93 protein-coding genes (2 of these 93 cut by a window edge) are annotated in these 115,343 nt (G+C 69.4%); 52 read left to right on the top strand and 41 right to left on the bottom strand.

Annotated elements, in window-relative coordinates; translation table 11 throughout:
* The 14 genes from AC3A5K_RS08770 to rnhB form a co-directional block, all read left to right on the top strand.
* Positions 1 to 287, top strand: partial view of a hypothetical protein gene (locus AC3A5K_RS08770; protein WP_487617142.1) — the 3' portion only. It extends 4 nt beyond the left edge of the window; the window shows 287 of its 291 coding nt (coding positions 5-291); its start codon lies off the left edge, out of view; its stop codon occupies positions 285 to 287.
* 170 nt (positions 288 to 457) lie between these two features.
* A complete protein-coding gene (locus tag AC3A5K_RS08775; protein WP_487617143.1) occupies positions 458 to 2,563 on the top strand; it encodes a catalase in 2,106 nt (701 codons plus the stop codon).
* A gap of 548 nt (positions 2,564 to 3,111) precedes the next feature.
* Complete coding sequence (pyrH, locus tag AC3A5K_RS08780; protein WP_487617144.1) at positions 3,112 to 3,837, top strand: UMP kinase; 726 nt, start codon at positions 3,112 to 3,114, stop codon at positions 3,835 to 3,837.
* Positions 3,838 to 3,940: 103 nt separating this feature from the next.
* Positions 3,941 to 4,498 carry a ribosome recycling factor gene (frr, locus tag AC3A5K_RS08785; RefSeq protein WP_487617145.1) on the top strand — a complete coding sequence of 186 codons (558 nt, stop codon included), beginning with the start codon at positions 3,941 to 3,943 and terminating at the stop codon, positions 4,496 to 4,498.
* Between the two features lie 162 nt (positions 4,499 to 4,660).
* A complete protein-coding gene (gene uppS / locus AC3A5K_RS08790; protein WP_487617721.1) occupies positions 4,661 to 5,377 on the top strand; it encodes a polyprenyl diphosphate synthase in 717 nt (238 codons plus the stop codon).
* The gene (locus AC3A5K_RS08795; protein ID WP_487617146.1) at positions 5,374 to 6,213 is read left to right on the top strand and encodes a phosphatidate cytidylyltransferase; all 840 of its coding nucleotides are present in this window, start codon (positions 5,374 to 5,376) and stop codon (positions 6,211 to 6,213) included. Before uppS ends, AC3A5K_RS08795 begins: the two co-directional genes overlap by 4 nt.
* A 55-nt stretch (positions 6,214 to 6,268) precedes the next feature.
* Positions 6,269 to 7,456 (top strand): 1-deoxy-D-xylulose-5-phosphate reductoisomerase, encoded by a 1,188-nt coding sequence (dxr, locus tag AC3A5K_RS08800; protein ID WP_487617147.1) that lies wholly within the window; start codon positions 6,269 to 6,271, stop codon positions 7,454 to 7,456.
* Between the two features lie 111 nt (positions 7,457 to 7,567).
* Entirely contained in the window at positions 7,568 to 8,932 is a 1,365-nt protein-coding gene (rseP, locus tag AC3A5K_RS08805) for an RIP metalloprotease RseP (protein ID WP_487617148.1), read from the top strand.
* 67 nt (positions 8,933 to 8,999) lie between these two features.
* The gene (gene bamA / locus AC3A5K_RS08810; RefSeq protein ID WP_487617149.1) at positions 9,000 to 11,537 is read left to right on the top strand and encodes an outer membrane protein assembly factor BamA; all 2,538 of its coding nucleotides are present in this window, start codon (positions 9,000 to 9,002) and stop codon (positions 11,535 to 11,537) included.
* 21 nt (positions 11,538 to 11,558) lie between these two features.
* A complete protein-coding gene (lpxD, locus tag AC3A5K_RS08815; protein WP_487617150.1) occupies positions 11,559 to 12,587 on the top strand; it encodes a UDP-3-O-(3-hydroxymyristoyl)glucosamine N-acyltransferase in 1,029 nt (342 codons plus the stop codon).
* Positions 12,584 to 13,066: a 3-hydroxyacyl-ACP dehydratase FabZ gene (gene fabZ / locus AC3A5K_RS08820; protein ID WP_487617151.1), complete on the top strand. Its 483-nt coding sequence runs from the start codon at positions 12,584 to 12,586 to the stop codon at positions 13,064 to 13,066. Before lpxD ends, fabZ begins: the two co-directional genes overlap by 4 nt.
* Position 13,067: 1 nt before the next feature.
* Positions 13,068 to 13,853, top strand: coding sequence for an acyl-ACP--UDP-N-acetylglucosamine O-acyltransferase (gene lpxA / locus AC3A5K_RS08825; RefSeq protein ID WP_487617152.1), 786 nt, complete (start codon positions 13,068 to 13,070; stop codon positions 13,851 to 13,853).
* A gap of 14 nt (positions 13,854 to 13,867) precedes the next feature.
* Positions 13,868 to 15,142: a lipid-A-disaccharide synthase gene (lpxB, locus tag AC3A5K_RS08830; protein WP_487617722.1), complete on the top strand. Its 1,275-nt coding sequence runs from the start codon at positions 13,868 to 13,870 to the stop codon at positions 15,140 to 15,142.
* Positions 15,139 to 15,780: a ribonuclease HII gene (gene rnhB, locus AC3A5K_RS08835; protein WP_487617153.1), complete on the top strand. Its 642-nt coding sequence runs from the start codon at positions 15,139 to 15,141 to the stop codon at positions 15,778 to 15,780. Before lpxB ends, rnhB begins: the two co-directional genes overlap by 4 nt.
* A 261-nt stretch (positions 15,781 to 16,041) precedes the next feature.
* Here the strand turns inward: rnhB and AC3A5K_RS08840 are convergent, their stop codons facing one another.
* A complete protein-coding gene (locus AC3A5K_RS08840) occupies positions 16,042 to 18,210 on the bottom strand; it encodes a winged helix-turn-helix domain-containing protein (protein WP_487617154.1) in 2,169 nt (722 codons plus the stop codon).
* A gap of 78 nt (positions 18,211 to 18,288) precedes the next feature.
* Here AC3A5K_RS08840 and AC3A5K_RS08845 point away from each other — a divergent pair, with 78 nt between their 5' ends.
* From AC3A5K_RS08845 to AC3A5K_RS08860, 4 genes are all read left to right on the top strand, one after another.
* Complete coding sequence (locus AC3A5K_RS08845; protein WP_487617155.1) at positions 18,289 to 19,344, top strand: hypothetical protein; 1,056 nt, start codon at positions 18,289 to 18,291, stop codon at positions 19,342 to 19,344.
* 295 nt (positions 19,345 to 19,639) lie between these two features.
* Entirely contained in the window at positions 19,640 to 23,170 is a 3,531-nt protein-coding gene (gene dnaE / locus AC3A5K_RS08850) for a DNA polymerase III subunit alpha (RefSeq protein WP_487617156.1), read from the top strand.
* 165 nt (positions 23,171 to 23,335) lie between these two features.
* The gene (locus AC3A5K_RS08855) at positions 23,336 to 24,295 is read left to right on the top strand and encodes an acetyl-CoA carboxylase carboxyltransferase subunit alpha (RefSeq protein WP_487617157.1); all 960 of its coding nucleotides are present in this window, start codon (positions 23,336 to 23,338) and stop codon (positions 24,293 to 24,295) included.
* A gap of 78 nt (positions 24,296 to 24,373) precedes the next feature.
* Positions 24,374 to 25,027, top strand: coding sequence for a hypothetical protein (locus AC3A5K_RS08860; protein ID WP_487617158.1), 654 nt, complete (start codon positions 24,374 to 24,376; stop codon positions 25,025 to 25,027).
* Positions 25,028 to 25,033: 6 nt separating this feature from the next.
* Here the strand turns inward: AC3A5K_RS08860 and AC3A5K_RS08865 are convergent, their stop codons facing one another.
* Positions 25,034 to 26,095, bottom strand: a complete 1,062-nt coding sequence (locus AC3A5K_RS08865) for an NADH:flavin oxidoreductase/NADH oxidase (protein WP_487617159.1) — start codon at positions 26,093 to 26,095, stop codon at positions 25,034 to 25,036.
* A gap of 104 nt (positions 26,096 to 26,199) precedes the next feature.
* On the opposite strand from AC3A5K_RS08865, the gene tilS reads away from it, so the two are divergent.
* The 3 genes from tilS to AC3A5K_RS08880 are packed head-to-tail and all read left to right on the top strand — an operon-like array spanning position 26,200 to position 28,699.
* Positions 26,200 to 27,525 carry a tRNA lysidine(34) synthetase TilS gene (tilS, locus tag AC3A5K_RS08870; RefSeq protein ID WP_487617160.1) on the top strand — a complete coding sequence of 442 codons (1,326 nt, stop codon included), beginning with the start codon at positions 26,200 to 26,202 and terminating at the stop codon, positions 27,523 to 27,525.
* A 9-nt stretch (positions 27,526 to 27,534) separates the two neighbouring features.
* Positions 27,535 to 27,804 carry an exodeoxyribonuclease VII small subunit gene (locus AC3A5K_RS08875; RefSeq protein ID WP_487617161.1) on the top strand — a complete coding sequence of 90 codons (270 nt, stop codon included), beginning with the start codon at positions 27,535 to 27,537 and terminating at the stop codon, positions 27,802 to 27,804.
* A complete protein-coding gene (locus AC3A5K_RS08880; protein ID WP_487617162.1) occupies positions 27,797 to 28,699 on the top strand; it encodes a farnesyl diphosphate synthase in 903 nt (300 codons plus the stop codon). The genes AC3A5K_RS08875 and AC3A5K_RS08880 overlap by 8 nt, the downstream gene beginning before the upstream one ends.
* 83 nt (positions 28,700 to 28,782) lie before the next feature.
* Here AC3A5K_RS08880 and AC3A5K_RS08885 read toward each other — a convergent pair whose 3' ends face one another.
* The 3 genes from AC3A5K_RS08885 to pmbA all read right to left on the bottom strand — a co-directional run bounded on the left by AC3A5K_RS08885 (position 28,783) and on the right by pmbA (position 31,265).
* Positions 28,783 to 29,229, bottom strand: a complete 447-nt coding sequence (locus AC3A5K_RS08885) for a DUF4870 domain-containing protein (RefSeq protein WP_487617163.1) — start codon at positions 29,227 to 29,229, stop codon at positions 28,783 to 28,785.
* A gap of 152 nt (positions 29,230 to 29,381) precedes the next feature.
* Positions 29,382 to 29,792 carry a DUF4870 domain-containing protein gene (locus tag AC3A5K_RS08890; protein WP_487617164.1) on the bottom strand — a complete coding sequence of 137 codons (411 nt, stop codon included), beginning with the start codon at positions 29,790 to 29,792 and terminating at the stop codon, positions 29,382 to 29,384.
* 90 nt (positions 29,793 to 29,882) lie between these two features.
* Positions 29,883 to 31,265, bottom strand: a complete 1,383-nt coding sequence (pmbA, locus tag AC3A5K_RS08895) for a metalloprotease PmbA (protein WP_487617165.1) — start codon at positions 31,263 to 31,265, stop codon at positions 29,883 to 29,885.
* A 23-nt stretch (positions 31,266 to 31,288) separates the two neighbouring features.
* Between pmbA and yjgA the strand changes: the two genes are divergently transcribed.
* Positions 31,289 to 31,891 carry a ribosome biogenesis factor YjgA gene (gene yjgA / locus AC3A5K_RS08900; RefSeq protein WP_487617166.1) on the top strand — a complete coding sequence of 201 codons (603 nt, stop codon included), beginning with the start codon at positions 31,289 to 31,291 and terminating at the stop codon, positions 31,889 to 31,891.
* 100 nt (positions 31,892 to 31,991) lie between these two features.
* Here yjgA and tldD read toward each other — a convergent pair whose 3' ends face one another.
* The 4 genes from tldD to AC3A5K_RS08920 form a co-directional block, all read right to left on the bottom strand.
* Entirely contained in the window at positions 31,992 to 33,467 is a 1,476-nt protein-coding gene (gene tldD, locus AC3A5K_RS08905) for a metalloprotease TldD (protein ID WP_487617167.1), read from the bottom strand.
* A 118-nt stretch (positions 33,468 to 33,585) separates the two neighbouring features.
* Positions 33,586 to 37,461, bottom strand: a complete 3,876-nt coding sequence (locus AC3A5K_RS08910; protein ID WP_487617168.1) for a YhdP family protein — start codon at positions 37,459 to 37,461, stop codon at positions 33,586 to 33,588.
* Between the two features lie 21 nt (positions 37,462 to 37,482).
* Entirely contained in the window at positions 37,483 to 38,991 is a 1,509-nt protein-coding gene (gene rng / locus AC3A5K_RS08915) for a ribonuclease G (protein ID WP_487617169.1), read from the bottom strand.
* Between the two features lie 6 nt (positions 38,992 to 38,997).
* Positions 38,998 to 39,594: a Maf family protein gene (locus AC3A5K_RS08920; protein ID WP_487617170.1), complete on the bottom strand. Its 597-nt coding sequence runs from the start codon at positions 39,592 to 39,594 to the stop codon at positions 38,998 to 39,000.
* Positions 39,595 to 39,715: 121 nt separating this feature from the next.
* Between AC3A5K_RS08920 and AC3A5K_RS08925 the strand changes: the two genes are divergently transcribed.
* Both AC3A5K_RS08925 and AC3A5K_RS08930 read left to right on the top strand, forming a co-directional pair.
* Complete coding sequence (locus AC3A5K_RS08925) at positions 39,716 to 40,453, top strand: SIMPL domain-containing protein (protein WP_487617171.1); 738 nt, start codon at positions 39,716 to 39,718, stop codon at positions 40,451 to 40,453.
* 1 nt (position 40,454) lies between these two features.
* Complete coding sequence (locus AC3A5K_RS08930) at positions 40,455 to 40,628, top strand: hypothetical protein (RefSeq protein WP_487617172.1); 174 nt, start codon at positions 40,455 to 40,457, stop codon at positions 40,626 to 40,628.
* A gap of 504 nt (positions 40,629 to 41,132) precedes the next feature.
* On the opposite strand, the gene rlmH is transcribed toward AC3A5K_RS08930, so the two are convergent.
* The 6 genes from rlmH to leuS form a co-directional block, all read right to left on the bottom strand.
* Positions 41,133 to 41,603, bottom strand: coding sequence for a 23S rRNA (pseudouridine(1915)-N(3))-methyltransferase RlmH (gene rlmH, locus AC3A5K_RS08935; RefSeq protein WP_487617173.1), 471 nt, complete (start codon positions 41,601 to 41,603; stop codon positions 41,133 to 41,135).
* 39 nt (positions 41,604 to 41,642) lie between these two features.
* Complete coding sequence (gene rsfS / locus AC3A5K_RS08940) at positions 41,643 to 42,056, bottom strand: ribosome silencing factor (protein ID WP_487617174.1); 414 nt, start codon at positions 42,054 to 42,056, stop codon at positions 41,643 to 41,645.
* A gap of 29 nt (positions 42,057 to 42,085) precedes the next feature.
* The gene (gene nadD, locus AC3A5K_RS08945; RefSeq protein ID WP_487617175.1) at positions 42,086 to 42,745 is read right to left on the bottom strand and encodes a nicotinate-nucleotide adenylyltransferase; all 660 of its coding nucleotides are present in this window, start codon (positions 42,743 to 42,745) and stop codon (positions 42,086 to 42,088) included.
* 8 nt (positions 42,746 to 42,753) lie between these two features.
* Positions 42,754 to 43,800, bottom strand: coding sequence for a DNA polymerase III subunit delta (gene holA, locus AC3A5K_RS08950; RefSeq protein WP_487617176.1), 1,047 nt, complete (start codon positions 43,798 to 43,800; stop codon positions 42,754 to 42,756).
* A gap of 40 nt (positions 43,801 to 43,840) precedes the next feature.
* Entirely contained in the window at positions 43,841 to 44,377 is a 537-nt protein-coding gene (locus tag AC3A5K_RS08955) for an LPS-assembly lipoprotein LptE (protein WP_487617177.1), read from the bottom strand.
* A gap of 77 nt (positions 44,378 to 44,454) precedes the next feature.
* Entirely contained in the window at positions 44,455 to 47,211 is a 2,757-nt protein-coding gene (leuS, locus tag AC3A5K_RS08960) for a leucine--tRNA ligase (RefSeq protein WP_487617178.1), read from the bottom strand.
* Between the two features lie 146 nt (positions 47,212 to 47,357).
* On the opposite strand from leuS, the gene AC3A5K_RS08965 reads away from it, so the two are divergent.
* Together AC3A5K_RS08965 and AC3A5K_RS08970 are read left to right on the top strand one after the other, a co-directional pair.
* A complete protein-coding gene (locus AC3A5K_RS08965) occupies positions 47,358 to 49,076 on the top strand; it encodes a sensor domain-containing diguanylate cyclase (RefSeq protein WP_487617179.1) in 1,719 nt (572 codons plus the stop codon).
* 63 nt (positions 49,077 to 49,139) lie between these two features.
* The gene (locus tag AC3A5K_RS08970) at positions 49,140 to 50,462 is read left to right on the top strand and encodes a metal-dependent hydrolase family protein (RefSeq protein WP_487617180.1); all 1,323 of its coding nucleotides are present in this window, start codon (positions 49,140 to 49,142) and stop codon (positions 50,460 to 50,462) included.
* 6 nt (positions 50,463 to 50,468) lie between these two features.
* On the opposite strand, the gene AC3A5K_RS08975 is transcribed toward AC3A5K_RS08970, so the two are convergent.
* The 3 genes from AC3A5K_RS08975 to AC3A5K_RS08985 are packed head-to-tail and all read right to left on the bottom strand — an operon-like array spanning position 50,469 to position 51,885.
* Positions 50,469 to 51,056 carry a DUF998 domain-containing protein gene (locus AC3A5K_RS08975; RefSeq protein ID WP_487617181.1) on the bottom strand — a complete coding sequence of 196 codons (588 nt, stop codon included), beginning with the start codon at positions 51,054 to 51,056 and terminating at the stop codon, positions 50,469 to 50,471.
* A complete protein-coding gene (locus AC3A5K_RS08980; protein ID WP_487617182.1) occupies positions 51,044 to 51,256 on the bottom strand; it encodes a helix-turn-helix transcriptional regulator in 213 nt (70 codons plus the stop codon). The genes AC3A5K_RS08975 and AC3A5K_RS08980 overlap by 13 nt, the downstream gene beginning before the upstream one ends.
* Complete coding sequence (locus AC3A5K_RS08985; protein ID WP_487617183.1) at positions 51,253 to 51,885, bottom strand: hypothetical protein; 633 nt, start codon at positions 51,883 to 51,885, stop codon at positions 51,253 to 51,255. Before AC3A5K_RS08985 ends, AC3A5K_RS08980 begins: the two co-directional genes overlap by 4 nt.
* Positions 51,886 to 52,030: 145 nt before the next feature.
* Between AC3A5K_RS08985 and trxA the strand changes: the two genes are divergently transcribed.
* The 9 genes from trxA (at position 52,031) to bla (ending at position 63,852) form a co-directional block, all read left to right on the top strand.
* Positions 52,031 to 52,912 (top strand): thioredoxin, encoded by an 882-nt coding sequence (trxA, locus tag AC3A5K_RS08990; RefSeq protein ID WP_487617184.1) that lies wholly within the window; start codon positions 52,031 to 52,033, stop codon positions 52,910 to 52,912.
* 108 nt (positions 52,913 to 53,020) lie between these two features.
* A complete protein-coding gene (locus AC3A5K_RS08995) occupies positions 53,021 to 53,503 on the top strand; it encodes a DUF4442 domain-containing protein (RefSeq protein WP_487617185.1) in 483 nt (160 codons plus the stop codon).
* A 407-nt stretch (positions 53,504 to 53,910) separates the two neighbouring features.
* Positions 53,911 to 55,614: an NAD(P)/FAD-dependent oxidoreductase gene (locus tag AC3A5K_RS09000; protein WP_487617186.1), complete on the top strand. Its 1,704-nt coding sequence runs from the start codon at positions 53,911 to 53,913 to the stop codon at positions 55,612 to 55,614.
* 220 nt (positions 55,615 to 55,834) lie between these two features.
* Positions 55,835 to 57,892 carry a serine/threonine-protein kinase gene (locus tag AC3A5K_RS09005; protein WP_487617187.1) on the top strand — a complete coding sequence of 686 codons (2,058 nt, stop codon included), beginning with the start codon at positions 55,835 to 55,837 and terminating at the stop codon, positions 57,890 to 57,892.
* A gap of 76 nt (positions 57,893 to 57,968) precedes the next feature.
* The gene (locus AC3A5K_RS09010; RefSeq protein ID WP_487617188.1) at positions 57,969 to 58,655 is read left to right on the top strand and encodes a DUF502 domain-containing protein; all 687 of its coding nucleotides are present in this window, start codon (positions 57,969 to 57,971) and stop codon (positions 58,653 to 58,655) included.
* Positions 58,656 to 58,772: 117 nt separating this feature from the next.
* Positions 58,773 to 60,650 carry a DUF885 domain-containing protein gene (locus AC3A5K_RS09015; protein WP_487617189.1) on the top strand — a complete coding sequence of 626 codons (1,878 nt, stop codon included), beginning with the start codon at positions 58,773 to 58,775 and terminating at the stop codon, positions 60,648 to 60,650.
* 955 nt (positions 60,651 to 61,605) lie between these two features.
* The gene (locus tag AC3A5K_RS09020; RefSeq protein WP_487617190.1) at positions 61,606 to 62,022 is read left to right on the top strand and encodes a hypothetical protein; all 417 of its coding nucleotides are present in this window, start codon (positions 61,606 to 61,608) and stop codon (positions 62,020 to 62,022) included.
* A gap of 15 nt (positions 62,023 to 62,037) precedes the next feature.
* A complete protein-coding gene (locus tag AC3A5K_RS09025) occupies positions 62,038 to 62,916 on the top strand; it encodes a bile acid:sodium symporter family protein (RefSeq protein WP_487617191.1) in 879 nt (292 codons plus the stop codon).
* Positions 62,917 to 62,976: 60 nt separating this feature from the next.
* Complete coding sequence (gene bla, locus AC3A5K_RS09030; RefSeq protein WP_487617192.1) at positions 62,977 to 63,852, top strand: subclass B3 metallo-beta-lactamase; 876 nt, start codon at positions 62,977 to 62,979, stop codon at positions 63,850 to 63,852.
* Positions 63,853 to 63,983: 131 nt separating this feature from the next.
* On the opposite strand, the gene AC3A5K_RS09035 is transcribed toward bla, so the two are convergent.
* The 3 genes from AC3A5K_RS09035 to AC3A5K_RS09045 all read right to left on the bottom strand — a co-directional run bounded on the left by AC3A5K_RS09035 (position 63,984) and on the right by AC3A5K_RS09045 (position 68,346).
* Complete coding sequence (locus AC3A5K_RS09035; protein WP_487617193.1) at positions 63,984 to 65,450, bottom strand: M16 family metallopeptidase; 1,467 nt, start codon at positions 65,448 to 65,450, stop codon at positions 63,984 to 63,986.
* 10 nt (positions 65,451 to 65,460) lie between these two features.
* The gene (locus AC3A5K_RS09040) at positions 65,461 to 66,882 is read right to left on the bottom strand and encodes a M16 family metallopeptidase (RefSeq protein WP_487617194.1); all 1,422 of its coding nucleotides are present in this window, start codon (positions 66,880 to 66,882) and stop codon (positions 65,461 to 65,463) included.
* A gap of 171 nt (positions 66,883 to 67,053) precedes the next feature.
* Positions 67,054 to 68,346 carry a dicarboxylate/amino acid:cation symporter gene (locus AC3A5K_RS09045; protein WP_487617195.1) on the bottom strand — a complete coding sequence of 431 codons (1,293 nt, stop codon included), beginning with the start codon at positions 68,344 to 68,346 and terminating at the stop codon, positions 67,054 to 67,056.
* Positions 68,347 to 68,565: 219 nt separating this feature from the next.
* On the opposite strand from AC3A5K_RS09045, the gene AC3A5K_RS09050 reads away from it, so the two are divergent.
* The 4 genes from AC3A5K_RS09050 (at position 68,566) to AC3A5K_RS09065 (ending at position 74,565) form a co-directional block, all read left to right on the top strand.
* Positions 68,566 to 70,266 (top strand): alkaline phosphatase, encoded by a 1,701-nt coding sequence (locus tag AC3A5K_RS09050; RefSeq protein ID WP_487617196.1) that lies wholly within the window; start codon positions 68,566 to 68,568, stop codon positions 70,264 to 70,266.
* A gap of 475 nt (positions 70,267 to 70,741) precedes the next feature.
* The gene (locus AC3A5K_RS09055) at positions 70,742 to 71,527 is read left to right on the top strand and encodes a 3-hydroxybutyrate dehydrogenase (RefSeq protein ID WP_487617197.1); all 786 of its coding nucleotides are present in this window, start codon (positions 70,742 to 70,744) and stop codon (positions 71,525 to 71,527) included.
* Positions 71,524 to 72,717 (top strand): patatin-like phospholipase family protein, encoded by a 1,194-nt coding sequence (locus AC3A5K_RS09060; RefSeq protein WP_487617198.1) that lies wholly within the window; start codon positions 71,524 to 71,526, stop codon positions 72,715 to 72,717. The genes AC3A5K_RS09055 and AC3A5K_RS09060 overlap by 4 nt, the downstream gene beginning before the upstream one ends.
* Before the next feature lie 174 nt (positions 72,718 to 72,891).
* Positions 72,892 to 74,565, top strand: coding sequence for a LysM peptidoglycan-binding domain-containing protein (locus AC3A5K_RS09065; protein WP_487617199.1), 1,674 nt, complete (start codon positions 72,892 to 72,894; stop codon positions 74,563 to 74,565).
* Between the two features lie 605 nt (positions 74,566 to 75,170).
* Here AC3A5K_RS09065 and AC3A5K_RS09070 read toward each other — a convergent pair.
* Positions 75,171 to 75,629 carry a HemJ family protein gene (locus AC3A5K_RS09070; RefSeq protein ID WP_487617200.1) on the bottom strand — a complete coding sequence of 153 codons (459 nt, stop codon included), beginning with the start codon at positions 75,627 to 75,629 and terminating at the stop codon, positions 75,171 to 75,173.
* A gap of 127 nt (positions 75,630 to 75,756) precedes the next feature.
* On the opposite strand from AC3A5K_RS09070, the gene AC3A5K_RS09075 reads away from it, so the two are divergent.
* Both AC3A5K_RS09075 and AC3A5K_RS09080 read left to right on the top strand, forming a co-directional pair.
* Entirely contained in the window at positions 75,757 to 76,347 is a 591-nt protein-coding gene (locus AC3A5K_RS09075) for a class I SAM-dependent DNA methyltransferase (protein WP_487617201.1), read from the top strand.
* A 67-nt stretch (positions 76,348 to 76,414) separates the two neighbouring features.
* On the top strand, positions 76,415 to 77,782 hold the full coding sequence (locus tag AC3A5K_RS09080; RefSeq protein WP_487617723.1) for a polyhydroxyalkanoate depolymerase: 1,368 nt from the start codon (positions 76,415 to 76,417) through the stop codon (positions 77,780 to 77,782).
* 100 nt (positions 77,783 to 77,882) lie between these two features.
* Here the strand turns inward: AC3A5K_RS09080 and AC3A5K_RS09085 are convergent, their stop codons facing one another.
* Positions 77,883 to 79,280: a DEAD/DEAH box helicase gene (locus tag AC3A5K_RS09085; RefSeq protein ID WP_487617202.1), complete on the bottom strand. Its 1,398-nt coding sequence runs from the start codon at positions 79,278 to 79,280 to the stop codon at positions 77,883 to 77,885.
* A gap of 598 nt (positions 79,281 to 79,878) precedes the next feature.
* Between AC3A5K_RS09085 and AC3A5K_RS09090 the strand changes: the two genes are divergently transcribed.
* From AC3A5K_RS09090 to AC3A5K_RS09100, 3 genes are all read left to right on the top strand, one after another.
* Entirely contained in the window at positions 79,879 to 81,726 is a 1,848-nt protein-coding gene (locus tag AC3A5K_RS09090) for a monovalent cation:proton antiporter-2 (CPA2) family protein (RefSeq protein ID WP_487617203.1), read from the top strand.
* A gap of 167 nt (positions 81,727 to 81,893) precedes the next feature.
* The gene (locus tag AC3A5K_RS09095) at positions 81,894 to 83,999 is read left to right on the top strand and encodes a M13 family metallopeptidase (protein WP_487617204.1); all 2,106 of its coding nucleotides are present in this window, start codon (positions 81,894 to 81,896) and stop codon (positions 83,997 to 83,999) included.
* A 238-nt stretch (positions 84,000 to 84,237) separates the two neighbouring features.
* Positions 84,238 to 86,277 carry a M13 family metallopeptidase gene (locus tag AC3A5K_RS09100; RefSeq protein ID WP_487617205.1) on the top strand — a complete coding sequence of 680 codons (2,040 nt, stop codon included), beginning with the start codon at positions 84,238 to 84,240 and terminating at the stop codon, positions 86,275 to 86,277.
* A gap of 399 nt (positions 86,278 to 86,676) precedes the next feature.
* Here the strand turns inward: AC3A5K_RS09100 and AC3A5K_RS09105 are convergent, their stop codons facing one another.
* The 5 genes from AC3A5K_RS09105 to AC3A5K_RS09125 form a co-directional block, all read right to left on the bottom strand.
* Positions 86,677 to 87,324 (bottom strand): rhomboid family intramembrane serine protease, encoded by a 648-nt coding sequence (locus AC3A5K_RS09105; RefSeq protein ID WP_487617206.1) that lies wholly within the window; start codon positions 87,322 to 87,324, stop codon positions 86,677 to 86,679.
* Positions 87,325 to 87,388: 64 nt separating this feature from the next.
* Positions 87,389 to 87,736, bottom strand: coding sequence for an MGMT family protein (locus AC3A5K_RS09110; RefSeq protein WP_487617207.1), 348 nt, complete (start codon positions 87,734 to 87,736; stop codon positions 87,389 to 87,391).
* A 67-nt stretch (positions 87,737 to 87,803) separates the two neighbouring features.
* The gene (gene crcB, locus AC3A5K_RS09115; RefSeq protein ID WP_487617208.1) at positions 87,804 to 88,184 is read right to left on the bottom strand and encodes a fluoride efflux transporter CrcB; all 381 of its coding nucleotides are present in this window, start codon (positions 88,182 to 88,184) and stop codon (positions 87,804 to 87,806) included.
* Positions 88,185 to 88,496: 312 nt separating this feature from the next.
* Positions 88,497 to 89,624, bottom strand: a complete 1,128-nt coding sequence (locus tag AC3A5K_RS09120; RefSeq protein WP_487617209.1) for an anion permease — start codon at positions 89,622 to 89,624, stop codon at positions 88,497 to 88,499.
* A 13-nt stretch (positions 89,625 to 89,637) separates the two neighbouring features.
* Entirely contained in the window at positions 89,638 to 90,264 is a 627-nt protein-coding gene (locus tag AC3A5K_RS09125; RefSeq protein ID WP_487617210.1) for a DUF47 domain-containing protein, read from the bottom strand.
* Positions 90,265 to 90,567: 303 nt separating this feature from the next.
* On the opposite strand from AC3A5K_RS09125, the gene AC3A5K_RS09130 reads away from it, so the two are divergent.
* Together AC3A5K_RS09130 and AC3A5K_RS09135 are read left to right on the top strand one after the other, a co-directional pair.
* Complete coding sequence (locus AC3A5K_RS09130) at positions 90,568 to 91,905, top strand: hemolysin family protein (protein WP_487617211.1); 1,338 nt, start codon at positions 90,568 to 90,570, stop codon at positions 91,903 to 91,905.
* Complete coding sequence (locus AC3A5K_RS09135) at positions 91,895 to 92,533, top strand: exopolysaccharide biosynthesis protein (RefSeq protein ID WP_487617212.1); 639 nt, start codon at positions 91,895 to 91,897, stop codon at positions 92,531 to 92,533. The genes AC3A5K_RS09130 and AC3A5K_RS09135 overlap by 11 nt, the downstream gene beginning before the upstream one ends.
* A gap of 63 nt (positions 92,534 to 92,596) precedes the next feature.
* On the opposite strand, the gene AC3A5K_RS09140 is transcribed toward AC3A5K_RS09135, so the two are convergent.
* From AC3A5K_RS09140 to AC3A5K_RS09150, 3 genes are all read right to left on the bottom strand, one after another.
* Positions 92,597 to 94,729: a putative bifunctional diguanylate cyclase/phosphodiesterase gene (locus AC3A5K_RS09140; protein WP_487617213.1), complete on the bottom strand. Its 2,133-nt coding sequence runs from the start codon at positions 94,727 to 94,729 to the stop codon at positions 92,597 to 92,599.
* Entirely contained in the window at positions 94,726 to 95,625 is a 900-nt protein-coding gene (locus AC3A5K_RS09145; RefSeq protein WP_487617214.1) for a phosphate/phosphite/phosphonate ABC transporter substrate-binding protein, read from the bottom strand. Before AC3A5K_RS09145 ends, AC3A5K_RS09140 begins: the two co-directional genes overlap by 4 nt.
* A gap of 105 nt (positions 95,626 to 95,730) precedes the next feature.
* Positions 95,731 to 96,534, bottom strand: a complete 804-nt coding sequence (locus tag AC3A5K_RS09150; protein WP_487617215.1) for an RNA methyltransferase — start codon at positions 96,532 to 96,534, stop codon at positions 95,731 to 95,733.
* A gap of 87 nt (positions 96,535 to 96,621) precedes the next feature.
* Here AC3A5K_RS09150 and AC3A5K_RS09155 point away from each other — a divergent pair, with 87 nt between their 5' ends.
* Positions 96,622 to 97,452: an inositol monophosphatase family protein gene (locus AC3A5K_RS09155; RefSeq protein WP_487617216.1), complete on the top strand. Its 831-nt coding sequence runs from the start codon at positions 96,622 to 96,624 to the stop codon at positions 97,450 to 97,452.
* 279 nt (positions 97,453 to 97,731) lie between these two features.
* Here the strand turns inward: AC3A5K_RS09155 and secF are convergent, their stop codons facing one another.
* From secF to tgt, 4 genes are all read right to left on the bottom strand, one after another.
* Positions 97,732 to 98,697: a protein translocase subunit SecF gene (gene secF / locus AC3A5K_RS09160; protein WP_487617217.1), complete on the bottom strand. Its 966-nt coding sequence runs from the start codon at positions 98,695 to 98,697 to the stop codon at positions 97,732 to 97,734.
* 14 nt (positions 98,698 to 98,711) lie between these two features.
* A complete protein-coding gene (gene secD, locus AC3A5K_RS09165) occupies positions 98,712 to 100,595 on the bottom strand; it encodes a protein translocase subunit SecD (protein ID WP_487617218.1) in 1,884 nt (627 codons plus the stop codon).
* Positions 100,596 to 100,673: 78 nt separating this feature from the next.
* Positions 100,674 to 101,012: a preprotein translocase subunit YajC gene (gene yajC / locus AC3A5K_RS09170; RefSeq protein WP_487617219.1), complete on the bottom strand. Its 339-nt coding sequence runs from the start codon at positions 101,010 to 101,012 to the stop codon at positions 100,674 to 100,676.
* Positions 101,013 to 101,143: 131 nt separating this feature from the next.
* Positions 101,144 to 102,280: a tRNA guanosine(34) transglycosylase Tgt gene (gene tgt / locus AC3A5K_RS09175; protein WP_487617220.1), complete on the bottom strand. Its 1,137-nt coding sequence runs from the start codon at positions 102,278 to 102,280 to the stop codon at positions 101,144 to 101,146.
* 51 nt (positions 102,281 to 102,331) lie between these two features.
* On the opposite strand from tgt, the gene AC3A5K_RS09180 reads away from it, so the two are divergent.
* The gene (locus AC3A5K_RS09180) at positions 102,332 to 103,333 is read left to right on the top strand and encodes a lysozyme inhibitor LprI family protein (protein ID WP_487617221.1); all 1,002 of its coding nucleotides are present in this window, start codon (positions 102,332 to 102,334) and stop codon (positions 103,331 to 103,333) included.
* 227 nt (positions 103,334 to 103,560) lie between these two features.
* On the opposite strand, the gene queA is transcribed toward AC3A5K_RS09180, so the two are convergent.
* From queA to AC3A5K_RS09195, 3 genes are all read right to left on the bottom strand, one after another.
* On the bottom strand, positions 103,561 to 104,592 hold the full coding sequence (gene queA, locus AC3A5K_RS09185) for a tRNA preQ1(34) S-adenosylmethionine ribosyltransferase-isomerase QueA (protein ID WP_487617222.1): 1,032 nt from the start codon (positions 104,590 to 104,592) through the stop codon (positions 103,561 to 103,563).
* 92 nt (positions 104,593 to 104,684) lie between these two features.
* The gene (locus tag AC3A5K_RS09190) at positions 104,685 to 105,842 is read right to left on the bottom strand and encodes a YncE family protein (protein ID WP_487617223.1); all 1,158 of its coding nucleotides are present in this window, start codon (positions 105,840 to 105,842) and stop codon (positions 104,685 to 104,687) included.
* A 344-nt stretch (positions 105,843 to 106,186) separates the two neighbouring features.
* On the bottom strand, positions 106,187 to 106,618 hold the full coding sequence (locus AC3A5K_RS09195; RefSeq protein ID WP_487617224.1) for an Lrp/AsnC family transcriptional regulator: 432 nt from the start codon (positions 106,616 to 106,618) through the stop codon (positions 106,187 to 106,189).
* A 182-nt stretch (positions 106,619 to 106,800) separates the two neighbouring features.
* Here AC3A5K_RS09195 and AC3A5K_RS09200 point away from each other — a divergent pair, with 182 nt between their 5' ends.
* The 3 genes from AC3A5K_RS09200 to AC3A5K_RS09210 all read left to right on the top strand — a co-directional run bounded on the left by AC3A5K_RS09200 (position 106,801) and on the right by AC3A5K_RS09210 (position 110,642).
* On the top strand, positions 106,801 to 108,300 hold the full coding sequence (locus tag AC3A5K_RS09200) for an aminotransferase class III-fold pyridoxal phosphate-dependent enzyme (protein ID WP_487617225.1): 1,500 nt from the start codon (positions 106,801 to 106,803) through the stop codon (positions 108,298 to 108,300).
* A 136-nt stretch (positions 108,301 to 108,436) separates the two neighbouring features.
* A complete protein-coding gene (locus tag AC3A5K_RS09205; RefSeq protein WP_487617226.1) occupies positions 108,437 to 109,864 on the top strand; it encodes an amidohydrolase family protein in 1,428 nt (475 codons plus the stop codon).
* A gap of 112 nt (positions 109,865 to 109,976) precedes the next feature.
* Positions 109,977 to 110,642, top strand: coding sequence for a hypothetical protein (locus tag AC3A5K_RS09210; RefSeq protein ID WP_487617227.1), 666 nt, complete (start codon positions 109,977 to 109,979; stop codon positions 110,640 to 110,642).
* Positions 110,643 to 110,732: 90 nt separating this feature from the next.
* On the opposite strand, the gene AC3A5K_RS09215 is transcribed toward AC3A5K_RS09210, so the two are convergent.
* From AC3A5K_RS09215 to AC3A5K_RS09225, 3 genes are all read right to left on the bottom strand, one after another.
* Positions 110,733 to 111,323, bottom strand: a complete 591-nt coding sequence (locus tag AC3A5K_RS09215) for an inorganic diphosphatase (RefSeq protein ID WP_487617724.1) — start codon at positions 111,321 to 111,323, stop codon at positions 110,733 to 110,735.
* A gap of 23 nt (positions 111,324 to 111,346) precedes the next feature.
* Complete coding sequence (locus AC3A5K_RS09220) at positions 111,347 to 112,753, bottom strand: purple acid phosphatase family protein (protein ID WP_487617228.1); 1,407 nt, start codon at positions 112,751 to 112,753, stop codon at positions 111,347 to 111,349.
* A gap of 146 nt (positions 112,754 to 112,899) precedes the next feature.
* Positions 112,900 to 114,300, bottom strand: a complete 1,401-nt coding sequence (locus AC3A5K_RS09225) for a purple acid phosphatase family protein (RefSeq protein ID WP_487617229.1) — start codon at positions 114,298 to 114,300, stop codon at positions 112,900 to 112,902.
* Positions 114,301 to 114,690: 390 nt separating this feature from the next.
* Between AC3A5K_RS09225 and AC3A5K_RS09230 the strand changes: the two genes are divergently transcribed.
* Positions 114,691 to 115,343, top strand: partial view of a TonB-dependent receptor gene (locus AC3A5K_RS09230; protein ID WP_487617230.1) — the start only. 2,164 nt of this gene lie beyond the right edge of the window; only the first 653 of its 2,817 coding nucleotides appear in the window; the start codon lies at positions 114,691 to 114,693; its stop codon lies beyond the right edge, outside the window.

Below are 115,343 nucleotides of genomic sequence, written 5' to 3' on the forward strand. Positions count from 1 at the left end.
CCCGCAAGCGCACCGACACGTCCGCGACCCACCCGGACCAGCCCCTTCAGGATGACCATGTCGCAGTCAACGACCGCGCCGCGTCCCGAGGTGACGTCCATGCCGACGAGAACAACGCATCGGCGGAAAGCAACGACGCTTCACTAATTGCCGGGCCCAGCTTCGTGCGCAAGGTGAATCCGGATGGCACGGTGCAGGCGGTCCCGGCACCCGTGCCGCAGGACACCGCGGAGGACGCGGCCTCGCACGCCGACCCTGGCGCGACCGACGCATCGCCGAACCCCTGATCGCGCGCTCAGGCGCGTGGACGCGTGCACGCAGCGGTGCCTGCACATTCGAGGACGCCGCCCGCTCCCGTTCAGGGCAACTGGACAGAGTGTTCACGCTGCGATGCCGAGGATCGAACGCTTGCCCGCCACATGCATCCGCATGCGAGCCCGCTCTGCAGGAGTTTCCGATGGCTTCCCCCAAGCGCCCCACCCGATCCGCCACCCGCACGACCGACGACCACGCGTCGTCGACACGCGGCACCGGCGACGAACTCCAGCAGCAGGCCGGTGACGGACATCCTGTGCTGACGACCGCGCAAGGCATTCCCGTTGCCGACAACCAGAATTCGCTGCGCGCGACACCGCGCGGCCCGACGCTGCTCGAAGACTTCATCCTGCGCGAGAAGATCACCCACTTCGACCACGAGCGGATTCCCGAGCGCATCGTCCATGCGCGCGGCTCGGCCGCGCACGGCTACTTCGAGCTCACCGAATCGCTCGCCAAGTACACCACCGCGAAGATCCTGACCGAGGTCGGCACGAAGACGCCGGTGTTCACCCGCTTCTCCACCGTCGCCGGCGGCGCGGGCTCGGTGGACACGCCGCGCGACGTGCGCGGGTTCTCGGTCAAGTTCTATACGCAGGAAGGCAACTGGGATCTTGTCGGCAACAACATCCCGGTGTTCTTCATCCAGGACGCGATGAAGTTTCCGGACCTGGTCCATGCGGTGAAGATGGAGCCCGACCGTGGCTTTCCGCAGGCTGCGAGCGCGCACGACACCTTCTGGGATTTCGTGTCGCTGATGCCCGAAACCATGCACATGATCATGTGGGCGATGAGCGACCGCACGATTCCGCGCTCGCTGCGCACCATGGAAGGCTTCGGCGTGCACAGCTTCCGCCTGCTCGATGCCGACGGACGCAGCACCTTCGTCAAGTTTCACTGGCGGCCCAAGCTCGGCATCCAGTCGACGGTGTGGGACGAGGCGCTGAAGCTGCAGCACGCCGACAACGATTTCCATCGCCGTGATCTGTTCGAGGCGATCCAGGCCGGCGACTTTCCCGAGTGGGAACTGGGCGTGCAGCTGTTCACCGAGGAAGAAGCCGACGCGTTTCCGTTCGACCACCTCGATGCGACCAAGCTCGTCCCCGAAGAACTGGTGCCGCTGCAGATCGTCGGCCGGATGGTGCTCGACCGCTGGCCCGACAACTTCTTCGCCGAGACCGAACAGGTCGCCTACTGTCCGGCGAACATCGTGCCGGGCATCGACTTCAGCAACGATCCCCTGCTGCAGGGCCGGCTGTTTTCGTACCTGGACACGCAGCTCAGCCGCCTCGGCGGTCCGAACTTCCACCAGATTCCGATCAACGCGCCGAAGTGTCCGTTCGCGAACCATCAGCGCGACGGCCACATGCAGATGAGCGTGCCCAAGGGCCGCGTGTCCTACGAGCCGAGTTCGCTGCAGGACGACAGCCCGCGCGCCAGCCGTGAGCAGGGCTACCGCAGCCATGCGACCACGCCCGATGACGGCGCGAAGGGCCGCGTGCGTGCCGAGAGCTTCGCCGATCACTACTCGCAGGCGCGCCTGTTCTTCCGCAGCCAGTCGGCGCCGGAGCAGGCGCACATGGCGTCGGCCCTGGTGTTCGAGCTGTCGAAGGTCGAGACCGTCTACATCCGCGAGGCCATCGTCGGACATCTGCGTCACGTGGACGAATCCCTGGCCCAGCGCGTCGCCGACGGCCTCGGTCTCGATGCGTTGCCCGACGCACCCGATGCCGCCGTGGCGCCGCAGGATCTGGCGCTCTCCCCAGCGCTGCGCATCATCGACCGCATGAAGGCCACGCTGGAGGGCCGCGCCGTCGGCATCCTCATGCATGACGGCTCGGACGCCGACACCATCGCCGCGCTGAAAAAGGCTGCCGAAGCGGCGGGCGCAACCGTCAAGCTGGTGGCGCCGAAGGTCGGCGGCGCCAAGCTGTCGAACGGGCAGAAGCAGGCCGCCGACGGACAGCTCGCCGGTACGCCATCGATGGTGTTCGACGCGGTGGCCGTCGTGCTGTCGGCCGAGGCCGGCGAGCAGCTGGCGAAGGACGGCGCCGCCGTCGATTTCGGCCGCGATGCCTGGGGCCATCTGAAGGCGATCGCATTCGACGCCGGCGGACGCGCCCTGCTCGACGCTGGCGGCGTGGGCGCGGATGCAGGCACGGTGGATGCGGGCGACACCGCTGCATTCATCGAGGCTGCGAAGACCCGTCAGTGGGATCGCGAGCCGACGCTGCGCATGCTGGCCTGACCGCAGCGGGCCGCGCCGGCGACGGCGCGGTCCTGATCGCCCGACATGGGGTCGGGCGCATCGAGCCGCCGTCGTCTCCACGCTCTAGCGCTTCGACGGATGAGCGCGCGTTGGACAAGCGCGCGTGCTCAGCACGTCACCAGCGTTTTCGCTGGCGGCCAGGGCCTTTTCCGGCCCGTCGCCCGCACCCGCGCGCAACCTTTGCTCGAGTCGTGCGATCGCAACGGAATTCCGCACCGACGCCTGATCGGGTGGAGTGCTGCGTCCACGGCATGCGCTGTGCACGCAGCGACACACCCGCCGCCTCGCCGCGTCCGCGGCTAAACGCCAGCCGCACTGCTGGCCGCGTCAGAGCTGCGCGACCTTCTTCTGCACGAACTCCCACTCCGTACCGCCACTGGCGTACGCGCGGTGGCAGCACCGCCGTGCGCGACACGCGGGCAATTCCGCGCATTGCTGTATGCGATACCGCACGCAACCGCGCGCCTTCCGCGCAGGCGGGGCGTCGATCTTCTAGAATCCACGCGCCCCCGCCCTGGAGTTCCGCCATGACCGCACCCCTCGCCTACCGTCGCGTCCTGCTCAAACTGTCCGGCGAAGCGTTGATGGGGGACGAGGACTACGGCATCGATCCCAAGGTCATCGGCCGGCTGGCCGACGAGGTGATCGAGGCGCAGAAGGCCGGCGCCGAAGTCGGCCTGGTCATCGGCGGCGGCAACATCTTCCGCGGCGCGGGCCTCGCGGCCGGCGGCATGGACCGGGTGACCGGCGACCAGATGGGCATGCTCGCCACGGTGATCAATGCGCTGGCGATGCAGGATGCGCTGGAGAAGCGCGGCGCCCGTGCGCGCGTCATGAGCGCGATCAAGATCAACGACGTCTGCGAGGACTACATCCGCCGCCGCGCGATCCGCCACATGGAGAAGGGCCGCATCGCGATCTTCGCCGCCGGCGTCGGCAGCCCGTTCTTCACCACCGATTCGGGCGCCGCGCTGCGCGGCATCGAGATCGGCGCCGACCTGCTGCTCAAGGCTACCAAGGTCGATGGCGTGTACGACGCCGACCCGAAGAAGGTGCCGGATGCCAAGCGTTACGACCGCCTGACCTACGACGAGGTGCTGCGTCAGGGCCTGGAGGTCATGGACACCGCGGCGTTCGCCCTCGCGCGCGATTCCGACCTGCCGCTGCGCATCTTCGACATGAGCCAGCCCGGCGTGCTGCTGCGCATCCTGCGCGGCGAGCCGATCGGCACGCTGGTGCAGGGCCGCAGCTGAGCCTCACGCGGCCGGACCGGCCGCGTCCCTGGCACACCCCGGCCCCGTCGCCGGCCGGGGCCGCTTATAATCGGCCGATTCCGCACACGGACCGGGCCCGATCATGCTCAACGACATCAAGAAAGACACCCAGACCCGCATGGCCAAGAGCGTCGAAGCGCTCCGCCACACCCTGGTCAAGGTGCGCACGGGCCGCGCGTCGAGCGCGCTGGTCGACCACATCAAGGTCAACTACCACGGCTCCGAAATGCCGCTGAACCAGGTGGCCAGCGTGGTGGTGTCCGACGCCCGCTCGCTGACGATCACGCCGTGGGAGAAGCAGATCGTCGGCGCGATCGAGAAGGCGATTCTCGCCTCCGACCTCGGCCTGACCCCGAACACCGCGGGCACGACCATCCGCCTGAACCTGCCGGCGCTGACCGAGGAGCGCCGCCGCGACCTGTCGAAGGTCGTGCACAGCGAAGGCGAGGACAGCAAGGTCGCCATCCGCAACATCCGCCGCGATGCCAACCAGCAGATCAAGGAACTCCTCAAGGAGAGGGCGATCTCGGAAGACGACGAGCGCCGCAGCGAGGACGAGATCCAGAAGATCACCGATTCGGCGATCAAGGACGTCGACGAAGTCGTCAAGGCGAAAGAACAGGAATTGATGGCGGTTTGATGAGCACCGGGATCCGGGCGCCGGCATTCGGGGTGGCAGGAAGCCGGAGCCTGTGGGGCCATGCCATTGATTGACATCACCGGACGGCAGGACGCCGCGCCTGCGAACCCCGAATCCCCGCTGCCGGATGTCCGCCACGTGCCCCGGCACGTGGCGATCATCATGGACGGCAATGGCCGCTGGGCGGCGCGACGCCGTCGGCCGCGCATGATCGGCCACCGTGCGGGTGCCCGCACGGTCAATCTGTGCATCGATTTCTGTCTCGAACGCGGCATCGGCGCGCTGACGCTGTTCGCGTTCTCCAGCGAGAACTGGGGCCGCCCGGACGAGGAAGTCGGCGCGCTGATGCGCCTGTTTCTGGGTGCGCTCGACCGTGAGGTCGGCGAACTGCACCGCCGCGGCGTGCGTCTGCGCTTCATCGGCGAACGCGAGCGTTTCAGCGAAGCCCTGCGCAGCCGCATGGCCGCGGCCGAGGCGATGACGGCCGGCAACGCCGCACTGACCCTGAGCGTCGCGGCCAGCTATGGCGGACGTCAGGACATCGCCGCCGCTGCGCGTTCGCTGGCCGAAGACGTCGCGGCCGGCCGGTTGCGGCCCGAAGACATCGACGAAGCGGCCGTGGGTGCGCGTGTCGCCCTGGCCGACTTGCCGGAGCCGGACCTGTTCATCCGGACCGGCGGCGATCTGCGCGTCAGCAATTTCCTGCTGTGGCAGCTGGCCTACACCGAGCTGTGGTTCACCGAAACGCTGTGGCCCGAGCTGGGTGTCGAGGAACTGGAACGCGCGCTGGCGGTCTACGCCTCCCGCGAGCGCCGGTTCGGACTCACCAGCGCCCAGATCGCGGCCGGCGACGGCCCACACCCGGAGACTTCCGAATGACCCGCACGCGCATTCTCGCGGCGCTGACGATGGCGCCGATCGCCATCGCGGCAGTGCTCCTGCTCAATACCCCGTGGATGGCCGCCGTCTCGGCGATCGTGTTCCTGGCCGCGCTGTGGGAATGGCTGCGCCTGGCCGGCATCGAGGACACCCTCGCCCGGACCGCCCTGCTGGTGCTGAACCTGCTGCTGATGGTCGCCATCGTCTGGGCCTCGGCGACCGGCGGCGGCTCGCTGGTGCTGCTGAAGATGCTGGCGATGGTGGGCGTGGTCTGGTGGTTGGCGGCGACGCTGTGGCTGCGCCACTACACCTTCGCGTCCAGCCACGACGCGCGCTCGCGGATCATCAAGCTGCTGGCCGGCACGCTGGCGGTGATTCCGGCCTGGGCGGCGCTGTGCGTGATCCACGCCAACGAGGACGGTGCTTTCGGCAATCGCTGGCTGCTGCTGGCGCTGGCAATCGTCTGGGCCACCGATACAGGCGCCTATTTCGCCGGGCGGAAGTTCGGCCGACGCAAGCTGGCGCCGCGCATCAGCCCGAACAAGACCATCGAAGGCCTGGCGGGTGGTCTGGTCGCAGGCATCGTGGTCGCGGTGGCATTCGCGCCCCTGGCCGGTGCCACCTTGGGCCAGTTGCCGATGGTCGCGGCGGTCGCGCTGCTGACGGTGCTGGCCTCCGTGGTCGGCGACCTGTTCGAAAGCCTGCTCAAGCGCCACGCCGGCGCCAAGGATTCGGGCACGCTGATCCCGGGCCACGGCGGCGTGCTGGACCGCATCGACAGCGTGCTCGCCGCGCTGCCGGTGTTCGCGTTCGGCCAGATCTGGTTCGGGTTCTGAACTGCGCGATGATCTTTCTTCCGCTGCACGCCGCGCCGCGGCGCCGTTTTCGGGCATGGGCCGCATGATTCGCTCCGTCGCGGTTCTCGGTGCCACCGGCTCGATCGGCACGTCGGCACTGGACGTTATCGCCCGCCACCCGGAGCGCCTGCGCGCGAGCGTGCTCGCGGCCGGTCGCAACGTCGACGCGCTCGTGGCGCTGTGCGCGACCCATCGTCCCGACCACGCGGTGATCGCCGATCCCGACGCCCTGCCCGCCCTGCGCGACGGGCTGCGCGCGGCCGGCGTCGCGACCACGGCCCACGCCGGCATGTCGACGCTCGATACGCTGGTGTCGGACGCCAGCACCTGCGACACGGTGGTCGCTGCGATCGTCGGCGCGGCCGGTCTCGATTCGACCCTGGCCGCCCTGCGCGCCGGCAAGCGCGTGCTGCTGGCCAACAAGGAATCGCTGGTGCTGGCCGGCGCGCTGATGATGGACGCCGCACGCGAGGCCGGCGCCTTGATTGTGCCGATCGACAGCGAGCACAACGCGATCCACCAGTGTCTGCCGCCCCACGGCGACTGCAGTGGCGTGGCGCGCATCGTGCTGACCGCGTCCGGCGGCCCGTTCCGCGGTCGCGACCGCGCATCGCTGGCCGAGGTGACCCCGGCCCAGGCGGTCGCGCATCCCAAGTGGTCGATGGGTCCCAAGATCTCGGTGGACTCGGCCACGCTGATGAACAAGGGGCTGGAACTGATCGAGGCCCATCATCTGTTCGCGATGCCGTCCGGGCGACTGGACGTGCTGGTGCATCCGCAGAGCCTGGTGCACTCGCTGGTCGAGTTCATCGACGGTTCCACCCTCGCCCAGCTGGGATTGCCGGACATGCGCACGGCGCTGGCGGTGGGTCTCGGCAGCCCGGAGCGCATCGCGTCCGGCGTCGCGGGCCTGGATCTGCTGCAGCACGGCCGCCTCGATTTCGAAGCACCGGACACCGTCGCGTTTCCCTGCCTGGCACTGGCCCGCGGCGCACTCGTCGACGGCGGTACGGCGCCTGCCGTCCTGAACGCCGCGAACGAAGTCGCCGTTTCAGCGTTTCTTCAGGGGCGCATCCGCTTCCTAGCGATCCCTGCGCTGGTCGAGCATGTGCTCGCCGCGCTTCCTGCTGTGTCCGCCGGTTCGCTGGACGTGCTGCGCGATGCCGACGCGCACGCGCGGCGTGTGGCCGGACAGGCGATCGATTCCGGTACGGTGCATTGAGAACCTGTTCGCGACCCTCGAGCCCACCCGCACGGCCGCCTGGCGGCCACCCGGCGGGCAGCCTCTGCCGGCGCGCAGCGTCGGGTTTCGAACTGACCCCGGACGGACGTGATGTCTAGTTTCTTCGGTTCGGTGTGGTGGCTCATCGTCAGCCTCGGCGTGCTGGTGACCTTCCACGAGTTCGGCCACTACTGGGTGGCGCGGCGCTGCGGCGTCAAGGTGCTGCGCTTCTCGGTGGGCTTCGGCCGCGCGCTGTGGTCGCGGCGCGGCAAGGACGGCACCGTCTACCAGATCGCGATGATCCCGCTGGGCGGCTACGTGAAGATGCTCGACGAGCGCGAAGGACCGGTCCCGCCGGCCGAGGCTGCGCAGTCGTTCAATCGTGCCTCGGTGTGGAAGCGGATCGCGATCGTCGCCGCAGGCCCGATCGCCAACCTGATCCTGTGCGTCGCGCTGCTGTGGGCGATGTTCGTCATCGGCCGCCCCGATTACGCGCCGGTGATCGGTCAGGCGACCGGCATTGCAGAAACGTCGGGGCTGCGGCCCGATGACCGGATCGAGGCCGTCGGCGAGCGTGCCACCCCGACCTGGAACGAGCTGCAGCTGGCACTGATGCCCGCAGCGCTCGATCACCGCGACGTGCAGCTGGATGTCGTCGACGTCCGCGACCGCCCCGCCGTCCGCGAGCTGCGCCTGTCTCAGCTGCCCGACGATTTCGACCAGCGCCGCATCGCCCAGGCCATCGGTCTGTTGCCGCGACACCTGCTGCTGCCGCCGCTGATCGGCCGGGTTGCCCCGGACAGCGCGGCCTGGGGCGTGCTGGCAGAGGGCGATCGCGTAACGGCCGTCGACGGCAGCGCGGTCCGCGCCTTCGACGACATCGGGCCGCTGGTGCAGACACTGGGCGATCGCGGCGGCGCGGCCATGGTCGAAGTCGACCGCAATGGCGACCGTCTGGCGCTGGAGGTCGCGCCCCTGCGTACCGACCTGCCCGACGGCAGCGGCCAGTACTGGGCGCTCGGCATTGCCCCGCCGCGCAACGTGCCCCTGCCGCCGAAGGATGCGCTGCAGCGTCACGGCCCGCTCGAGGCGGTGCCGGTCGCGGTCGCCGAAGTGGGGCATCTGACCTCGCAGCTGGTCGGCATGATCGGCCGCGCGTTCACCGGGCGGCTGGCGATCGAGAACACGGTCGCCGGCCCGATCACCATCGCCCGGGCGGCCAATACCTATGCCAACCAGGGCGCTGCCTGGTACCTCACGATCCTCGCCCTGCTCTCGCTGAGCCTGGCGATCCTGAACCTCCTCCCCATCCCGCTGCTGGATGGGGGACACCTCTTGTATTACCTTATCGAGTTGGTCAAAGGCAGCCCCGTGAGCGAGCGCGCGATGGCGGCCGGGCAATACGTGGGACTGGCGCTTCTGGCCAGCCTGATGGGCCTGGCGTTCTACAACGACATCCTGCAACTGGTGCGCTGAGCCTGCCACCGACCCGGATTCCCGCGCCGCTCCGCGCCGGAACCCCCTTCCCTGACGGATCCAAAGAATGACGCGAATCCCCGACCGCCGACTGCTCGCTCTTGCCCTCGCCACGGCGATCGCCGCGCCGGCATGGGCCCAGACGGCAGCCAATGCACCTGTGGACGCGCCGGCACTGGCGCCGCTCGCACCTGCGTCGGCCAGCACCTTCACCGTCAGCGACATCCGGGTCGACGGCCTGCAGCGCATCGGCGCGGGCACGGTGTTCACCTACCTGCCGGTCGAGCGCGGTGACACGGTCAACTCGACCCGCATCTCCGATTCGGTCCGTGCGCTCTACCGCACCGGCTTCTTCGAAGACATCCAGGTCGCGCGACAGGGCGACATCCTGGTGTTCACCGTGACCGAGCGCCCGGCGATCAACCGCCTTACGCTGACCGGCAACAAGGACATCAAGACCGAGGACCTGATCAAGGGCCTCAACGACATCGGCCTGTCCGAAGGCGAGACCTTCGACCGGCTCGATCTCGACCGCGTGACCCAGGAACTGGTGCGCCAGTACAACAATCGCGGCAAGTACAACGTGCGGATCACGCCGACCGTCTCGCGCCTGGACCGCAACCGCGTCGACGTCGCGATCAACGTCGAGGAAGGCAAGGCGGCCAAGATCCGCCACATCAACATCATCGGCAACGAGGTCTACGATCTCGACACGCTGACCGACAGCTGGGAATCGGGTGAGTCGAACTGGCTCAGCTGGTACCGCCGCGACGACCAGTACTCGCGCGAGAAGCTCGAGGGCGACCGCGAGAAGCTGCACAACTTCTACCTCGACCGCGGCTACATCGACTTCGCGGAAGACAGCATCCAGGTCGCGATCAGCCCCGACAAGGCCGACATGTACATCACCGCCGGCATCACCGAAGGCGAGATCTACAAGGTGTCGGACGTGCAGATCACCGGCAACCTGGTGCTGCCGGAAGAGGAGATCCGCAGCCGCGTCTTCGTGCAGAAGGACCAGGTGTTCTCCCGCGCGCTGCTGGAGCTGAGCTCGGACGCGATCATCGCGACGCTCGGCAACATCGGCTACGCCTTCGCCCAGGTCAACCCGATCCCGGAGATCGACCGCGAGAACCGCACGGTCGCGATCAACCTGCAGGTGGTTCCCGGACCGCGCGTGCAGGTGCGCCGCGTCCAGTTCAAGGGCAACAGCCGCACGTCCGACGAAGTGATGCGCCGCGAGATGCGCCAGTTCGAAGGCAGCTGGTATTCGCAGGCCGCGGTCGACCGTTCCAAGGTCCGCCTGCAGCGCTTGGGCTACTTCGAGTCGGGCAGCGTCAACGTCGAGACCCAGCCGGTGCCGGGCAGCAATGACGAAGTCGACGTGGTGTTCAACGTCACCGAGACGACGTCGGGCAGTTTCGTGTTCGGCCTCGGCTATTCGCAGCTCGCCGGTGTCACCACGTCGGTCCAGCTGTCGCAGAACAACTTCCTCGGCAGCGGCAACCGCGTGTCGGTGGAAGCGCAGCGCAACGTCTATCTGCAGCGCTACTCGTTCTCGTTCATGAATCCGTACTTCACCGACGGCGGCATGTCGCTGGGCTACAACCTGTGGTGGCGCGAATTCGACAACTCCGAGTTCAATACCGCGCAGTACTCGTCGACCAGTGCCGCGGGCCAGGCGATCCTCGGCATTCCGCTGACCGAGAACGACTCGATCTCTCTGCTGTTCGGCGTCGACCGCAACCAGATCTTCGCGTTCCCGGGCTCGTCGCCCGAGTCGATCGTCGACTACATCGACGCCTTCGGTTCGCGCACCTTCCACGCCTGGCGCAGCGAGCTGGCCTGGGCGCGCGATACGCGCAACGACTACCTGCAGCCGACCCGCGGCATGATGCAGCGCGTCTCGCTGGAAACCACCCTGCCCGGCTCGACCGCCGAGTACTACAAGCTCAACTACGAGATCTCGAAGTACTGGCCGATCAACCGTCACCTCGTGCTCAACACGCGCGCGGAACTCGGGTACGGCGACAGCTACGGCGATGATGTCGTGCGCAACCTCTGCTTCACGGCGGGCACGCCGCCGACCACGGCCAACCCGACGCCGCCTGCCCCGCCGCCGCCGAGCGATCCGTGCGAACTGACGTCGCCGGATTACACGCGTACGGTCACCGCAACCGGCCTGCCGTTCTTCGAGAACTTCTACGCCGGTGGTCCGCGCTCGGTCCGTGGTTTCCGCGACAACACCCTCGGCCCGCGCGAGACTGCTGCGTTCAGCAGCTTCCTGCAGCCGATCGGCGGCGCGGTGAAGACCATCGGCTCGGTCGAGATGTTCTTCCCGCAGCTGATCAAGTCGCCGGCGGCGCGCATTTCGGCCTTCGTCGATTTCGGCAACGTCTTCCAGGATGTCGACGCCTGGGATGCCAAGGAACTGCGCGCGTCGGCAGGCGTCGCCCTGATGTGGCGCGCACCGGTGGGCCCGATCTCGATCAGCTACGCCTATCCGCTGCGCCAGCAGAAGGAAGTGCGCGGTGGTGCGGGTGATCTGATCCGCCAGGCCGACGAAGTCGAGCGCCTGCAGTTCACCTTCGGCGGCGCGTTCTGATCGCCGCCACGAGGTGAACCGATGGTCCAGCCAACGACTTCCCACACCGCCGGCGCGCTCGCAGACCGCTTCAGCCTGACTGTCCAGGGCGCCGCCGACACCCCGGTGATCGGCGTCGCGACGCTCGCGGCTGCCGGCCCCGACCGGCTCGCCTTCCTGTCCAATCCCCGCTATCGCCCGCAGCTGGCCGACACCACGGCCGGCATCGTGGTGATGCGCGAGTCCGATGCGGACGGCTACGCGGGCACCGCGCTGATCGCGAAGGATCCCTACGTCGCCTACGCGAAGATCGCGGCGCTGTTCGAACCCGTCAGCGCTGCGCCCGTCGGGATCCACCCGTCCGCCGTCGTCGATCCGAGCGCGCAGGTCGATCCCGGCGCATCGGTCGGCCCGCACGTCAGCATCGGCGCGCGCAGCCTGATCGGTGCCGGCGCGACGATCGGCGCCGGCAGCGTGATCGGCGAAGACTGCGTCGTCGGCGAGGGCAGCCGCCTGGTCGCCCGCGTCACCCTGGTCACGCGTGTGCGCCTCGGCGCCCGCGTCACCATCCATCCGGGCGCCGTGCTGGGCTCGGAAGGTTTCGGCCTGGCGATGGATGCCGGGCGCTGGATCAACGTGCCGCAGCTCGGCGGCGTGGTCGTCGGCGACGATTGCGACATCGGCGCCAATACGACGATCGATCGCGGCGCGCTCGACGACACCACGCTGGCGGAAGGCGTGCGCCTCGACAATCTGATCCAGATCGGACACAACGTGCGCATCGGTGCGCACACCGCGATCGCGGGCTGCGTCGGCATCGCCGGCAGCACGAAGATCGGCAGTTACTGCCTGCTCGCCGGCAAGGTCGGCGTCGCCGGTCATCTTGAAATCTGCGACAAGGTCGTCGTCCATGCGATGACGATGGTGTCCGCATCCATCACCGAGCCTGGCGAATATTCGGCCGGCATTCCCGCCCAGCCCACGCGCGAGTGGCGGAAGAATGCGGTCCGGATCCGCCAGCTCGATTCGCTCGCGCGCCGCGTCACGGCGCTCGGGAAGGGGGAACCATGACAGACACCACATCGACCGACAGCGCGCCGTCGGCCATCACGCTGCCGATCCACATCGACGGCATCCATGCGCTGCTGCCGCACCGTTATCCGTTCCTGCTGGTCGACCGGGTCGTCGAGTTCGAGGCCGGCAAGCGCGTGCTCTGCTACAAGAACGTGTCGGCGAACGAGCAGTTCTTCCAGGGCCACTTCCCCGCCCACCCGGTGATGCCGGGCGTGCTGGTGATCGAGGCGCTGGCACAGGCCGGCGGCATCCTGAGCCACCTCACCCGCGGCAAGGGCTGCGAAGGCAACCTGTCCTATCTGGTGAAGGTGGATGCGGCGAAGTTCTCGCGCATGGTGGTGCCGGGCGACCGTCTGGAACTCGAAGTCACGATCAAGCGCGAGATCCGCAACATGACCATGTATTCGGGCATCGCGCGCGTCGATGGCGAGCAGGCCGCCTGCGCGGAGATCCTCTGCGCCGAGGTCAAGCGCTGACATGGCCGCCGCGCAGGTCCATCCCAGCGCGGTCGTCGATCCCGGCGCGACGCTGGGCGAGGACGTGCAGATCGGGGCGTTCACGCTGATCGGCGCGGATGTCGAAATCGGCGACGGCACTATCGTCGGCCCGCACTGCAGCATCCACGGTCCGACGCGTATCGGCGCTGGCAACCACATCCACGGTCACGCCGCGATCGGCGGCGAACCGCAAGACAAGAAGTTCGCTGGCGAGCGCGCGGAACTGGTGATCGGCGACCGCAACACGATCCGCGAATTCGTCACGATCAATCGCGGCACCGGCGACGGTGGCGGCATCACCCGCGTCGGCGACGACAACTGGTTCCTCGCCTACACGCACGTCGCGCACGACTGCGTGGTCGGCAACCGCTGCGTGTTCTCGAACAACGCCACGCTGGCCGGCCACGTCACTGTCGGCGACCACGTGATCCTCAGCGGCTTCGTCGGCATCCACCAGTTCTGCCGGATCGGCGCGCATGCATTCATTGGGATGGGCGCCTTCGTCAACGGCGACGTGCCGCCGTTCGTGATGGTGGCGCAGGACGGCTACGGCCGCCCGCGCGGCATCAACGCCGAAGGCCTGAAGCGCCGCGGCTTCGACGGCACGCGCACGTCGGCGATCAAGCGCGCTTACCGCGCCCTGTACGTCTCGGGCGATTCACTCGCCGATGCCCGCGTGCGCCTGGGCGAGATGGCGCAGGACAGCGAAGACGTCCGCGCGTTTCTCGATTTCATCGAGGCAGGCGATCGACCGCTGTTGCGGTGAAACCGTAATTCGTGATTCGCAAGAGCAGAATGTCGCCATCTTTCAGATCGTGTGAAACGGCTTTGTCGAATCACCAATCACCAATCACCAATCACGCCACCCGGGCCACACTCCGCATGGCACTCGTCGCCGGCGAAGCCTCCGGCGATCTGCTCGGCGCCGGATTGATCGAACAGCTGCGTGCGCGCTATCCGGATGCGATCTTCGCCGGTGTCGGCGGCGATGCGATGCGCGAGGCCGGCATGGAGACCTGGCACGACGCGTCGGAACTCTCGGTGATGGGGCTGTCGGAAGTGCTGCGGCATCTGCCGCGGTTGCTGAAGCTGCGGCGTTCGCTGCGCGCGCGCCTGCTCGACTGGCGTCCGAACGTCTTCATCGGCATCGATGCGCCCGACTTCAACCTCGGCCTCGAACGCACGCTCAAGGATCGCGGCATCCGCACCGTGCATTACGTCAGCCCCTCGATCTGGGCCTGGCGTCAGGGGCGCGCGGCGAAGATCGGTCGCAGCGCGGATCTCGTGCTGTGCCTGTTTCCGATGGAGCCGCCGATCTATGCGACGCATGGCGTCGATGCGCGCTTCGTCGGTCATCCACTGGCGGAGATGCTGGCACTCGAGCCGGATCGCGCAGCCGCGCGCGATGCACTCGGCCTGCCGCATAACGCGCCCGTACTGGCGGTGCTGCCGGGCTCGCGCCTGGGCGAGATCGGCCGACTCGGCGAGGTATTCCTCGATGCCGCCGCGCAAGTCGCCGCTGCCCTGCCCGGCCTGCGCATCGTCGTGCCGGCCGCGAATGCCGGCTGCCGCGCCGCGATCGACGCATTGCTCGCACAGCCCCGTTTTTCCGCACTCGATGTGCGCGTGCTCGACGGCCAGGCGCGCGCTGCGATGGTCGCGAGCGATGTCGTGCTGCTCGCTTCCGGCACCGCGACGCTGGAAGCACTGCTGGCCAAGCGGCCGATGGTGGTCGGCTACCGCATCGCGCCGAGTACCGCGTTTCTCGTGCGCCTTTTCAAGCTGATGAAGGTCGACCGGTTCTCGCTGCCCAATGTGCTGGCCGGCCGCACCATCGCGCCGGAGTTCATGCAGGAAGACTGCACGCCCGAACACCTGTCGGCCGCGGTGCTGCACTGGTTCCGCGATCCGCACGCAGCCGAGGCTCTGCAGCCGCTCTATCGCGACCTGCACCTGCAGTTGCGCCAGGGCGCATCGGCCACCGCGGCGGATGCAGTCGCACGTCTCGCGGTGCCCGCGCTCCCTGCGCCGACGCGTTCGGAGCCGACCTCGTGACCCGGCGTCTGCGCACGGCCGGTGTCGACGAGGCCGGTCGCGGCCCCCTGGCCGGACCGGTGGTGGTCGCTGCGGTGATCCTGCATCCGCGCCGGCCGATCGACGGACTGGACGATTCCAAGAAACTCACCGAAAAGCGCCGCGAGGCGCTGTATCCGCAGATCGTCGACAACGCCCTGGCCTGGCGCATCGAATTCGTCGGAGTCGAAGACATCGACCGCATCAACATCTACCAGGCGACCTTGCTGGGCATGCGGCGCGCGGTCGAAGCCCTCGCACCCGCCGCCGAACGCGTGCTGGTCGACGGCAACCGCGTACCGCCCGGGCTGCCCTGTCCGGCGCGCGCGATCATCGGCGGCGATGCCATCGAACAGGCGATCATGGCCGCCTCGATTCTGGCCAAGGTGGCGCGCGACCGGGCCATGGTCGCGCTGCATGCGCAGTTTCCGGATTACGGCTTCGACCGGCACAAGGGCTACTGCGCCCCGGCGCATCTGGACGCGTTGATGACATACGGTCCCTGCGTGCACCACCGGCGGAGTTTCGCGCCGGTGGCGCGTGCGCTCGCGCCGAGCCCTGCAGAGACGCCGTCCACCCGCGAGCCGCGCGTGGACGACCTGTTTCCCGTCCCCGCCTGACCTGGTCGCCCCGCTCAACCGGCCCGGGGCTTGGGCGTGCGCTGACCGGCCCGCAGTCCATCGTGCCTGGGCCTGGGCGGCGGCACGATGACCTTCTTGCTGCGCGCCTCGATGCTGGACGACACCGCGACCTTCGCGGTCCTGGGCGTCACTGGGGCCGCCGGCTTCGTGGTTTTCGTCGCGGCCCCGATTGCCGGGCGCGGCGCGGATGTCGCGGTCTTTCGGGTCGTTGCCATTGCGGTTGCCTCCTGGAATGCGAAGTCACTCGCGGGTGGATGTCTGCGTCGGAGCATGCGCCGGTTCGACCAGCCCTGCGCGCTGCAGCACATCGTCGGTCGAAATCCGGACCGGATCGATGCCGGCGCCACGTGCGACCGCGAGCCTTGCGCGTGCCTGGTCCAGATCGCCCAGCGCCGCATGGATGTCGGCGGTGATCAGCGCGACCTCGCCGATGTCGGCGGCATCTCGGGCGCGCAGCGTTGCCCGCGCCGCCAGCCGCCGCGCCTCGCTCGCGTCGCCGGTGTTGGCGCGGTACCAGCCAAGGGACGCCAGGGTCTGCGGATCGTCGGGCTGCGCGGCGAGGTAGCGCTCGGCCTGGATCGCCGCTTCGCGGAACGCATCGCCCGCGCGCGGGCGCGTGGCCGGATCGGCGAGCAGCGCATCGCCGAGGTTGCCCCAGACCTGGTGATGCGCGGTATCGGACAGCGCCAGCGCCTGCCGGAAGCGAGCCGCCGCCCCGGCATGGTCGCCGGCCTGGTACAGCAGCGTGCCGAGGTTGCTGAGCGCCGTTTCCGATGGCTCGATCGCCACCCCGCTTTCCAGCGCGGCCTGGGCGCCGGCGCGATCGCCCGCCGCGAGCAGCAGCGCGCCGAACGTGTCCCAGTAGTCGGCCTCGCGTGGTTCCAGCGCCACCACGCGGCGATAGGTCGCCACCGCCACGTCCAGCTGGCCCGCGAGATAGGCGTGATAGCCGAGCTCCGCCTGCAGCGCGGCATCGGTGGGCGCGGCCTCACTCGCGGCCTGCAGCGACGCCAGCGCACCGCCGACATCGCCGCGCGCGAACTGCAGCTTCGCCAGGCCCGCCAGCGCGGCGCCGTGCCAGGCCGGATCGTGCTCGGCCGCGCGGTAATGGTCGGCGGCGGTGTCGGGATCGCCGGCCATGCGATAGAGATCGCCCAGCGCGAGCCGGACCCGGCCATCGCCCGGATCCATCCGCGCCGCACGCAGGCAGGCCGTGCGCGCGGTGTCGAATGCGGCAGGCTGCTTGTGGGCATCGAACCGCCACAGCTCCACCCGGCACAGGCCGGCCTGGGCGCGGGCAAAGCCCGCATCGAGGGCCAACGCGCGCTCGAAGCCAGCCTCGGCCCGACCGGCGGCCTCGACATCCATCATCGTCGTCAGCTGTCGCAGTCCGTGCAGGTAGGCGTCGAACGCGGCGACGTTGGCGGTCGGCGTGAGCCGGTGGCCGAGCGCGTCGATCTCGACCGCAGGCACGCTGCCCAGCAGGCGGCCGGCGACATCGCGTGCGATCTCCGCCTGGAGGTCGAACAGCGCCGCCAGCGGACGTTCGTAGCGCCGGGTCCAGGCGATGGTGCCGGTCGCCGGATCGACCAGGCGCACATGGATGCGCACGCGGTCGGCATCGCGTCGCACCGAACCGTCGAGCACGCGGGCAACCCCGAGCGACCGGCCCAACGTCCGCAGGTCCGCGACCGGCGCTTTCTGCGCGGGGGACGCCGCTGCGACCTGCAGGCCGGGTACGCCGGCCAGCGCATCGCGCAGCTCCATCGACAGGCCGGCTGCGAAGACGTCGTCACGGTCGCCTTCGCCAGCGGTCTCGAACGGCAGCACGGCGACGGAGGCGGCTGCGTCCTGCCCGGTCGACGGCACGTCGGGCGTCCTCCACCACGCCGCCGCGGCCACCACCAGTGCGATCGCCGAGGCGATGCCCCAGGCGCGTGGTCGCCAGTGGCGGGCGGCTGCCACATGATCCGCATCGATCTGCAGCGCAGGGGTGTCCCGGGTGCCGCCGGTCCGACGGTCCGCTGGAAGGGACGCCAATGCATCAGTCGCAACCGGCGCCTCGATACGCTCGCCGATGAAGCAATAGCCGACACCGTGGCGGGTCTGGATATAACGGGGCTGGTGCGGGTCGTCCCCAAGCGCCTGGCGCAGCTGCGCGATCGCCCGGGTCAGCACGCCGGGCGTGACATGGCGATGCCCCCAGACCGCATCGAGCAGCGCGTCCCGCGTGACCAGCCGGCCCGGCTGGCGCAACAGTTCCAGCGCCACGGCGAACACCTTCGGCTCGACCGGCACGGGCTTACCCGCGCGCAGGATCGTCTGCCCGTCAACGTCGATCTCGACGTCACCAAAGCGGATGGTGCGGTCCGTCGGGACCGTCATCGGGTCGGGCGTGTGACCGGTCATCGCGAATCCATCGCCAGAACCTCGCAAACCACACCGTTGCCTCACAGGGGCCTCGCGACCTCCCGGAACACCGGACCGATGCTGGGTCCACCGGGGAACGACCGCGACACCGGATCTTACGCGGCTTCGCTCCGGGGCACGAAACACCCTCGACCCGGCCTCAACGCCTTTCGCGGCACGGCCACCAACGGAGATACACACATGCCTGTTCAACTGAAAACCGCTCGCGACTTCAGCCTCGACACCATCCGCCTCGACTCGAAGCTCGGCGCCCGCGTCGGCAGCCTCGTCACGATCCGCAAGCTGGTCAGCCAAGGGCGCCAGCGCATCATGAACGAATGGCTGAAGGCCAACGGCGCACGCTCAGGTGTCGGCCTGCCTATCAATCCGCAGTTCCCGACCTATCACCGCAACGGCCGGCTGTACGTCGAATTCCGGGGCGGGAGAATGTCGACCAGCCTGCAAGACGGCGGCGCAGTTACCTTCGAACCGTCCAGCCGCGTGCGCGTGACGTTCGAGGGCTACGGTCTCGATGTCCGCCAAGAGAGCGGCGACGAGCTCTACGGCACGATCGTGGCGAACTTGGGCAGCCAGGGTTTCACCAAGTCTTGGGACCTGCCCGAGGTCAAGCTGGGACCGGACACAAATACCCGCATCTACAACAACGCGATCGTCCTCTATGAGGGTCCGCCCGCCGACCTCAACCTGGTCCTGCAGATCGTCGAACACGATCACGGCGACCGCGCGAAGGTGCGGCAGGAGGTGAAACGCCGGGTCGGACAGGTGTTCGAGACTGCAGCCTCGTTCGCGGGCGGGGCCGCAGGCGGTGCGGTCGGCAGCGCGCTGTCGTCGCTGCAGTCCGAGAGCAACGCCGCGGGCAGCCTGGTGTCGTGGCTGATCGGCGAAGCCGGTGGACTGGTGGCGGACGTGCTGGGACTGGGTGACGACCCCTACAACCCCGGCGGCCTGACGATCGGCGCGCACGAGATGATCAATATCCCCGGCGAGCAGATCTACAAGTGCGGCACCGATCCCCGCCGGCTGCACTACACCCATCGCCTGGCACTCAGCGGCAAAGACGACGGCGGCGACGTCGGCTGGATCTCGGCGCTGGTCCGGGTCACCCGGCTGTGAGCCGGACAGGGCGCTGGCTGCCCTGACCGGATGACATCGCAACCGCGACAGCCACGGCCGCCGGGGCAATCCCGACGGCCGTTCTCGCCTCGGATACTCCGCTCCGTCGCGGACCAGAGGCACGCTGACCTGACGAGCGACCACGCCCGTTCGCGACGAAACCCGGCGCCGGCCTGAACGCTGGCGCAGCGGCGGACGGGCACCACCCGCGCCGCGCCGGCACGGCGATGCTGTCAAGCCTTGTCCGCCCCGGGGCCCGGCCCTAACCTGACCCTCCGGCCGCCTCGCTGACGCAATGCCCGCGCGCTTCGTTCATCTTCACGTCCACAGCGAATACTCGCTCTCCGATTCGACGATCCGGATCAAGGGGCTGGTCAAACGCTGTGCGGCGCTTGGCCAGCCGTCGGTCGCGTTGACCGACCGCAACAACCTGTTCGCGCTGGTGAAGTTCTATCGCGCCGCCGAAGGCGCCGGCATCAAGCCGGTGATGGGCGCCGACATCTCGATCGCCGAAGGCGACGAACCCGCCTCCACGCTGACCCTGCTGTGCCGCGACCACGACGGCTATCTGTCGCTGTCGCGCCTGCTGACGCGGGCGTGGATGGAAGGCCATCGCACCGATGGTGTGGTGGTGCGGCCGGACTGGCTGCGCGAGTGCAATACCGGCCTGTTCGCGATCGCCGGCCGCCACGGCCCGGCGGCGAAACTGCTGTCCGGCGGCCGCGACGATCTGGCGCGCCAGTGGTACGCGCAGTGGCGCGAGGTGTTCGACGAACGCCTGTTCCTGCAGCTCACGCGCTGCGGTTTCGACGACGAGGCCGTGCACAACGCGCTGGCCCTGCAGGTGTCGTCCGACCTGTCGCTGCCGGTGGTCGCCGGCAACGACGTGCGCTTCATCGATGCCGAGGGTTTCGACGCGCACGAGGCGCGCGTGTGCATCTCCACCGGTCGCGTGCTCGACGATCCGCGCCGGCCCAAGCTCTACACGCGCGAGCAGTACCTGAAGTCCGGCGACGAGATGGCCGAACTCTTCAGCGACGTGCCCGATGCGATCGACAACACGCTGGCGCTGGCGCAGCGCTGCAATCTCGAACTGCGCCTCGGCACCTACTACCTGCCGGCGTTTCCGGTGCCGGCCGACGAGACGCTCGACAGCTGGATCCGCAAGGAATCGCGCGACGGTCTCGAGCAGCGGCTGCAGAAACATCCGATGGCGCCGGGGCACGACCGCGCGAGCTACGACGCGCGTCTGGAGATCGAGCTCGACGTCATCATCAAGATGGGGTTCCCCGGTTACTTCCTGATCGTTGCGGACTTCATCAACTGGGGCAAGGCGAACGGCATCCCGGTCGGTCCCGGGCGCGGCTCCGGTGCGGGTTCGCTGGTGGCCTGGGCGCTGGGCATCACCGATCTCGATCCGCTGCCCTACGACCTGCTGTTCGAGCGCTTCCTCAATCCCGAACGCGTGTCGATGCCCGACTTCGACATCGACTTCTGCATGGACCGGCGCGACGAGGTCATCGACTACGTCGCCGCGAAGTACGGCCGCGACCGCGTCAGCCAGATCATCACCTACGGCACCATGGCCGCGAAGGCCGTGGTGCGCGATTCCGGGCGCGTGCTCGGCTATCCCTACGGCTTCGTCGACAGCGTCGCCAAGCTGGTGCCGATGACGCTGGGCATCGGGCTCGACGATGCGCTGGGCCGTACCGACAAGTCACGCAGCGACGATGCCTGGCGCTCGGACGAACTCATCGCGCGCTACAACGACGAGGACGACGTCCGCGACCTGCTGAATCTCGCGCTGCAGCTCGAGGACCTCACCCGCAACGCCGGCAAGCACGCCGGCGGCGTGGTCATCGCGCCGTCGCCGCTCAGCGATTTCTGCCCGCTGTACGCCGAACACGACGAGGGCAACCTCGGCCGCAACCCGGTCACCCAGCTCGACAAGGACGACGTCGAATCGATCGGCCTGGTGAAGTTCGACTTCCTCGGCCTGCGCACGCTGACGATCATCGACTGGGCGGTGAAGGCGATCAACGTGCGCCGCGCCGCCGCCGGCGAAGCGCCGTTCGACATCACCGCGCTGCCGCTCGACGACGTCGAGAGCTACAAGCTGTTCGCACGCGGCGATACCGTCGCGGTGTTCCAGTTCGAATCGCGCGGCATGCGCGAGCTGCTCAAGCGCGCGCAGCCCGATACGTTCGAGGACATCATCGCGCTCGCCGCGCTGTTCCGTCCCGGCCCGCTGGGCTCGGGGATGGACAAGGAATGGGTCGACCGCAAGCACGGCCGCACGGACGTGACGTATCCGCATCCGTCGCTGGAGCCGGTGCTCTCGCCGACCTACGGCGTCATCGTCTACCAGGAACAGGTGATGCAGATCGCCCAGGTCCTGGCCGGCTATTCGCTGGGCGGCGCCGATCTGCTGCGCCGCGCGATGGGCAAGAAGAAGGCCGAGGAAATGGCCAAGGAGCGCGCCAAGTTCGAGGCGGGTTCGGCGGCCAACGGCGTGGACCCGAAGGTCGCGACGTCGATCTTCGACCTGATGGAGAAGTTCGCCGAGTACGGCTTCAACAAGTCGCACTCGGCCGCCTATGCGCTGGTGGCCTACCAGACCGCCTGGCTCAAGGTGCACTACCCGGCCGAGTTCATGGCCGCGGTGCTGTCGTCGGACATGGACAACACCGACAAGGTCACCGGCTTCCTGACCGAAGCGCGGACGATGGGCCTGGAAGTGCTGCCGCCGGACGTCAACGCCTCCACCTACATGTTCGAGGCCATCGATCCGCAGACCATCCGCTATGGCCTCGGCGCGGTGAAGGGCGTGGGCCGCGGCGCCTGCGAGAACATCGTCGAAGCGCGCGAGCGCGGCGGTGTCTACGCCGACATCCTCGATTTCTGCCGGCGTGTCGATTCGACGCGCATGAACAAGCGCACGCTCGAAGCGCTGATCAATGCGGGCGCGCTCGATGCGCTGGGCAAGAACCGCGCGTCGCTGATGCTGCAGCTGCCCGAAGCGCTGAAGGCGACCGACCAGCTCACCCGCAACCGCAACGCCGGCATCGTCGACATGTTCGGCAGCAGCGCCGGTGGCGACGACGGCCTGCAGATCGACCTGCCCGAATGCGAAGAGTGGCCGCTGCGGCAGAAGCTGGAGGGCGAGCGCGAGACGCTGGGGCATTACCTCAGCGGTCATCCGCTGGATCCCTACCGCGATGAGTTGCAGGCGCTGGTGGGCACCGATCTCGGCCAGCTCGACAGCCTGTGGGCCGCGCGCGACCAGAAGGGCGGCGGCAACAGCTGGCGCCCGGAAACCCAGGTCATCATCGCCGGCCAGATCACCGCCATCCGCAAGCGCGGCGACTCGCAGGCGTTCGTGCTGCTGGAGGACGGCCGCGGCCGGCTGGAATGCGGCTTCTTCGCCGACGCGTCCAGCGAGTACGCGCACCTGCTGACGCGCGACCGCATCCTCATCATCGAGGGCGGCCTGCGCGAAGACGAGTTCAGCGGCGGCTTCGCGCTGCGCGTGAAGCGCTGCTGGGATTTCCACACCGTCTGTCCGGAACACGCACGCCGGCTGTCGCTGCGCCTCGACCTGCGCGTGCCGGGCACGCTGGCACGCGTCGAACAGGTGCTGGCCCAGCACCGCCCGGGCAAGACCGCGCTGCGTCTGGATCTGCTGCTGCCTGCAGGCGCCGCGGGCACGCTGGAGGTCAACGGCACCCAGTCGATCCGCGCCGATGCCGAACTGCCGGGCACCCTCCGTGCACAACCCGGCGTGCGCATCGCCCGGCTGGATATGGCCAAGCCCTGGGCGAGCTGACCGCACGGCGCGCCTGCGTACAACATCCGCCAACGTGCGGCGATCTGCACTCCAGACGCCCACGTACGGCCTCATCGGGCGCGGTCGGCTAGACTGTCGCCCTTTCCGGTCCGGCCGGTCTCCGATGGAGCACCCGCCGCCGCCCCAATTCCGGCAGTCCCACGCATGAATCCGAATTACCTCGATTTCGAGCAGCCCATCGCCGACCTGGAAGCCAAGATCCAGGAGCTGCGCCAGGCCAGCGATGGCCCCGCGGTCAACATCGACGCCGAGCTGGCCACGCTGCGCGACAAGCTGCGCAAGCGCACCGCGCACATCTTCCGCGACCTCACGCCGTGGCAGGTGTCGCAGCTGGCGCGCCATCCGCAGCGCCCCTACACCCTCGACTACATCAAGGCCTTCTGCGACGAATTCGAGGAACTGGCCGGCGACCGCGCCTACTCGGACGACGCCGCCATCGTCGGCGGCCTCGGTCGCATCGACGGCCGCAGCGTGGTGATCATCGGCCACCAGAAGGGTCGCGACACCAAGACCAAGGTGCGTCGCAATTTCGGCATGCCGCGCCCCGAGGGCTACCGCAAGGCGCTGCGCCTGATGAAGATGGCCGAGCGCTTCAAGCTGCCGCTGCTGACCTTCATCGACACGCCCGGCGCCTATCCCGGCATCGGCGCGGAAGAACGCGGCCAGTCCGAGGCCATCGCGCGCAATCTGCTGGAGATGGCCGAGCTGCGCATTCCGATCGTCTGCACCGTGATCGGCGAAGGCGGCTCCGGCGGCGCGCTGGCGATCGGCGTCGGCGACCGCACGGTGATGCTCGAATACAGCACCTATTCGGTGATCTCGCCGGAAGGCTGCGCCTCGATCCTGTGGAAGGACGCCGGCAAGGCGCGCGACGCCGCCGAGCAGCTGGGCCTGACCGCCAAGCGCCTGCATGGCCTGGGCCTGATCGACAAGGTCGTGCGCGAGCCGATCGGCGGCGCGCACCGCAATCCGCGCCAGACCGCGACCCGCCTCAAGGCGGTGCTGATGAATGCGGTCGACGAGCTGGAGCAGCTGCCGGTCGAAACCCTGCTGGAGCGCCGCTACCAGCGCCTGCGCAGCTACGGCGCGTACGAAGCGGCTTGAGTCCGCGCGGACGACGGCGCCCGGGCGCGTCGTCATCCGGATCGGCTACTGTCGGGCTTCGCATCCATGGAGTCCTTCATGCGCTCAGCCGCTCTCGTACGATCCGCATCCCTCGTGCTGATTGCGGGGCTGTCGCCCGCGCTGGCCGGCGCCGCCGCTCCAGCGCCTGCAGCGGCGTCCGCGCCGACGCCGCAGGACCTCGCATTCGCGCGCACGGCCTGCGACGGCGCGGCCCGCCATCCCACGCTGGCGCCGGTCGAGATCGACATGGCGGTCCGCGACACGATCGCCGCGATCGAGGACACCGTGCGCTCGGCCGAGGATCTCGACAAAGCGGGCCCGCTGCTCGACGCACTCCAGGCCCGCGTCGGCGATCTGGATGCGGTGCCCTCGACGGAACTGCAGCTGCTGCGCGCGACGCTGGCCGCGCAATCCGGTGACGAGGTCGCGCGTATGCGCTACCGGACACTCTCCACGGCGCTGTTCACGGTGCTCGTCGGCGACGGCGATGGCACCACGCCGGAGACGGCCTTCAAGCCCTGCCTGATTCCCAACGAATACGCGTTCGTGCGCCGCGTGCTGCAGGCCGAGGTGACAGGGCAATCCCTGGTCCACGTCGAGGACCGCCACTACGACCGGCTCGAAGTGACCTTCCCCGACGGCACGAAGCGCGAATTCTTCTTCGACGTCACCGAACTGTTCATCCGCAACGCGGCGGCATTCAACCGCTGAGCATCGTCACCACGCGCGCAGGTACTGCGCAGGCGTCTCGATCACGGCGCCCAGCGCCTTCGCCGCGCGGCGCGGGAAATACGGATCGCGCAGCAGTTCGCGGGCCAACAGCACCACGTCCGCGTCGCCATCGGCGACGATCCTCTCGGCTTGCGCCGGTTCGGTGATCAGCCCGACCGCGCCGGTCGCGATACCGGCCTCGCTGCGCACCCGACGCGCGAACGGCACCTGGTATTCCGGCACCGCATCGATGTGCTGCGCCGGCGACAGGCCGCCCGACGACACGTCGATCAGGTCCACGCCGCGCGCGGCCAGCAGGCGCGAGACTGCAACGCTTTCCTCAAGCGTCCACCCACCGTCCACCCAGTCGGTCGCCGAGATCCGTACCCACAGCGGCAGGCGCTCCGGCCACACCGCGCGCACCGCATCCACGACCTCGAGCAGCAACCGCGCACGGCCTTCGAAGCTGCCACCCCAGGCGTCGGTGCGCGTGTTCGACAGTGGCGACAGGAACTGGTGCAGCAGATAGCCGTGCGCGGCGTGGACCTCGGCCACGTCGAAGCCGGCGTCGAGCGCGCGCACCGCGGCCGCACGGAAGTCTTCGATCACCTGTGCGATGCCGTCGGCGTCGAGCGCCACCGGTGACGGATAGGTGGCATCGTAGGCCTGCGCTGATGGCGCGACGACCTGCCAGCCACCCGCCTCCACCGGCACCGCGCCGCGCCCGCGCCACGGCGCGTGCGTGCTGGCCTTGCGCCCGGCATGCGCCAGCTGGATCGCCGGCGCAGCGCCCTGCGCGCGCAGGAACGCGGCGATCGGCGCCCAGGCATCGCGCTGCGCGTCGTTCCACAGCCCGGCGTCTTCCGGCGAGATCCGGCCCTCGGGCGATACGGCTGCCGCCTCGGTCATTACCAGCCCGGCGCCGCCCACTGCGCGGCTGCCCAGATGCACCAGATGCCAGGCGTCGGGCAGACCGTCGACGGCGCTGTACTGGCACATCGGCGACACCGCGATGCGGTTGCGCAGGACGAGGCCACGCTGCTGCAACGGCGAGAACAGAGCGGACATGCGGCGATTCCGGTGCGAGGAGAGCGTCGACTGTAGGCCGCGCTCCGTGCGCACGCGACGCCGCGTCCGGATCGCAGCATTCCGACGCATGGCACCATGCGCCGATGTTGTCGCCACGTCCCGTCCTGACCCTGCCATTGCCGCCCGCATCCGGCCCGCTGCGCGTGGGATTCAGCGGCGGCCTCGATTCGACGGTGCTGCTGCACCGGCTGGCGCACGACCCCGTGTTCCGCGCCGCCGGCCTGCGCGCGATCCACGTGCATCACGGCCTGCAGACCGGCGCGGACGACTGGGCCGTCCATTGCGAAGACGTCTGCGCCGGCTGGGGCGTCGACCTCGACAGCGTGCGGGTCACGGTCGCGCGCGACAGTGGCCGCGGACTCGAAGCAGCTGCGCGCGAAGCACGCCATGCCGCTTTCGCCGTGCAGCTGCCGCCGGGGGGCGTGGTGGCACTGGCCCACCATCGCGACGATCAGGCGGAGACCGTCCTGTTGCGTGCGCTGCGCGCATCGGGTCCCGACGGGCTGGCCGGCATGGCCGGCGCGCGCCGCTTCGGAGACGGCTGGCTGTGGCGGCCATTGCTCGCATTGCCGCGCACTGCGCTGCAGGCCTACGCCGAGGCACACGGCCTGCGCTGGATCGACGATCCCAGCAATGACGAAGACGGCGCCGACCGCAACTTCGTCCGCAACCGGATCCTGCCGCTGCTGCGCACGCGCTGGCCGCAGGCCGGCGCCGCGCTGGCCGATGTCGCGGGGCTGCAGGGCGAGACCGTCGCCCTGCTCGAGACCGACGATGCCGTCGCGCTGGCCGACGCCCGCACGCTGGATCCGGCGGTGCTGCGCGTCGACCGCCTGCAACCGCTGCTGCCTGCGCGACGTGGGCGCGTGCTGCGCCGCTGGATCCTGGAACTCGGCCTCGCGCCGCTGCCGCGGCAGGGATCCGCCTGGTGCGACACCACCCTCGCCCGCGCCGCGGATGACCGCAGCCCCGTCTTCGACTGGGGCCGGCACCGTCTGCAGCGCTGGCGCGATCTGCTGCACGCCGGGCCGATCCGTCCGCCATTGCCCGACACCCTCGTGCTCGACTGGAACGGGGCCGCGCCGCTCGCATTGCCCGACGGCGACCGCCTGCAGTTCGACGGTCCGCTGGACGACACTATGCGCTGGCGCGTGCAGGCCCGGCGCGGCGGCGAACGCATCGCGCTGCCGGGCCGCACGCATTCGCACGCGCTCCGGCACGTGCTGCAGGATCTCGGCGTGCCGCCGTGGATCCGCGCCCGTCTGCCGCTGCTGTCCGACCCCTCGGGCCGGCTGCTCGCGGTCGGCGATCTGGCCTTCGACCGCGACTTCGACGCCTGGCTGCGCGCGGGTGGACGCAGGCTGACCTGGCACACCGCGCCACGGTCCGACGACAGGCCGATCGCTTAGAATTGCGGCATGCCGAAGACCCCTGCCAAAGCCCCTTCCCCGGTCGCCGATTTCGAGACCGCCCTCGGCCAGCTCGAAGCGCTGGTGGACACGATGGAGGGCGGCGAGATGACGCTCGAGGATTCGCTCGGCGCCTATGAGCGCGGCGTCGGCCTGTACCGCCGCTGCCAGCAGGCGCTGGAAGATGCCGAGCTGCGCGTGAAGCTGCTCAGCGACCCGGCCGCGCCGGAGCGCGCACAGCCGTTCGGCGCACTGGACGCCGACGCCTCCGATGCCTGACGCGTCGCACGCGGTCGATTCCCGCATCGACACCTGGCGCACGCGCACCGACGCGGCGCTGCAGCGCGCCCTCGACACCGCCCGCGACAGCGAACCGCGCCTGCATGCGGCGATGCGCCATGCCGTGCTGCTGGGCGGCAAGCGCATGCGGCCGCTGCTGGTGCATGCGACCGTCGATGCCTTCGGCGCCGCGCCCGGCCTGGCCGATGCGCCGGCCGTCGCGGTGGAACTGGTCCACGCCTATTCGCTGGTCCACGACGACCTGCCGGCGATGGACGACGATGCCCTGCGTCGCGGCCAGCCGACGGTGCACGTGGCCTTCGACGAAGCGACCGCGATTCTGGCGGGCGATGCGCTGCAGACGCTCGCGTTCTCCACGCTGGCCGAGGCGACGGCGCTGCCCGACTCCACGCGCCTGGCGATGGTCGCCACGCTGGCCCGCGCCTCCGGTGCGGGCGGCATGTGCGGCGGCCAGGCGCTCGACCTGGCGGCGACCGGCGATGGAGGTTCGATCGGCGTCGCCGCGCTCGAACGCCTGCATGCGATGAAGACCGGCGCCTTGCTGCGCGCCGCGGTCGCACTCGGCGCACTCGCAGCAGGCGTCAACGCGGACACGCGTGCGCGTCTGGACGATTTCGCCGACGCCCTGGGCCTGGCCTTCCAGATCCGCGACGACCTGCTCGACATCGAAGGCGACAGCGCGACGCTCGGCAAGACCGCCGGCAAGGACGTCGCGCAGGACAAGGCCACGTTCCCCGCCCTGATCGGCGTCGACGCCTCGCGTGCGCGCCTCGATGCGCTGGCGTTACGCATGCGCGATGCGCTCGCGCCGTTCGGCGATGCGGCCGCGCCGCTGGCTGCACTCGGCCGCCAGGCGATCGAACGCAACCACTGACGTCGGGCCGGTCACGCGCGGGTCTGCCCGCACGTGACCGCTTCAGCCTGCCGCCGGCAGGCGCCCCGCGCCGGAACGCGCGCTCAGCCGCCGAAGAACCGGATCGTCAGCGGATGCACATAGTGCTGGCCGTCCAGCGCGCGCACCGCGGCGACGATGCTGCTGACCAGCCACAACAGAGCCAGTCCGCACGCGGCCGCCGCCAGCATCAGGCCGGCAGGCAGCGTGACGATCGCGCCGATGCCCAGCGTCACCACCGTCGCGCCGAGCAGACCGATGGCTGCCACGACGATCGCGCAGGCGTACAGGCACATGCTCAGATGGAAGTTCAGCGCCTCGCGCGCATGCGCAGCGACGAAGGCGTCGTCATCGCGTTTGGCCAGATACACGACACCCGCCACGAGCGCGCCGGCGACGCCGGAGATCCAGCTCGTCAGCAGCGCGAGCACCAGCGCGCCGATGTGCATCGCGGCCGCCCAGCGGCGACTGTCGCTGGCGGGTCGGATCTGCGGAAAGGATGCGGTCTGCATGGAAGGCCTCCTGTCGTGGGTCGTGACACCAGCCTGCCTGCGCGGGATGTCCGGCGCCAGCCGCGAACGTCACCCGGACTTCCGGCACCCCTGTACGCACGAGGCCCCGACGCGAACGCCGGGGCCTCGTGGAACGCAGATCGCGGGAACGCCTAGCGGACGAGGCGCAGCGCGAACGGATAGCGGTAGGCGACGCCATCGTTCGCCTTCATCGCACCGACGATGGTCATCACCAGCCAGGCGATCCCGAGCAGCAGGCCGATCGGGAACGTCAGCACCGCGCCCAGACCGAAGGTCACCAGCGTGATCAGGATCAGCGCCACCGCGATCAGCAGCACGCTGATGTTGAAGTTCAGCGCCTCGCGCGCCTGGTCGGCGGCGAAGGGCATCGTGTCCTTCTTGACCAGCCAGATCACCAGCGGGCCGACGACGTTGCCGATGCCACCGGTGAACAGTCCGGCGAGTGCCGAAAGATGGCCGAACATGGCCCACTGACGCTCTTCGGCAGACGCCGCGTCTGCGGGCGGAGGCGGTGCAGCGGTGTAGGTATTGAAATCGCTCATGCGGGACGCCTCGGGTGGAAGTGGTTGGAACGGGTGTGGCCTTGCGGCGCACTCTTCAGGGATGCCGGCGCGCCGTCAAGGACGGCAACGTCACTCGCCGCCGGCAACGGTCATCGCGCCGACCAGGATCGAGCCGGTACGCACGTGCGAGCGCCGGTCGATATCCGTGCCCACCGCTTCGATGGTCTCGAACATCTGTTTCAGATTGCCGGCGATGGTGATGCCGTCGACCGGATGACGGATCTCGCCGCCCTCCACCCAGAACCCGCCGGCGCCGCGCGAATAATCGCCGGTCACCGCATTGACGCCCTGCCCCATCAGTTCGGTCACCAGCAGGCCGCGGCCCATGCCGCGGACCATGGATTCGAGATCACCGGCGTTCGATGCGATCTCCAGGTTGTGCACGCCGCCGGCATTGCCGGTGGTCTGCAGGCCGAGCTTGCGCGCCGAATAGCTGCCCAGCACGTAACGCTGCAGCACACCGGCCTCGACGAGCGCGGATTCGCGCGTCGCCACGCCCTCGGCATCGAAGGCCGACGACTGGAAGCCGCGCATCAGGAACGGCCGCTCCTGGATCGAGAACCAGTCGGGAAACAACTGCGTGCCCACACTGTCGAGCAGGAAGCTCGCCCGGCGGTACAGCGCACCGCCCGACACCGCGCCCAGCAGATGCCCGATCAGCGAGCGCGCGATCTCGGCCTGGAACAGCACCGGATACTTGCCCGTCGGCATCGGTCGCGGATCCATGCGTTCCAGCGTGCGACGTGCCGCGCGCTTGCCGATGGCCTGCGGGGATTCCAAATCCTCCGGCGCCAGCGCGATGCTGTACCAGCCGTCGCGCTGCATGCGTTCGCCCTCGCCGGCGATCAGCGCGCAGCCGACGCTGTGGTGGCTGCCGCGCTCGGCGCCGATGAAGCCGTGGCTGTTCGCATACACGCCGACCGAACGCGACGTCGACACCGACGCGCCATCGGAATTGCGGATGCGCGCGTCGCTGTCGCGGCCCGCGGCCTCGCAGCCCAGCGCCAGGTCGACCGCGGTGTCGGCGTCGAGCGCCCAGGGATGCCAGCTGTCGAATTCGGGAAAGCGGCCGTCCGCACCCGGCACCGCCATCAACGCGGCATCGGCCAGACCGGAGGCCGGATCGTCCTCGGTGAAGCGCGCGATCGCGCAGGCCTGGTCGACCGTCGCGGCCAGGCTCTCCTCGCGCAGATCCGCGGTGCTGGCGCTGCCCTTGCGCTTGCCGAAGTACACGGTGACCGCGATGCCACGGTCGCGGGTCGATTCCACGGTCTCGACTTCGCCCATGCGCACGTTGACGTTCAGACCCGCGTCTTCCGAGCACGACACTTCCGCCTGGCTGGCACCCGCGGCGCGGCAGCGCTCGAGCAGGCGCTGCGACAGTGCGGCCAGGGCATCGAGCCGTTCGGGCGAATCATCGCCCTGCGGGACGACGGCGTGGGGTACGGACATGGTCAATGGCTTATCCTGTTGCGATGAGAGGCGTAGACGAAGAAAGCGGCGAGTACCTCGGCCCCAGCCGCAAGCAGAACCGGCGCGAGGCCCTGGAAGTACTGGCACTGGCCGAAGCCCTGGTGGGCCTGCCCGATGGCCGGCTGGCCAAGCTGCCCGTGCCCGACACATTGATCCCGCACATCGCGGACACGCGCCGGATCACCTCGCATATCGCGCGCAAGCGGCAGATGGCGTTCCTGGCCAAGCAGATGCGCCGCGAGAGCGACGAGACGCTGCATGCGCTGCGCGATGCGCTCGACGTCGGCGGCGAAGCGGCCCGCGTCGATACCGCGCGCCTGCACCGCGCCGAACAGTGGCGCACGCGTCTGCTGGACGAAGGCGACAGCGCACTCGCGTCGCTGCTCGACGCGCATCCGCATGCCGATCGCCAGCGCCTGCGCCAGCTGATCCGCAACACCCTGGCCGAACGCGCCAAGAACAAGCCGCCGGCGAGTTTCCGCGAACTGTTCCGCGAACTGCGCGACATGCTGGCGGCATCGGCAGGCGAGGACGCGGTGGCCGAGGACGATCGCGACGACGAGGCTGACCAACCCGGCAACGCCGGCGACAACGACGCACGCTGAGCGCACGACGCCATTCCCGCGCAGGCGGAAACGACGGATCTGCCAGGACGCAGCCCGGAACCGTGCCGACGCTTCAATCCCGATTCCCGCACACCGGCTCTCAAGCCTGCGTGCCGCCAACGGTCAGCTGATCGATCAGCAGATGCGGCTGGCCGACGCCGACCGGCACGCTCTGCCCGTCCTTGCCGCACACGCCGACGCCGTCGTCGAGCGCCATGTCGTGGCCGATCATGCGCACGCGCTGCATCGTTTCCGGGCCGTTGCCGATCAGCGTCGCGCCCTTGACCGGCGCGGTGATCTTCCCGTCCTCGATCATGTAGGCCTCGGTCGCCGAGAACACGTACTTGCCGCTGGTGATGTCGACCTGGCCACCGCCGAAGTTCACCGCGTACAGGCCCTTCTTGACCGAGCGGATCATGTCCTGCGGATCGTCCTGCCCGGCCAGCATGTAGGTATTGGTCATGCGCGGCATCACCAGATGCGCAAAGGATTCGCGGCGGCCGTTGCCGGTCGGCGCGACGCCCGACAGGCGCGCGTTGAGCGTGTCCTGCATGTAGCCGGTCAGCACGCCGTCTTCGATCAGCGTGGTGCACCGGGTCGGGGTGCCCTCGTCATCGACGTTGAGCGAGCCGCGGCGACCGTCAAGCGTGCCGTCGTCGACGATGGTCACGCCGGGCGACGCCACCCGCTGGCCGAGGCGCCCGGCATAGGTGCTGGTGCCCTTGCGGTTGAAGTCGCCTTCCAGGCCGTGACCGACGGCCTCGTGCAGCAGCACGCCCGGCCAACCGGCGCCGAGCACGACCGGCATCACGCCGGCAGGCGCGTCGATCGCCTCGAGATTCACCAGCGCCTGGCGCAGCGCCTCGCGCGCGAAATGCTCCGGCCGCCCGTCGCCGAGCAGCTCCGCATAGGAGTACCGACCGCCATAGCCGGCGTAACCGGATTCGCGCCGGCCGCCCTGCTCCACCAGCACCTGGATGTTGAGACGCACCAGCGGACGCACGTCGCCGGCCAGCACGCCGTCGCTGCGGGCGATCAGCACCGTGTCCACACCGCCCGACAAGCTCACCATCACCTGCTGCACGCGCGGATCCGCGGCGCGCAGCAGACGGTCGATCCGCCGCAGCGCCTCGACCTTGGCCTCGCTGCCGAGCGCGTCGATCGGATCGGCCGCCGGATAGAGATCGTGCACCCGGCTGCGCACCAGCGCCTGCGGCGCGTGCGCGCGTCCGTCGCGGGCGATCGCGCGCGCCGACTGCGCCGCGCCCATCAGCGCGACCGCGTCGATGTCGTCGGAGTACGCGAAACCGGTCTTCTCGCCGCTGATCGCACGCACGCCCACGCCCTGCTCGATCGCGTGGGAGCCGCTCTTGACGATGCCGTCCTCGACCGACCAGCTCTCGCGCCGCGAATGCTGGAAATACAGGTCGCCGAAATCGATGCCCGGCCCGAGCAGGGCGGAGAACGTACGGTCCAGATTGGCGGCGTCGAGGCCGGCGGGCAGCAGCAGGCGGCTCTGTGCGAGCGCCAGCGCATCGGCCGGCGCGGCATCGGTCACGGTGTCGAAATCGGTCATCCGTGCAGTGTGGGGGCAAAGCGGTGGATGGCAACCCGGGCGGCGCCCGGGTGCGGGTGCTCGCGGGCGTTGGCGTTCTCTGCAACCGCCGTCGCGCGCGCCGGCAGATCAGGCCCCGTCAGTTGGCCGATTGGGGCCGGGTCTGCGATGCAGGCGCAGGCGGCGCCGCCTCGCGGCGTTCGACCACTTCGACCTTGGGGTCCTGCCAGGGGCCGCTGACGTGGTAGTTGCGTGCGCCGATCTCGGCCAGCGGCCGGCGCAGCACCGCGTTGGCGAAGGCGCCGACGGCCGCGCCCACGGGGCCTGCGGTCAGCGCGCCCACGGCCGGCAACAGATTGCCGGTCTTGGGCAGCACTTCGATGTCCTGGTCGTGGGTGCGCGCCTGCAGATCGGCGGTGCCGCGGATGCGGATCTCCGCGGCGGGCCCATCGATGGTCACGCCGTCGCTGCGCGCCTGGCCGTTGGCAAACCGGATGTCGCCGGCGATCCGGCTGAAGCCGAAGCCGCGATTGAAGAAATCGCGGAAATCCAGGGTCAGCCGGCGCGGCAGCTCGGTCAGGCTCAGCAGCCCCAGCACGCGGCCCGCGCCCGGATCCACTTCGACCAGCTGCCCGTCCTTGACCGTCACCTGCAACGCGCCTTCCAGCTTGGCCACGTCGAAGCCGGCCGGCGAGCCCGGCCAGGCGGTGTCGAAATCGACCCGCCCCTGACCGCCGACGATGCTGCCCGCGAAGCCGAGGCCCGACAGCAGGCGTCCGAAATCGTCGCTTTCGACATCCACCTCGACCGCGGTGCGCGCCGCCGCGCCGCGCCCGGTCCAGCGACCGGTGGCATCGATGCGGTGCTGCGGCGCCCGCACGCGCAATTGTTCGAGTACCAGGCCGGCGGGAATCGAACGGGTGCGGGCCGCCACCTCGCCGAGCGACAGCTCGCCGATGCGCAGCTCGTCGACGGTGAGCTGGAGCGGCGGCAGCGCCGCCGGATCGAAGGAATCAGCGTCGGCGTCGGCAGGCGCGCGCGCAGGCGGCGCGGGGCTGGCGCCGGCGTCGGCCGAAGGACGCGGCGTCTGCGCGAATGCCGGCCAGTACAGACGCTGCAGGGCCGCGACGACCGGCGCGCCATCGGCTTCGGGCATCCGCACGTCGCCGGCGAGGCCCGCGCCGTCCACCCGCAAGGTCGTGCCGTCAGAATCCTGCGTCGCGGTCAGACGGGTCTGGCCGAAGCGGGCACCGGGCAGGCGCAGATCGCGGGTGGTCAGATCGAGCGATTGCAGCGCCAGACCCTCGCGTCCACCGCCGCCCATCAGCCCGAGCCAGTCGACGAGCTCGACGACCGGCGTGCGCCCTGCGATCGCGAGGCCTTCTGCCGGCGGCGCCTGCTGCACCCGACCGCTGCCGAACTCCACGCGGATGCCCGTGCGCTCGCCGCGGCTGCGCGCGCGCACCGCCAGCCGGTTGCCGAAGCCGACCGCGATATCGCCGCTGTCGAACGGAATCGGCGCTTCGATGGTCGTACGCAGCGGCGACGCCGCCGGCTTGTCGAGCGGCGCCGGCAGACGCAACGTGGTGCCGACGAGATCCGAGCGCAGCAGCAGCCGCGCCGCCGGCGCGCCCTCGGGCACCTCGTCCGCAATCGCGACCTGCACCTGCCACGGCGCGACGCCGTCGACGTGCGGGCGCAGCCAGGCCAGATCGGGCGCGCGCGCCAGCAGCGTCGACGCGGCCAGCGGAATGTCGAGTTCGCCCTCGAACGCCTGCAGGCGATCGCGCACGTGGCCATCGCCCGCGCGCAACGCCAGCCGGCCGGCCTGGCCGTCCTGGTGCACGCTCAACCGCTCGGCGCCGAAGCCGGCCTGGTCGAAGCGGCCTTCGCCACGGACGTCGTCGAATGCAAGATCGAAGCGCGATTCGCGCATCGTCACGCCGTCCAGCGCGACCCGGCCGTCGATCCGCACCGGTGCGTGATGCGGTACGGAAACGTCGACGCGCACCTGCGCCGGGCCAGCCACGTCGAGGCCGTCGAGCGTCTCGGCGTGCCTGGCCTGGAACGGGCTTTCGCGCAGCAACGCGAGCAGGCGGGCGGCATCGGTCACGGCGCCCGCCTGCACCGCCACCGGACTGGTGGCGTAGTGCTGCATGCCCGCCAGGATGTCGCGGACCGGCACGCCGGCCAGTTCACCGGTGGACTCGTCGAGCGAGAAGCCGTCGTTGAGAAAACGCACGCGCCCCGACAGCGCGGTCATCGCGGGCCAGTCGTCCTGGAAGCGGATCGTCGCATCCGCGAGCCGGGCTTCGGCCGCGAACACGCCCCGGCGGTCGTGGCCGTCCTGGGGGCTGAACGGCCAGTCGTCGAGATCGCCGGAGACGATCGCCCGTCCTTCGCGGACCTCGCCGGCGACCAGGGCCATGTCGAGCCAGGTGCGCGCGGCCTCCGGCATTTCGTGCCGCACCCAGAATTTCTTCGCCACCGGAATCCGCGCGGTGTCGACGCGCGCGGCGAGGTCCAAGCGGGGCCGCGAATCGTCGCCCTGGAATGCCAGTCCGCCGCGGACATCGGCGGCGTAGCCGTCGCCCTCGACGCGCAGCGCCGGCGTGTCCACATGCCAGTCCGCGCCGTCGCGCCAGGCGACGATCTCACCCGACAGCTGCAGCGGATGCGGCACACCGAAGCCCACCGGCCAGTCGAACACCGCGGTGGCCGCGACGTCGGGGCGGAACACCACGCCATCGGCGTCGCCGGACACGGTGCCGGTCAGCCCGTGCAAACCCGGGCGATCGGCAACCGGCGAGAAGCCCAGATCCTCGACCCGCGCGGATACGCGCACCGGTCCACCGCGCAGCGCGGCGAATTCGACATCCGCCAGCACCGCATGCGGCGTCGCCGCCTGCAGCCAGTCGCGCAGCGGCGTCGGCACCTCGTCGGCCAGCGCGGCCAGGGCCAGCAGCGGTGCGATCTCGACGCGTTCCGCACGCACCGCCCAGCGCGCGCCGCCAGCGACCACCAGACCATCGAGCGTCTGCGACCGGCCCTGCTGCACCACCCGGAGCAGCGGCGCGTCGAGTCGCCAGTCGCCCTCCGCGTGCGCCCAGTGCAACCGGGCCTGCAGTCCGTCGAAGGCCACCGTGCGCGCGTCCGACACGCCGCTGGCGACATCCGCGGCGCGCTGCAGCGACAGTGCATCCAGGGCGACATCGGCGGTCGCCGACACCACGCGGCGCTCGCGCAGGTCCAGCCACACCGCGACGCGGCCGTGGCCTTCGCGGATCGCGACGCCACTGGGCGCCAGCAACGGCGACCAGACCTGCAGGTCGTTGCGCGGCATCGCCACATAGACCCGGCCATCGCCGGCCTCGCGCTGCAGATCCAGCCGCAGGTCGAGCGGCGCGCCGTCGGCCTCGATCCACGCCCGCGCCGCCGCGCGCACCTGGCGACGGTCGACCTGCATGCGCAAGTCGATGCGCGGCAACGTGTGGCCCAGCCCCAGCGACGGCGCCTCGATGGCCAGCTGCGCATCGACGATCTGCAGTTCGCCCAGACCTTCGAGCGCGGCGAACGGATCGGCGTCCGGACGCGTGTCGCCGGGCAGGCCACGCACCTGCCAGCGCCCGTCGTCTTCGCGCGCCAGCGTGAGCGCCAGGCCCTGCAGGCGCAGTTCGGTCAGCGACCGGCCGGGCAGCAAGCCGGAATAGGGTGCGATCTGGATTTCGGCGCGCGCGACCGGCACCGCGACATCCGGCTCGCCGATCCGCAGACCGGTCACCCGCAGCAGCGGACCGCGCCGGGTCCATTCGGTGTCCAGGCTGTCGAACGCGACCGGTCGTCCCGCGCGCTCGGTCAGCCAGCGCTCGACCACACGCGGATTGCGCTCCACCCACGGCAGCGCCACCTGGGCGACGACGACGGCGCAGAGCGCCGCCAGCACCAGCGCCGCGGCCAGCACATAGCCCGCGCCGAGGCGCGTCCGGCGCAGGCGGGCCGCCCAGACCGGTGTCACCGTGCGGTCCGCCGGTATCGGTCAGAGCAGCACAACGTCGAACTGCTCCTGCAGGTACTGGTCGTCGGACTGGAAGCGGATCGACTTGCCGAGGAATTCCTCCAGTTCGACGACCGCGGCCGATTCCTCGTCGGTGATCATCGACACCACCCGCGGCGAGGCGATCACCAGCAGGCGTTCGGCCTCGAACTGGCGCACGGCACGCACGATCTCGCGGAAGATCTCGTAGGTCACGGTCTCGATGGTCTTGACGATGCCGCGCCCGCCGCACGCGGTGCAGGCCTCGCCGAGCTGGCGCTCCAGACTTTCGACGGTGCGCTTGCGCGTCATCTCGACCAGGCCCAGCGGCGAGAAGTCGTAGACCGTGGTCTTGGCGTGGTCCTTGGACAGCGACTTCTCCAGCGTGCGCAGCACCTGGCGCTTGTGCTCCGGATCCACCATGTCGATGAAGTCGATGATGATGATGCCGCCGAGGTTGCGCAGCCGCAGCTGGCGTGCCACCGCCTGCGCGGCCTCGAGATTGGTGCGGAACACCGTTTCCTCGAGATTGCGCTGCCCCAGGAACGAACCGGTGTTGACGTCCACCGTGGTCATCGCCTCGGTCTGGTCGATGACCAGATAGCCGCCGGACTTCAGCGGCACGTCCTTCTTCAGCGCGCGCTGGATTTCGTCCTCGACGCCGTACAGATCGAAGATCGGCCGGTTGCCGGTGTAGCACTCGATCCGGTCGACCAGGCGCGCCTGTTCGGCCGGACCGGGCGCGGGCATGTACTGCGCGGCGAAGTGGCAGAGTTTTTCGTAGGTATCGCGCGAATCGACCTTGACCTTGTCGACATCACGGCGCATCAGGTCGCGCACCGCGCGCATCGGCAGGGTCAGGTCTTCGTACACGCGCGCGCCGACCCGCGCATCGGCGGTGGTGTGCTCGATCAGGGCCCAGGCCCGCTGCAGATAGGCGATGTCCTCGGCCAGCGCCTCGGCGCTCTGGCCTTCGGCGTTGGTGCGCACGATGTAGCCGTGGCCGCCGGTCGCGGCCGCGAGCTCGGACACCAGCGTCTTGAGCCGGGTGCGCTCGACGTCGTCCTCGATCCGCGCCGACACGCCGACCACACGCGACTGCGGCAGCAGCACGAGGTAACGCGAGGGAATGCTGATCTGCGTGGTCAGCCGGGCACCCTTGGTGCCGATCGGATCCTTGACCACCTGCACCACGATGTCCTGCCCGTCGCGCAGCAGTTCGTTGACCGGCAGCGTCGGCGCAGGCGACGGAAACAGGCTCTCGCCCTCGCCTGCGGTCTGCGGCGGGCGCACCACGTCGTTGGCATGCAGGAACGCCGCGCGCTCCAGGCCGATATCGACGAAGGCCGCCTGCATGCCGGGCATCACCCGCTGCACCTTGCCCTTGTAGATGTTGCCCACCACGCCCCGACGCCAGCCGCGTTCGATGTGCAGTTCCTGCAGCATGCCGTTCTCGACCACCGCCACGCGGGTCTCGCGCGGGGTGACGTTGATCAGGATCTCTTCGGACATGCCGTATCAGGCCCCAGCGTCGGCGGCGAAGGGCCGCGGTTCCAATCCGAAGCCGCGCAACAGCGCGGCGGTCTGTTGCAGCGGCAGTCCGACCACGCCCGAATGGCTGCCGGCCATGCGCGTCACGAACAGCTCGGCGCCGCCCTGGATCGCGTAGGCGCCGGCCTTGCCATGCGGCTCGCCGCTGGCGACATAGGCCGCGATCGTGGCCGCGTCCAGCGTGTCGAACGTGACCTCGGTGACCACGGTCGCCTGCGCCTCGCGCCCGGCCGAGACCAGCGCCACGGATGAAATCACCTCGTGGGTGCGGCCGGACAGCCGCCGCAGCATCTCGTTTGCGTCCGCATCATCGCGCGGCTTGCCGAACACCTCGCCGTCGAGGACGACCTCGGTGTCGGCGCCGATGACCAGCGCACCGGGCACGGCGACGACCGCCAGCAGACCTGCGCCGGCCTTCTCGCGCGCCACGCGGCGTACGTAGTCCAGCGCCGGCTCGCCGGGTTCCCGATGCTCGGGCACGTCCACGTCGACCACGCCGAACGGCAGTCCGAGACGGGTCAGCAGGGCGCGACGGCGGGGAGATTGCGAGGCCAGATGCAGCATCCCGCAAGGATACCGTGCAGCGCCTGCGCGGCCGGAACCGCATTTGCCTCGACCCCGTTCCGGCTCACGACCCGTTCACCGGATCACCACGACCCTTCCCGCGTCGTTTCTGGAGTCCTCCATGCGTACCCATCGCCTTCGCCCGCTGCTGCTCGCCAGCAGCCTCGCCTTCGGGATCCTCTCGATGACCACCGCTTCCGCCCAGGCGCCGGTCGCGCACGCGGCGCCCACCGACGGCACCCTGCTGTCGATCTCGGCCAGCGCCGAAGCCAGCCGCGCGCCGGACATCGCCACCCTGTCGACCGGCATCGTCACCCAGGCCGCCGACGCCAATGGCGCGATGCGCGCCAATGCCGAGGAAATGACCCGCCTGACCGCGGCGATCAAGGCCGCCGGCATCGCCGATCGCGACGTGCAGACCTCGGGCATCAACCTGAGCCCGCAGTACCGCTACGCCGAGAACCAGCCGCCGGTGATCACCGGCTACCAGGCCAACAACACCGTCAACCTGCGCGTGCGCGACATCCGCCGCCTCGGCGCGGTGCTGGATGCGCTGGTCGCCAGCGGCGCCAACCAGATCAACGGCCCGACGTTCGAGATCGACGACGCCGAAGCCGTCCAGGACGAGGCACGCGCCGCGGCCCTGAAGAAGGCCCAGCAGCGCGCCGAAACCTACGCCGCGTCGCTCGGCATGCGCGTGCGCCGGATCGTCAGCATCAGCGAGGGCGGCGGTTTCCAGCCCCCGCGCCCGATGATGGCGATGCGCCAGATGGCCATGGACAGCGCGGCGCCGCCGGTTTCACCGGGCGAAACCACCCTGGGTGCGAACCTCGACGTTGTCTTCGAACTGGGACGCTGAGATGACCGAACCCCGAGATACCCCGCCGCGCACGCCGAGCAAGGACGAATCGACCGGCTATGCGGAAAAGCAGCCGCGCGACAAGGGCGACGCCCATCAGCCCGCCCCGAAACCCGAACGCGACCCTGACGACGGCGGCCTCGACCGCGCGCCGGAGACCACGCCGGGCGAATGATGTCCGGGCGCGTGTCGTGACACCGGAAGGCCCGCCTCGTGCGGGCCTTTCGTCGTCTGGACCCTTGAGCCGCGCAGATGACGCGCGCGATGCAGGGCCGATGTGCGCGCCGATGCCGGGGAACGGCCGACGCGCGTCTCTGCCACGCGCGATGCTCGCTGCGTGCAAGCAATACGCGAGCGTCCTTCGCTCGTGTGGGAGCGCGCTCGCGCGCGAAGTGTCACCGCCGACATCCGTATCGCGCGCAAATGCGCGCCGACGTTGATCACGCAGCGTCGAGGGCGAACCGCTGATCCGCTTCGACGCGAACGGGCGTCTGCCTTGCTGTCCGCCTCGACCGCTGTCGACCGCCTTCGACCGCAACGTCAATGGATGCCCGCCTGCGCGGGCATGACGGCATCGCCAGCGGGCGCCGGTGGGACAAGAACGAAGTCAATCGCGAAGACGTTGCCGCGCAGGACGAGCCGGCGTTCCGGCTGCCCGGGCCCAGGCGCGGTGGCAGGGTCAGCCGCGGTGGTAGGGATGGTTCGCCAGCATCGCGGCCGCGCGATACAGCTGCTCGGCCAGTACCAGCCGCACCAGCATGTGCGGCAGGGTCAGCGGCCCCAGCGACCAGCGCTCGTCGGCCCGCGCGAAGACATCGGGCGCATGGCCTTCCGGGCCGCCGATCAGGAACGCCAGGTCACGCCCCTGCATGCGCCAGTGTTCCAGGCGCTGGGCGAGGTCTTCGGACGAATGGGTCCTGCCGCGCCCGTCCAGCGCGACGACCAGCGCATCGCGCGGCACCGCGGACAGCACGCGCGCGCCCTCGTCGGACATCGCGCGTACGGTGTCGCGGCCCTTGCCACGCAAGCCGGGCTCGACTTCGACCAGATCCAGCGGCAGCCAGTACGACAGCCGCTTGCGGTATTCGGCGAACCCGTCGGCCACCCAAGCGGGTGCCCGTTCGCCGACGGCGATCAGCTTCGCTTTCATGTCGAACGTGGTCCCGGCATACGTGCCGGGACGCCGCGATCAGGCATCGCGACGCGGGCCGCGCTCGTCTTCCGGCGGCTGGTCGCCGACCGTCCACAGGCGCTCGAGCGCATAGAACTCGCGCACGCGCGGCAGCATCACGTGGACGATCACGTCGCCAAGGTCGACGAGGACCCATTCGGCTTCGCGCTCGCCCTCGACGCCCAGCGGCTGGCAGCCGAGCCTCTTGGCGTGCTTGACCACTTCGTCGGCGATCGACTTGACGTGGCGGCTGGACGTGCCCGACGCGACGACCATGAAATCGCAGACGCTGCTGCGGCCACGGACATCGATGTCGACGACGTCGACGGCCTTGAGTTCGGCGACGGCCGCACGTGCGACCTCCAACAGCGCGTCCGGGGACGGCGGCGGCTCGGGAAGACGGGTCTTGATGACGTGTGCGGGATTGGACAAGAGGGTTGGCTCGTGAAGTGCGAAGCGGATTATAGCGAAGCGGCCGGCGCGGGCCGGTACAGCCCCTTCTCTTCGATGAATGCGGCGACGGCCTCGGGCACCAGGCCCTGCAGCGAGGCGCCGCGCGCCGCGCGTGCACGGATGTCGGTCGCAGACACCGGATGCAGCGGCTGGCGCAGCCGGAGCACGCGCCCCGCCGGCGCGGTGTCCAGATCCGCCGAAGCCTCGGTCCAGCGCGCCTGCAGGGCATCGGCCAGCGCCGGCGGCAGGTCCGCATCGAGCGTGCTGCCTGGCCGCTCGGCGACGACCAGATGGGCCAGCGCGAACAGGTCCTGCCAGCGGTGCCAGGACGTCAGTCCGAGCAGGCTGTCGGCGCCGACCAGCCAGGCCAGCGGCTGCGCGGGGCCGCGCGCGGCACGCAGGTCGGCCAGCGTCTCCACCGTGTAGCTGCGTCCGCGGCGCTCGAGCTCGCGGCGATCCAGCAGGAGACCGGACTCACCAGCAATCGCCAGCGCGACCATCGCGGCACGCTGCGTGGCATCGGCGCCCGGCGCCGCGCGGTGCGGTGGATCGCCGGCGGGCATCAGGCGGACCTCGCAGGACAAGGCATCGCGCGCGGCCCGCGCGATCGCCAGATGTCCGCAGTGGATCGGATCGAAGGTGCCGCCGTAGACGAGAAACAGCGCCACGCGCGGAATCAGGCGGCCAGCAGCGCGCCGGCGCGGGCGTCGGCCACGGCGACCAGCAGGCGCTCCAGCGCCAGCCAGGCATCAGTGGGGTCCTGCCCCCAGCGACCGCGGCCCTTGGCGATGCGGTCCACGCGTCCGGCCTCGACGACGAACCGGTCCCAGCGGGCGGCCGGGTGCCGCTGCAGGGCGCGGCGGTAGCCGGCCTGGCGCGCATCCCAGATCCGCTGGGCCTTGAATTCGGCGGCCATGTTGCCGCCGCGGGCCTGCGCCTGGGCCAGGCTGGCCGCGCGCGTGAGTTCCATGACGATCATGCCCATCAATGCCGGGATGGCCTCACCTTCGGCACGCAGGCCGGCGAGCATCCGCGACACCTGGACCGGCTGTCCGTTGAGCGTGGCATCGAGCAGGCGGAACACGTCGAAGCGGGCGGCATCGGCCACCAGGGCGTGCATGCGTTCGGCATCGAGGGTCTGGCCGTCGGCCAGCAGCGCCAGCTTGTCGACCTCCTGCGCGGCCGCCAGCAGGTTGCCGTCGACGCGCTCGGTCAGCTGCTGCACGGCGCCGCGGTCGGCCAGCACCTTGCGGCTGCGCAGCCGGGCCTCGATCCAGCCCTCGAGTTCATGCGGCTTGATCTGCCAGGCGACGACGATGTGGCCGATGGCACCGATCGCCTCGCTCCACTTGCCGCCGTGCTGCCGGCTCCACTCGCCGCCGGTGACCAGCAGGGTGACGTCGGCCGGCGGATCGGCGCAGAAGCCGGCGATGACCGCGGCGCCCTCCTTGCCCGGCTTGGTCGTCGGCAGGCGCAGCTCGACCAGTCGCCGCGAGGCGAACAGGCTGGGCGCGCGGAAGGTCGCCTCGAGCCCGTTCCAGTCGATATCGCGCCCTTCGGGCTCGAAGATCTCGCGTTCGGCCACACCCTGCGCGCGCGCGGCCACGCGGACCGCATCGGCGGCTTCCAGCACGCGCAGCGGCTCGGGACCGGCAATCAGGTAGGCCGGGCGCAGCGGCTCGCGCTCGAGTTGCGCGGACAGGCGTTCGGGGGTCAGTTCCATCGCAGTACCGCGATCGGGGGCCGCAGGGCGGACACAGCGGTCACCCGCGCGTGCGTTCCTGCGGATTGCGGAACACCGCGTCGATCCGGCGGATGATCGAGGCGGTCATCTCGCGCTCGAGTTCGCGCGACAGCAGCTCGCGTTCCGAATCGGCACCGATCGAATCGGTCGGCGGGGCGAGATAGTCACGGGCGAGTTCGATCGCCTGCTGCGGCACGATGTCGCGGCCATCGGCATCGCGCATCGAGAACACGACCGCATAGCGCAGCGTGTACTCCTGCGCGCGGCCCTGCGCGTCGAGGCTGGCCGGCAGCGCCGCCCAGCGTTCGGACTGGATGTTGAGCACGGCGACATCGACCGCGCGGGGCTCGGCGATCTCGGCGCCGGCGGCGGCCAGTGCGCGCTCGACCGAACGGGCCAGACGGCTGTAGGGATCGCTGGACACGATGTCGACCGGGCCGAGGTCCGGCGGCAGCATCAGCGCATTGCGCAGGTGGAAACCGCAGGCCGACAGCAGCAGGGACAGGGCGAGCGCAACGGCTGCCAGGCGGATCGGACGCGGATGAAGAAGGCTCATGGGCGCAGTCTGGACGAGGGGACGGGGGGCGGCAAGCGACGTGTACCGGACCGGGCACTGCCCGGTCCGGCGACGGTTCAGCCGGCGACGATATTGACGATCTTGCCGGGCACGACGATGACCTTGCGCACGGTCAGTTCGCTCAGGAACTTGACGACGTTGGGCTCGTTGAGCGCCATCGCCTCGATCGCCTCCTTCGGCAGATCCACTGCGACCTCGATCGTGCCGCGCAGCTTGCCGTTGACCTGCACCGCGAGCGTCAGCGCGTCGCGTTCCAGCGCCGCCGGGTCGGCCTGCGGGAAGGTCTGGTCTTCGAGCAGCGTCTCGGCGTGACCCAGCACCTGCCACAGGGTGTGCGCGATGTGCGGGGTGATCGGGTTGAGCAGCAGGACGATGGTCTCGAAGGTTTCCTGACGCAGCGCGCGTGCGTTCGCGTCGGCTTCGTCGAACTTGCCGACATGGTTGAGCAGCTCCATCACCGCGGCGATCGCGGTGTTGAAGCTGTGGCGACGGCCGTAGTCGTCGCCGACCTTCTGGATCGCCTCGTGCAGCTGGCGACGCAGCGTCTTCTGCGCGGGCGTGGTGGCGGCGACATCGAACGCACCGGTCGCCCCGCCCTGCACGTGCTTCTGCACCTGGTTCCACAACCGGCGCAGGAAGCGCGACATGCCTTCGACGCCGGCCTCGTTCCATTCCAGCGACTGCTCGGGCGGGGCTGCGAACATCGAGAACAGGCGCACCGTGTCGGCTCCGTACTTGCCGATCATCGACTGCGGATCCACGCCGTTGTTCTTTGACTTGGACATCTTCTCGGTGCCGCCGATCGAGACCGGCTGGCCGTCGAGCTTCGACGTCGCGCCGGTGATCCGGCCCTTGTCGTCGCGGACGATCTCGACGTCGGCCGGGTTGATCCAGTCCTTGCTGCCGTTGTCGAGTTCCCGATAGAACGTATCGGCAATGACCATGCCCTGGGTCAGCAGGTTGATCACCGGCTCGTCGCTGCGCACCAGACCCTCGTCACGCATCAGGCGGTGATAGAAGCGGAAGTACAGCAGATGCAGGATCGCGTGCTCGATGCCGCCGATGTACTGGTCGACCGGCGTCCAGTAGTCGGCACGGTCATCGACCATGTCGGCCGCGCCGGGCGAGGTGTAGCGCGCGGTGTACCAGCTCGACTCCATGAAGGTGTCGAAGGTGTCGGTCTCGCGTTCGGCCGGACCAAAGCAGGTCGGACACGTGGTCTTGCGCCACTCGGGGTTGGACTTGATCGGCGACTGCACGACGCCCGGATTGGCGAAGGCGTCTTCGACGTCCTCGGGCAGCAGCACGGGCAGCTGGTCCTCGGGCACCGGCACCGCGCCGCAGGCGTCGCAGTAGATCACCGGAATCGGGCAACCCCAGTAGCGCTGGCGGCTGACGCCCCAGTCGCGCAGGCGGAAGTTGACCTTGCGCGCGCCGCGGCTTTCGGCCTCGAAGCGCGACGCCAGTGCATCGAGCGCCTGCTGGAAATCGAGGCCGTCGAACTCACCGGAATTCACCAGCCAGCCGCGATCGGTGTAGGCACCCTCTTCGGCGATGCGGCGCTCGAAGGACTCGACGACCTGCACGGCTGCGCCGGTGTCGTAGACGTCCAGCGACGCGCCGCCGCCGAGCGCCGACTGCATCGGATCGGTGTGCGTGGCGCGGTCGCGGCCGATTTCCTCGAGCGCATCGCGCACGTCGGTCGGCACGACCACCATCCGGATCGGCAGGCCGTAGGCCTTGGCGAATTCCCAGTCGCGCTGGTCGTGGCCAGGCACGGCCATGACCGCGCCGGTGCCGTAACCCATCAGCACGAAGTTGGCGACCCAGACCGGGATTTCTTCACCGGTCACCGGATGGATCGCACGCAGGCCGGTGTCCATGCCGCGCTTGACCTGGGTCTCCAGCTCGGCCTCGGACACGCCGCCCTGGCGCAGGTCGGCGATGAATTCGGCGAGATCCGGATTGGTTTCGGCCGCGCGCATCGCCAGCGGATGCTCGGCGGCGACGGACACGAAGGTCACGCCCATCAGCGTGTCGGGGCGCGTGGTGTAGACGGCGAGTTTGTCGTCGCTGCCGGCGACGTCGAACGCGAACTCCAGACCTTCGCTGCGCCCGATCCAGTTGCGCTGCATGGTCTTGACCGAGTCCGGCCAGCCGCCCAGCGTGTCCAGACCGTCGAGCAGTTCCTGCGCGTAGGCGGTGATCTTGAGGAACCACTGCGGAATCTCGCGCTTTTCCACCAGCGCGCCCGAGCGCCAGCCGCGGCCGTCGATGACCTGCTCGTTGGCGAGCACGGTCTGGTCGACCGGATCCCAGTTGACGACCGAGTTGCGGCGGTACGCCAGGCCCTTTTTCATCAGCCGCACGAACATGCGCTGCTCGTGGACGTAGTAGTCCGGCGCGCAGGTCGCGAATTCGCGGCTCCAGTCGATCGCATAGCCCAGCGACTGCAGCTGGCTGCGCATGTGCGCGATGTTGGCGTAGGTCCACTTGGCCGGCGCGGTCGCGTTCTTGATCGCGGCGTTCTCGGCCGGCAGGCCGAACGCGTCCCAGCCCATCGGCTGCAGCACGTTCTTGCCGGTCATCCGCTGGTAGCGGCTGATGACGTCGCTCAGCGTGTAGTTGCGCACGTGGCCCATGTGCAGCGCGCCGGACGGATACGGCAGCATCGACAGGCAGTAGTACTTGGGCTTGTCGGCCCGTTCCGTGACCTCGAACGCGCGGGTCGACGTCCAGAAATTCTGGGCATCGGACTCCACCGGAGTGGGCTGGTAGGCGTTGGGATCGACGACGACGGGTTCGCTGGACACGGACTGCATTCTGCTGGCGGAGGACAGCCGGCAAGCCTACCGCAGGGGCCCTGCCCCCGCTACGCGCCGCGCCTGCCCCGGGGGGCGGACCACGGCACGCGGTCACCGGCCCGCGTCACGGCTACAATCGCGCTCCACTTTGCCGAGTGTGTCCCCTGCCCGCGTCCTCGTCCCGGTTCAAGTCCTACCGACTGCCCGCATTCGCCCTGGCCCTGCTGCTGCTCATCGGCACCGGCACGGCGAGCGTGTTCGGCGTCGAGAACCTGCGCGCGAGCAATGCGTGGATCGAGCACACCTACCGGGTGCTCAACCGGATCGAGGTGGTGGACCAGCTGGTGCGCAGCAGCGAGGCCAGCGCGCGCGCCTACCGCCTGACGGGCCACCCGGACTTCCGTCGCCAGTACCTGCGCGTGGCACCCGGCGTCGAAGAACAGATGGACGCCCTGCTGGCCCTGACCGCGGACAACCCGGTGCAGGCGCCGCGCGCGCGGTCGCTGCAGACGCTGGTGCGCACCCACATGGCCGAGCTGCACCGGTTGCACGACATCCAGGAAATGTTCGACATGGAGGCGGCCCGCGCCGCCACCAACGCCCCGCGCACCCTGGCCCAGTGGGGCCGCATCGAGGCCGTCAGCGCGCAGATGCGCGACGAGGAAACCCGCCTGCTGGCCGAACGTGAGGCCCGCAGCCAGCGCGCCGCGCTATGGCTGACGGTGCTGGTGGTGCTGGGCACGCTGGTGTCGGCCGGCCTGCTGATCTGGCTGATGTGGAGCGTGACCCGCGAGAACCGGCGCGCGCAGCTGCTCGAGCGCGAAGCCCGCGACGCCTTCCACGAGATGGCGCTGACCATGGCCAAGGCCGACCGGCTGTCCGAACAGCGCCATCGCCTGAGCCGGTATTCGGGCCTGCTGCAGAGCTGTGAGACGCGGGACGAAATCGTCCGGCTGACCGCCGACACCCTGGCAGGCCTGATCCCCGGTGCCAGCGGCCAGTGCTATCTGCTGCGTGCGTCGCAGAACTTCTACGAAAGCATCGCGACCTTCGGCGACGCCACCATCAGCAGCGCCGACCTGCTGCTGCCCAAGCAGTGCTGGGCGCTGCGCCGCGGCCAGCCGCATCATCTGCCGGCCGGGTCGGGCGGCATGCACTGCGACCACATCGACGCGGGCGCGGCGCTGGAGTCCACCGCCAGCCTGTGCCTGCCGCTGGTGGCCCAGGGCGCCGCGATCGGCCTGCTGCACATCAGCACGCCGGACGACCGTGCGCCGGACGAGGGCGACATCGAGATCGTCACCCAGATCGCCGAGCAGCTGGGCCTGGCGATCGTCAATCTGCAGTTGCGCGAAACGCTGCGCACGCAGTCGCTGCGCGATCCGCTGACCGGCCTGTTCAACCGCCGGTACCTGGAAGAAAACCTGTCCCGCGAGCTGCAGCGCTGCGAACGCCGCGGGCTGCCGCTGTCGGTGCTGATGCTGGACGTCGACCACTTCAAGCGCTTCAACGACACCCACGGCCACCTCGCCGGCGACGCCCTGTTGAGCCAGATCGGCCGCCTGATCCAGTCCCGGGTGCGCAGCGAGGACATCGCCTGCCGCTACGGCGGCGAGGAATTCACCGTGGTCATGCCGGAGATGGACGCCGAAGGTGCCGTCCAGCGCGCCGAGGCGATCCGGCGCGAGGTCGAGACCGCGACCGTGCTGCATCTGCGCCAGACCCTGGGCCCGGTGACGATGTCGATCGGCATCGCGACCTATCCCGCCGACGGCGCCACGCCGGAAGTGCTGCAGCAACTGGCCGATGCCACGCTGTATCGCGCTAAGGCCGAAGGCCGCAACCGGGTGCTGCACGCCTCGCACCGCGACTGAGCCCGCGCGCAGGCCCCGGCCGCGTGCTTCAATCCGGAACCCGTCGCCGCTCCGGAGTTCCGCATGCCCTGTCGTTCCCGCGCACCGTCCTGTGTTCTGTTGGCCACCGCGCTGCTGTTGCCGGCCGCCGCGATGGCCGAGACCCGCACCGCCGTGCATTGCGAGCGCCTGTTCGACGCACGCAGTGGCCGCGTACTCGGCGAACACACAATCGTGGTCGCGGACGGCCGCATCGCCGAAGTGATTCCGGGCCGCGCGAAACTCGAGGACGGCGTGGAATCGATCGTCCTCGGCGACCGCACCTGCTCGCCGGGCTGGACCGACCTGCACGTGCATCTGGGATCCGAATCCAGCCCGGCGAGTTACTCCGAGGGCTTCCGTCTCGATCCGGTCGACTTCGCGTTCCGCGCGGTCGGCTATGCCGACAAGACCCTGCGCGCCGGCTTCACCACGGTGCGCGATCTCGGCGGCGAAGTGAGCCCGCATCTGCGTGACGCGATCAACCAGGGCCTGGTACCGGGCCCGCGGATCTTCGCCGCCGGCAAGTCGATCGCCACCACCGGCGGCCATGCCGATCCGAGCAACGGCTACAACTCGATGCTGTCGCATCTGATGGGGCCGCCCGGCCCGACCGAAGGCGTGATCAATTCGATCGACGACGCGCGCCAGGCCGTGCGCCAGCGTTACAAGGACGGCAGCGACGTCATCAAGATCACCGCCACCGGCGGCGTGCTGAGCTACGCGCGTTCCGGTGACGCGCCGCAGTTCACCGTCGACGAGGTGCAGGCCGTCGTCGACACCGCGAAGGACTACGGCTACACCGTCGCCGCGCATGCGCACGGCACCGAAGGCATGAAGCGCGCGGTGCTTGCCGGCGTCACCAGCATCGAGCACGGCACCCACATGGACGACGAGGTGATGCGGCTGATGAAGCAGCGCGGCACCTGGTACGTGCCGACGATCTACGCCGGGCGTTTCGTCGCCGACAAGGCCCGCGAGCCTGGCTATTTCCCCGAAGTCGTGCGGCCGAAGGCGGCGACGATCGGCGCGCAGATCCAGGACACCGCGGCGCGCGCCTATCGCGCCGGCGTGCCGATCGCGTTCGGCACCGACCAGGGCGTGGGTCCGCACGGCGACAACGCGCGCGAATTCCTCTACATGGTCGAGGCCGGCATTCCGGCCGCGTACGCGCTGCAGTCGGCGACGCTGCATGCCGCGACCGTGCTGGGCGTCGACGACCAGGGCGTGATCGAGCCCGGCCGCCGCGCCGACATCATCGCGATGCCCGGCGATCCCGTCGCCGACATCAACGCGGTGATGGGCGTGGACTTCGTCATGAAGGAAGGCCGCGTGTACCGGGCGCCCGAGGCAACGCCGGGCGACTGAGCCGGCTCAATGCTGGCGTGGCAACCGCCACGCCAGCACGGCGGTCCACAGACCCCAGCACAGCAGCACCACCCGTTCGACCAGCCCGGCCCCGAACAGACCGGGCGCCAGCAGACCGGCCACGACCACCGCACACAGGCCGAGGCTCGGCCAGCGCACCGGCGGCAAGGCCAGACCGGCCAGCAAGGCGCCGGCGGCGAACGCCAGATTCCACAGCATCCAGACCAGTGCATGTCCGCGGCTGGCGCCGCCGTCGAGATTTTCGACATCGAGCGGCAGCAGGCCCTGCGCCGCGAACGCCAGCGCCGCGAGCAGCAGCAGCTGCAGCGCGATGCCCGCCACGCGTCCCGCCTGTGGCCCCAGGCCACTGCGCAGCCGCACCGCGACACCGGCGACGATCAGACCCGGAATGATCCACGCCAGCAGATTGAACCCCCAGGCCAGCGGCATCCCGCCCGCACCGGTCAAGGCCAGCGGTGCGCGCGCCGGCAAGCCGGTCATCGCGGCGAACACCAGCAGCGCCAGCACCGTGCAGGCGTGCGCCGCCAGCACCAGCGGCAGCGTCCGCGCGCGCGCGCGCGTCATGCCGCCCACCGGAACACATCCTCGACGCCGACCCTGAAGGTGCGCGCGATGCGGAACGCCAGTTCCAGCGACGGCGCGTAGCGTTCCGCTTCCAGCGCGATGATCGTCTGCCGTGTGACCTGGCAGGCATCGGCCAGCGCCTGCTGGGTCATTTCCCCGTGCTCGAAGCGCAGGCGCCGGATCTCGTTGGTGATGGGGGTGCCGGTCACCGCCGATCCCACCCGTACAGCATTGCCGTCGCGGCGTACTCGACCAGCCAGCCGCACATCAGCGCGAGTACCAGCAGGTTGCCAACCATGAAATGCGTGGCCCAGACCAACCGGTCAGCGGGTGATAGACCCAGCGTCATTGCAAGCACGATCACCGCAAACACCAGCGCACCGCGGCCCCAGCCAGCGGCGCGCGCCTCGATGTCCCGGTCGCGTTCGTCGGCCAGCACGCGCCCTTTCCAGCGCGACGCCAGTACCCGCGACAACACAGTCCAGGCGATCAATAACACCAGCAGATTGCGCACGATCACGCGCGAATGCGGGGCATACGGAATCGACTCGCCCTGAAAGACATGGAGGTTGCCGACGAAGTACACAGTGGCGACACCCATAAACACCGTGCCGATCCAGGCCTGCCACTCGCCGGGCGCCATCCCCTGCTCGAACGCACCATCGGGCATCCTCGATACCGCATACAGAGAGAGCCACGCGGTGCCGACCAGCAACGCGGATCCCAGCATGCCGAGATCGACACCCAGCAGCGATCCCCGCCCGGCCAGCAACATCCACAGCGCCAGTCCCGCCAGCAGCATCAGGCCCGGCCACTTCCAGCGACGCAGCTTTTGCATGTCTGCTCCAGGTTACCTAAAGTAAAAAATAATTTACCTTTCTGGCGAGGCATGTCAACTCTTTTTGACATGCCTTGTATCCTGCGGATCCGTCGCCATCCTTCGGGATCGCGCCCGGCGCATTCCTTCTCCAACGGATCCCCGCATGCTTCTCGACGGCAACGCCCCCGCTCCCGCTGCACTTCCCCATGTCTTCGACGCGACCACCGCGACTTTTGAGACCGAGGTCCTGCAGGCGTCGTTGCAGAAGCCGGTCCTGATCGATTTCTGGGCCGAATGGTGCGGCCCGTGCAAGTCGCTGGGGCCGGTGCTGGAGAAGCTGGCGGCCGAGTACAACGGTGCGTTCGTGCTGGCCAAGGTCGATGTCGACAAGGAACAGCAGATCGCGGCCGCGTTCCAGATCCGCTCGGTGCCGACGGTCTTTCTGCTGGTCGGCGGCCAGCCGGTCGACGGCTTCCCGGGCGCGCTGCCCGAGGGCGAGATCCGCGAGTTCCTGAAGCGCCATGGCATCGAGCCGGCGGCGGGCGCCATCGAGGATGCCGAGCCCGCACCGCTCGATCCCCAGGCCGAAGTCGCGCGCCTGCGCGACGCCGTCGCCGCGGAACCCGACAAGGCCGAACTCCAGCTCGACCTCGCGCTCGCGCTGCTGCAGACCGGCGCCGCGAAGGAGGCCGAAGCCCTGCTCGACGCCCTGCCCGCCAACCTCGCCACCGACGACCGCGCGGTCAAGGCGCGCGCACGGCTCGACTTCGCCGCACTGCTGGCCGACGCCCCGACGGCGGAGGCGTTGCAGGCGACGCTGGCCTCCGATCCCGACGATCTGCGCGCGCGACACCTGCTGGGCGTGCACCGCATCGTCGCCGGCGACAGCGAAGCCGGCCTCGAACTGTTCATCGAACTGCTGCGACGCGATCGCGACTTCGCCGACGGCCTGCCGCGGAAGGCGCTGATCGATGCCTTCCGCGTCGTCGACGACGCCGCGCTGGTGTCGCGCTATCGCCGCCGGATGGCCTCGCTGCTGTTCTGACGCGGCGCTCCGTACACCATCGTCCGCGCCCCGCCGGCGCGGACGTCGCCGCCCAGGCCGTACCGCTGCGTACGGTAAGATCGCGGCCCGTCTTCCGTCCGGTCCGCCATGACCCCGCGCCGCCTTCGCCTGCTGATGAACCTGTGGCCGCCGTTCCTGTTCGCAGGCATCCGAGTCACTGCGATGGGCGACGGCTTCCGCCGCGCCCGGGTCGAACTGCGCCAGCGCTGGTACAACCGCAATTACGTCGGCACGCACTTCGGCGGCAACCTGTTCGCGATGACCGATCCCTTCTGGATGATCATGACCTTGCGTGCGCTCGGCGACGATCACGTGGTCTGGGACAAGGCCGGCGAGATCGAATTCATCCGTCCCGGCCGCGGCACCGTGCATGCCGAGTTCCATCTCGACGACACGACGCTGCAGACCATCCGCGACGCCACCGCCGGCGGCGCCAAATACCTGCACTGGTTCACGACCGACGTGCTCGACGCGTCCGGCGAACCGGTCGCCCGCGTCCGCAAGCAGGTGTACGTGCGCCGCAAGCGGCGCAGGACCCGGTCCGACGGCGCGACGGATTCGCTGGCGTAAGCCGGGCACTGCGGCAGCTTCCTGACGGCGTGTGGGCGTCGATTTCAGGCGTACCGCGTGTGCCCAGGACCGCTGGCGGTCGCAGGCAATCACCGAAGCGATACAGGGGCGGCGCAACAGCGTGCGTCTGCACCGTCGCCGGATTCGGCCGCAACGCGGCACACCTGTGATTTTCGCCGACGTTCGATTGCATCCATGACACTGCAGGCGCAGTCGTCGCGGTGGTCTGCAACGCGCTGGCCGCCGCGCAACGCCGATGTCCGTCCGGCGCCGCCCGACGTGTCGCACCCCCGATCGGTATCCTGTCGACCGCATCGGGGCGGCGGGTCACGACGTTCGATGGGCGCGACCGCGCTCGTCCCCGTGCCTGCCCAACGCCCCATCCGCTTCCACCGTACCGACTCGCCATGCTCCGACTCACCGACCTCAAACTGCCCCTCGATCACGACGATGCCGCGCTGCCCGCGGCGATCATCGCGCGCCTGGGCATCCATGCCGACGAACTCACCGGTTTCACCGTCGCCAAGCGCAGCTACGACGCGCGCCGGCGCGGGGCGATCGTGCTGATCTATTCGGTCGACGTGGAGACGCCGCGCGAGGCCGACATCCTGCAGCGGCTGGAACTCGATCCCGAGGCGGCAGCTGCGGGTGAACAGGGCGACGGCGCCGTGGCCAGCGGCAGCGGCAAGGTCGGCGCCGCGCCGGATACGGCATACCGCTTCGTCGCCCGCGCCAGCGAAACGCTGCCGCTGCGGCCGCTGGTGATCGGCACCGGTCCCTGCGGCTTGTTCGCGGCGCTGGTGCTCGCGCAGATGGGCTTCCGGCCGATCGTGCTCGAGCGCGGCAAGGCCGTGCGCGAACGTACCGTCGACACCTTCGGGCTGTGGCGCAAGAAGGTGCTGAATCCCGAATCCAACGTGCAGTTCGGCGAAGGCGGCGCGGGTACGTTTTCCGACGGCAAGCTCTACAGCCAGATCTCCGACAAGCGCCATCACGGCCGCAAGGTGCTGACCGAGTTCGTCGCCGCCGGTGCGCCCGACGAAATCCTCTACGTCAGCAAGCCGCACATCGGTACGTTCCGGCTGGTGTCGATGGTCGAGCACATGCGCGCCACCATCGAATCGCTGGGCGGCGAGATCCGCTTCTCCAGCCGCGTCGACGATCTGCTGGTCGACACCGATGCCGACGGCGTGCGTCATGTGCGCGGCGTGACACTGGCCAATGGTGATGAGATCCGCAGCGACCACGTGGTGATGGCGCTGGGCCACAGCGCGCGCGACACCTTCGCGATGCTGCACACACGCGGCGTGTTTCTCGAGGCCAAGCCGTTCTCCATCGGTTTCCGCATCGAGCACCCGCAGTCGCTGGTGGACGCCGCGCGCTTCGGTCCCCAGGCCGGTCACCCGCTGCTCGGCGCGGCCGACTACAAGCTGGTGCACCACGCACGCAACGGCCGCTCGGTCTACAGCTTCTGCATGTGTCCGGGCGGCACCGTGGTCGCGGCCGCCAGCGAACCCGGCCGCGTGGTGACCAACGGCATGAGCCAGTACTCGCGCAACGAACGCAATGCGAATGCGGCGATCGTCGTCGGCATCACGCCCGAGGATTTGCTGCCCTACGCGCCCGAAGGCGGGCCGCTGGCCGGCATCGCGTTGCAGCGGCACTGGGAGTCGAACGCGTTCGAACTCGGCGGCGGCGAATACGAGGCGCCGGGCCAGCTGGTCGGCGATCTGCTGGCCGGTCGCGCGTCGAGCGCGTTCGGCAGCGTGGTGCCGTCGTACACGCCCGGCGTGCGCCTGGGCGATCTGTCGAATGCCCTGCCCGAGTACGCGATCACCGCGATCCGCGAAGCGCTGCCGGCGTTCGAACGCCAGCTGCGCGGATTCGCGATGCACGACGCGCTGCTGACCGGCGTGGAAACCCGCACTTCGTCGCCGCTTCGCATCACGCGCCATGCCGACGGCCAGAGCCTGAACACCCGCGGTTTGTTTCCGGCCGGCGAAGGCGCGGGCTATGCCGGCGGCATCCTGTCGGCAGGCGTGGACGGTATCAAGGCCGCCGAATCGGTGGCGATGGCACTGGTCGCGGCCGGGCACGCACGCGCGGCCTGAAGACTGCGCGCCGCACCACGGGGCCGAGGTTGATCCACGCTGCGTCGCTGTCGAAACCGGCACAGGCTGCGCGGCCATGACGACATCCGGCCGCGCCTGACATCCGGCCTCCGCGCGGCATGCGTGTTCCACCATCGACGCCTCGCGCGTCGGACCCTGCAACGCGTCACACCGTTTTCCAGCGCGCCGTCGGTATGCTGTGCGACGCACAGGGGGAATCATGCCGCACACGCCAACCGGACCCGCGTCCACGGTCTTGCCGGACATTGCCGGTTACCGGTTGCTGCGCGTCATCGGGCATGGCGGCATGGCCACGGTGTATCTCGGCACGCAGCTCTCGCTGGGCCGCGACGTGGCGATCAAGGTCATGCTGCCCGAGGCGCTGGCCGACGAAGTCAGCCGCCGGCGTTTCGAGAACGAGGCCCGCACGATCGCGCGGCTCGAGCATCCGCACATCGTGGGCATCCACGAGGTCGGCCGCACCGGGGACGGGCTGCCCTGGTACTCGATGCCCCACCTGCCGCACGGGCACCTGGGCCAGCGCGATCTGAGCCAGGACCACGCACGCGTGCGCGAGATCCTGCGCGCGCTGCTGTCGGCGCTGGCCTATGCCCATGCGCGCGGCGTGATCCATCGGGACGTCAAGGCCGAGAACGTGCTGTTCGACGAGGCCGACCGGCCGCTGCTGGCGGATTTCGGCATCGCCCTGCGCCGCGGTTACGGCACGCGGGTGACGATGGTCGGGCTGGCGGTCGGCAGCACCGCGTACATGGCACCGGAGCAGGCGCGCGGCCAGCAGGTCGACTTCCGCGCCGATCTCTACAGCGTCGGCGTGCTGGCCTGGGAAATGCTCACCGGCGAGTTGCCGTACAAGGGCGACGACGCGCTGTCGATGGCGCTCGCGCACACCCAGAATCCGATTCCGCGCCTGCCGCCCGCCCTGCGTCACTGGCAGCGCTTCATCGACCGCGCACTGGCCAAATCGCTGACCCGCCGCTTCGGCGATGCCACCCAGATGCTGCAGGCGCTGGACCAGGTGCCGCAGCGCGACGGCCGCCGCGAACCGGTGATCAGCGGCACGTTCCGGAAGATCGGCGACGGCACGCGCCGGGTACCGCGCCTGATGTGGGCACCGCTGTTGCTGGTCGTGGCGGCCGGCGCCGGCGTGGTGATGAACATGCAGCGCACGCCGGTGACGGGGGCAGACACCGTGGTCGCTGCCACGCCACCCGGGGCCGCCCTGTTGTCACCCCGCACGGCCACCACCGACGCGGGTGACAACGGCGACACGGTCGGCGATGCCGGCGCCGTGGCCGCGCCGCGCGCCGCCCCGGTCTCCGATGCCGATCGCCATCTGGCCGACGCCGATCGCCTGCTGCGTGCAGGCCAGCTGGCACCGCCGGTCCGCAACAACGCGCTCGATGCGCTGCGCCAGGCCTGGCAGGCCGATCGCGAGCATCTGCGCATGCCCGCAACCGTCGACCGGTGGCTCGATGCGATCGCGGTCCGCGCCAGCGCGGCCATCGCCGCCGGCGAGGACCGTAGCGCTTCGGCACTGCTGAAGAGTGCCCGCGAACTTGCCGTCGAAACCGGGCGCGCCGATGCGGATGCAATGCGCCGTCTGCGTGCGAAGACCGTGGAGGCATTGGAGACGCGGCTGACCGACCTGGCCGGTCGTGTCGACCGTCCGGCCGCCCTGGCCAGTCTGGCCAGCGCTGAGGCGGCCGGAGTCGAAGCGCCCGCGCAGGCGCGCCTGCGGCAACAGGCACAGGCCATCCCCGACCTCGCTGCGCTGACTGCGCGCATCGAAGGGGGCGCCCGCGTGGTGCGCGAGGGCGATACGGTGTTCGCGGTCGGCAACACGCCCGTGAGCCGCGCCCAGTACGCCGAGTTCGTGGCGGCCACCGGGCACAAGTCGGCCTCGTGCCGCGCGCGCGGCTCGGTGCTGCGCGCGATGGCGCCGCGCGACTGGGACAACCCGGGTTTCGACCAGGCACCGGGGGATCCGGTGGTCTGCGTGTCCTGGCACGACGCGGTGGATTTCGCGCGCTGGCGCAGCGAGCGCGAGGGGCGCAGCATCGTCGTCGCCTCCACCGCCCAGGGCGCCCACGTCGCACCGCGCGCCGACGGCCCCGCCGAATGGCGCAGCGACTGCGCGGCTGCGTGCAAGGACCGCATCGCAGCCGGGCGCACGCGCCGCGACGATCTGGCCAGCCGCGCGCTGGATCCGCGCCGCGGCTACGACGACGTCGGCTTCCGGCTCACGCATCTGCCCTGAGCCGGCGGCGGCGCTTTCACGGTGCAGGCGGCGCGCGCATCATGTGCGGCTCCCTCTTCCTGACGACCGGATTCCGATGAGTGCCCCCACCCTGGGCGGACGCCTGCAGCGTCTGTTCCTCACCGGCCTGCTGACGCTGCTGCCGATCTGGCTGACCTGGATCGTCGTCAAGTTCGTCTTCGTGCTGCTGTCCAACATCAGCACGCCCTGGGTCACGCCGCTGGCGCACTCGATCGCGGCCGGCTTCCCGAATTCCATGGGCTGGATCAACGCGGTCTCGGTGCAGGCCACGATCGCGATGCTGGCGACCATCGCGCTGATCCTCGGTGTGGGCTGGCTGGCGCGGCGCGTGATCGGCCAGCGCATCCTCGGCTGGGTCGAGGTGCTGGTGCAGCGCATCCCGTTGGCCAACGTGATCTATTCCAGCGCGCGCAAGCTGCTCGACATCCTGCAGACCAAGCCCGACGGTACCCAGCGCGTGGTGCTGATCGACTTTCCGCATGCCGAGATGAAATCCGTCGGCTTCGTGACGCGGGTGATCCGCGAACAGGGCACCGGCCGCGAACTCGCCGCGGTGTACGTCCCGACGACCCCGAACCCGACCTCGGGCTATCTCGAGATCGTGCCGCTGGACAAGGTCACGCCCACCGACTGGACGGTCGACCAGGCGATGAGCTTCATCATTTCCGGCGGCGCCGTCGCGCCCGACACCATTCCCTTCGATCCGCCGTCCAAGGCGCCGCAGCCGGCACCGCCGCTGTAGGCGGACAGTCGGATCGAGTCGGCGACGGCGACTCCATCGCCCGCCGTCGTTGCACGCCGCCCTTGCCCCACGGGCGGCGGCGGGCCAGCATCGGGACTCCGCCGCGTGGAGTCCGTCATGAAGCAGCCGCTCGTTCTCGCTCTCGCCGCCGCGCTCGTCGCCGGCGGTGGTCTTGCCGGTTGCCAGCGCGGTGACGCCACGCCAGCCACTGCCAGCGCACCGGACGCCGCGCCCGAAGACGCCGCCGCACGCGCCGCGCGCCTGACCACGCTGTATGCCGAGTACTGGGAAGAGGTGCTCGAGCGCAACCCGGTGCAGGCGACCTTCCAGGGCGACACCCGCTACAACGACCAGTTGCCGGACTTCGGCAGCGCCGAGTACCGCGAACAGACGCGCGCCTTCAACGAACGCTGGCTCAAGACCGTCGAGGGGATCGGCAGCGACGGCCTGCAGGGCCAGGATCTGCTGAGCTACCGGATCTTCGTGCAGGAGCGCCGCAACGCGCTCGATGCCGAGCGGTTTCCGTCGTGGATGATGCCGGTCAACCAGATGGGCAGCATCGTCAGCTATTCGGTGATGCTGGGTTCGGGCACCACCGCACAGCCGTTCGCGACCGTCGCCGATTACGAAGCCTGGCTGCGCCGCGCCGCGCGCATTCCGGTGCTGCTCGACACCGAGATCGCCAACATGCGCGCCGGCATCGAGGCCAACGTCGTGCAGCCGCGCGTGGTGATGGAGAAGGTGCTGCCGCAGTTCGACGCGATCCTCGTCGACGACGTGGAAAAGAGCCCGTTCTGGGGGCCGGTCGCGAAGTTCCCCGAAGACATCGCCGACGCCGACCGCGAGCGCCTGACCGCCGCCTTCCGCACGCTGATCGCCGAGCAGCTCAATCCGGCCATCCAGCGCCAGCGCGACTTCATCGCCAACGACTATCTGCCGCACACGCGCGACAGCGTGGGTCTCGACGCCCTGCCCGACGGTATGGCCTGGTACGCGTTCTCGGCGGCGCAGCAGACCACATCCGATCTGACGCCCGAGGCGATCCACCAGATCGGTCTCGACGAAGTGGCGCGCATCCAGGAGGAAATCCGCGGCGTCATGACGCAGACGGACTTCGATGGATCGCTGCAGGATTTCTTCCGCTTCATGCAGAGCGACCGGCGTTTCGTGTTCCGCTCCGAAGACCAGCTGCTCGCGCATTACCGCGGTATCGAACGCAAGATCGAGGCGAAGGTGCCCGAGCTGTTTTCGCTGACGCCGAAGGCCGGCTTCGAGATCCGCCCGGTCGAGGCGTTCCGCGCCGAATCCGCCGCCGGCGGGTCCTACATGTCGCCGAGCGAGGACGGCAGCCGTCCGGGCATCTTCTACGTCAACACCTTCGACCTGCCCACGCGCAAGCGCTGGGAGGCCGAGGATCTGTTCCTGCACGAGGCGATTCCCGGCCACCACTTCCAGCTCGCGCTGCAGCAGGAACTGACCGACCTGCCCGCCTTCCGCCGCTTCGGCGGCGAGACCGCCTACATCGAAGGCTGGGGCCTGTATGCCGAAAGCCTCGGCCGCGAGCTCGGCCTCTACAGCGATCCCTACGACTACTTCGGCCGCCTGCAGGGCGAACTGTGGCGCGCCGTGCGTCTGGTCGTCGACACCGGCCTGCACAGCAAGGGCTGGACCCGCCAGCAGGTGCTCGACTACATGTTCGAGAATTCCTCGGTCAGCGAGCCCGACGCGATCGCCGAGGCCGAGCGCTACATCGCGTGGCCCGGCCAGGCGCTGGCGTACAAGATCGGCGAACTCAAACTCCAGGAACTGCGCAAGCGCAGCGAGGCCGCGCTGGGCGAGGCGTTCGACATCCGCGACTTCCATGCCGAAGTGCTGAAGGACGGCGCGCTGCCGTTGCCGCTGCTGGAGGCGAAGGTCGATGCGTGGATCGAGGGGCAGCGTGGGCGGGGTGTCGATGCGCCGGCAGAGGCGGCGCCGGCGGGTGTGGCGTCTTGAGGTGTCGCGCGCGGCTTCTTGCGGTTGTGAGCCGTAAGCACTGACTCAAAGCAACGCCGATCAAATCTGTCCTCGTTCGTCATTCCTGCGAAGGCGGGAATCCAGAGGCTTTCAAGCCTTTGAACGCAAAGGCACTGGATTCCAGCCTTCGCGGGAATGACGCATTTTCAGCTGCGCCTTGATGGCGACAAGGTGCTGGCTTCCGGCGTTCGCCAGGTGGCGTCTTGAGGGCGTTCGCGCGCTGCGTCTTGCGGTTGTGAGCCGTAAGCGCTGCGTCAAAGCAACGCGGATCAAGTCTGTCCTCGTTCGTCATTCCCGCGAAGGCGGGGATCCAGAGGCTTTCAAGCTATGGAACGCAAAGGCACTGGATTCCCGCCTTCGCGGGAATGACGCATTTTCAGCTGCGCCTTGATGGCGACAAGGTGCTGGCTTCCGGCGTTCGGAAGGTGGCGTGTTGAGGGCGTTCGCGCGCGGCTTCTTGCGGTTGTGAGCCGTAAGCGCCGAGTCAAAGAAACGCGGATCAAGTCTGTCCTCGTTCGTCATTCCCGCGAAGGCGGGAATCCAGAGGCATTCAAGCCTTTGAACGCAAAGGCACTGGATTCCCGCCTTCGCGGGAAATGACGCATTTTCAGCTGCGCCTTGATGGCGACAGGGTGCTGGCTTCCGGCCTTCGGCGGAATGACGCACGTTCCAGCCGTGCCTTGATGGCGACAAGGCACCGAATTCCGGCCTTCGCCGGAATGACGAAGGAAATAGAGGCCGTCATCCCGGCGGACGCCGGAAGCGCGCCTCGACAGCGCGCAGCGGTGATCATCCAGCGACTCCGCCCGGAAAATGAAGCGACGTCCATGTGCACGGCGATCCGCGCGGCGTAGACCGCGCATTGCCGCACCGCCGCTTGCCCTCCTCCACCCGCCGCGCGATGCTGCACGCCGGTTCGCGCTGGGGAGGCGCCATGATCCGCACGATGTTCTCGGTGATGCTCGGCATGGTCGTCGCCATGATGTGCATACACGGGCTTGAGCTTGTCGGTCACTGGATGTTCCCGATGCCGATCGGTCAACTCGATCCAGAAGCAGATCCCGCCGAGATGTTTGCCAACGCGTCGTTAGGCATGCTGAGCTGTGTACTGCTCGGCTGGCTGCTCGCCGCGGTCTGCGGAGGCTGGGTCGCGGCGCGGCTCGCACGCGTGCGCCGCATGAGCGCCGCGATCGCGGTGGGTGTGCTGATCGTGCTGGGCGTGATCGGCAATGCCTGGATGCTGCCGCATCCGCTGTGGATGACGCTGCTCGGTGTGATCGGGCCGATCCCGCTCGCTTGGTGCGGCGGCCGGCTTGCACTGCGGCGCGATCGCGCCGACGCGCGCACCTAAGGCGAAGGGCGCGCCATGCAGGCATCGCTGATGACCACGCTGCTGCTGCCGCTCGCGCTCGGCGTGATCATGTTCGGGCTCGGCCTCGGCCTGACGCTCGACGACTTCCGCCGCGTCGCACGCTATCCGCGCGCGGTGCTGATCGGGCTCGCACTGCAGATCGGCATCCTGCCGTGGGCGGCGCTGGCACTGGCGCTGCTGTTCCGGCTGCCGCCGGAACTCGCCGTCGGGCTGATGCTGCTGGCCGCGTCGCCGGGCGGCGCGACCGCGAACATCTTCAGCCATATCGCGCGCGGCGATGTCGCACTCAACATCACGCTGACCGCGGTCAACAGCGTGCTGTGCCTGGTCACGCTGCCGGTCATCCTCAACCTGTCGCTGGAGTTCTTCCTCGGCGCCGGCCAGTACGTGCCGCCGCCGACGCGCAAGATCATCGAGGTCGCGCTGATCATCCTGCTGCCGGTCAGTCTCGGCATGCTGGTGCGCGCATTCGCGACCGGCTTCGCGGCGCGCATGGAGAAGCCGATCCGGCTGCTGTCGGTGGTCGTCCTGGTGTTGCTGATCATCGCCGCCGTCGCCAGCACCTGGGACACGCTGCTGAGCTACTTCGCCGCCGTCGGCATCGCCTGCCTGCTGTTCAATCTGGTCAGCATGGGCACCGGTTACGTCGCGCCGCGGGCGGTGAAGCTGCCGCGTCGGCAGGCGATCGCGATCGCGATGGAGATCGGCATCCACAACGGCACGCTGGCGATCTTCATCGCGCTCAGCGTGCTCGGCAACGCGACGATGTCGGCGCCCGCCGCGGTCTACAGCCTGCTGATGTTCTTCACTGCCGCCGCCTTCGCCGCCTGGCTCAACCGGCCCGGCGCGCGCGACGCGAACGCATCCGTCTGAGGCGCTTGCAGGACGCCGCGCACGCGGCAGACTGTGCGTCCGCCTGCCGCTGGAATTCCGATGCGCCCGTCCCTGCTCGCCGCTTCGCTTGCCCTCTTGGCCCCGACCGCGCTGCCTGCCGGCGCGGCGGAACCGCCGCTGCCGCAGCTCGAGGCCTATACGGTGCGCGAGTCGTGGCGTCAGCCGATCGCACCGGTGCGCATCGCCGATCGCACCTGGCAGATCGGCACGGCCGGCCTGACCGCGCTGCTGGTCGTCACCGATGACGGCGCTGTGCTGATCGACGGCGGCATGCCGCAGGCGGCGGACGCATTGCTGGCCAACATGCAGCGGCTGGACGTCGCGCCCGCGGACCTGCGCCTGCTGCTGTCGAGTCATGCACATGCCGACCATGCCGGTCCCTTCGCCGCGCTCAAGCGCCGCACCGGTGCGCACCTCGTCGCCAATGCCGAATCTGCCGCGCTGTTCGCGCGCGGCGGCACCGACGATCTGCATTTCGGCGACGACATCGCCTACCCGCCGGTGCAGACCGATCGCATCGTCATGGACCACGAAGTCGTCTCGCAGGGCGGCACCGATTTCACCGTGCATTTCGTCCCCGGCCACACGCCCGGCAGCGTCGCCTGGACCTGGACCGATACCCGCGACGGTCGTCCCGTGCGCATTGCCTATGTCGACAGTCTGAGCGCGCCGGGCTACCGGCTGCAGGACAATCCGCGCTATCCGCGGCTGATCGAGGATTACCGCCGCACCTTCCGGACCGTGCGCGCCCTGCCCTGCGACCTGCTGCTGACCCCACATCCGGACTCGAGCGGCTGGGACTACGCTGCCGGCGACGCGGCGGGTGCACAGGCGGCGACGTGTGCGGCGTATGCGGATGGCGCGGAAACGCGGTTCGAAGCGCAGCTCGCGGACGAGCAGGCGAAGGCGCGCTGAGGGATCGCGCGCGCAATCGGCGCGCCGCCGTGCGCGCGCACTTGCCGGCACCGGATCGTCGCAACGCATGCAGGCACACACAAAAAAGGCCCCGCAACTGCGGGGCCTTCTGCATCACACGATGCGCGGATTCACTCGCCGCTGCCGAACGTCCCGAAAGCCTTCAGCTGCTCCGCGACCGCCGCGTCGCCGACCACGACGATGCTCTGCTGCTTCGGATCGAAGAACTCGCGTGCGACCGACTGCACCTGGGCCGCGGTGACCGCATTGGCCTTGTCCACGTAGCTGCTGAGGTAGTCGGCCGGGCGGCCCAGCACCCAGTTCGAGGCCAGCGCCGACGCGACCGCGCCCTGCAGCTGGTTCTGGAACAGGTAGGTGCCGGCGGTGAACCGCTTGGCGCGCAGCAGTTCGTCGGCATCGACGGTCACGTTGCGCATCTGTTCGAACTCCTTGAAGAATTCGCCGATGGCCGCGCCGGTCACCTCGTTGCGCACGTCGGCCTGCGCCTGGAAGGCACCGCCCGCTGCGCGCAGGCCGAAGCTGCTGCCGGCGCCGTAGGTGTAGCCCTTGTCCTCGCGCAGGTTGCGCATCAGCCGGCTGTCGAAACCGCCGCCGAGGATGGTGTTGGCCAGCGCCGCGGGAATCGCGCGATCGTCGTCGGCATCGAAGGCCGGACGCCCGATGCGCACCGCCGACTGCACGCTGTTCTGGCGCGGCACGAGCACGAACTGCGGACCGGCGGGATAGTCCGGCGCGGCCACGTCCGCCACCGTGGTGTCCGCGCCCCGCCAGTCGCCGAAGGCCGATTGCGCCAGCGCCATCGCCTCACGCTCCGTCACCGGGCCGGCGATCACCAGCAGCGCGCGCTCGGGATGGAACCGGGCCGCGTGCGCGGTCGTGAGCCCTGCAACGTCGGTGCCTTCGATCGCGGCTTCGGTGGGCAGCGTGTTGCCGTAGGGATGCGCGCCGAACAGCACGCGGCCCATCGCCCGGTTCGCCTGGTAGGCCGGCTGCGCCTGCATCGCCTTGAGGCCCTGCAGCGCATTGGTCTTCGCCAGTTGCACCTCGTTGGCCGGGAACGCCGGATTGCGCACCACGTCGGCGAACACCGCGACCAGCGGCTGCGCCGACGACGACAGGCCGGACGCGGTGACGAACAGACCGTCGCTGCTGGCGCTCGCGCCGATCGACGCGCCCAGACGCTGCAGCTCCTCGGCGATCTGCACCGAGCTGCGCGTCGCCGTGCCTTCCTGCAGCAAGCCGGCCAACAGGTTCGACATGCCCGGCAGCGTCGCGGGATCGCTGGCCAGCCCACCGCGCACGGCGAGCACGTAGTCCACCTTCGGCAAGCCGCCCTGGCGCGGCAGCACCCAGACGGTCAGGCCGTTGTCGAGGCGACGTTCGATCAGGCCCAGCTCGGGCAACGGCCGGTCGGCGCCGTAATCCGGCAGGCCTGCGGGCAGTTCGGTCGGCGGTGCAGTCGTGGGCGGCGCGGCGGCGCCGGGCTGCTGCGCGTACGCCGCGCCGGCGAACAGGCAGACGCCCAGCGCCAGTGCGAGCGGACGCAGGCCGCGGGTCGGAATGTGGTGCTTGTCCATGTCGATCTCCTCAGTCCTGCGCCGGTGCGGCTGCGGGCGCCGGCGCGGCCGGCGGGGCGATGCCGCGCGCAGGCGCCATCGCGGCGGGCACGCGATCGATGACGGTGCGGTTGGCATCGGTCAGATACGTCTTCGCCACGCGCTGCACGTCGGCGACGGTCACCGTCTGCACCCATTCGGGCACCTGGTTGAGCGTCTCCGCATCGCCCCACAGCAGCTGCGCCTTGGCGAGCTCGTCGGCGCGCGAGATGAAGGGCTCCAGGCCGTTGACGTAATCGGCCAGCAGCTTGGTCTTGGCGGCGGCCAGCGTTTCGGCCGGCACGCCCTCGGCGACGATGCGCGCGACTTCTTCGTTGACCGCGCCCAGCACCGCGTCCGGTTCGACGTTGGGCTTGTACAGCGCGAACAGCGTCAGCAGCGTCGGGCCGTCGTAATCCCAGGCGTGGCCCAGCGGCCAGCCGAGGCCGCCGTCGATGTTGAGCAGCTGCTCGCGACCCTTGACCAGGCCCTGGTACAGGCGCGAAGCGTCGCCGCCGGCCAGCAGCTGCGACAACACCGCCATCGGCGCGTGATCGGCGTGGCCGCGCGCAGGCATCTTCCAACCCACCGCGAGCGCCGGCACCTGCGCCAGCGCATCGGCCTGTGCTTCGCGCTTGCCTTCGGTGTTCAGCGGTTCGGACACGTCGGGACGTGCGGGCGTCGCACGCGACGGGATGTCGCCGAAATATTCCTCGACCAGTGCGAAGGCTTCTTCGGCCGAGATGTCACCGGCGATGCCGATGACCGCGTTGTTCGGGCCGTAATAGTCGCGATGGAAGGCTTCGACATCGGCGAGCGTCGCGCCTTCGAGATCCTCGAAGCTGCCGTAGCCGTCGTGCGCGTTCGCCCACTTGGAGAACGCCAGACGGTTGATGTCGAAGACGAAGAACAGGCCGTAGGGCTGGTTCTGCACGTTGACGCGGATCTCTTCCTTGACCACCTCCTGCTGGTTCTTGAGATTCTCGGGCGAGAAATCCAGCGTCTTCATGCGGTCCGCCTCGAGCCACAGGATCGGCGCGAGCGCGGAGACCGGCGCGGTCTCGATGTAGTTGGTGTAGTCGGGACGCGTGGAGCCGTTGAGCCGGCCACCGCCGCCCTGGATCACGCGATCGAACGTGCCCTTGGGCGCGACCGGCGTGCCCTGGAACATCAGGTGTTCGAACAGGTGCGCGAAGCCGGTGCGGTTCTCGGGCTCCAAGCGCATACCTACGTGATAGACCACGCTGACGCCGACGGTCGGCGAGCTGCGGTCTTCGGACACGACGACGGTCAGGCCGTTGTCGAGCTTCTTCGTTTCGATCGGCAGACGCCAGTCTGCCTGCTGCGCGGCCGCGGGCGCGGCCAGCATCGCGAGCAGCACGCATGTGCCACCCAGTCCTGCGAGTCGTTTCATGGTCGGGTTCCCTGTGCCGCCCCTCCCCGGGGCGCGAACGCCGACTATATGTCGCGCGGGCCGGTGTGCGTGTGTGTGGACCGTCAGCGGCCAACGGGGCCTGACACTGCGCGCCCGCAGCGGCGGGGCTGCGGTCGATGCCGACACGCCGCAACCGCTCCGAAGCGCCCGCTAGTTGCGCGTTTCGGGCTCGCTGTCGCCGTCGTCGAGTCCCACATTGCTGCGCGCCGACTCGTAGACGTCGCGGTCCAGCAGGCCGGTCTCGCGCGCCACCAGCACCGGCACCAGCATCTGCCCGGTGACATTGGTCATCGTCCGCATCATGTCGAGGATGCGATCGATCGCGAGCAGCAGGCCGAGGCCCTCCAGCGGCAGGCCCGCGGCCGACAGCACCACGGTCGCCATGACCACGGCCGTACCCGGCACACCCGCGGTGCCGAAACTGCCGAGCACCGACGCCAGCAGGATCGCCGCGATCTGCGCGAAGCTCAGGTCGATGCCGAAGTACTGGGCGATGAACACTGACGCGAGCGTCGGGTAGATCGCGCCGCAGCCGTCCATCTTGATCGTCGCACCCAGCGGCACGGCGAACGCGGCGTAGTCGCGGTTGACGCCGAGGTTGTGGGTGACCGCGCGGATCGCGACCGGCATCGACGCCAGGCTCGACGAACTGACGAAAGCGACCTGCATACCGGGGGCGGCGCCGCGGAAGAACTTCAGCGGGTTGAGCCCGTGCGCGAGCAGCAGGCCGCCGTAGACGAACACGATATGCACGGCGCAGGCGACGTACAGCGCGATCACGAAATTGCCCAGCGGCAGCAGACGTTCGAAGCCGTAGGTGCCCACCAACGCGGCGATCAGGCCGAAGGTGCCGATCGGCGTGAGTTCCAGCACGAAGCGCGTGACCTGGATCATCGCGTCGCTGGCCTGGCCGACCAGCGCGCGCAACGCGGCGACGCGTTCGCCCAGCTTGACCAGGGCGAAGCCCAGCAGACCGGCGAAGAAGATCACCTGCAGGATGTTGCCGTTCGACAGTGCGGCGAAGGGATTGGTCGGCACCACGTTGAGCAGCACCTCGACCGGCGTCGGGACCTCGCGCACCGTGTAGTCCGCGGCCGGGGTCAGCGATCCCGCCTCGACGCTGAGACCGGGATTGAACGTATAGGCCACCGCGAAACCGACGCCCACCGCGAGCACCGCGGTCGCGGCGAACCAGCCGAAGGTGCGACCGCCGAGTGCGGCGATGGATTGCTGCCCGTGCAGCGCGGCGACCGCATTGATCACCGCGAAGAACACCAGCGGTACCGCGATCATGCGGATCAGATTCACGTACAGCGTGCCGAGCGGCTGCAGCCACGTGCCGGCCGCCGGTCCCATCAGCCAGCCGGCCAACGCACCCAGGACGAATGCACCCAGCACGCGCTGCCAGAACGGAATCCGGAACCACCAGGCCAGAGCATTCATTCGAGGGTTGTCCGCGACATCAACAGGCGACGATACGTGACGTCATCCATGCTGGCGATGCCGGCACCGGGACGCCAGCGTCCTACATACGGAACGCTGGACGCGGTGTCGTCGCACCGCGCGTGCGGCCATCGAAACGCCGCGACCGTGCCACTGCCGTGAAGCTGAAATGCGCCCTAGGCATAATTGCGCGGCGTTTTTCCCGGAATCCCCTGTCCCATGCGCTTTCTGACTGCAGGCCTCGCCTGTTCGCTGACCCTGCTTTGCGCCGCGTGCGCGTCCTCCGGCACCTCCACCGCCGGCCATGTCCGACCCATCGATGTGCCGCCGGCCGCCACCCGCGCCGACGAGACCGCGCAGTGGTGGTACCGCAGCGGCGCTGCGCGCGCGGCCGGCAATGGCGCGATGGGCGGCCAGGCGAAAAACGTCATCGTCTTCCTCGGCGACGGCATGAGCCTGACCACGGTCGCCGCGGCGCGCATCCTCGAAGGCCAGCGCCTCGGCGGCAGCGGCGAGGAACACGCGCTGAGCTGGGAACACTTCCCCGCGACTGCACTGTCCAAGACCTACAACACCGATTCGCAGACGCCCGATTCCGCCGGCACGATGACTGCAGTCGCGACCGGCGTGAAGTCGCACATGGGCGCGATCGGCGTCTCCTCCGGCAAGCGCTTCGATTGCGAAGACAGCCGCCAGCGCCACGTGCAGTCCTGGCTGCGCCTGGCCAGCGACGCCGGCCTCGACACAGGCATCGTCACCACCGCGCGCCTGACCCACGCGACGCCCGCGGCGACCTACGCTCACGTGCCGGACCGCAACTGGGAAAACGACGTCGACGTGCCGGACGAGGCGCGCGCGCAGGGCTGCCGCGACATCGCCCAGCAGATCCTCGACTTCGCACCCGGTCGTGGCCCGAAGGTCCTGATGGGCGGCGGGCGCGGCATGTTCCTGCCGGCCGGCGTGCGCGACCCCGAATACGACGACAAGGTCGGCCAGCGTCTCGACGGCCGCGATCTGACCGAAGAATGGCGGGCGGCGAACCCGGGCGGCGCCTTCGTCTGGAACACCGCGCAGCTGCGCGCGGCAAACGATGCCGACGCCGTGTTCGGCCTGTTCGAACCCGACCACATGCAGTACGAGCACGACCGCAACCAGGGCGACGACGGCGAACCGGATCTCGCCGAGATGACCCGCTTCGCGATCGAGCGGCTGGCCCGCGACGGCAAGGGCTATGTGCTGCTGGTCGAAGGCGGCCGCATCGACCATGCCAACCACGAAGGCAACGCCTTCCGCGCGCTCGACGAGACCGTCGCGATGTCGCGTGCGGTGCAGGCGGCGGCCGACGCCACCTCGGCCGACGACACGCTGATTCTGGTCACTGCCGACCATTCGCACGTGCTGAACTTCGTCGGCTATCCGACCCGCGGCAATCCGATCCTCGGCAAGGTGCGCGGCCGCGTCAGCGAAGACGACGATCCGAACGCCTATGCGCTGGATGCGACCGGTCTGACCTACACCACCCTGGTCTACGCCAACGGGCCCGGCTACACCGGCGCCAGCAACCAGCAGCCCGCCGGCCCCAAGGTCCACTACCACAAGCCCAGCAGCTTCGAGCCGTCCGACGGCCGTCCCGACCTGCGCGATGTCGATACCGAACATCCCGACTTCATGCAGGAAGCACTCGTGCCGATGCGCAGCGAGTCGCATGGCGGCGACGACGTCGGCATCTGGGCGCGTGGCCCGGGCAGCCAGGCCGTGCGCGGCACGGTCGAGCAGAACGTCATCTACCACCTGATCGTGCAGGCCACGCCCGCACTGCGCACGCAGCTGTGCGCGACCGGCCACTGCAACGCCGACGGCGTGCCGGTGGACCTGCCGGTGATGACGCCGGTGGACGCGCCGGTACGCGCGACGGAGTGAGGCCAGCGGAGCGTTGTAGGCGCGCGCTTGCGCGCGACGGTTTTTCACTACCAGAGCCCCGTCGCGCCCGAGGGCGCTCCTACATAGCTCATGCCCGCATCGCGTGACTGCCTCGATCGAACCGCAACCGGTTCGCAGCGGCCTACCTGCAGGAGCGCGCTTGCACGCGATGGGTTGTGCCACCAGCGCCCCATCGTGCCCGCGCCCGGACGTGCCCTGCCTACACCACGCCTCCGCAACGCAGGCGGTACCAGCGATGGTGCTGCCGACGTTTCGCAGGAGGAATCTTGCAGGTGCGCGGGTGCGAGCGATGGGCTTTCCAGATGACGCCCGATCGCGCCCGAGGGCGCTCCTGCAGGGTTCATAGCCACATCGCGCTTCCGCAACGTGGGGGGCGCATCGCCCGTAAGGTTCGACGCGACCTGACGCATCGAAGGGCTAAGCTGGCCGCCCCCATTCGTAGCGGAGCGGTCCCATGAATCGACTCGACGGCAAGGTCTGCGTGGTCACCGGTGCGGCCAGCGGCATCGGCAAGCGCATCGCCGAGGTCTACGCCCAGGCGGGCGGCAAGGTGGTCATCGCCGATCTCAAGCTCGAGGCGGCCGAGGCGACCGCGACCGAAATCCGCAACGCCGGCGGCGATGCGCTGGCCGTGGCGATGGACGTCACCGACGAGGCCCAGGTGGTCGACGGCATCGCCAAGGTCGTCGCGCATTACGGCCAGGTAGATGTGCTGGTCTCGAACGCCGGCATCCAGATCGTCAACAAGGTCACCGACTTCAGCTACGCCGACTGGAAGAAGATGCTCGCCATCCATCTCGACGGCGCCTTCCTGACCACGCGCGAATGCCTGCGCGATATGGAAACGCGCAAGACCGGCGGGGCGATCATCTACATGGGCTCGGTGCATTCGCACGTGGCGTCGAAGCTCAAGGCGCCTTACGTCACCGCCAAGCATGGTCTGCTGGGCCTCGCCCGCACGGTCGCAAAAGAGGCCGCGGCCTATGGCGTGCGCGCCAACGTGATCTGCCCCGGCTTCGTGCGCACGCCGCTGGTCGACAAGCAGATTCCCGAGCAGGCGAAGGAACTGGGCATCAGCGAGGACGAGGTGATCCAGAACGTGATGCTCAAGGACACCGTCGATGGCGAATTCACGACCGTCGACGATGTCGCCAATGTCGCGCTGACGCTGGCCGCGTTCGAGACCAACGCGCTGACCGGCCAGAGTCTGGTGGTCAGCCACGGCTGGTATATGCAGTGAGCGCGGCCGCAGGCGTCGACGCAAAGATCTGCCGGCGCGTCGCGCGCTATCCAAGCGTCGCCCTGGTGCTGCAGGGCGGTGGCGCGCTCGGCGCCTACCAGTGTGGCGTCTACGAACGCCTGCACGAGGCCGGCATCGCGCCGAACTGGTTCGCCGGTATCTCGATCGGCGCGATCAACGCTGCGCTGCTGGCAGGCAATGCGCCCGAAGACCGGATCGCGGCCCTGCGCGCGTTCTGGGACGAAATCACCGAGCCGGCCGGTCCGTTCGCGTTGCCGGCAATGGCGGTGCGTACCGCGATCGCCGGCCTGCCCGAAGACCCCGCGTTGCTGTCCTGGGCGCGTGGCATGAGCGCTGCAGGCGCCATGCTGCAGGGCCAGCGCGGTTTCTTCGAAGCGCGCGCCCTGTCGCCGTTCCTGTTCGCCGACGGCAGCGACGCCGCGACCAGCTTCTACGACACCGCGCCCCTGCGCGACACGCTGCTGCGCCTGGTCGATTTCGAGCGCATCAACCGCGACCGCCACGTGTGCCTGACCGTCGGCGCCACCAGCGTGACCCGCGGCAACTTCCGCTATTTCGACAGCGCGCTGGAAGCCATCCGCGTCGAACACATCCTCGCTTCCGGCGCGCTGCCGCCGGCGTTTCCGGCCGTCGAGATCGACGGTGAGCCGTACTGGGACGGCGGCATCGTCTCCAACACGCCGCTGGAATACATCCTCGACTGCCGCCCGCACGAGGACACGCTCGCGTTCCAGGTCGACCTGTGGAGCGCGCGCGGCGCCGCGCCGCGGTCGATGCTGGACGTGCTGGAGCGCATGAAGGACATCCGCTTCTCCAGCCGCACGCGCCACGGCACCCAGATGGTCGAAGTCGCACAGAAGCTGCGCACCTCGCTGAAAGAACTGATCGAACGCTTGCCCGACCGCCGCCTGCCGGCGCATCTCGAAGACGCGCTGTCGCCGTATCTGGACGACCGCGTCTTCAACGTCGTCCATCTGATCTACCAGACCAGGCCGCATGAGCAGCAGAACAAGGACTACGCCTTCGGCCACATCCCGCTGCGCGAGCACTGGGACAGCGGCCGGCGCGACATGGATCGCACGTTGTCGCAGCCGCAGTATTTCGATCTGCCCGATCGCGCCATCGGCGTGGCCACGCACGACATCCATCGTCGGCGCAGCGCAGGCTGAGTGTCCGCGTCAACGCTGCGCGTCGAGCGGGGTGTCGCCTGCCGGAGGCGCATCGCGAACGCACCCACCGCGCGCCATCACGATGAAGGCCATCGCGCGACCTAGGGAGGACCCCAGCTGCCGCTTCCACACGCGCTGGATATCCTGAATGGGTCATCCCGCCACAGGTCCCGCATGAGCATCCAGCCGACTGCATCGCACGCGCCGTCCAGCCTTCCGCCACCCCCGACCAGCGAAGCCACACGCCATACGGTGCAGCCGGCGGAAAGCCTGACCCAGATCGCGAACCAGTACGGTGTATCGGCGCAGGACCTGCTCAAGGCCAATCCGCAGGTCAGCAATCCCGAGATGATCTATCCGGGCGACGGCCTGGTGATTCCGGCGCGCGTCAGCGACAGCAGCAGCCAGGGCGTGTCGATCTCCAACACCGGCGGCATCAGCGCGAACCAGGGCGCGCGCACCGACTCGCGCACCACGACCACCAGCGATGCCGGCACGGTGCACCAGTCGACGACGTCGACCAGCGGCAACGTCAGCGTCAATCCGGAGGCGGGTTCGGTCACCGCCTCGGGTGGCGTGGCGTTCAACGAGTCGGTCAAGAGCGCGAACGGCTACGGCGTCAGCTTCGGCGGGGGTGCGAACGCATCGATCAGTGGCGGCGTGAACACCGCCGACGGCGTGACCACCTACAAGGCGTCGAGCGACGTCTCGGTGTTCCTCAAGGGTGGTGTCAGCACGCCGCAGGCGGGCCTGGAGATCGGTCGCACCGAGGGCATCCGCGCGTCGTACCAGGTCGCGATGCCGTCCGATGCGGGCGTGGATCCGCTGTCGGTGAATCCGTTCGACCCGCAGTCGATGCCGGTCGGCACCACGGTGACGATGCACGGCTCGGACTACAGCACCAACGAATTCAAGGCGACCTTCCGCAACATCGCCACGCAGACGAAGGTGACCGACGAGACCGGTGTCAGCACCGTCGTCGCGCGCACCGGCGAAGACACCGTGCGCGTGACCGCGGGCCCGACCGAAGCGGTCAAGGCCTACAACGGCGTGGGCGTGGAATTCGGCGTCGGCAGCATCATGCTCGGCCGCAACGACAGCCTGTCGGGCGCCACGCTGCGCACCGCCGAGTTCGACCTGTCGAACGCAGCCGGACAGGCCGCGTACAACGACTTCCTCGCCACCGGCGCGTTGCCGGAGACCAACGGCAGCGGCGTGGCCAACGTCGCCACCGTCGAACGTCTCGACTACAGCTCGCAGACCCACCTCGGCGCCAAGCTGGGCCCGGTGAACCTGTCGCTGGACGGCGCCAAGAACACCGGCAACATGGTCGTCACCACGCACGCCGACGGCAGCGTCGAGCGCAACGTCGACCTGCAGTACTCGGGCAACGTGCCGATGAACATCAGCCAGCGCTGGGACGCGAACGGCAACGAGATCGCCGACGCCCGCGTCTACAGCTACGACGTCAAGGTGGACCAGAACAACGTGCAGTTGCTCAACGCCGCGCTGAGCGGCGGCCTCGACGGCGCACCGGTCAGCGAAGGCCAGACGGTGACGCTGGGCTTCAGCGAAACACAGATGTCCGCGCTGGCCGGGCAGACGTCCGCCGCCGTCGACAACGGCGCGCACATGAGCCTCGGCACCCTGCTCGGCTACATGAACACCGACGGCAGCTACCCGACGCCCGACGCCTGGGATTTCGCACTGTCGCTGGGTCGCAATCTCGGCAACAGCGATTACGGCCTGTCGGAGCGCCTGTTTTCGATCTCCGATGGCAGCACGGATGGCGGATTCGGCGACCGGACCTTCGCACGCATCGATGCGTCGGTGACGGCGCACGAGTGACGACCGAGCGGCGTGTCACGATGACATGCCGGTGTGAGATCAGGACGTCCTGTCGCGTTGCGGCGGGACGTTTTCGTTCGGGGAGGTGCGACGACGCTTCCGATCCGGTGCAGCGCCGCTGCCTGCCGCGCGGCGTGAGCATTTCGTACGGCGACATCCCAGAAACCACAGCTGGAAACACGTCACGACTGCGCAGTTCCAGACGCCCGCGTCATCCCGGCGAACGCCGGAAACGCGCCTCGACAGCGCAGAGCGCTGGTCATCCAGCGCCTTGCGGCTTCATGCGTTTTGACGACGCACTGCTGTGCAGCTGCCGCGCGCGAATACCTCTCCAAGGAAGACACTGGATGACCGGCCATCCGGCTGTTGCAAAACCGCCTCGGCGTTCGCCGGGATGACGGTCGAAGGTATCCCGCGACTCGCCACCCGCTTGTCATCAGCGATTCCCGCATTCGCTTTGACGAGCGAAACATCGGATGCCCGGACGCACGCCTCTTCTGTGCGGGTCTGGCTTTCGCCGAAGAGACAGCGGCTGCAGCCGACCTACCCCGGCCCTGCACCGGCCCGCACCGCCCCAGCGCAGCGGCCTGGGACGGCACGCTTACTCAGAACGGCTTCGCCAGCACCAGCCACACCACGCCGACCAGCAGCAGCACCGGGATCTCGTTGAACCAGCGCAATGCTTTCGTCGATGGCAGCGGACGGCCCTTGTCCACGCCCTTGAGCCAGCGTCCGGCAAAGACGAAATGCACCACCAGCAACACGACCAGCAGCAGCTTGGCGTGCAGCCAGCCTGCGCCGGTGCCCATCGGCGCCATCGTCGGGAAATCGGTGATCACCGTGTAGCCCATCCACAGCACCAGGCCCAGCAGCAGGGCGAGGCCCAGCATCACGTGGCCGAAGCGGTACAGGCGGCGGCCCATCAGCACCAGGCGCGCGCGCACGTCGACGGTGTCGCCGGCTTCGACCAGGTTGATCAGGATGCGCGGCAGATAGAACGCTGCGGCGATCCACGCCATGACGAACACGAGATGGAAGGTCTTGACCCACAGATAGGCTTGCATCGCGCTGGCTCCCTCGGCTGACGCACAAGGATCGCACGATCGTGCGCGCGAACCGTCGGCTGCGACACCCGGTCGCAGGACCCGTGCACCGCCTAGAATGCGCGTCCGACCCGCACCCGGCACATCGATGTCCAAGCAATACGACCGCGCCTACTTCGACCGCTGGTACCGCGCCGGCGACATCGGCGGGTCCGCGCGCCTGGCGCGCAAGGTCGCGCTGGCAGTGGCCACGGCCGAGTACCACCTGGAGCGTCCACTGCGCACGGTGCTGGACATCGGCTGCGGCGAAGGCGCGTGGCGCGCGCCGCTGCTCAAGCTGCGTCCGAAGGCGCACTACCTCGGCTTCGACGCCAGCGAGTACGCGGTCTCGCGCTTCGGCCGCGCGCGCAACCTGCACCACGCGCGCTTCGCCGATTTCGAAATGCTGCGGCCCTGCCCGCCGGTCGACCTGCTGATCTGCAGCGACGTGCTGCATTACCTCGAGACGCGGGAACTCGACCGCGGCCTGCCCGGTCTGGCCGAACTCACCGGCGGCGTGGCCTTCCTCGAATGCTTCACGCGCGTGGATGGCGCGGAGGGCGACGAGGACGGCTTCAAGCAACGACCGGCGCGGTTCTACCGCACGCGCTTCGCCGATGCCGGATTCAGCGCGCTGGGCTCGCATTGCTGGCTGTCCCCGCAGCTGGCCGGCACCGCGACGGCGCTCGAAACCGCCTGATCCAGCGGTTGTGCGGCCGCGGGCGCCGCCCGCAGCCGGCCCGGTCATTCACGGTCGATGCGCTATGCTGCGACGCAGCAACACCACTGACGGAATGCCGATGCTGTTCTACCAACTGCACGAAATGGGCCGCGCCTGGATGAAGCCGTGGACGCTGCTGGCCGATGCCAACGCCCGCGCGTTCGGCGCCGACAGCACGTGGCTGTCCACCCTGCCCGGCTCCGAGCAGGTCTCGGCCGCGAACGAGCTGATGTACCGCATCGGCAAGGACTACGTGAAGCCGGCGTTCGACATCCACGCGGTGGAGAACGACGACAACGAGCGCACCTATCCGGTGGTGCAGCTCGACGCGCTGGTCAAGCCGTTCTGCAAGCTGCTGCGCTTCAAGCGCTACACCGACGACCCGGCGCACCTCGACGTGATCAAGGTACAGCCGACGGTGCTGGTCGTCGCGCCGCTGTCGGGCCACCACTCGACGCTGCTGCGCGACACGGTGCGCACCCTGCTGCGCGACCACAAGGTCTACGTGACCGACTGGGTCGACGCGCGCATGGTGCCGGCCGAAGCGGGCGCGTTCTCGCTGGACGACTACGTCGCCTACATCGAGGAATTCATCCGCCACATCGGTGCCGACGACCTGCACGTGATCAGCGTGTGCCAGCCGACGGTGCCGGTACTCGCCGCCGTCTCGCTGATGGCCGCGCGCGGCGAAGCCACGCCGCGGTCGATGGTGATGATGGGCGGGCCGATCGACACCCGCGAATCGCCCACCGCAGTAAACAACCTGGCGACCGAAAAGCCGCTGTCGTGGTTCCAGGATCACGTCATCCACCCGGTGCCGATGAACTATCCGGGCCGCGGCCGCATGGTCTATCCCGGCTTCCTGCAGCACATGGGCTTCATGGCGATGAATCCCGAACGCCATCTCGAATCGCACTGGGATTTCTACCAGGACCTGGTGAAGGGCGACGACGACGATGCCGAGTCGCATCGCCGGTTCTACGACGAGTACAACGCCGTGCTCGACATGCCGGCCGATTACTACCTCGACACCATCCGCATCGTGTTCCAGCAGCACCTGCTGCCACGCGGCCGCTGGGTGGTCGCCGGCGAGCGCGTGGATCCGTCGAAGGTCACCGGCACGGCGCTGCTGACCATCGAGGGCGAGCTCGACGACATCTCCGGCGAAGGCCAGACCCAGGCCGCCCACACGCTGTGCACCGGCGTCGCCAAGGCGCAGCGCGCGCACATCACCGTCGAGGGCGCGGGCCACTACGGCATCTTCAGCGGCCGTCGCTGGCGCAACCTGGTGTATCCGCAGGTCCGCGACTTCATCGCCGCACACGCTCGGCCCGTCGCGGCGCAGGCCAAGGCGCCGGCCAAGGCGAAGACCGCCCCGCGCAAGCGCAGTCCCGGCGCCCGCAAAACGCCCTGACGACGGAAACCGGTCCGGCGTTCGCGCCCGGACGTCGCGCAAAGAAAAACCCTCCCCCGTCGCCGGGGGAGGGTTTCTTCTGGTCAGCGCTCAGCCGGGATCAGGCGCGCGTATCGCGACGTCCGGCCTGGGCACGGGCTGCGCCGGCGCCTGCACCCGCACGGTGCTGCTTGGGACCGGCATGCGCATGCGCACTGCGATCCGCCGGCTTGCCGTGGCCGCGGTGGCCCGCTGCCTTGCGCGGCGCGCGCTCGCCACCGGGCTTCTGCTCACCCATGCGTGCACCCGGACGACCAGCGGACGGCTGGCGACGCTGGCCGCCACCGTTCTTCGGGATCGGCGTGTCGAGACGCACCGGCTGGCTCGGCTCGAAGCCGGGCACGGCGGTCAGGTCGATCTCGGCCTTGAGCATGCGCTGGATCTGGCGCAGCAGACCGCCCTCTTCCGGCGACACCAGCGACAGCGCCTCACCGGTCGAACCGTTGCGGCCGGTACGGCCGATGCGGTGCACGTAGTCCTCGGCGACCATCGGCAGATCGTGGTTGATCACCAGCGGCAGGTTCGGAATGTCGAGACCGCGCGCGGCGACGTCGGTGGCGACCAGGATGCGGGCACGACCGGACTTGAACGCATCCAGCGCCTTCTGGCGCTGCGCCTGGCTCTTGTTGCCGTGGATCGCGACCGCCGGCAGGCCGGACTCGGCCAGCTGTTCGGCCAGACGGTTGCAGCCGTGCTTGGTCTTGCCGAACACCAGCACCTGGTCGGTGTGGCGCTTGGACAGCAGGTCGACCAGCAGGTCGCGCTTGCGGCTGTTGTCGACCGGGTGGGCACGGTGCGCGATGGTGTCGGCGATCGTGCTGTTCTGCGCCACCTGCACCTGCTTGGGATCGCGCATGAACTCCAGCGCCATCGCCTTGATGCGCGGCTCGAACGTGGCCGAGAACAGCAGCGTCTGACGCGCCTTCGGCACGCGGTTCATGATGCGCTTCATCTGCGGCAGGAAGCCCATGTCGAGCATGCGGTCGGCTTCGTCGAGCACCAGGATCTCGACCGCGTCCAGCTTGGCGTGGCCGCTGTCCATATGGTCGAGCAGACGGCCCGGGCACGCGATCAGCACGTCGACGCCGCGGCGCAGATTGTCGATCTGCGGCTGCATGCCGGCGCCACCGAAGATCGTCGTGACGTTCAGGCGCAGATGGCGGCCGTAGGTCTTGAGGTTCTCGGCGACCTGCACCGCGAGCTCGCGGGTCGGCACCAGGATCAGCGCGCGCGGCTTGCGCGGACCCTTGGGCGGGGTTTCCTTGGCGAGGCGCTGCAGCAGCGGCAGGCCGAACGCGGCGGTCTTGCCGGTACCGGTCTGGGCGCCGCCCAGGACGTCGTTGCCGTCGAGGACCAGCGGAATCGCCTGTTCCTGGATCGGGGTGGGGGTGTTGTAGTCGTTTTCGGCAAGCGCGCGCAGCAACGCGGGCGACAGCCCGAGGGTTTCGAACGTGGTCATGTGGTGCTCCTGTAAACCAGGTCACGCTGCGGCGGTCCGCAAATGACGGACGACAGCCGACAGGCCGTGACGATGGCAATGGACCCGGAGCTATCCCTGAACCGCGCTGCGAGTACCGATGTGACGGTGACGGGAAACGACCCGGACCGTGTCTGCGCGACGAAAGACGTGCGGGGGTAAGAACCGTGGCGGCGCTGTGCGCCGGCGGCATACCAGGATCGTGACCTCGGGTCCGGAAGGACTTTCGGTGGGCGACCGCGCTGCAGAACCCGCCCAGTCTACGTCAATGCGGCGCCGCGCGCTGGGGACGGGGTGCCTGCCGCTCGCCGGCCGCTCAGATTCAGGGATGCAGCATCCCTGCGCGGGCGCTGGGCGGCCCGCCCCCGCTGTGGCACGCTCCCGCCATCGACCCCGGCACGTCGCGGTGCGCGGTGCATCCTCTTCCGGCAGGTGTGCGGCGCCCGGCGCGCGCGCCATGCCGGCACAGAGATGCGGCCACTGGCGTTCCGCGGCGGTCGACTGTCGTATTCCAAGCACATCATTCGCCTGCGTCGACGGCCTGCCCGGTCATCGGCGCCGGCTTCGAGGACGCAAGCCCATGGCGGATGCCGCGCACGAAACCACCAGCCAGCTGATCCAGGTCGTCGCCCTGCTGGGCGCCGCCGTCGTCGCGGTGCCCCTGTTCCGCAAGCTCCGGCTCGGCTCGGTGCTCGGCTATCTGGCCGCGGGTCTGGCGATCGGTCCGTTCGGCTTCGGCTGGTTCTCCGATCCCGAGTCGATTCTCCACGTCGCCGAACTCGGCGTGGTGATGTTCCTGTTCGTCATCGGCCTGGAAATGCGGCCCTCGCATCTGTGGAGCCTGCGCCGGCAGATCTTCGGCCTCGGCGCGCTGCAGATCATCCTCAGCATCACCGCGCTGACCCTGCTCGGCGCGGCGTTCGGCTTTCCGTGGCCGATCGCCTTCGTCGGTGCGTCCGGCTTCGTCATGACGTCGACCGCGGTGGTGATGCAGCTGCTGTCCGAACGCGGCGAGATCGCCCTGCCCCACGGCCAGAAGATCGTCTCGGTGCTGCTGTTCGAGGATCTGCTGATCGTGCCGCTGCTGGCGTTGATCGCGTTCCTCGCGCCGACGCCCGAGGCCGCCGTCGATGCGCCGTCGCGCTGGATGTCGATCGCCATCGGCATCGGCTCGCTGGTCGCGCTGATCGTCGCCGGCATCTATCTGCTCAATCCGATGTTCCGCATCCTCGCCGCGGCCAAGGCGCGCGAAGTCATGACCGCCGCCGCGCTGCTGGTGGTGCTGGGCGCGGCGCTGCTGATGCAGCTCGGCGGCCTGTCGATGGCGATGGGCGCATTCCTCGCCGGCGTGCTGCTGTCGGAATCCTCGTTCCGGCACCAGATCGAAGCCGACATCGAACCCTTCCGCGGCATCCTGCTGGGCCTGTTCTTCCTCGGCGTCGGCATGGCGCTGAACCTGACGGTGGTTGCGGCCAACTGGCCGTTGATCGTCGGCGGTGTGTTCGCGGCGATGGCGACCAAGGCGCTGTGCATCTACCTCGTCGCGCGCGTGACGCGCAGTTCGCATCCCGAAGCGCTCGAGCGCGCGGTGCTGATGGCGCAGGGCGGCGAGTTCGCCTTCGTGCTGTTCTCCACCGCCGCCGCGACGGGTCTGATCGACGCCGAGGTCAATGCCAACTTCACCGCGATCGTCGTGCTGTCGATGGCGCTGACGCCGCTGGTCGTGCTGGCGACGCAGCGCTTCATCGTCAAGGCCAAGGCCGCGCGGCCCGACGACGTGGAAGACGTCGAGAACCAGAGCGGCAGCGTGCTGATCATCGGCTTCGGCCGCTTCGGCCAGGTCATGAGCCAGTCGCTGCTGGCGCGCGATGTCGACGTCACGATCATCGACACCGACATCGAGATGATCCAGAGCGCGGCCGAGTTCGGCTTCAAGGTCTACTACGGTGACGGCACCCGCCTCGACGTGCTGCATGCCTCGGGCGCCCGCACCGCGCGCGCGATCGCGATCTGCATCGACGATCGCGAGGCCGCCGACCGCATCGTCGAACTCGCCCAGCACGAGTTCGCGCAGGCCAAGCTGCTGGTCCGCTCCTTCGATCGCGAACACTCACTGCGTCTGGTCAATGCCGGCGTCGATTTCCAGATCCGCGAGACCTTCGAATCGGCGGTGCAGTTCGGCGCCGCAGTGCTGCGCGAACTCGACGTGTCCGAGGAGGACGCCGACACGATCGCCGAGCAGGTCCGCCGCCTCGATGCCGAGCGCTTCGAGCTGGAGACCGCCAGCAACGACACCCGCGCCGGCATTCCGCTGATCATCAAGAACACCAGTGCGCCCGGGCCGAAGCCGACCCCGCTGACGCGTCCGCGCCGCGAGAGCCGCACGTTGAACACCGGACCGGGCGAACCCCGGACCGGGCCGGACTGACCCGTCCGCGGCCGGCCGCCATCGCAGAATCCGCGCCCCCGCACTGTGCCGAATCGGGCCGGATGGCCCATGACCTTCGACACCCTCAGCGCCCCGCCGCCGGGCGTAGAGTGCGGCCGAACCGGACGGCTGCCGTCCGGCGTTCTTTCCTCCGTGGAGTTCCCGCCGTGACCGCTTCCCCCAAACGCCTGTTCCTGACCTGCGCCGTCGTGCTTGCGCTGTCCGCCTGTGGCAAGGATTCCGAGGCGCCTGCTGCACCCGCCGCGGCGCCTGCGCCTGCCGACGCCGCGACTGCGCTGACGCTCGACGAGAGCACGCTGCCGCCCTACAACCGGTTCCTGATCGGCGATCTCGACACCAGCAAGAACGCCTGCGTCGACTTCGGCGGTTACGTCAACGGCCAGTGGCTGGCCGCCAACGCCATCCCCGGCGACCGCACCTCGTGGGGCGCGTTCGAGATGCTGGACGAGCGCTCGACCGCCGTGCAGCACCAGCTTGCGCAGCAGGCCGCCAGCGATGCGAACGCCAGCGGCGTGGAGAAGCTGGTCGGCGATTTCTGGGCGACCGGCATGGACGAGGCCAAGATCAATGCCCAGGGCATTACGCCGCTGCAGGCCGAACTCGCCTCGATCGACGCGCTGACCGACACCGCATCCGTCGTCGAGTGGCTGCGGTCGACCGCCGCCAAGGGCCAGGGCTTCCTGTGGGGCATCGGCGCGATGCCGGACTTCAAGGATTCCTCGGTCAACATCGCCGCGACCGGCCAGGGCGGCCTCGGCCTGCCCGACACCACGTACTACACCGCCGCCGACAAGGCCGGCATCCGCGAGGCCTACGTCGCGCACATCGCCAAGGTGCTCGAACTGTCGGGCACGCCTGCCGACCAGGCGCAGGCCCAGGCCACACAGGTGCTGGCATTCGAAACCCGCATCGCCAAGGCGTCGAAGTCGCGCGAGGAGTTCTCGCGCAACGTCGAGCTGTACTACAACCCGATCAGCGTGGCCGATGCCGACAAGCTGACGCCGAACTTCCCGTGGACCGCGTTCTTCGAATCGCAGGGCGTCGCGGTGCCGGCGACGTTCTCGCTGTCGGTGCCGTCGTTCCACCAGGAAGTCGACAAGATGCTGGTCGACGTGCCGGTGGACCAGTGGAAGAGCTACCTGCGGTTCCACGTCGTTGATGGCGCGTCGCCGTATCTGTCGGACGCATTCGCGCAGCAGAACTACGATTTCTACAACAAGACCCTGAGCGGCCAGCAGGAGATCGAGCCGCGCTGGAAGCGCGTGCTCGGCACCGTCGACAGCCAGGTCGGCGAGGCCATGGGCCAGCTGTACGTGCAGGTCGCGTTTCCGGCCGAATCCAAGGCCAAGATGGAAGCGCTGATCAGGAACCTCAGCGACGCCCTGAAGCTGCGCATCGAGAATCTCGAGTGGATGAGCGCCGAGACCAAGCAGAAGGCGCTGGAGAAGTGGAACACCTTCGAGCCGCGCGTCGGCTATCCGGACAAGTGGCGTGACTGGGCGGGGCTGAGCACCGGCCGCGACAGCTACATCGGCAACGTCATGGCCGCGACCGAATACAACTACCGCTGGGACCTCGGCAAGATCGGCAAGCCGGTCGACAAGAGCGAATGGGGCATGCGCCCGCAGACGGTCAACGCGTCCTACAACCCGCTGGCCAACCAGCTGACGTTCCCGGCCGCGATCCTGCAGCCGCCGTTCTTCGATCCCGACGCGACCGACGAGATGAACTACGGCGGCATCGGTGCGGTGATCGGCCACGAGATGACCCACGGCTACGACGACCAGGGCGCGCGCTTCGGTCCGACCGGCAACATGGAGAACTGGTGGACCGAGGCCGACATGACCGGCTTCAAGGCGCGCACCGGCCGTCTGGTCCAGCAGTTCAACGACTACACGTTGCCCGATGGCCGCGCGCTCAACGGCAACCACACGCTGGGCGAGAACATCGCCGATCTCGGCGGCCTGGCCACCGCGTACGACGCGATGCGCAAGGCGGCCGGCGACACGCCCGACCCGATGACCGACGGCCTCACCCGCGACCAGCGCTTCTTCCTGAGCTGGGCCACGGTGTGGCGCCGCAACTTCACGCCCGAAGAGCTGACCAAGCGCCTGGCGACCGACGAGCACGCGCTGTCGTCGTTCCGCGCCATCGCCGCGCCGTCGAACCTGCCGGCCTTCGCCGCCGCGTTCGAGTGCAAGGCCGGCGATCCCATGGTCCGCGGCGGCGAGCAGCAGGTCGTCATCTGGTGATCCACGCGCCACGATGACCCCGGAAAGCCCGGCAGCGATGCCGGGCTTTTTCGTGTCCGCTCTTCCACCCGGCGATGCGCCGACACGGCGTGCGTCAGCCCCGCCGGTCCAGTGTGACCTGCACGCGCGCACGCCTCTCCGGAGGCCGGTCGACGCCCTGCACCGACGCGGCGCGCATGCGTGCGAAACCGCCCGGTTCCGCCCGGCGCGGCTTGCTAGACTTGCGGGATTCATGCCCATGGACTCCGCAATGCCGATCCAGCACACGCTCGCCCGCCCCGCCCTGCTCGCCGCTTCGATCGCCCTGCTGGTCGGCCTGAGCGCCGATGCCGACGCCCAGCAGCGCCGCCGCGCCGCGCAGCCCAAGGGTCCGCCGCCGGTCACCGCCTGCAGTGACCTCTACACCTTCGTCAACAAGGACTGGCTGGCCGCGAACGTGCTGGTCGCCGGTCAGGGCACGCGTTCGGCGTTCGGCGAGCTGCAGGCCACGGCCGTGCAGCAGCAGCACGACCTGTTGAATGCCGCGATGACGTCGCCGCAGAACGACGTGCAGCGCCTGCTGGGCGACTTCTGGGCCAGCGGTCTGGACGAAGCCGCCGTCGAGGCCGACGGCGCCAAGCCGATCGCCCCGCTGATCGCGCGCATCGACGGCATCCGCCGCACCCGCGACATCGCGCCGGCGATCGCCGCGCTGCACCAGGTCGGCATCCCGGTCCTGTTCGAATTCGGCGCCGAAGCCGATCTCGCGGATCTGGGCCGGCACCTCGGCTACTTCGTCCAGGGCGGCCTCGGTCTGCCCGATCCGGCGTACTACAGCCGCGGCGACGCCGAGACCCAGCAGATCGTGTCGCAGTACACCCAGTACGTGCGCAACATCCTGGCGCTGACCGGCACCGCCGAAGACCGTCTGGATGCGGAGACCGAACTGGTGCTCGACCTGGAGCGCCGCATCGCCGCCGCCTCGCGTCCGCTGGCCGACATCCGCGATCCGCGCACGCAGTACGCGCTGGTCAACACCGCCGATCTGGGCAAGCAGTACCGCCGCCTGCAGCTGGGCGAATTCCTCACCGCGCAGGGCGTGCAGTCCGAGCAGGTCTCGCTGGCGAACCCGGCGCTGTTCCAGCAGCTCGACACGCTGGTCAACTCGCTCAAGCCCGAACAGTGGAAGGCGTATCTGCGCTTCCACATCGGCGATGCGATGGCGCCGTACCTGGCGAAGAGCTTCCGCGACGCCGAGTTCGATTTCCACGGCCGCATCCTGCGAGGCGAGAGCGCGCAGCCGACCCGCCAGCAGCTGGTGCTGGGCGCGATCAACCGCGCCGCCGGCCCGATGATGTCGCGCGAATACGTCGCCCGTCACCTGCCGGACACGACGCGCGCCCGTGCCGACACGATCGCCGGCGAAGTGCGGGACGCCCTCGTCCGCGGCGTCGAGCGCAGCGCGTGGATGAGCGACGCGGCCAAGACCGAAGCCAAGGCCAAGCTCGCCGGCCTGCGCATCGAGATCGGCGCACCGGTCGAGGACATCGACTACACGGTGCAGCCGATGGGCCGTGGCAGCTTCGGCGGCAACATGCTGATCGCCGCGACCTGGCGTCATGCGCAGGAAATGCGCCGCATCGGCCAGACCAACGCCGCGCGTCGCTGGGACGTGCTGCCGCAGACGCCGGCCCTCGCCTATGACACGGCGCAGAACCGCCTGATCGTCTCGGCCGCGGTGCTGCAGGCACCGGTGCTCGACATCGCTGCCGACAACGCCAGCCACTACGGCACCTTCGGTGCGCTGGTCGGCCACGAGCTGAGCCGCGCGGTCGACATCAAGGGCAAGTTCGTCGACAGCACGCAGACGGTGCGCACCTGGTGGACGCCGGCCGACGACGCCGCGTGGCTGCAGGCGACCGATCGCCTGGTCGCGCAGTACAACGCCTATCCGTATCCGGGCCTGACCGCGGTCAACGTCAACGGTGCCCTGACCCGCGACGAGAACGCGGCGGACTTGGCCGGCGTGGAACTGGCCTGGGACGCGCTGCTGCGCGCCAACCCGGAACTGGCCAAGGAAGGACGCGAGGCCTTCTTCCGCGGCTGGGCGCAGCTGTGGCGTCAGCAATCGGCCGCCGACACCGCGACCCGCACGGCAGCGACCGCCGTGCAGGCGCCGGGCCAGTGGCGTGCCAACGGTCCGGTGTCGAACCTGCCGGCCTTCAGCGAGACCTTCGCCTGCAAGCCGGCCGATGCGATGGTCCGTGCGAGCGCCGACCAGGTCCTGATCTGGCGCTGAGCCGCGCAGGCCACCGCCGGCTCACGAAGCGCGCCCGATCCGGGCGCGCTTTTTTTATGTGCCGACGCCGGCATCGGGATCCGGGATGGACGCCGCCGCTTTGCGGTCGCGGTCATGCGCCGCACCGGTCATGCGTCAGGACGCGGGTGCAGACGTGAGCGTCGGGACAGAAGACGGAGGCCGGTTGCCTCGGCCCTGTCGACGCAGCCGCGCAGGAAGATCGAAAGAGCGGCTACAGACAGAGCACCGTCCGATCGGGAAACGCGTGCGTGCGAACGTGGCGCGTCACGCGTCGATTGATCGAACGAAATCCCGGGACGTACGGGTCAGGCCCGACCCCGTGCAGCCTCTACACGCGACATCCACCGGACAGCGCCAGGCGGGACCGCTCGTACGCCCTCAGAGCCTGCGCACGTGGCCGCGGCGGCGGTTGAACGGCGGACGGCCGCGCCAGTGCTGGATCAGCAGCCAGCCGAACAGCATGCCGCCGAGGTGCGCGAAGTGGGCGACGCCCGAGCGCGTGCCGGTGATGCCGAGTACCAGCTCGACGAGGCCGTAGACGATGACCAGGGTGCGTGCGCGCATCGGGATCGGCGGGAACAGCAGCATGATCCGCTGGTTCGGGAACAGCAGGCCATAGGCCAGCAGCAAGCCGAACACGCCGCCCGAAGCGCCCAGCGTGGGATACGGATACGCGCCCTGCGACAGCGCCCAGGTCACGACTGCCAGCTGGCACAGCCCGGCCCCGACCACGCACACCAGGTAGTAGGTGACGAAGCGCTTCGTGCCCCAGGTGTATTCGAGCTGCGAACCGAACATCACCAGCGCCAGCATGTTGAAGATCAGGTGCGCCAGATTGCGCGGGTCGTGCATGAAACCGTAGGTCACCAGCTGCCACGGCTGGAAGCCGAGTCCGCCCACATCCGCGCCGCCGATCGGCCACAGCATCATCGGCGCCAATGCGCCGCCGATCGCCAGCTGCAGCAGGAAGACGACGATATTGATGGCCAGGATCGCTTTGACGGCCTGCGGCAACCTCGGGAACATCCGGACTCCTTGTTCGTGCGGCGTCATGATACCGGGCGCATCGCCCGACGATGTCGCCGCCGCGTCATCGCGTGCCGGGTGGACCCCACAGCAGCGCGTCCTCGTCCCGCGCCGGCATGCGCACGCGGCCGTTGTGCACGACCACGCCCTCCTCGCGCAGTCGTCTGACCTGTTCGTCGAAACCCGGCGAGCCGCGCGGGATCGCGATCGCACCGTCGCTGCGCACGATGCGGTGCCAGGGCAACGTGGGATGGGGATGGTCGCGCAGTACGCGCGCGACCATCCGCGCCCGTCCCGGCAGGCCGGCGCGACGCGCGATGTGTCCGTAGCCCGCGACCTCACCGCGCGGCACGGCGCGGATCGCGGCGAGGATGCGGGCGACCGGATCGGACGGGGCGGCAGGCGGGGTCATGGCCGCAGGATAGACGGATGCCATCGAAGCGAGCGCCAACGCGTGCCGCCGTCGGCGGACAAACGCCTCAGGCCAACAGTGCGCGCATCAGCGCCAGTCCGGCGAACAGGCCGCCGATCGAGAGCACGACGGAGCCCAGCAAATACACCGCCGCCAGGCCGGGCTGCCCCCGTTCGTACAGCAGAACGGCGTCCAGCGAAAACGCCGAGAACGTGGTGAAGCCGCCGAGCACGCCGGTGGTCAGGAACAGGCGCGCCGATGGCGCCAGCTCGCCGCGTACGGCGAACCACGCCACCATCATGCCCATCAGGCACGAGCCGAGCACGTTGATGCACAGGGTGCCGTAGGGAAACTGCGCGCCCGGGCCGCGCAACGCGAACAGGTTCACGCCGTGGCGCAGCGCCGCGCCGAGGCCGCCACCCAGAAAAACCAGCAGGAACTGATGCACGTCGGACGCTCCAACGGCGCGCGGCGCGCCGGTCGCGGAATCATACGCGCGGGTCGCGCGACCTCCGGGCTGACCGCTGTTCCGGAGCGCGCGACGCCTGCATCGGGATCATCCGATCCGGCATCGCCTCGGGGGCAGCGGGTTTCGACCTCCGCATCGCGTGCACGGACGACTCCGGAATCGGGCCGGAAGCGCGGCTTCACGACCGGCAAGCGGGAGATCCCACTCCATAGTCGCGGCACTCATGCGCGTTGCAGGGCGCCGCATCCTGCGGATCACAGAAGCGGGACGACCGCAGCCGCCCGCCCCGCCTCAGACCCAGCCCGCGTGATGGAACAGGCGGAACAGACCGTAGGCGATGCCGCCGGACATCGGGATCGTCAGGATCCACGCCCAGACCATCTTGTTGACCACCGTCCACTTGATCGCGTTGAGACGCTTGGCCGTGCCCACGCCCATGATCGCGGTGGAGATGTTGTGCGTGGTCGAGACCGGAATGCCCAGCGACGACGCGGCCAGGATCACCGACGCGGCGCTGGTTTCCGCGGCGAAGCCGTGAATCGGATGCAGCTTGACCAGCTTGTGACCCAGCGTCTTGATGATGCGCCAGCCGCCCGCGGCGGTGCCGGCGGCCATGACCACGGCGCAGGTGATCTTGATCCACAGATCAATATCGCCTTCGGCCAGTGCGGCCTCCGACGGGTGCAGGAATGCCAGCCAGCCCGGCAGGTTGTCCAGCGTGCCGACGCTCTGCGCGCTGACCAGGGTCAGGGCGACGATGCCCATGGTCTTCTGCGCATCGTTCATGCCGTGCGCGAAGCCCATGCCGGCGGCCGAGACGATCTGGCTCTTGCCGAAGAAGGCATTGACCCAGCGCGGCCGCGCAATGCGCGCCAGCACGCCACCGCTGCGCGCCATCATCGAGATGCCGAAGAACAGCACGCCCATCATCAGAAAGCCCGTGGCGAAGCCGAGAACGGGTGACGTGACCATGGGCACGACGACTTTCCACAGTACGCCGGCGCTGTGCCAGACCGGCTCGGCCGGCTCCGACCAGATCACCACGTCGAAATTGTTCGAGGCCGCGGCCAGCGCGGCGCCGATCAGGCCGCCGATCAGCGCATGCGAGGACGACGACGGCAGGCCGAACCACCACGTGATCAGGTTCCAGATGATGCCGCCGAGCAGCGCGCACAGGATCAGCTGCGAGCCGACGTCGATGACGCCGGCATCGATCAGGCCCGACGAGATGGTCTTGGCCACCGCGGTGCCCATCAGCGCGCCGATCAGGTTCATCGACGCCGCCAGGCCGACAGCCTGCATCGGCGACAGCACCTTGGTCGCGACCACGGTCGCGATGGAGTTGGCGGTGTCGTGGAACCCGTTGATGTATTCGAACACCAGCGCGGTTGCGACCACGATCAGCACGAGGGTCAGCATGTTCTGGAATCCGTCAGGAGTTCTTGAGCACGATCTCGTAGGCGACCACGCCTGCCTCGCGGCAGCGGTCGATCGCCTTTTCGAGAATCTCGAAGAATTCCTTGAGCAGGAACATCTGCAGCGGATCCAGCCTGCCGGAGTAGATGTCGCGGTAGAGCTCGAGCATCAGCCGGTCGGCCTCGTTCTCCAGCGCGCGCAGCTCGTCGTTGAGCGCCTTCATCGGCTCGAGCTTCATGCTGCGCAGCGCGCGCACCATCTTTACCACCACCGCCGAGGCCTGTTCCAGCATCGCCGCGCGCGGCGCGAAATCGATGTGCTCCAGATGCTGGGTGGCCAGCGAGTAGCGATCGGCGAACTTCTCGATCTGCTTGGGAATCTTGTACAGCGCCGAGCCCAGCGCCTCGATGTCCTCACGCTCGATCGGCGTGATGAAGCTGTCGACCAGGGCCTGGCTGATCTTGTCCGAGGTCTCGCGCTCGCGCATGCGCGCCAGCTTGAAGGCGTCGAGCGCGGGCTGGCGGTCGGATTCGCGCAGCATCGCGTGCAGGGCCTTCGCGCTGTCGTGCGCCGCCACCGCGGCCTCTTCGAGCAACGTATAGAACTGGTTGCCTTGGCCGAACATCGTTTGCAGGGAGAACATGCTGCCGCCTCGTATCCGCGCGCCCGCGGGACGGGGCGCTTGCGCAGGTCGCGAATTATGACGGTTCGATGACAGTTGGGACCAGCCCGGGTTGACCCGGGGCTGCACGCCGGTCGTCACAGGGCCAGCTGCTATAGTCCCGGCCGCGCCCTCCTGCGCAGTTCATCGACCCATGGACGACGACTCTAGACCGCCCCCTGCCACCGCCTGTCCGCCGGCGTTTCACCGCCCCCAGGCGCTTCGGACCCACGCCCTGCTTCCCCACGGCCCTGAAGGCCGCCGCGCCTCGCGGGAGGTCCGCAGATGATCGAACTGATCCTCATCGTGCTGTTCCTGATCGCCTGCAACGCGTTCTTCGCGCTGTCGGAGATGTCGGTGGTCACCTCGCGCAAGCCCCGGCTGCGCCAGATGGCCCCCCACAGCGCCAGTTCGCGCAAGGCACTGGAACTGGCCGAACACCCCGAACAGTTCCTGTCGACCGTGCAGGTCGGCATCACCCTGATCGGCATCCTGACCGGCATGTACGGCGGCGACGCGATCGCCGGCTCGCTGGGCATCTGGCTGGGCGAAACCATCCCGGCGATGCAGGCCGACATGCCCGTGTTCGCGACCACCTGGGCCGCGGCCATCGGCAAGGTGCTGGCGATCGGCCTGATCACCTACCTGACGATCGTGCTGGGCGAACTGCTGCCCAAGCGCCTGGCCCTGCTGGCGCCGGAGCGCTTCGCCTCGTTCGTCGCGCTGCCGATGCACTGGCTGTCGATCGCGGCCACGCCCGTGGTGCGCCTGCTCGGCGGCTCGGTGCGGCTGCTGCTGCGCCTGCTGCGGCTGGACAAGACCGAGGCGGCGCAGGTCACGGAAGAAGAGATCCGCATGCTGGTCTCGGAAAGCCACGAACAGGGCGTGATCGATACCGACGAACGCAACATGGTCAACCGGGTGCTGACCCTGGGCGACCGCGAGGCCGAAAGCCTGATGACGCCGCGTATGCGCATCGCATGGCTGGACGTGGGCGCCGGCTTCGAGGAGAACCTCGCGCGGATGCGGGCGACTCCCTATTCGCGCTATCCGGTGTTCCGCGGCAACGATGCCGACGTGGTCGGCGTGCTGGAGATCAAGTCGCTGATCGACCGGCTGGAAGAACGCGAATTCGACCTGTTCAAGTACCTGCGCGAGCCCTTGTTCGTGTCCGAGTCGACGCCGGCGATGAAGCTGCTGGAGATCCTGCGCGAGAACCAGCAATCGCTGGCGCTGGTGGTCGACGAGTACGGCGACATCACCGGCATGGTCACCGTCAACGACGTGATGGAAGCGGTCATCGGCCGCACCCAGAGCAGCGGCGTGGATGCCTCGCCGCTGGTGGTCACGCGCGAGGACGGCTCCCTGCTGGTCGACGGCAGCCTCAGCAGCGATCCGCTGCGCGAGCTGCTCGGCGGCGGCGCCCTGCCCGGCGAAAAGGAACACATCTTCCACACCGCCGCGGGCATGACGATCGCGCAGTTCGGGCGAATTCCCAATGTCGGCGAGTACTTCGACTGGAACGGCTGGCGCGTCGAGATCGTCGATCTGGACGGCCCGCGTGTCGACAAGCTGCTGCTGCAGCGCCTGCCGCGCGACGAGGCCGACGATCGTGGAGCCTGAGTCAGGGCATCACGACGGCCGCGAGGAAGCGAGTACCCGCGAACTGCTGGCGGCGATGTCGTTCGGCGATCCCGACGACCAGCTGCGCCTGCGCGACCTGCTGACCGGGCTGGGCAAGCGCGTGTTCGGCATGATGCTGTTCGTCGCCACCCTGCCCGCCTTCATCCCGGTGCCCGGCGTCGGCGGTGCCATCGGCGGCCCGCTGGTGGTGCTGGTGGGCGCGCAGCTGCTGCTGGGCCTGCGCAAGCCCTGGCTGCCGAATTTCCTCGCCGAACGCGGGCCGCACCGGCGCGCGGTGCAGCGCTTCGAACACGTGCTCGAGCCCTGGTTCCGCCGGCTGGAGCGTGTGAGCCGGCCGCGCATGGCGGGCCTGCTCGACCATCGCGCCGCCACCCTGTTCACCGGGCTGCTGCTGGTGCTGCTCGGCATCCTGCTGGCGCTGCCGATCCCGTTCACCAACTACGTCTTCGGCCTGCTGTTGCTGGCCTTTGCGCTGGCCCTGCTGGAACGCGACGGCGCGCTGATGCTCGGCGCCTGGATTGCCGGCGTGATCGCGATCGCCGTGTTTGGCGTGCTCAGCGGCGCGCTGGCCGCCGCGGCGACGGAGTGGCTGGAACGCCTGTTCTGACCCCGCTGCCGGTGCAGCGGCGTACCGCGCATCGACGCGGTCGCAGGTCGCCCGGCACACCCCTCACATCAGCAGCGCCTCAAACTCCCGTGGCGGCAGCGGATGGCCGAGCCAGAAGCCCTGTCCCAGATCGCAGCCGCGCTGGCGCAAGATGTCGAACTGGCCTTCCTTCTCCACGCCCTCGGCCACCACGATGATGCCGATCGAGTGGGCCATCGAAATGATCGCCGTGGTCAGCGCCAGATCGTCGGGATCGCGCAGCACGTCGGCGACGAAGCTGCGGTCGATCTTGACCCCGTCGACCGGCACCCGGCGCAAGTGGCTGAGCCCGGAAAAACCGGTGCCGAAATCGTCCAGCCACACCTTGACGCCGAGCTGGCGCAAGGCGCCGAGCAGCTGCCCCACACGCACCTCGTCGCCGATGACGGCGGTCTCGGTCAGCTCGAGATGCAGATGCCGGGCGTCGAGTCCCGACGCCGCCAGCGCCGCTTCGACCTCGCCCGAAAAATGCCCGCCACGCAGCTGCCGCGGCGACACGTTGACGGCGACGAACAGGTCCGCGGCCAGGGGCCGGCTGCGCTGCCAGGCCCGCGCCTGGCGACAGGCCGCCTCCAGCACCAGCGGGCCGATGGTGTCGATCAGTCCGCTCTGCTCGGCGATGTCGATGAACACCGGCGGCGCGATCGCGCCGAGTTCGGGATGCTGCCAGCGCAGCAGCGCCTCGACGCCGACCAGCGCGCTGTCCTCCATGCGGATGACCGGCTGGTAGACCAGGTTGAGTTCGCCGCGCGCCCACGCGCCGCGCAACTCGTGCTCTAGGTGCACGCGGCGCTCCACCGCCTGGTCGGCCGCCAGGCTGTAGAAGCTGTAGCCGTTCTTGCCGGCAAGCTTGGCCTGGTACATCGCGATGTCGCCGTTCTTGAGCAGCATGCCGGCCGACACCGCATCGTCCGGGCACAGCGTGATGCCGATGGAGATGCCGAGGAAGACCTGACGCCCCTCGATGTCGATCGGACGCGACACTTCTTCCACCAGGCGCGCGGCCAGTGCGCCGGCCGTCGCGCGCATGTCCGCGGCGCTGCCCTCGGGGAGCTGCAGCAGCACGACGAATTCGTCGCCGCCGAAGCGCGCGAGCAGCGCATCGGACAGACCATGCGCGTCGACCGCATCGCCGATGCGCGCGGTGAACTGCATCAGCGCCGCATCGCCGGCGTCATGACCCAGGGTGTCGTTGACGCGCTTGAAATCGTCGACGTCGGCGAACAGCAGGGCCAGCCGTCCCGGCGTGCCCTGCATCGCCAGCAGCCGCTGGTCGAGCGATTCGCGCAGGGCCAACCGGTTCGCCAGTCCGGTCAGGGCATCGGTGTACGCCATGCGCCGGATGTCACGGTCATGGCGCGCGATGCTGTCGCGCATGCGGTCGAAGGCGCGGACCAGTTCGCCGATCTCGTCGGGGCGGTTGTCGGTCTGCAGCTGGGCGGTGTAGTTGCCGGCCTCGATCTGCTGCGCGGCCCGGGCGAGTTCGCGCACCGGCCGCACCAGACGGCGCTGCAGCGCGAACGCGACCAGCGCCCCCATCGCCACCAGCACCAGCAGCAGGATGCCGATGGTCCACAGGTCGCGCTGGGCGATGCGGTCCAGATGCCCGCGCATCGACGACACCATCGCGGTTTCGTCCACCATCGCCGATTCCAGCGAATACCCGATGCGCACGCCGCCCAGGCGCTGGTCGCCCATGCGGATCGGCATCGAGACGTCGACCTGGCGGCCGTCGTTCTGCACGTGCTGGCCCTCGGCCGCGATCGCTTCCTGCGCGAACGGCCCTTCCATGCGCCGACCGTAGGCATCGATCTCGTGGCTGCCGTCGTGAACGATGTTGCCGTCGGTGTCGTAGACGATGACGTAGGCGACATCGGGCTGGCGCAGCACGTTGCCGACGGCGCTGCCGATGGCGTCGAGGTCGAAGTAGTACAGCGGATTGACCAGGGCATCGGCGAGCTGGATCGAGATCGCCTCGCCCCGACCCAGCAGGCGCTGCGAGGCGAGTCCGTGCATCGACCGCTGACTCAGCGTCAGGATCTCGGCCTGGGTGCGTTCCTGCTGGTGCAGCACCAGGCCGACCGCGACCAGCGCGGTCAGCAGCGCGCCCGCCGCCATGGCGACGAAGCTCGCCTGCAGCCCACTGCGCAGCTTCATTCGACCTCCGCATTGACGCGCAGCGCGCCGCTGCGCAACGTGTCGAGTTCGGCGCGCGTGCGGGCATCGATCGGCAGGAACGCGGTCGTGCGGAAGAACTGGCGCAACGCATCCGCCGCGGCGGGATCGTTGCTGGCCTCCAGCAGCACTTCGCGCAGGCGTCCGGCCACAGCCGGCGGCAGCGACGCGCGCACGAGTTCCAGTGCGCGCGGGAAGGTGCCGCTCTCGGCGAAGATCGCGATGTCGCGCTTGAACGCATCCGGCACGCGGCGTGGATCGTCCCAGTCGATGTTGCTCAACGCGCCCACGTCGACCAGGCGCTTGTGCACCCACGACGAGGTGTTGAATTCGGAACGCGCGAACAGGTAGCCGACCGAACCCGGCTCGGGCTCGTCCTGCGGCGACAGCAGGATTTCCAGGGTCAGGCCGTGATCCAGGATTTCGGCCGCCGGCACGAAATAGGCGCTGGCCGACTGCCGGTTCTGGAACGCGATGCTGCGCCCGCGCAGGTCGTCGATCGAGGCGATGCCGCTGTCGCGTCGCGCGAAGTAGACGGTGCGGTAGCGGCTGACGCCGTTGCGCTCGGTCAGCAGCAACGGCCGGGCGCCGGCGCGCGCTTCGAGCAGCATCGCGCTGCTGGCGGTCTCGGTCACCCAGTCGACGCGCCCGCGCCGCATGTAGCTCTGCATCTGCTGGGTATCGCGCGCCATCAGCACGCGGCCCTCGGTGATGCCGACATCGCCCATCCGCGCGACCACGTAGTCGAGCAGCGGACGCAGCTGTTCGTAATGGGCCTTGGGATCGTCGCTGATGCGTCCCAGCACGAGCACGTGGGACGGGGTTTCCGATCGGGCCGGTGACGCCGGCGCGACAAGCGCGACCGCCAGCACCCCCATGGACAGCCATCTGCAAACGGTGCGGAGAGTCAAGGCGTATCCGCCATCCGGGTCAGCCACGAGCCTAGCCCAAAGGCGGGTGCGGCGACAGGCCGCCGTGGAGGCTCAGCTGCGGTCCTGCCCGGCCAGGCGGGCCATGCGCTGGGCATCGGCCAGCACCCCGCGCAGCAGCCGGATCTCGTGGCTGTCCAGACCGGTGCGCACGAACATCCGCCGCAGCTTGCGCATCGCCGAATCCGGCGTGCGGCCCTTGTGGAAATCGATGGCGTCGAGCGTCTCGCCGAGCTGGGCGAAGAAGCCTTCCAGTTCCGCATGCGGCGCCGCATCGGGATTGACCGCCGTCGCCACCGGGGCATCGCCCGCCTCGCCGAGCATCGCCATGCGCAGCTCGTAGGACAGCACCTGCACCGCGGCCGCCAGATTGAGCGAGCTGTAGTCCGGATTGGCCGGAATATGCACTGCGGCGTGGCACAGCTGCAGTTCCGCGTTCTCGAGTCCGGTGCGCTCGCGCCCGAACACCAGCGCGACCTCGCCACCGGCCAGGGCTTCGGCGTGCGCCGACACCGCTGCCGCACGCGGCCGGAGTTCGCGCAGCTGCACGCGGCGACTGCGCGCGGTGCAACCCAGCACCAGCCTGCAGTCGGCGACGGCCTCGGCCAGCGTCTCCACCTCGACCGCCGCCGCCAGCACGTCGTCGGCGCCGGCGGCCATCATGTCGGCCTCGTTGTGCGGAAACTTCTGCGGCGCCACCAGCACCAGCCGGTGCAGCCCCATCGTCTTGATCGCGCGTGCGGCCGAGCCGATGTTGCCGGGATGCTGGGTACCCACCAGCACGATGCGGATGCGCGACGCGAGGTCGGCGATATCGGCGGTCGCTGCCGCGGGCTCGGGGTTCAGGGGCGCTTGCATGGTGCGAATGGTAAACTGCGCGACCGGCCTTGAGCCGGCACCGCTCTTTGTCCCCTCGAACGCCGTCCGCGCCCGGAGCCTTCCGCGATGCATCAACCTGCTGTCAACATCATGATCAAGGCGGCGCGCGCCGGCGGTAACGTCCTGCTGCGTCACATGCACCGCCTCGATGCGCTCAACGTCGTCGAGAAGGAACGCCACGACTACGCCAGCGAAGTCGACGGCCTGGCCGAAGAGGCGATCGTGAAGGAACTGCGTCGCGCCTATCCCGAGTACGCCGTGCTCGGCGAGGAAGGCGGCGCCAAGCCCGGTCGCGGCGGTGGCTCCCGTTACACCTGGGTCATCGATCCGCTCGACGGCACCAGCAACTATCTGCGTGGCTTCCCTCACTGGTGCGTCTCGATCGCGCTGGTCGAGGGCGGCGATCCGCTGCATGGCGTGATCTTCGATCCCCTGCGCAATGAACTCTTCACCGCCTCGCGCGGCAGCGGCGCGCAGCTCAACGAGCGTCGCATCCGCGTGGCCGACCGCCGGGAACTGCCGGGCGCGATCATCGGCACCGGCTTTGCGCCGCGTGAGCGCAAGCGCGCAGGCGCGCAGCTGCGCGCCGTCGAGGCGCTGCTCGAATCCGCCGAGGACGTGCGCCGGGGCGGCTCGGCCGCGCTCGATCTGGCCTATGTGGCTGCCGGTCGCAGCGACGGGTATTTCGAAGCGGGCGTGCATCCCTGGGACATCGCGGCTGGCGTGCTGCTGGTGCGCGAGGCCGGTGGCCGCATCAGCGATTTCAAGGGCGCCTCGACCGGGCCGATGAACGTCGCACCGGCGGGTGGCCGCCAGATCGTCGCCGCCAACGTGCGCCTGATCGAACCGCTGCAGAAGACGCTGGTCGACTCGGGCTACGTGAAGGAATTCCAGTAAGTCCCACGTCGATGCATCCGCTCAGGCAGAAGGCCGCGCGCACGCGCGGCCTTCTGCGTTGTGGCGCTTGAGATTTGCCCGCGGAGCTGCCGGCCAAGCGCATTCGACGATGACGGCGAGCAGTCGTGGCGAACACCCTGCCCGCGCCACGCGTCGTCCGGCGTGCTTCGTCTGGCCGGCGCGCCTCCCCCGAACGCAGAAAAGCCGCGCTGGGCGCGGCTCTTCTGCATGCAGCTTCGACGCGGCCCGCACCCGGTGCGGGCCGCGTGGTGGCGACCGTCAGGGACGACGCGCCAGGGCTTCCTCGTCGCGGGCCTTCGGCAGCAGGTCCTGCTTGGTCACGCGCAGCAGGCCGTAGGTCAGCAGCGGACAGGCGATCAGCACCGACGACAGCGTAGCGACCACCGCGCCCATCATCTGGGTGAGCGCCAGGCCTTCGAGCGAACCGCCGCCGTAGAGGAACAGCGCCAGCACCGACAGGAAGAACACCAGCGAGGTGATGATCGTGCGCGACAGCGTCTGGTTGATCGACTTGTTGAACACCTCCAGCGGGTCGGCGCGCATGCCGCGGAAGTTCTCGCGGACGCGGTCGAAGACCACAATGGTGTCGTTGATCGAGAAGCCCATGACCGACAACAGGCCCGCGAGCACGGTCAGATCGAACTCGCGCCCGGTCAGGGCGAACAGACCGGCGACCACCAGCACGTCGAACAGCGTGGTCACGCTGGCGACCACCGCGAACTTCCATTCGAAGCGGAAGCTGATGTACAGCAGGAAGCCCACCAGCACGAAGATCGCCGCGTAGATGGCGTTCTTGCGCAGGTCGCCCGAGACCTGGGAACCGATCGACTCGGTGCTCAGGATCTGGCCGGGGTTCTCGGCGCTCGACGCCGCCTCGAGCACGTGCTGCGCGAGTTCGGTGTTGTCTTCGATGTGCGCGATGTCCTCGGCGGCGCGGACCCGGATCAGCAGGTCGTTGCCGCTGCCGAAGGTCTGCACCTGCGCGTTCTCGATCTCGGCCGCCTGCAGGCGGTCACGCACCTCGTCGACGCTGACGGGCTGCTCGAAGCGCACGTTCACCGCGGTGCCGCCGGTGAAGTCGAGCGCGAAGTTGAAGCCCTTCAGTCCGATCACGGCGAGCGCCGCGATGAAGACGATGGCCGCGAACGCGACGAAGATGTGGCGGAACCGCATGAAATCGATGCGGGTGTTCGCCGGAACCAGGGTCAACGGGAAAATTTTCATGTCGGATACTCCCGTCAGATCGCCAGGGACTTGAGCTTCTTGCGCGGCGCGTAGATCAACGTCACCAGCGCGCGCGAGACCACGATCGCCGTGAACATCGACGCGACGATGCCGATCACCAGCGTGACCGCGAAGCCCTGCAGCGGACCGGTTCCGAAGGCGTAGAGCGCAACGCCCGCGATGATGCCGGTGAGGTTGGAGTCGAGAATCGTGTCCGAGGCCTTCTCGTAGCCGGTCACGATCGCCGCCTTGGGCGGCATGCCGGCCCTGAGTTCCTCGCGGATACGTTCGTTGATCAGCACGTTGGCGTCGACCGACAGGCCGATCGACAACGCCAGACCGGCGAAGCCGGGCAGCGACATGGTGGCGCCGAACAGCGACATCACCGCGATCACGATCAGCAGGTTCAGCACCAGCGCCAGGCAGGTGACGATGCCGAACATGCGGTAATAGAACATGAAGAAGATCAGGGTGAACACGAAGGCGTAGAGCACCGCAGTGATGCCGCGCTCCACGTTCTCGGCGCCGAGGCTCGGGCCGACGACGCGCTCTTCGACGAAGTCCATCGGCGCGGCGAGTGCGCCGGCCTTGAGCTGGCGGGCCAGGTCGTTGGCTTCATCGCGGCTCAGGCCGGTGGTCTGGAACTCGCGACCGAACACGCCGCGGATCGTCGACGAGCTGATCACGCGCTCGACCGAACGCGCTGAGCGCACTTCCTCGCCGTCGACGATGCGCACGGTGGGAATACGTTCGACATACACGATGCCGAGGCGCTGGCCCACGTTCTGCAGCGTGTGGTCGAGCATGCGCTTGCCGCCGGCGCTGTTGAGCGTGATGCCCACCGACGGCATACCGGTCTGCGCATCGGTCTGCGGATTGGCGTTGATCAGCTGGTCGCCCGACACCAGGATGCGGCGCGACAGCAGCAGCGGCGCGCCCGTCTCGTTGTAGTAGATGCGCGAATCGGCCGGAATGTTGCCCGACGAGACCGCGGCCGCGGCCTGGTTCTCGTCGCCGGTGACGGCGCGGAATTCCAGCGTCGCGGTGGCGCCGATCAGGCGCTTGGCCTCGGCGGTGTCCTGCAGACCGGGCAGCTGGATGACCAGGCGGTCATCGCCCTGGCGCTGCAGCACGGGTTCGGACACGCCGATCGAGTTGATGCGGTTCGAGATCACCGTGCGGTTCTGCTCCACCGCATCGGTGGCGATGCGCGCGATCTCGCCCTGCGACAGGCGCACCGTCAGCCGGTTGCCGTCGGTGGTGATCTGCGGCGCGCTGCCGCCCATCGTCTGGCCGGCAGCGCTGGCCAGGCTGGTGGCGATCTCGGTGCGCGCGCGGTTCACGTCCGCGCCCTCGACCAGAACCACGCCGATGGTGTTGTCGGCGCGGCGCTCGACGCTGGAATAGCCGACGCGCGCATCGCGCAGCACCGTGCGGATGCCGTCGGCGTAGCCTTCCACGCGCGTCTGCAGTGCGGCGGCCTGGTCGACCTGCATCACGAAGTGCACGCCACCCTGCAGGTCCAGACCCAGCGACATCGGGTTGGCGCCCAGGTTCGACAGCCAGTCCGGCACGGTCGAGGCGAGATTCAGTGCGACCGAGTAGTTCTCGCCCAGCACACCGCGCAGCACGTCGGAGGCGCGGGTCTGCGCGTCCGAATCGCTCAGGCGGATCAGCAGGTGGTCCTCGTCGATCTCGGTGCCGATGGGCGTGACGCCCGCCTCGGTCAGCAGCCCGTCCACCTGCTGGCGCAGCGCGGCATCGATCCGCGCCTCGCTGGTGCTCGGGGTGATCTGCACCGACGGATTCTTCTGGTAGGCATTGGGCAGCGCGTACAGCGCGGCCAGTACCAGGACCAGCAGGATCAGGACGTATTTCCAGCGCGGGAATTCAAGCATTGCCTTGCCTCGGACGCCGCACGCGGGCGGCGCCTGGAGAGATGACGGAACCGGAGATCAGACGATCTGCGATGTGGATCAGGCGGACTTCAGCGTGCCCTTGGGCAGCACGTTGCCGACCGCGCCCTTCTGCACGCGGATCTCGACGCGCTCGGCGACTTCGATCGTCAGGAAGCTGTCGCCGATGTTGCGCACCACGCCGGCGATGCCGCCGTTGGTGATGACTTCGTCGCCGACCGACAGCTTCTCCAGCATCGCGCGGTGTTCCTTGGTGCGCTTCATCTGCGGACGGATCATCAGGAAGTACATGATCGCGATCAGGATGATCGGGAAGGCCAGCGTCGACAGCAGGCTCGGGCCGGCAGGCGCGCCAGCGGCGGCGTGGGCGGGAGCGATCACAAGGTCCAGCAGGTTCATCGGAGCATCCGTCAGGCGAAAAACAGCGGGCGATTATGCCACGACCCGGCCCCGGCACAGGGTTGGCCGGCCGGGAGGGGGTGGCGGCGATCAGGCGGGACCGGACCGCGGGGACGCGGCCGGCCAACGGGTCAGGGCGCGTCGGTCCCCTGCCGCGCCGCATAGAAGGACTCGCGGAACGCCGAAAAGGTTCCCGAGGCGATCGCGTCGCGCATGTCGGCCATCAGCTTCTGGTAGTACCAGAGGTTGTGCAGGGTGCCGAGCATCGGGCCCAGCATCTCGCCGCAGCGGTCGAGATGCCGCAGATAGGCGCGGGTGAAGCCGCCGCTGCAGGCCTCGCAGCCGCAGCCTTCCTCGATCGGCCGCAGGTCCTTCTCGAACTTCGCGTTGCGGATGCGGATCACGCCGGTCGAGGTGAAGAAGTGCCCGTTGCGCGCGTTGCGGGTGGGCATCACGCAGTCGAACATGTCGACGCCGCGCGCGACCGCCTCGACCAGATCCTCCGGCCGGCCCACGCCCATCAGGTACCGCGGACGGTCTTCCGGCAGCTGCGGCGCGGTGTGGTCGAGCATCGCGTTGCGCTCGTCCTCGGTCTCGCCGACCGCCAGGCCGCCGATCGCGTAGCCGTCGAAGCCGATGTCCTTGAGGCCGTCGGACGAGCGCGTCCGCAGATCCTGGTGCACGCCGCCCTGCACGATGCCGAACAGCGCGGCGTCATTGCCTTCGTGGGCACGCTTCGAACGCCCGGCCCAGCGCAGCGACAGTTCCATCGAGCGCTCGATCACGCGCTTGTCGACCGGCTTGCCGTCGATCTGCACCGGCGGGCACTCGTCGAAGATCATCACGATGTCCGAGTCGAGCACCTTCTGGATGCGCATGCTCTCCTCGGGGCCGAGGAACACCTTGGCGCCATCGGTGGGCGCGGCGAACGTGACGCCTTCCTCGGTGATCTTGCGTTTGTGCGCCAGCGAGAAGACCTGGAAACCGCCGGAATCGGTGAGGATCGGCTTGTCCCAGCGCGCGAAGCCGTGCAGGCCGCCGTGCGCTTCGATGACTTCGAGGCCCGGCCGCAGATACAGATGGAAGGTGTTGCCCAGGATGATCTCGGCGCCCAGCGCGCGCACCTGCTCCGGCAGCACGCCCTTGACGGTGCCGTAGGTGCCGACCGGCATGAAGGCCGGGGTTTCGATGGTGCCGCGCGGGAAGGTGATGCGGCCGCGGCGCGCTGCGCCGTCGCTGCCGAGCAGCGCGAAGGACATTCTGGACATTCGGATAGTATGACCGACCGCCCGCACGTCCCGCTGCGGCGAGACGCATGGATGCAGGCAGTTCGGTGGTGGCCCCTGGCGCTGGTCATGGTGTTCGGCAGCGTGCAGGCGCGCGATGCGCAGGTCGCGGTCTGCGCGGCCGCGCAGCAGGTACCGGTACCGGCCGCCGACACCGGCACGGCCCCCGCGGACTGCGACGCCCAGCGGCTGTATGCCGGCGCCGATGGCACCGGTGGCGATGTCGTCGCCGCCCGGCACTGCGCCTACCGCGAACGCGCCGAGGATCTGCACAGGACCTTCGGCGGCAGCGGCCTGCTGATGATGCTGTACGCCAATGGCGATGGCGTCGCCCGCGACCCCGCCCTCGCCCGCCGCTTCGCCTGCGAATACGGCGGCGCGCCGGCCGAACTGCGCGGCCGGCTGGCGCGCATCCAGGGCATCACCGACGGCAATACCGAGGGCTGGCTCGATATCTGCGACGACGTCACCAGCAGTGCGATGGCGGGATTCTGCACCGGCCGCAACGCGGGGTTCGCGCGTGTCGTGCGCGACCGGCAGTGGCAGACGCTGCAGTCGGACTGGACGCCGGTACAGCGCAACGCCTGGCAGACACTGCGCACTGCCGCCGACGGCTACTTCGGACGCGTCGGCAGCGAAGAGATCGACCTCAGCGGCACCTCGCGCGGCGCCTTCGCCATCGAGGCTCGTGAAACCCTGGAAATGGAACTGCTGGACACCGTCCAGCGCTTCGAGCGCGGCGAGCGTCCGACGCAGACTGCCGCCTCGCTGGCGCCGCTGGACCGGGCCCTCAACACCACGTACCGCGAAGTTCGCGCCGAACTGCAGGCACGTCCCCTGCTGCAGGGCTACGACCTGTTCGGCACCGTGAACGCCGACGGCGTACGCGACACCCAGCGTGCGTGGCTGCGCTACCGCGATGCCTGGGTGGCCTTCGCCGCCACGCGCTGGCCCGATACCGCCGGCGATGCCTGGCGTGCGTGGCTGACGGACACACGCACCGCTGCACTGGAGGCGATCAGGGGCGGGCCCTGAAAGGCTGACAGGCACCCGGCGCGGCTGCAAGACGCCGGAGAGGCGCGCCGCGCAAACGCGACGCCACCGCCGGCGAACACCCGACCGGACACATGCATGACGTACGGGCGAACGATCGGCGTGTGCCGGCCCACGCATCCACATCGATGCGGCATCACCGCCCAAAAGTCAGCCGCGCGGCGCGCACCCGTCACGCGCACCCATCCCGTTCCGCGCAGCAACGCCGCTCAGGCGGTCTCGCCCCACAGCAGCATCGCGTCGCCGTACGAGAAGAACCGGTATTCGGCCTGCACCGCGTGCCGGTAGGCGGCGAAGACGCGGTCCTTGCCGGCAAAGGCCGAGACCAGCATCAGCAGCGTGGATTCGGACAGATGGAAGTTGGTCACCAGCGCATCGACGCTGCGGACCCGGTAGCCGGGAAAGATGAAGATCTGCGTCTCGCCGGCAAAAGGATGCAGCTCGCCGTCGACGCTCGCGCTTTCCAGCGCGCGGACGACCGTGGTGCCGACGGCGATCACCCGGCCGCCGGCCTCGCGCGTGCGGCGGATCTGCGCGACCAGGTCGGCGCCGACGTTCAGCCACTCGCTGTGCATGCGGTGCGCGTGCACGTCCTCGACCCGCATCGGCAGGAACGTGCCTGCGCCGACATGCAGGGTGACGTGGCCGAAGCTGACGCCGCGCGCGCGCAGCCGTTCCAGCAGCGCATCGTCGAAATGCAGACCCGCGGTCGGCGCCGCCACTGCGCCCACTTCCCGCGCGAACACGGTCTGGTAGCGCTCGGCATCGTCCTGCCCCGGCTCGCGGCGGATGTAGGGCGGCAAGGGCATGCGCCCGGCCTTGAGCAGCCAGGACTCCAGCGCGTCGTCGACGTGGAAGCGCAGGTGATAGAAGCCTTCGTCGCGCGCCAGCACCTCGGCTTCGCCGCCGCCATCGAGCACGATGCGCCCGCCGGGCTTCGGCGATTTGCTCGCCCCGATCTGCGCCCGTGCCTCGTTGCCGGGCAGCAGCCGCTCGATCAGGATCTCGACGCGTCCGCCGCTGGCCTTGTTTCCGAACAGCCGCGCCGGGATCACCCGCGTGTCGTTGAAGACCAGCAGGTCGCCGGGCTGCAACAGATCCGGCAGGTCGCGCACGTGGCGATCGTCGAACGCGCCCTCGCCCGGCGGCACATGCAGCAGGCGACTCGCGGAGCGTTCGGCCAGCGGCGCCTGGGCGATCAGCGCCTCGGGCAGGTCGAAATGGAAATCGGACTTCTTCACGGCGGGACGGTGCGGCGGAACGGCCCGACAGTGTAATGAAACCCCGGTGCCGCCCGCCGCCACCAGGGCGGCTGGCGGCCGGGATCACGGCCTCAGTCGAGCGGAATGCGCACGACGCTTTCGGTGCCGCTGGCCGAGTAGGTCTTGGTGAACGGCGTCTTGATGGTCGCGTACAGCACGTCGCCATCGGCCGACAGCGCCAGGCTGTTCGGGTTGGGCGCGGCGCGGATCGTGCGCTTGACCGCATGGGTGTCGGCATCGACCACGCTGATCGTGCCCTGCTCGCGGTGGGTGATGTACAGCTCGCGGCGCTTCGCGTTGAACAGGATGCCCATCGAGTCGCCGCCCTCGATCTCGCCGACCTGGCGACCGGTGTCCGGATCGACGACCAGCGTCGTCGCCAGCTTGGAATGGTCGGTGACGTAGAGCAGGTTGCGCACCGGGTCGTAGGCGAGATTCAGCAGCAGCGCCTCGCGCTCACCAGCCGGCTTGTAGCGGTGCGTGATCGCGAACGTGCCGGTGTCGATGCGCAGGATCTCGCCGCTGCCGTTGGCGGCGTAGAGGTCGCCCGACTTCGGATGCACCAGCAGGCCGGTCAGCCACTTGCCGGCATCGCGGATGGTGTGGCGCAGCTGCATCGTCGCGGCGTCGACCACCCAGATCACCGCCGGGTCGCCAACCGCGCCGACGTACAGCACATCGTGGTTGGCGTCGTAGATGACCTGGCGCGGGCCATAGCCGCGGCCGTCGCTGTCGCGTTCCTCGAAGCGCAGGCGGTTGACCACGGTGTTCGTCTCGAGGTCGATCTCGGTCAGCGCGTGCTCGATGCTGTTGGCCGCGTACAGGCGCTTGCCGTCGGGACGCATCGCCAGCGCGAAGTTGCGCAGGTCGGTGTGGAGCGCGCCGACCGGCGCCAGCGTCTCGGGGTCGAGCCGGTAGACCACGCCGCCGCTGACATTGGGCACCGACAGCGCCGACGCCGCGTACAGCGCGCCGTCCTGCGGATTGACCGCGATCTCGTAGAGGCCGCGGGTCAGCTCGCGGTACAGCACGCCGTCGTCGAACACGGTGTTGTCGGCGGGCTCGGCCGGAATCGGCAGTCGCGGCGCAGGCGGCGCGGCGGGTTCGGCAGCCCAGGCGCCCGAAACGGGGCCGGCCGCCAGCAGGACGGCGAGGATCGCCCGGCGCAGCAGCGGCGCAGACAACGACGGAGCGAGGGAATGCGCGATGCGCGATGCGGTGGATGACATGCGGGATCCTTGATGACGGACGCGAGGGAATGGGGAAGACGCGTCCACCGCGGACCTGCGGCGGCCGGCCGCATGCCGCGCTCACGCAGATCGCATGGCCGGTGGCGTGGCGTCGGGCCACGCGGGACATACGGAAGCAGAAGCGACACGGGCCGCCCGGGGCGGGCGCGGCGGACGGCGCGCGCATGGCCCTGAGGGGGCAATGGCGGCCTGGCTGGCGTCGGTCACGCGCGGGGCCCGCATGGCGTCATGCGGTACATCGGGCGCCCGGTGGCTGGCGGAAAGCCGCTAAAGCCTAGCGCGCACGCGCGCCTTTTCCCAGCTGCACGCGCTGCCCGCTGCGGCTAGCGTTCGAACTTGGTCGACAACACGATCGCCGAGGTCGTGCGTTCGACACCTTCGATGCAGCCGATGCGGTCGGTCAGTGCGTCCATGTCCGACACCGTCGGCACCACGCCCAGCGCGATCAGGTCGTAGGGGCCGCTGACCGAATGCAGCGCGCGCACCGCGTCGATCGCACGCAGCGCGGTCACCACCGGGGTCAGCTGGCGCGGGCGCACCGTGATCATGATCTGGGCGCGGATGTGGCCCTGCTCGAAGTCGTCGCGCACCCGCACGGTGTAACCGGTGATCACCTCGTCGCGTTCCAGCCGCTCGATCCGGCTCTGCACCGTGGTGCGCGACAGGCCCAGCCGCCGCGCGATCTCGGCAGTCGACAGGCGTGCGTTCTCGCGCAGCAGGGTGAGCAGGCGGACGTCGGGAGACTCGATGGGCATGGCGGCGACAGGTTCGGCGATCCGCCGAAATTCTACGTGGCGTTCGGCGTTCCGTCGCTTCCGGCCGACAGGAGCGTCCACATAATGGAATCACCGCCGGCCCGCAGCCGCGGCCACCGGCCCGTCCGGAGGCCCCATCCAGACGCTGCGCCCGCCCTCCCCGACGTCCCAAGGAGTGTTCCATGTCCGTGATCGAAATCCTCGCCCCCCTCCGTGCGCACGGCGGCAAGCGCCGCACCACCGGCCTTGCGGACGATGTGCTGACGCGCTTCTCGGCGACCCATCCGGACCTGGTCGAGGCCGCCCGCGCCGCCGCCGAGGCGCATGCCGCGCTGGCGTCCGAATTCGCCGACCTGCTCGACCTCGACGAGGACGCGCAGGCGCGCGCCGTGCAGGCCGGCTACGTCAATTTCTATCCGAGCGACGGCGTGAATCCCTATGTCGCGCTGACCGCGCGCGGCCCGTGGGTGATCACGCTCAAGGGCGCCGTGCTCCACGATTCGGGCGGCTACGGCATGCTCGGCTTCGGCCACACGCCGAAGGACGTGATCGCCGCGATGGCCCAGCCGGTGCCGATGGCCAACATCATGACGCCGAGCCTGTCGCAGCTGAAACTCGACCGCGCGCTGCGCCGCGAGATCGGCCACACGCGCGACGGCGGCTGTCCCTACAGCCACTTCCTGTGCCTGAATTCCGGTTCCGAATCGGTCGGCCTGGCCGCGCGCATCGCCGACATCAACACCCGCACCCAGACCGATCCGGGTGGCCGCCATGCCGGCCGCACGATCAAGCGCATCGTCGTCAAGGGCAGCTTCCACGGCCGCACCGAGCGTCCGGCGCTGTACTCGGACTCCTCGCGCGCGACCTACAAGAAGTACCTCGCGAGCTTCCGCGACGAGAATTCGCTGATCACGATCGCGCCCTACGACGCCGACGCGCTGCGCCAGGCATTCGCCGATGCGGACGCGAACGGCTGGTTCGTCGAAGCCGTGTTCCTGGAGCCGGTGATGGGCGAAGGCGACCCCGGCCGCGCCCTGCCGCCGGCGTTCTACGCCGCCGCGCGCGAACTCACCCGCGCCCACGACAGCCTGCTGCTGGTCGATTCGATCCAGGCCGGCCTGCGTGCCCACGGCGTGCTGTCGGTGGTCGACTACCCCGGCTTCGAAGGCCTCGACGCGCCGGACATGGAAACCTATTCCAAGGCGCTCAACGCCGGCCAGTACCCGCTGTCGGTGCTCGCGGTGACCGGACACGCCGCGCAGCTCTACAGGAGCGGCGTCTACGGCAACACGATGACCGCCAACCCGCGTGCGCTCGACGTCGCCTGCGCGGTGCTGGCGCAGCTCACGCCCGAGGTGCGCGCCAACATCCGCGATGCGGGGCGCAAGTCGGTGGAAGCGCTCGAAGCGCTGAAGACCGAACTCGGCGGCCTGATCACCAAGGTCCAGGGCACCGGCCTGCTGTTCTCCTGCGAACTCGCGCCGCAGTTCAAGTGCTACGGCGCCGGTTCGACCGAGGAATGGCTGCGCGAACAGGGCCTGGGCGTGATCCACGGCGGCGCGAACTCGCTCCGCTTCACCCCGCATTTCGCCATCGCCGATGACGAGATCGCACTGCTGGTGTCGATGGTCGGCAAGGCGCTGCGCGAAGGGCCGCGCCAGACGGACGCCGCCGCGGCCTGATAAGGTTTCGGCCCCGCGCGGCCGGCACCGGTCTGCGTCCGCCCGGGCGCAGACGCGGTGCCCACGCCGCGGGACGTGCCTGGAAGACGTGCACCGTCGCCCTCGATCCGCGCGCTTTTCCGACAGCGTGGTGACCATGATTCGACGTTCTGCCCTGCTCGCACTGCCGTGTGCGGCGCTTCTTCTCTCGGCCTGCGGCAACGCGCCGTCCACACCGTCAACGGATTCCCCGGCCGATGCCGTGCTGCTCGGCCGGGTGTTCGATGCGCGCGCGGGCACGGTGATCGAACGCGGCGTCGTGGTGATCGCCGGCGAACGCATCCGCTGCGCCGGCGAACGCGAGGCCTGCACCTGGGAAGACGCGACTGCACAGCACGATTACGGCGACGCCCTGCTGCTGCCGGGACTGATCGATCTGCATGTGCATGCGCGCCCGCATTTCATCGGCGCCTTCGTGCCGGCCGGCGTCACCACCATCCGCGATGCCGGCAACACGCTCGACAACATCGCGCAGCTGCGCGGCACGCCCGGTGCGCCGCGGATCTTCGCCGCCGGCCCGTTGATCGACGGACCCGACAGCGTGATGACGCCCGACGGCCCGCGGCCGCTCGACGTCGACACGCTCGGCGCACAGCCTTCGCTGACGGTGACCAGCGCCGCCGAAGCCGAGACCGCGATCGCGGCGCTCGCCGACCATGGCGTGGACTGGATCAAGCTCTACGAGCAACTGCCGCCGGACGTCTTCGACGCGGCCGTGGCCGCGGCCGCGCGCCACGACCTGCCGGTGATGAGCGACCTCGGACTGGTGGTCACGCGCGGCCTCTCGGGCGCCGACGTCGACGCACGCCAGGCGGCTGCGACGGGCGTGACCACGCTCGAGCACATCGGCGGCGCCGCGCTGGCGTACGCACGGCTCGGCGGCGATCCTTTCGCCGGGACACTCGACGCCGCGCACATCGATCGGATCGTCGCCGACCTCGCCGACAGCGCGGTCGCCGTCGTGCCGACGGCCGGCAACACTGCCCAGTTCCTGGCGCCCGACAGTCTCGAGCGCGACGGCCTGCCCGGCGGCGACCGCATCGCGCCGCACTTCGACGGCTACTGGTCGCATCTGGCGGGCGTGCTCGAGCCGCCGGCCGCACACGCCCGCGCACGCGCCGACCAGCGCCTGCTCGATGCCCTGCTGCCGCGCCTGCATGCCTCCGGTGTGCCGATCGGCGCCGGCTCCGACGCGCCCGCCGCACCGTACATCGTGCCGGGCCCGGCGCTGCACCAGGAGCTCGAGGCGCTGGTGCGCGCCGGCCTCACCCCGGTGCAGGCGCTGCAGTCCGCCACCGACGTCGCGGCCGGCATCCTCGGCCAACCGGATCTCGGCCGGCTCGATGCCGGCACCCGTGCCGACGTGGTCGTGGTCGATGGCGATCCACTGGCCGACATCCGCGCCACGCGCAACGTCGTGGCGGTGTGGAAGGACGGCGCCGCGGTCGATCTGGCCGCCGCGTGGCCCGCGCTCGAAGCGGCGCTCGACGCCGCACGCGCCGAGGCCGAAGCCGCAGGCGTCTGACGGCGCATCGGGCGGCGTGCGCTGCAACCGCCGCACGCACGCCGTATCGCGACGGCATGGAGGGTCAGGCGTCGTCGCCGGTATCCTGCGGGCATCCCAGGCAAGGACGCCCATGCGATCACCGCACCCGACAACCCGGTGGCGCGATGCCGAACCTCACGGCGTCGCCGCCCTGCTCACCGCGCTGCTGCTACCGGGCCTGATGACGCTGTGGGTGACGGGGTGGCGCGTCGGCCATGACGTGACAGCCGCACGCCTGCCTGCAGGCGTGACCCGGCTCGTGTTCGTCGACGCGCCCGATCCGCCGCCGCCCGCTGCACCCCACACCATGCGCGATGCAGCGCCGCCGGCTCCGCGTGCCGCGCTTGTGCGTCCGCGTGTGCAGCAAGTCGCCACCGAACCTGCAGCGCAGGCTCCGCGGGTGTCGGAAGGCGACCCGCTGCACGCCGCAGCGCCCGGCACCGCGCTCGACTACGGCAATCTGCTCGGCGCGTCCGCAGCGCCCGTGGCGATCGCCGAAACCTTGCCCTGGGCGCGCACGCCACCACGCGCCGATGCCGCGCCGGAGCGGTTCCGCATGCGCCGTCAGATCACGCCGGCCGACGTGGTGCGCGGGTTCTCGCAGCTGGTCGGCCTGTGGCCACCCGGCTATACCGACAGCCCCTGCCCCGCGCTGCGACGGACCATCGACAGCCTGTCCCAGGCGCCGTCGCTCAGCGAGCTGGACCATGCGCTGCTGCAGGACGCAGTGCAGGCGCGGTCGCGATATTGCGCCTGAGCCTTCAAACAGCAGCAGCGCGATGGGACGTGGACAACAGACCGATCGCCGCCCGGCAGGACGCTGCGTGACCGAAGATCGATACTTTGCTCAGCGCGCTGCGGCGTCGACCGCCGCGCGGATCAGCGCACGCGCCTCGTCGGCATCGCCCCAGCCCGACAGCTCGATGCGCTTGCTGCCGACGGGCAGATCCTTGTAGACGCGGAAGAAGGCTTCAATGCGGTCGCGCTCGGTCTGCGGAAGATCGGCGATGTCGCGCAGGTGCGCGTAGCCCGGATCGACGGCGTCGGTGGGCACGCCGACGATCTTCTCGTCCGCCTCGCCGCCGTCGCGCATGCGCAGCACGCCCAGCGGACGGAAGCGGATCAGCACGCCCGGCAGCAGCGCATCGCGGGTCAGCACCAGCGCATCGAGCGGATCGCCGTCGCCGGCCAGCGTGCCGGGCATCGATCCGTAGTTCGCCGGATACGCCATCGGCATCGACAGGAAACGGTCGACGTACACCAGTCCGTCTTCGGCATCGATCTCGTACTTCACCGCGCTGCCGGCGGGAATCTCGACCGCGAGCAGTGCGTCGCCGCTTCCTGCATCGGGCTGCGCGACGCGCAGGGGATGGCGGATCGAATCATGGGCGTCCGAGACCACGGGCGCGAACGCCAGCGGCAGACAACACAGCGCCATCAGGAATGCGTGTGCCATGCGGTTCACTCCCAGCACCGGTCGACCCGACCCTTGAGCGAGGCCTCGCGCAGGCAACGGCGCGGCGCGATGCGCCCGTCCATCACCTCGACCAGGCGCTTGCTGTCGCCCTCGTCGTGGAGTTCGAAAGCGTCGTGCAGGCGTCCGGTCGCGGTGCGCGATTCGTAGCGCATGACGCCGTCTTCGAAACGCAGCACCTGGAACAGCTGGCTGTCCTCGGCGATCGGCGTCATCGTCGACAGCGCCTGCGGCCCGATGCGGTACTGCTTGGCACCGACCACCGATACCAGCAGCTGCGGCGTGTCCTGGCCGGCGTCCAGCGGCCGGCGGCCATAGGCGTGGTCGTGGCCCTGCAGCATCAGGTCGACGCGATGCTTGCGCAGCACCGGCGACAGATGCTCGCGCAGCGGCGCGTAGTCGCGGTCGAAGCGCAGCGCGTACAGCGGCTGGTGGATCTGCACCACGCTCCAGCGGTGCGGATTGTCGGCCAGCACTTCGTCCAGCCAGCGCGCCTGCGCCGGACCGCCGTCGAGGTCGAGAATCGCGGTGCCGTCGAGCACGACGAAACGCACGCCCTGGTAGTCGAACCAGTAGGTCGTGGCTTCGTGTCCCGGCGCGCCGTTCCGGGGCAGCGCGAAGGTCACCGGCCAGTGCGGCGACAGCTCGCGGCGTTCCTGCGGCGTGCCTTCGTGCAGCTTGTGGAATTCGTGGTTGCCAGCCGCCGGAGCCGTGGCGATGTCTTCCGGCAGGCCGCTTGCAGCTTCGAACCACTCGGCCCATTCGTCGTCGTCCGCGCCCATGCCTGCGCCGCCGCCGGACACCAGATCGCCTGCGAACAGGGCCAGACGCGCGTCCGGCGCCCAGCGCCGCGACTCGCGCACCACCCGGGTCACCAGCGAGGTGTTCTGGTTCTGGGTGTCGCCGAAGTACAGCAGCGTCAGCGGTGCGTCGGTCGCAGCGGCCGTGCGGAACTGGAACCACGGGCTCCAGGTGTCGTGGCCCTGCACACGCCAGGCATAGAGCGTGTCCGGCGTCAGGCCGTCCACGTCGGCGCGGTGCTGGTGGGACGGCCCGTTGCGGGTGTCCAGCGTGCGCGTGGTCGCGGCGACCACGCGCGGGCGCCCCTCGCCGATGTCCGGCGAATCGTCGGCCAAGGTGATTTCCAGCGTCGCCGACCGTGTGCGGACATCGGTGCGCCAGGCGACCGCGAAACCGGTCGCCGCATCCTGCGCCGGCGAGGCGGCGATGCGGTCGGGATAGGCGCTGGCGGCATGACCGCGGTCGCCCTCCGGCACACGGGTATTGGGCTCGGCCTCGCGCGGCGCCTGCGCGGTGGCCGGGGCCAGCGCGGTCAACGCGCACAGGGCGAACGCGATCGACAGCGCATGGAGCGGAGAGTTGCGAAGACGCATCGGAATTCCTTCAGGCAGTGGCCCGATGCGGACGCATCGGCAATAGCACACCTGCAGACGGCGGCCGGGTGCGGCCGTCGTTGCAGGCGGAGGTTGCGGGGATGTGCCGATCGCACACGGCGTCGGCAGTCATCGAGGAGCTGCGATCACTCCCAGCAGCGGTCTTCGCGTCCCTTCAGCGTCGCCGTGCGATCGCAGTCGCGCGGTGCGATGCGGCCTTCGGTGATCTCGTGCAGCGTGCGCGCATCCGGGGTCGCGCCGCGGATCTCGAACGCGTCGTACAGACGGCCGGTCGCGGTGCGCGATTCGTAGTGCAGCGTGTCGCCCTCCAGCCGGATGATCTGGAACAGCTGGGTGTCTTCGGCGGTCGGCGCCATGTCGCGGCGCGCGCCATCGGACAGCCGGTACTGCTTGGCACCGGTCACCGACACCACGTACTGCGGCGTCGCGCGCGCGGCGTCCTCGCCCGGACGGCGGCCGTAGACGTGGTCATGCCCCTGCAGCACCAGATCGACACGTCGACGCTCCAGCACCGGCAGCACGCGCTCGCGCAGCGCCACGTTGTCGCGGTCCTGGCGCGGCGAATACATCGGCTGGTGGATCAGCGCGATCGACCAGCGGTGCGGGTTTGCCTCGAGCGTGCGGTCGAGCCACGCCGCCTGCGCATCGGCGGTATCGAGATCGAGCGCCGAGGTGCCGTCGAGCACGACCACGCGCACGCCCTGGTAGTCGAACCAGTAGGTCGTCGATTCCGCGCCCGGCGCACCGTTGTCCGGCAGCGCGAAGGTCCGCGACCAGTGGTTGCCGAGCACGCGACGCTCCTGCGGCGTGTCTTCGAATTCTTCCCAGTATTCGTGGTTGCCCGGTGCCGGCGCATTGACCAGCATCGTCGCGAGCGGGCCGACCGCATCGAACCACTCGCCCCATTCGTTGTCGTCCTCGCCGTCGCCGCCGCTGACCAGATCGCCGGCGAACAGGGCGAGCGTGGCATCGGGCGCGTTGCGATGGGCCTCGCGCAGCACGCGCGTGCTCAGGCTGGCGTTCTTGTTCTGGGTGTCGCCGAAGTACAGCAGGGTCAACGGCGCATCCGGCGCGGCCGCGGTGCGCGTCTGCATCCACGGGCTCCAGGTATCGCCGCCCTGCACCCGCCAGGCGTACAGCGTGCCGGGCTGCAGCCCGTCGATGTCCGCACGATGGAAATGCGCCAGGCCGTTCTCGCTGTCGAGCGGCGCGCTGCGCGCGGTGATCCGGCGACGCGGACCGGTATCCGGCGAATCTCCGGCCACGACGATCTCCACCAGCGGCGCCTCGACCGATGCCGCCGTGCGCCAGGAGACCGCGAAACCCGTCGCCGCATCCTGCGCGGGCGTGGCGACGATGCGGTCCGGAAACACGGTCGGCGCGTAATGCATGACGCCTGCCGGCACCAGCGTATTCGCCTCGACCTCGGTCTTGACGAAGCTGTCCGCGAACACGGGCGCGGCGAACAGGCACACGCTGAGCATCAGCAATCGCGGCGCACGCGACACGGTCGAACGGGATCTCATTGCTGGCTTCTCCTGGCTGGATGTGCGCATCGCGTTGCCGCGCTTCGCGTTTGAATCACCGACGGCCGGTACGCACGTCGCGGGTCGCTTCCGGTTCGCCGGCAGTGCCCTGTCGGCAGTGCCCCGGAACCGTCATGCGCGTCGAAAGATGACGACATGATTGCAAGCCGAGATTGCAGCGATGTTGCATCGCCGCGCTGCAACCAAAGCTGCGCATGACGTCAACAGAACTGTCATGGACGCCTCCCAGAATGCCGGCCCCGGGAATCAGGGCGCAGCGTCTGCTGCATCGACCTGACGCACATCCACTCGCGAAACGACGGCCCTGCGCACGCAGCGGACCCGGCATTCGTCATGCCCCGACACGCGCATCCACTCACCGGAGTTTTCATGTCACCCAATCGCACCGTCATCGCCACCGCGATCGCTGCCACGCTCGCCCTCGCCTGGGCGCAGCCCGCGCTTTCGCAGACCTCGTCCGTCGACACGATCGCGGCGATGGCGAACACGATCGTCGGCAAGGTCAGCGAGGCATCGCGCGGCGTTTCGCTGGAAGGCGCGATCGTCACCGTCGACGGTCGCCAGGTCAGCACCGACCGCGAAGGCTTCTTCCGCATCGCCGGACTCGCGCCGGGTCGTTACGCGGTGCAGGTGGATTACCTCGGCTACGCGCCGCACCAGTCGGACGTGGAACTCGGCGAAACGCGCGGTACGCAGATCGACATCACCCTGCACAGCGCCGACGGCCTGCAGCACATGGGCGTGGTCGAAGTGCGCGCCAGCCGCGATGCCCAGGCGATGGCGCTGAACCAGCAGCGCGCGTCCACCAATTACGTCAACGTGGTCTCGGCCGATCTGCTGGGCCAATTCCCGGACAACAACATCGCCGAATCCACCCAGCGCATCCCCGGTGTCTCGATCGAGCGCGACCAGGGCGAAGGCCGCTACGTCACCGTGCGCGGCGCGCCCAAGGAATTCACCACCGTCACCATCGACGGCGTGCAGCTGGCCAACCCGGATGCCGCCAGCCGCGGCGTGGAACT

Source organism: Luteimonas sp. Soil_C_5, from assembly GCF_057656615.1.

Excerpts from the sequence above, each read along its gene's own strand:
- AC3A5K_RS08775 (WP_487617143.1), top strand. The coding sequence starts at position 458 with ATGGCTTCCCCCAAGCGCCCCACCCGATCCGCCACCCGCACGACCGAC.
- pyrH (WP_487617144.1), top strand. The coding sequence starts at position 3,112 with ATGACCGCACCCCTCGCCTACCGTCGCGTCCTGCTCAAACTGTCCGGC.
- frr (WP_487617145.1), top strand. The coding sequence starts at position 3,941 with ATGCTCAACGACATCAAGAAAGACACCCAGACCCGCATGGCCAAGAGC.
- uppS (WP_487617721.1), top strand. The coding sequence starts at position 4,661 with ATGGACGGCAATGGCCGCTGGGCGGCGCGACGCCGTCGGCCGCGCATG.
- AC3A5K_RS08795 (WP_487617146.1), top strand. The coding sequence starts at position 5,374 with ATGACCCGCACGCGCATTCTCGCGGCGCTGACGATGGCGCCGATCGCC.
- dxr (WP_487617147.1), top strand. The coding sequence starts at position 6,269 with ATGGGCCGCATGATTCGCTCCGTCGCGGTTCTCGGTGCCACCGGCTCG.
- rseP (WP_487617148.1), top strand. The coding sequence starts at position 7,568 with ATGTCTAGTTTCTTCGGTTCGGTGTGGTGGCTCATCGTCAGCCTCGGC.
- bamA (WP_487617149.1), top strand. The coding sequence starts at position 9,000 with ATGACGCGAATCCCCGACCGCCGACTGCTCGCTCTTGCCCTCGCCACG.
- lpxD (WP_487617150.1), top strand. The coding sequence starts at position 11,559 with ATGGTCCAGCCAACGACTTCCCACACCGCCGGCGCGCTCGCAGACCGC.
- fabZ (WP_487617151.1), top strand. The coding sequence starts at position 12,584 with ATGACAGACACCACATCGACCGACAGCGCGCCGTCGGCCATCACGCTG.
- lpxA (WP_487617152.1), top strand. The coding sequence starts at position 13,068 with ATGGCCGCCGCGCAGGTCCATCCCAGCGCGGTCGTCGATCCCGGCGCG.
- AC3A5K_RS08840 (WP_487617154.1), bottom strand. The coding sequence starts at position 18,210 with ATGACCGGTCACACGCCCGACCCGATGACGGTCCCGACGGACCGCACC.
- AC3A5K_RS08845 (WP_487617155.1), top strand. The coding sequence starts at position 18,289 with ATGCTGGGTCCACCGGGGAACGACCGCGACACCGGATCTTACGCGGCT.
- dnaE (WP_487617156.1), top strand. The coding sequence starts at position 19,640 with ATGCCCGCGCGCTTCGTTCATCTTCACGTCCACAGCGAATACTCGCTC.
- AC3A5K_RS08855 (WP_487617157.1), top strand. The coding sequence starts at position 23,336 with ATGAATCCGAATTACCTCGATTTCGAGCAGCCCATCGCCGACCTGGAA.
- AC3A5K_RS08860 (WP_487617158.1), top strand. The coding sequence starts at position 24,374 with ATGCGCTCAGCCGCTCTCGTACGATCCGCATCCCTCGTGCTGATTGCG.
- AC3A5K_RS08865 (WP_487617159.1), bottom strand. The coding sequence starts at position 26,095 with ATGTCCGCTCTGTTCTCGCCGTTGCAGCAGCGTGGCCTCGTCCTGCGC.
- tilS (WP_487617160.1), top strand. The coding sequence starts at position 26,200 with ATGTTGTCGCCACGTCCCGTCCTGACCCTGCCATTGCCGCCCGCATCC.
- AC3A5K_RS08875 (WP_487617161.1), top strand. The coding sequence starts at position 27,535 with ATGCCGAAGACCCCTGCCAAAGCCCCTTCCCCGGTCGCCGATTTCGAG.
- AC3A5K_RS08880 (WP_487617162.1), top strand. The coding sequence starts at position 27,797 with ATGCCTGACGCGTCGCACGCGGTCGATTCCCGCATCGACACCTGGCGC.
- AC3A5K_RS08885 (WP_487617163.1), bottom strand. The coding sequence starts at position 29,229 with ATGCAGACCGCATCCTTTCCGCAGATCCGACCCGCCAGCGACAGTCGC.
- AC3A5K_RS08890 (WP_487617164.1), bottom strand. The coding sequence starts at position 29,792 with ATGAGCGATTTCAATACCTACACCGCTGCACCGCCTCCGCCCGCAGAC.
- pmbA (WP_487617165.1), bottom strand. The coding sequence starts at position 31,265 with ATGTCCGTACCCCACGCCGTCGTCCCGCAGGGCGATGATTCGCCCGAA.
- yjgA (WP_487617166.1), top strand. The coding sequence starts at position 31,289 with ATGAGAGGCGTAGACGAAGAAAGCGGCGAGTACCTCGGCCCCAGCCGC.
- tldD (WP_487617167.1), bottom strand. The coding sequence starts at position 33,467 with ATGACCGATTTCGACACCGTGACCGATGCCGCGCCGGCCGATGCGCTG.
- rng (WP_487617169.1), bottom strand. The coding sequence starts at position 38,991 with ATGTCCGAAGAGATCCTGATCAACGTCACCCCGCGCGAGACCCGCGTG.
- AC3A5K_RS08920 (WP_487617170.1), bottom strand. The coding sequence starts at position 39,594 with ATGCTGCATCTGGCCTCGCAATCTCCCCGCCGTCGCGCCCTGCTGACC.
- AC3A5K_RS08925 (WP_487617171.1), top strand. The coding sequence starts at position 39,716 with ATGCGTACCCATCGCCTTCGCCCGCTGCTGCTCGCCAGCAGCCTCGCC.
- AC3A5K_RS08930 (WP_487617172.1), top strand. The coding sequence starts at position 40,455 with ATGACCGAACCCCGAGATACCCCGCCGCGCACGCCGAGCAAGGACGAA.
- rlmH (WP_487617173.1), bottom strand. The coding sequence starts at position 41,603 with ATGAAAGCGAAGCTGATCGCCGTCGGCGAACGGGCACCCGCTTGGGTG.
- holA (WP_487617176.1), bottom strand. The coding sequence starts at position 43,800 with ATGGAACTGACCCCCGAACGCCTGTCCGCGCAACTCGAGCGCGAGCCG.
- AC3A5K_RS08955 (WP_487617177.1), bottom strand. The coding sequence starts at position 44,377 with ATGAGCCTTCTTCATCCGCGTCCGATCCGCCTGGCAGCCGTTGCGCTC.
- AC3A5K_RS08970 (WP_487617180.1), top strand. The coding sequence starts at position 49,140 with ATGCCCTGTCGTTCCCGCGCACCGTCCTGTGTTCTGTTGGCCACCGCG.
- AC3A5K_RS08985 (WP_487617183.1), bottom strand. The coding sequence starts at position 51,885 with ATGCAAAAGCTGCGTCGCTGGAAGTGGCCGGGCCTGATGCTGCTGGCG.
- trxA (WP_487617184.1), top strand. The coding sequence starts at position 52,031 with ATGCTTCTCGACGGCAACGCCCCCGCTCCCGCTGCACTTCCCCATGTC.
- AC3A5K_RS08995 (WP_487617185.1), top strand. The coding sequence starts at position 53,021 with ATGACCCCGCGCCGCCTTCGCCTGCTGATGAACCTGTGGCCGCCGTTC.
- AC3A5K_RS09000 (WP_487617186.1), top strand. The coding sequence starts at position 53,911 with ATGCTCCGACTCACCGACCTCAAACTGCCCCTCGATCACGACGATGCC.
- AC3A5K_RS09005 (WP_487617187.1), top strand. The coding sequence starts at position 55,835 with ATGCCGCACACGCCAACCGGACCCGCGTCCACGGTCTTGCCGGACATT.
- AC3A5K_RS09010 (WP_487617188.1), top strand. The coding sequence starts at position 57,969 with ATGAGTGCCCCCACCCTGGGCGGACGCCTGCAGCGTCTGTTCCTCACC.
- AC3A5K_RS09015 (WP_487617189.1), top strand. The coding sequence starts at position 58,773 with ATGAAGCAGCCGCTCGTTCTCGCTCTCGCCGCCGCGCTCGTCGCCGGC.
- AC3A5K_RS09020 (WP_487617190.1), top strand. The coding sequence starts at position 61,606 with ATGATCCGCACGATGTTCTCGGTGATGCTCGGCATGGTCGTCGCCATG.
- AC3A5K_RS09025 (WP_487617191.1), top strand. The coding sequence starts at position 62,038 with ATGCAGGCATCGCTGATGACCACGCTGCTGCTGCCGCTCGCGCTCGGC.
- bla (WP_487617192.1), top strand. The coding sequence starts at position 62,977 with ATGCGCCCGTCCCTGCTCGCCGCTTCGCTTGCCCTCTTGGCCCCGACC.
- AC3A5K_RS09035 (WP_487617193.1), bottom strand. The coding sequence starts at position 65,450 with ATGGACAAGCACCACATTCCGACCCGCGGCCTGCGTCCGCTCGCACTG.
- AC3A5K_RS09040 (WP_487617194.1), bottom strand. The coding sequence starts at position 66,882 with ATGAAACGACTCGCAGGACTGGGTGGCACATGCGTGCTGCTCGCGATG.
- AC3A5K_RS09045 (WP_487617195.1), bottom strand. The coding sequence starts at position 68,346 with ATGAATGCTCTGGCCTGGTGGTTCCGGATTCCGTTCTGGCAGCGCGTG.
- AC3A5K_RS09050 (WP_487617196.1), top strand. The coding sequence starts at position 68,566 with ATGCGCTTTCTGACTGCAGGCCTCGCCTGTTCGCTGACCCTGCTTTGC.
- AC3A5K_RS09055 (WP_487617197.1), top strand. The coding sequence starts at position 70,742 with ATGAATCGACTCGACGGCAAGGTCTGCGTGGTCACCGGTGCGGCCAGC.
- AC3A5K_RS09065 (WP_487617199.1), top strand. The coding sequence starts at position 72,892 with ATGAGCATCCAGCCGACTGCATCGCACGCGCCGTCCAGCCTTCCGCCA.
- AC3A5K_RS09070 (WP_487617200.1), bottom strand. The coding sequence starts at position 75,629 with ATGCAAGCCTATCTGTGGGTCAAGACCTTCCATCTCGTGTTCGTCATG.
- AC3A5K_RS09075 (WP_487617201.1), top strand. The coding sequence starts at position 75,757 with ATGTCCAAGCAATACGACCGCGCCTACTTCGACCGCTGGTACCGCGCC.
- AC3A5K_RS09085 (WP_487617202.1), bottom strand. The coding sequence starts at position 79,280 with ATGACCACGTTCGAAACCCTCGGGCTGTCGCCCGCGTTGCTGCGCGCG.
- AC3A5K_RS09090 (WP_487617203.1), top strand. The coding sequence starts at position 79,879 with ATGGCGGATGCCGCGCACGAAACCACCAGCCAGCTGATCCAGGTCGTC.
- AC3A5K_RS09100 (WP_487617205.1), top strand. The coding sequence starts at position 84,238 with ATGGACTCCGCAATGCCGATCCAGCACACGCTCGCCCGCCCCGCCCTG.
- AC3A5K_RS09105 (WP_487617206.1), bottom strand. The coding sequence starts at position 87,324 with ATGTTCCCGAGGTTGCCGCAGGCCGTCAAAGCGATCCTGGCCATCAAT.
- AC3A5K_RS09110 (WP_487617207.1), bottom strand. The coding sequence starts at position 87,736 with ATGACCCCGCCTGCCGCCCCGTCCGATCCGGTCGCCCGCATCCTCGCC.
- AC3A5K_RS09120 (WP_487617209.1), bottom strand. The coding sequence starts at position 89,624 with ATGCTGACCCTCGTGCTGATCGTGGTCGCAACCGCGCTGGTGTTCGAA.
- AC3A5K_RS09125 (WP_487617210.1), bottom strand. The coding sequence starts at position 90,264 with ATGTTCTCCCTGCAAACGATGTTCGGCCAAGGCAACCAGTTCTATACG.
- AC3A5K_RS09130 (WP_487617211.1), top strand. The coding sequence starts at position 90,568 with ATGATCGAACTGATCCTCATCGTGCTGTTCCTGATCGCCTGCAACGCG.
- AC3A5K_RS09140 (WP_487617213.1), bottom strand. The coding sequence starts at position 94,729 with ATGAAGCTGCGCAGTGGGCTGCAGGCGAGCTTCGTCGCCATGGCGGCG.
- AC3A5K_RS09145 (WP_487617214.1), bottom strand. The coding sequence starts at position 95,625 with ATGGGGGTGCTGGCGGTCGCGCTTGTCGCGCCGGCGTCACCGGCCCGA.
- AC3A5K_RS09150 (WP_487617215.1), bottom strand. The coding sequence starts at position 96,534 with ATGCAAGCGCCCCTGAACCCCGAGCCCGCGGCAGCGACCGCCGATATC.
- AC3A5K_RS09155 (WP_487617216.1), top strand. The coding sequence starts at position 96,622 with ATGCATCAACCTGCTGTCAACATCATGATCAAGGCGGCGCGCGCCGGC.
- secF (WP_487617217.1), bottom strand. The coding sequence starts at position 98,697 with ATGAAAATTTTCCCGTTGACCCTGGTTCCGGCGAACACCCGCATCGAT.
- secD (WP_487617218.1), bottom strand. The coding sequence starts at position 100,595 with ATGCTTGAATTCCCGCGCTGGAAATACGTCCTGATCCTGCTGGTCCTG.
- yajC (WP_487617219.1), bottom strand. The coding sequence starts at position 101,012 with ATGAACCTGCTGGACCTTGTGATCGCTCCCGCCCACGCCGCCGCTGGC.
- tgt (WP_487617220.1), bottom strand. The coding sequence starts at position 102,280 with ATGTCCAGAATGTCCTTCGCGCTGCTCGGCAGCGACGGCGCAGCGCGC.
- AC3A5K_RS09180 (WP_487617221.1), top strand. The coding sequence starts at position 102,332 with ATGCAGGCAGTTCGGTGGTGGCCCCTGGCGCTGGTCATGGTGTTCGGC.
- AC3A5K_RS09190 (WP_487617223.1), bottom strand. The coding sequence starts at position 105,842 with ATGTCATCCACCGCATCGCGCATCGCGCATTCCCTCGCTCCGTCGTTG.
- AC3A5K_RS09195 (WP_487617224.1), bottom strand. The coding sequence starts at position 106,618 with ATGCCCATCGAGTCTCCCGACGTCCGCCTGCTCACCCTGCTGCGCGAG.
- AC3A5K_RS09200 (WP_487617225.1), top strand. The coding sequence starts at position 106,801 with ATGTCCGTGATCGAAATCCTCGCCCCCCTCCGTGCGCACGGCGGCAAG.
- AC3A5K_RS09205 (WP_487617226.1), top strand. The coding sequence starts at position 108,437 with ATGATTCGACGTTCTGCCCTGCTCGCACTGCCGTGTGCGGCGCTTCTT.
- AC3A5K_RS09210 (WP_487617227.1), top strand. The coding sequence starts at position 109,977 with ATGCGATCACCGCACCCGACAACCCGGTGGCGCGATGCCGAACCTCAC.
- AC3A5K_RS09215 (WP_487617724.1), bottom strand. The coding sequence starts at position 111,323 with ATGGCGCTGTGTTGTCTGCCGCTGGCGTTCGCGCCCGTGGTCTCGGAC.
- AC3A5K_RS09220 (WP_487617228.1), bottom strand. The coding sequence starts at position 112,753 with ATGCGTCTTCGCAACTCTCCGCTCCATGCGCTGTCGATCGCGTTCGCC.
- AC3A5K_RS09225 (WP_487617229.1), bottom strand. The coding sequence starts at position 114,300 with ATGAGATCCCGTTCGACCGTGTCGCGTGCGCCGCGATTGCTGATGCTC.